We start from the raw sequence: 111,416 nt of genomic DNA, 5'->3' as shown, positions 1-111,416 counted from the left end.
GAAAAACGATAAAGGTTACGAGGTTGTCTCAGCGGGTACAGGACCTTAAGTTGTGAATGAACAAAAAGAGGTGAAGAGTATGGATAGCATCATCTTTGATCTGGATGGGACCATATGGGATCCGATCGATACCGTTCTGGATGCGTGGAATAGCCGTATTAAAGAACACGAACAAATTAAGCGGGAACTAACTCGGACTGACTTTGAAAGTACGATGGGGTTACAAATGCATGAGATCAGTGTAAAGCTGTTTCCTGATTTAAATGAGGATATCCGCACACAAGTCATTAATGAGTGCTGCGATACGGAACAAGGTTACTTAAAGAAACACGGAGGCAATCTTTATCCCCATGTAGAGGATGTGTTGAAAAAGCTTTCGGAAAAATACAAGCTTTATATCGTAAGTAACTGTCAGGATGGCTATATCGAATCCTTTTATGCGTTTCATAAGTTGGAAAAGTACTTCCTAGATTATGAGAATCCAGGGAGAACGGGACTTTCAAAAGGCGAGAACATCAAACTGATAATCCAAAGAAATAACCTATCTGATCCTATATATGTAGGAGATACAGAGGGGGATTGTAAAGCAGCCAAATACGCTGAAGTTCCTTTTGTTTATGCCAAATATGGATTCGGCCAGGTAAATGAATATGACGAGTCTATCGATACATTCGATGACCTTGTAAAAAGATATATAACGGAAGAAAGCGGTGCAGTTCTCTAAGAAGGAGAAGTGCACCTTTTCATTGAATGTTAGAGTAAAATAATGGAAGGTGCAAAATGATCGACTTTACAGGAACACCGAAAATAGAAACAGAGCGATTAATCCTAAGAAAGTTTGAGATGACGGATGTTCAATGTGCTTTTGACCATTGGCTGTCAGATGAACGTGTCGCTGACAATCGCGTCAATCCCGCACACAAATCTGTTTTGCAAACAATAAAGAGAATATCTAAAATTGTAACTCAATATGAAAGTAAGGAGTTTTGTTACTGGGCGATTGAGTTGAAAGAGACCGGTGAACTTATTGGTGAAATTGATTTATATGATTTCGATAGTGCCACAGATAACTGTGAGGTAAGTTATTCACTGGGACATAGATGGTGGAATCAAGGCTATGGAACCGAAACCTTGAGGGCGGTTGTGGAATTTGGTTTCAGGACGATGAATATCCATAAGATATCAGCAGCGCATAACACCGATAACCCAGCTTCAGGAAAGATTATGAGGAAGGTTGGGATGGAACAAGAGGGAGTAATCAGACATATGATCCGCAATAGCAAGAATCATTACAAGGATTGTGCGGTGTATGGCATTCTTCGAGAAGATTATTTGGAACATCAAATTACATCCCAATCCTGTTAATAATTAATTAAGACAATTCTGGAGTTGATTATATGGAGAAGAAAAAAGTAACTCATCTCGTATATAACCTGTTGGTAATTTTGACTGCATTAATAATGGGCATATATCATTTCCCGAGCACTCTTTCACAATTTGCATTTCTAATAATAGGAATAGGAATTTTCTTTACGCTGGAATTGATTATCCCCAAGGCAAAGAGAAACCTGAAATTGGGTTTTACAATTAGTTTTTTAATAACTTTTTCGCTGCTTTTTGTCATTACTTTTTGGAATTAAAATGAATCGTGATTTCTTTAGGAGGTCCAGGAGAATTTGAAAAAGGTTGTAGTTTTTGTAATTACTCTACTTTTACTATTATCCCTTTTAACAGGTTGTGAATCGGAACGGAAGAATGAAACTAAATATATAAAGGCTCGAGATAGAGCTATCGAGTATGTTGAAAAGAACCATGATTGGGACCTTTCGCCAACATTCAAATATGAAACAGAAGATAATGGTGTGGGCGTAACGTATAACGTTCTTGGGAAAAAAGATAGCTTTGGCATAACGGGTCCTTTTCCAATCGTAGCCGGTGTGAAGCAAAAATATTTTTGGTTTTATTGGGGAGAAGATCAAATTAAAGATCAGCCAGTTGAAATCATGGCCTACAAAAAAGGGTCGAACGAATTAATCAAGTTGTTTTCAGGTGAATTTTACGAAGGTGCTCAAATCAGTGAGAATGAAGTAAATATGCCCTCCAATCTAAAGTTTCCATCCGCAGGCGTTTGGAATGTACTTATTTATATTAATGATCAACTATCTGGAAATATCGTGGTAAAAGTCGTACCAAAAGGATAAAAGGAGGGATAACTATTAAACCCAAACTCTCTTTTCTATTATTAATTGTTTTATTTTGTGCATTGATCCTTCCAACAAAATCACTTGCAACCAATTGGGCTTATCCATTTGTCGTTTGGGATGGTTACATTTATATAGTGAACGATGAGTATGTTACAGAGATAGATAAAGAAATCGGTAAGGTTACGAGATATTCAGATATGTATCCGCAGCCTGGAAACTTTTCAAATGTTTATGAGAAAGGAACCAAGTATTACGCTATTAAAGATGTTAGTACTGATGAAGCCATTGCGGTGGAAGACGGCAGCGGAAAATATAAAAAGGCTGTAAGAGAGAAGGAGTATACGTATGGAAACGAAGACTCTCCAGCAGATAAAAGTTCAGACATGACTGCAACACTTTTAATCCTGTCTGCCATTACAATTTTTCTAATTATATTCGTGTTGAAGAAAATAAAAAGATAAAGGAAAAGTTTATTTATGACTAGACTAGTAATCATGACAGTCGGCAAAACACATAGCGGAAAGACTACTTTTGCAAAGGCATTAGAAAAAGAACTACATAACTCAGTAGTGATCGATCAAGATAACCATGCTGAATTCCTGCATGCTTATTACCAGACATTGTTACCGAAGCAAGGACCGAATGTAATTAAGTATGCGATCACAAAAACGATAGTGGATTACGCAGTTAATGAAACGAATTGCCACATCATTCGTTGTAACTCCAACCGAAACAGGGAAGGCCGATTGAATCAGCTTGCCTATTACCATGAAAAAGGATTTACGAGTATACTAGTTAACTTTGATATTCCGGCTCATGTTCTTGAAGAGAGAATTGCAAAGAGTGATCGAAGTAAGAATGTATTGCGCGTCGCTTCAACGTTCGAGGAAGTTCTGACTCGCCAAGAGAATGAGACGAATAAAGGAGATATCTTACCTCCAGCAGAAGGAGAAGCAGATCATCTATTTGTAATCAAAAACCCTGATGACATTCAATCTGTTATTGGAAAAATAGTTAACATGGCACAAAGTGTTGGTACTTAAGTGCTCGGACTATAAATAAAGGAGGAAGTGATGTTGGATCATTTTTTGCTGAATGTTTTACTGCTCCTGGCTATATATAGTCTGTTCATCTACATATTTAATAAGGTTATGCGGAAGTGGCTTAAGGTTGAAAAGAAGAAGGTCTTTTCATACACCCATGTGAATCATAAACACAAAAAAATAGATTGGATGATTAGAATTACGTTTTTATTATTAATAATCATCAGTACGACGATCAACATTATGCGCATGCAAAAAGGTTTAGAAAAACTTTGGTTTTTAGAAACATACGTGATTCTTTTTATTTTTATCATCGTTACGGAAACGGCAAGAGCTTTGATGGAACGAAAATACGCTGAGAATAGAAATGATTATAAGTTCACGATTGTCCAATTAGTGTTCATATCGGTTTTGTTGTTTTTAACATATTCGACTAACTTTTTTTGGTTGGTTTAGTTGAAGGGGGATTCGTTTTGTCATATAAAAAAGAAATCATTCTTGTAGGCACTTTTCACTTTGAACAAGATACAGAGCTAATAAAAAATAAAGAAGATGAAATTGAAGAACTAGTTGATTACTTTTCAAAGTTACAACCAACAAAAGTAGCCCTGGAATGGGAAAACGCTCAAAATGAAGAACTGAATGATAAATATAAACATTCAGGTGATAGTGAAGAAATAGATGAAATCCAGCAAATAGGGTTTAGGTTAGCCCAGAAATTATCTCATGAGAGAGTATATGCAGTAAATTGGGCAGGAGATCTTACGCAAAATGATATGGTGAAACTCAATAACACTATCCAAAGTTCATATCCAGAAATTCTTAACACAATGAACTCATTACAAGAAAGTACCCCAGAAATTAGTGCTGATAAAAAGTTAATCCAATCTTATAAAGAGTTAAACGATAAAAAATATATAATAGAACTTGAAAAAATCTATCTGTACTTTGTTGAAGTTGAAGATGACAAGGGTGACATGATCGGAGTTAACTTCCTAAACAAATGGTCGGAGAGAGAATTGATGATCTTTAAAAATATAGTTGAAATTGCATCGGATCATTCTGATGAGCGTATTCTGCTAGTAATAGGAAGTGATCATCTTTGGATGTTAAGGAAGTTATTTGAAGGTATGGGATGGCATGTAATCAATCCTTTTCATATTGATGCATTCTTAAAGACAGCATTCTCGAAATAAGTATGGAGGCTGCAAATGAAAAAGTGGAAAACTTTAAGTTCGGAATATTTTTACAAAACACCATTTGGTAACTTAAGAAAAGACAGATGTGAGCTGCCAAATGGACATATTATAGATGATTATTACATAAATGAATATGCTAATTGGGTAAATGCCATTGTTGTAACGAAAGACAATAAGATTGTTCTTGTGGAACAATATCGGTATGCAGGAGATGATGTTTTCTTAGAGATACCAGCTGGAAAAATGGAGGAGAATGAAACATATGAAGAAGGCATACTTAGAGAAGTAAGGGAAGAAACTGGATTTACTTCAATGGTGAAACCAATTAAATTAGGTGAGTATATGGTCAATCCTGCTACACAAAACAATAAAGTCATTACTTTTCTCATTTTGGATGCCTATCAAGAATTTGAACAAGATTTAGATGCAACAGAAGAAATAGAGTTACGTTTATTTGAATTTGATAAACTAGGAGATTTAATCAGAACGAATCAACTAAAAACACAACTATTCACAGCACACGCTTATTTTATGGCTAAGGATTATTTAGCTAAGAAAAGGAGCTATATATGATTCGTGAAGCAGAAGGTACGGATAAGAATAAGTTGTTTGAACTCTATAGAATGTTAGTTCCCAATAGTAGAAAAATGAATGTACTTGAAGAACAAATCGAAACAATAAGAAAGCACCCTTACAACTTTTTGTTCGTATACGATGAAGGTGGAGAAATATTAGGGACTGTAACACTAAATATATGTTTGCAGGCTCTGCATGGCAAGAGGCCATACGGAGTAATTGAGAACATTATTGTACATGAGAATCATCGGAATAAGAATATAGGACAAAAACTTTTACAGTATGTTGAGAATTATTGTAGTTCGCTAAATTGCCATAGAATAATGCTTCTTAGTAATTCAACCCGTGAAAGTGCTCATCAATTCTTCGAAAGAGAAGGATTTGATGGATTAGTCAGTAAGGGATTCAAGAAGTATTTATAAATGGAAAATCAAAATTTCTTTAGCATAACTAAATAATTCTTTTTAAACAATTAGGTGCATTTCTGTAAGAAAGAGAATGCACTTTTTATTTTGGATTAATCAACCTTCTTGTTCTGATATCCGAAATAAAAAAGAGGTTAAAGATTTTTTGTAACCTTTTCCTATTTCGTTTGTCATTATCTTTGGGAGGAGAGAAGAACATGGCAGATCCGCTTGAAGAGATGTATCACGCATATAAAGAACCGATCTTCCGTTATCTCCGCAATATGTGCCGAAGCCGTACGATTGCAGAGGAACTTACGCATGATACATTCATAAAAGCTTTCAAGGGATATGGCCGTTTTCGCGGTGAGTCCTCCCTTAAAACGTGGCTATTTAAAATTGCGAGGAATACATATTTAAATGAAGCGGGAAAATTTTCACGAAAGAATGGATTCCTTTTGCAGAACCTGAACTTCAATCAAAAGGAACCACTCGAAACATAGAAACAGAAATGATGATCAAGCAAACACTTCAAAGGCTTTCAGAAAAAGAAAGATCGCTACTGGTATTAAGAGAGCAAGGTTTTTCCCTCAAAGAGATGGCAGAAATTCTGAACCAGACGGAAGGCAACATAAAGGTCGGCATTCATCGGGCAAAAAAGAAGTTCAAGGAATTTTATCTTGAAGACGAGGAGGGAAGAAGATGAAACTAGATTGCAGTCTTGTAGAAGATTTGTATCCATTATATGAAGAAAATGAATTAAAACCGGAAAACAGACGTGCAGTGGAAGAACATTTAAAGGAATGCAGCCGATGCCGTGAGTTGTATCAAAAAGGCAGCGGATTTTCTGAAGTATCGCTCTTACCTGAAGATAAGGAAGAAAAAGTATCTAAAGATCTAGATGACCGGATCAGGCTGAACTTCCGATTAAGAAGAATGAAAGTCATTGCCGTTCTTCTTGCAGCTATCATCATTGTTACAGGAATCAACCGATATGCTGCAAACCGTGAACAAGTAGCCACCCTTTTAAACGGGATGTATCTTTATTGCGAAACACTTAATGGAATTGCAAAAGATCCTTATGAATCTAGCAGTGAATATTTATCTTCTTCCATTGACGATATTATTGATTTGGACAACGAATTGAATTGGCTCGAACGCAATTTATTTAAAAATACCTCCTATAATTTTTTTGTAGATTCCGAGGGTTTTAATGAAATGCTAAATAGTCTAAAAGAGCGAAAAAGTCAGGGACTTCAGGATGAAACAGATGTGGAGGCAATTGAACTTTTGCAAAAGCATTCTAATACATTATTTCAGCACGTTCGAAGTGAGTATAATAGCTTTCATCATGGCTATAGTTCTTATTTTGAGATTCTGAATATTGATGGAATTGGAGAACCGATTACCAAAATCGAGGAACTCGCTTACTTTTATAACACCTATCACAAGCTGCCTTCTGAGATGAAGCTGTTGGAAGAGAAAGAATTAGAGAAGAAAATTAGAACAGTATTCAATATAGAGGAGGAAAAGGTCGAACTAGAAAAATCTCATAATGATGTTCCTGGTGTTTACCGCTTTGAAATCAATGGTATTCGTGGTGAGATTAACGGGTACTCTGGAATGATTTTTGATGCGGATAGCTCATTGAGATTGAATGATAAAAAGACTAAAGACAAGAAGGAAGTTATGGAAAAGGCAAAACAATTTGTCAAAAAAATTTACGGCAATAACGCTCACTTTGAAATGTGGCGAGAAAATATAGGTGGCCAGCCAAGTATCTACAGATTCAGGTTTGTTCCGCTTGCCGGAGAATATAGATTGCTATTCCAGGGATCTGAACCGTATTACATCCAATTTGATGCGGAAACTGGTGACAGCATGTTTTTAGCACACAGGCCAATGCTTACAAAAGAATTTTTCGCAAAAAAATACAAGGCAGTGCTTAGTACAGAATTAATTGAATCCAAGGCTGAGCAAGTTTCAGGTGTAAAAGGAAAATCGGTAGAAAAAGGCATTATTTATTCAACGGTATCTGCCGATTACGTTCTTGTCCATGTTTTCGAAGGTGAGGATAGCTTCGTTTATATTAATGCCGAGACAGGTATAGTTGAAAGGCCATATGTTTTTAACTATTGAAGTTATCAGGAGGATAGCATATGAATTCAACCAAAAATAATGGTATAGAGTTTCTTGAATTTATTAATGTAACGGAAGAAGAAATCTTTAATTATCCTCCTTTAGCGGGCTCATTTGCAGTAATAAAATGTGAAGGTAAGTACCTTATGTGTTACAACGTCTGGCGAGAACAGTGGGAGTTGCCAGCAGGTAGTAGGGAAGATGGAGAAACTCCAAAGGAATGCGCAAGAAGAGAACTGTATGAAGAAACAGGACAAATTGTAACTGATTTAAAGTTTAAAGGATTATTAAAGTCTAAAAAATTAAATGGAGAGATTAAATTTAATCCCGTGTACTTTACGAACATGGAAAAACTTCAACCTTTTAAGGAAAACGAAGAAACTTCAAAAATAATGCTATGGGATTTAAGAGAGGAAATTGGTTCGATTGATTCCGTAGATATCAGAATACTAGATTTTATTTAATTATAAAATTAATATAAATGGCCTTCTCAAGAAAAAATGATATGATTGTAAAAATAAATTCGGAGAGGAGCAACGAGATGATAGATTATAATGGCCGCAGCTTTGTTTCAGTAGAAAACACAGATAACGGAGAAGTTTCCTCAAAGACCTTTTTTGAATATAAACAAGAGGGTCAGATCATCACAGCAACTTACGGTGGAGGGGAAATCATAAAAGGAACATTGGTCGGAATCGTAAAGGAAGACGGTAGTTTAGATTTTAGGTACAACCACGTAAATACGAAAAATGAAATTAGAGGCGGACAATGTAATTCAACTCCTGAAATCTTACCAGATGGGCGAATCAGGCTGTACGAGAATTGGAAATGGCTTGATTCAGAAGCGACTGAGGGACATTCCGTTATTGAAGAAGTTAAAATATAAAATCGTTCGTTACAACTAAAGATAAAAAAAGTAATCGTTTAAAGTGGAGCATTTCTTCAAGAAGGAGAAGTGCTCTTTTTTATTGAAATAAAGTGAATGTTAGTGAATAACTTAGAAAAAGGATTAGGTATTTCTTTGGAGGGATTATGTTGGATCACAAAATCAAAGAATTAAGTATTATTTCATCTTTATTAACAGTAGCGGGGTTAATACTGATGTTTTCGAGTATTTATTTTGCGACTTCCATTGGGGATTCATGGCTTCTAGATCAAGGCGGTGTGGCTGATACCGGGCAGTATAACCGGGTTGTTGACACGTATAAAAATAACTTTGTGATCATTGGCAGCATCCTGTTTGGAGCAGGTGTCTTAACAGCCATTCTAACGTACTTTATATCCTTCCTAACCGTAAAGAATGAGAATAGAAATATAGTCTGACGAGGTGGTAAAAGAGTTGAGGAGCTTACATAAATATTATGCAGCTATGCGGCTTATCGGCATTCTTATGCTGACTGGATGTATAGGTGAGGATTATTATGAAGACCCGCCTACAGTACATTTAGATATAGGAGATAAGAAGTATAAACTTAAAGAGGGAAATCGCAACTGGAGATTTACTGATGAAGAACTCAATAAGGAACACATCGATTTGAAAGAGCTCGCTGCGAAACAGAAACAGATTACGGTGAAACCAGGCGGGCGAGCTCTCCTAGTTTATGAACAGAATGGTAAAGACGGCCGTTATATCTATACCGGGCAAACGATTAGTGTAGTAGTCAGACAAGGGGATGAGATTCAGATTCTGAGTGAACAAGCTGGAGGGTTCTATTTCCCAAAAGAAAAAGGGAATTATGTATTAGAAATTGACTTCGATTCGGATCAGGGAGATACAGAATTTGTGGGTAATATTAAGGTGGAATAACTATTAGTAAGCGGGTGAACCCATCGTCAAATTCCCGTTTTTTAAATCGATTGAAAACCACCATCCAGAAAGTGGAGACTTTTTTGCTAGATCATCTGCTTCCGTACAAGCAACCTGCTTACCACTTAGATACCAAAAGTTATAATGTTCTGGAGGTGTAGTTTTAAATATTAAATGGCCATCCAAATCAAATCCATACAAATAGTCCGTTGATTTTGGATCTCTTGTTAGTATCAGTACTCGATTTATAGCTGTAAGAACTTGGACAGTTTCAACTTTGCCTAATATGATTTCCTCTGTGCCTTTTTTTACGGTGTTAAAATCAGTACCGTTTGTAGAGAAATGAAATGCATCATTTATTCCAAGGAACATTTTTCTGCCTCCTAAGGTTTAAGTGTTGATTATTTTATTATAGACCAACTCCAAATACAGCGTAATAAAACTAAAGCAGATACCACTGTTATTTGAACAGTTAAACGATAATGTCCGTTTTTTATTAAAATGTAGTGGGGAGGATAAGGATGAATGGAGTTATATGGATTTTAATAATGGTTTTTTGGTTAATCATAATGAGTTTTATAGGTAAAAAACTTAAAAATGATCGTGTAATGAATGGTTATCTTATCAGTGCAGGAATTCTATTTCCAGCCATATATTTTTGGCAGAAATTTGCTAACGGATTTGAAAAAATGGGATGGTTTGCTTTTGTAATTTGTTTTTTGTGTACGGGTATTATCTTACGTATAACCAATCCTTTAGAATTGGATAAAGAAGAGAGCAGATAAAAAAAGGGGATGAGATAATCACCCTGCTTGCTGATTAGTTAATGCCTATTTTAAACTTTTTTTGAAATTAGAATGTTCTTTATACATTTTAGCTTGATAAGCATTGTAACCTGGGAAAGGATGTGATCGGTTGGATCATAAAATTATTATTATTCCCTATGAATCTAAGTATGCTGAACAAAAAGTTGAAATGTGGAGAGAGAGTAAGTACAAGGCAATTGGTCAAAAAGAGGTTCATAGTTTTGAAAGCCATGTATACTATTTGAATCATATTTTACCTAAAGAATATCAAGTTGATATAGCCCTATGGGGTGAAAAAGTGGTTGGAATCATTGCCTATAACGAAACGGAAATTAGCCAACTCTATATACATAACGATCATCAAGGTAAAGGTATAGGAAAAAGCTTACTCAGAAAAGCGAAGGAACAATCATCCGCAAGATTAACATTATATACATTCGAGATTAATAAAAAAGCCCAACGCTTTTATGAGATGAATGGCTTTAAAATCATTGGTAGAGGGCATGAGAATGAAGAGAATTTGCCAGATATTCTATATGAATGGGTAGCAAATGAATAGTGTAGGTAAAGTCAGATTAGAAAAGAGGGTATGTATTGAAAGTGAAAAATGTATTTTTTGCTATCGTAATAGCTTCACTTTGGCTAACGGGTTGTACGATTGGTACAACTGGAACAAATAATCAAATAGAAGAAAATGAAGACGATTTCCCTCCTTCTATGACCGGATTGATTAATGTACAGGGAAAAGAGTATAAAATAGAAGCTGGAAACTATAAGTGGAAAAGAAAAAAGGGATCGGAAACCGAGGTTGTACAAACAGATGCTGCATCTCCAAATCAAATAGGTGAATATTACAGGGCTATTAAATTGGAATCAAACACGAACATTAATATTGATATTGAAGATAATCCAAAGGTATCCGTCTACCAATGGAATCAAAACGGTAGAGATAAAGAAGTCACCTTAAAGAACAATCATTTATCTGTTCCGTCAAGTAAAGGTCGGTACATCTATGAGGTATTAGCAAAATGGCCGAATGGGGAAGTGTCCTACACGTTTGTAGTTGAAGTAAATTAATTAACTTTGGTTTATTGCGGATTTAATACTTTAAATGTAGGTAATAGAGAAGGGGCTAAATGTTTAATTGTTTCCATAGGAGAAGAATAAGAAATCTTTTGCATTTTAAAATTCGGTTGTTCATCATTACTTAGGCGTTTTAAAAGTTGTTCTTTATATTGATTTTTTGTAAATTTCACTTCAAACACCTCTACTTATTGATTTGTAATCTCATATAGGTATTGGTTGATATATGTAATAATACTACAAATTAGTATTGTAATTCTATTCAATCTTCAAACAATAAGGAGATAGATATGAATAAATACGGTATTGCATCAGTGTTTATGTTCTTTTTCTCTATGGCTGTTTTTGTTTCTGACTTTTTTAACATAGGTTTACTTGGAAGGTCTTTGCCTTTACTGATCTTGGGTGGATGGATTCTTCCTATAGTAGGACTGTTTTCGGCTTATAAAAGCAACAGCGGAATTCTGAAGGTGGTTGGTTATATAGGTAATTCAATAAGTCTGCTTTATACGGTTGGATTACCATTTGCAGCGTGGCTATTGTGGAAGTTTTAAAACCAGTTTCGACAATCGGGTGCTTTCATAGAAAAAGAACATAAAAAAACCGACCAGAATATGGTCGGCTAAACACGTTGTACAATATAGTCTAACTAATTGTGGGTATCCGCAGGGAAAACCAGTCCAATCTGCTTTCGAGCTTCATCCATGATCTCCATTACAGCGGATGAGTTCGCATGCGAGTTTACCTTCGACTCCAGCTCACCATTTTTTTCAAGGTCCATGAATTCTTTAGCTTCATAATACATCTTCGGCTTGTCCTGCTCTACCGTGATATCCTCAACCGAACCGTCTTTATACCGGATCTCGATCTTCGACATGTCCTGGATGTGGTCGATCAGGATGCTTCCGTTTTCTCCTTGGATCTCAGATGGGACGTATGAATTCGAGATCTTCGAGTACATCACAACCGCGTCTTTGTCTCCATAGTTCAAGAGGATGCTGCCTTCACCGTCTACTCCTGACTCCAAAAGAAGTCCGTTCGCTTTTACCGAATCAGGCTTTCCAAAAAGAACGATCATCGGGTACAGACAGTAAATGCCGATATCCATCATAGATCCGTTCGAGAACTTTGGATTGAACGCGTTTAGCACTGTTCCTTCTTTGTACTTGTCATAGCGGGATGAGTACTGACACGAGCTCGCAAAATAACGGCGGACGGGGCCGATCTTATGTAAGTTTTCCTGAATGCACTTAAAGTTCGGCATCACGGTCGAGCGCATCGCTTCCATTAAGAGGACTTTGTTTTCCTTTGCAGCTGCAATCATGCTTTCCATTTCTTTCACGTTCGAAGCCATCGGCTTCTCACAAATCACATGCTTGCCATGATTCATCAACGTAATGGCTTGTTCAGCATGAAACGAGTTCGGGCTTGCGATATAGACCGCGTCGATTACATCGCTCGCTGCCATCTTCTCTACATCCGTAAAGATATGTTCAGCGCCATTTTTCTCCGCAAACTCTTTCGCTTTTTCTTCCGTACGAGAGTAGACCGCTGATAATGTAAAACCCTCAGCAACACTTGCTGCATTTATAAAACTTTCCGTAATCCAGTTTGTTCCGATTACACCAAATCTCAAAGACATTCATTCCTTTCCATATGAGGTAGGCATAAGCCTTACCACGTGCATATTATGTATTCTACTCCTTTCGTCACATTATGTACAAACCATCGGGACCAATTGACTGTTTTTGTCAAAAAAAGTTTCATACTATAATATTTTCGGGTAAAGTGGTAGTAAAACCTGGTGAGGAGGAATGAGTTATGCTTACAATGACTAACCATGAACAGCTAACATCAAAGCCTTTAGATTTACCAGTACCACGATACGTCGTCAAACTCGTAGAAAAACCAATTACCGAACAAGAAAAACAAAAACCTGAATTAGAACTTACGCCATTGAATCCGAAATGTCGATGAGTCCGAATATAGAACAGTGAAGAGCCAAGATCAATTGATCTGGCTCTTTTCCTATTCTAGGCTTCCATATTGTTCCTCCTTACATATTTGTTATGTTATGGTAATTATATCGAACATTCATCAGAAGATGGGCAGATCATTGCCTTGCAGTCGATCAGTGAGTTCTAACTTTTGTTGAGAAAGCGATTATGAAAGTTTCATATTGAAGGGATAGATAGAGATGAATAAATTCGGTGTCTTTTCGTTTCTCATGGTAATTGCGAGTGTTATTGCATTCTTTCTTTTAAGAGGACCGAATGCGGATCTTACGACAGGCATTGTCGTTCTAGGATCACTTTCATTGATTGGTGTTGTTTTGGCGTTGCTATCGAAAAAGTGGTTATCAGGTATTTTGGGTGTGTTATTGAATGGAGCGGTTTTGACCTTTGCTTTTCTTCTATTGCTCGCAAAGGGAATTGGTGGTTAAAGCGAAAATGTTTAAGCAAAAGGGGAGTTCATGGTGAATCTAAAAGTTGGGGATATCATTACTTTTGAGCGGATGTTTACAAAAGAAGATGTTGGGATGTTTACAAAAGTCTCTTGGGATGAGGGTGATCACCATATTCATCCTGATGAACAAGGGAGGCTCGTCATCCAAGGATTGTTAACGGCTACATTGCCAACAAAAATTGGCGGAGAAAACAATGTGCTCGCTCGTACGATGAACTTCGAATTTTTGAGACCGGTTTTTACGGGAGATACGATTCTTTGTGAAGTGCGGATCGAGGAGTTAGAACAGAAAGATAACAATCGAACATCGATCATGGCCACTTTTCAATGCACCAATCAAAATGAGAAACAAGTATTAAAAGGAAGCTTTGCAGGAATTATCCTATCAAATTAGCAGCTCAGGTTTATGACATTTGAGCTGTTTTTTTATATACAAAAACACCGCAAAACGCGGTGCTGCATATTTCATTTGATTTGGTTTCTTTGTTCCTGAATGATTTTATAAAAATAAAGTGAACCATGACCACCTGCGATCCCTAATGGCAGGATGATAAAGGGTGCCCAGGTCTTGTCGTGTAAACCGAGCAAGTAGAAGATTCCATAAATGATGATCATCGTCATAATGCTAAATGTGAATCGGATAAAATAGTCTTTCACCGTTAACGCTCCTCATTGCTATGTTTGTTTTATAGTACCACAATTCACAAAAGAGCAGGATTCAATAAAGGTTTTAAAGAATGGAGTAACCGAAGCAAAAAGGAGTGGTAAACCATGTCTTATTGTAAAGTAGAGAAAGCGAATTTCTATTATGAAGAAATAGGGTCTGGAACACCGATCCTCATGATCCACGGATTCTCACCTGACCATCGTTTGATGAAAGGATGCATGGAACCAATCTTTCAAGAGAGAGATGGATACAGACGCATCTATATCGACCTGCCAGGAATGGGGCAGACGAAAGACTATGAATCTATTCAGAACTCTGATGAAATGTTAGAGGCGGTTATTCAGTTCATAGAAACAACACTGTCGGACCAGTCGTTCTTGATCGCAGGTGAATCTTATGGCGGATACATCACAAGGGGAGTCATCGCGAAAATGCCTGAGCGTGTAATGGGTGCAGCATTTATCTGTCCGATGATCATTCCTGATAAGAACGCAAGAACATTGCCAGAGCATGCCAACATACAGGTCGATCACGAATTCTTAGCTACTTTAACAGAAGAAGAAAAAGAAGACTTCAAAGGGATTCATGTGAAGTTAGATGAATACACGTGGAAAAGGTACAACGAAGAAGTCGTAGCCGGAATGAAGATAGCAGATCCAGGATTCTTAGAAAAAATCTCAGAAGCCTATGGGTTCACATTCAAGATCGACCAAGAAGTGTTTCCGAAACCGAGTGTGTTCCTGACGGGTATGCAAGACCATATTACAGGCTATAAAGACGTGTTTGACATACTTGATAAATATCCGAGAGCTACGTTTTCCGTTTTGGATACTGCTGGGCATAATTTGCAGATTGAACAGAGCAAATTATTGAGGGTACATATTGGTGAGTGGTTGGATCGTGTAGATAATTATAATGAGAGAGTATAAAAAGTCACCTTTGTCTTCATAAAATACAAAAAAAGAGCCAAAATCCTTTAAAGGCATTTAGCTCTTTTTTTGTTATACAAATGAATATTTAATAAATACTAGGTGGATTTAATTATAATTTCATTTTAAAGCTTTTCTTAAAAATATTAACTAACAACAAGTAGTTCTTTTTCTTTTAAAACTATTGATTGCTTATAGTCTTCAGCTTTGGCTATTTTTGTGAATTCTACTGTCTTATTGTGATTAAGCTTTACAATTGTCTCTATTTCACTTAATTCCACTCTGAAAAATTCTTTTCGCTCATTAATTTTATTTACACGTCTATCTGTGAATGCTTTGTGTAATGCGTTTTCAAGTGCTGGAGCATCTTCACTAAATATCATACCATGTACATCAAAAGCAAATGGAACAGAAGCATCCCCAAGTTCTTTTACACGATCTAATGGTTCAAGTCGACGAGTCATTCCAATTTTATAAACATTTTCCCCAAAAGAACCAATATTGGAAATAATATAAACATATCCTGCTCTGGTATTTTGTACTCTAAAAAGAACATCTTCTTTATTCTTTTTAGTCTCTGCTAATTGTAACTCTAATTCTTTTAGCTTTTCGATCAATTTAGCATGCTTAGAACTATCCGTCTCTTCCATTTGGCTTTTTAGCTTTTCAATAGCTTGTTCAAAATGCTTTTCTTCTTTTTCGACTTTTTCTTTTGCTTTTTCTAATTCTTTTAATGCCTTAGCTTCTTCCCGCATTCGTTCTTTTATTTCCATCTGTTCTTCTTTTTCTTCTTGTTTTTTCTTTTCAAATTCATACTTGAGATACAATTCTTCAATTTTAAGATTTAAATACCCAGGAGTAATGAAAACTTGTTGCATATCAGTAAGTTTATTTAACTCTTCATGTACTTTTTTAATTCGTTGCTCACTTGCTTCTACGTTAGAAAACTTCACCTTTGTGATAATGTTGTCACACTCGTTATTAAAGGCTCTAAGGAGTAATTTAATAGTATCTAAGATGAATTCCTTTCCTTTCTTTTTATCATTACTGATTGTCCAATCTAGACTGTGGAAAGTAGCATCTTTATTTTTTACCATTTTCTTTTGGTCTTGCCTAATTTCATTTAATTTATTTTGGTAACCTTCTGAATTTTCAAATCCATATTTCGGCTTATAGAAACCAAAAGATTGCACCTCTAATTCATCATGAAGGCTTATCATTTGCTGTCTGAGTTTATAAATATCATCAAGAATTGTTACCTTTTGGGTGTTTAAATTGTTAATTTCATTATTAACAGCATTTCTTGATTCCTCTAAATTAATTAACATTTTTTTGTCTTGAATATTCTTATTCAGTGAATCAGCATTTTCTTGTAAATCTTTATTTTTCTGATCGAGTATATTAATAAGCTTTAACTTATCAGTGATTGGCTTGTATTCTTCTATTTCTTTATAAATATTTTCTTTTTCTTTGGATAAAAGCTTTAATTCCTCATTTAATTGTAAAATTTGTTCTTTTGAATTATTTATTTCAGCAAATTTATTTTTCTCCCATAAAATTTGGTGTTCCCTTAAATGTTTATTCCTTTTAGAAATCAAAACTACACCAACAATTGGTGGTATTATTAAAAACCATAAGCCGAATAAGATTCCAATTACCCATGGTGAATGGATAAACTTTTCTTTATACATATCTAGTGAATTTCTCCTTTTTAATTAATTTAGCCAACTTTAAATATACTACTATATTAATTTAAGGTCTAGTAAAATTTAACAATGGAATTAAAATCTTTAAATATTTATTTTGCAAATAGTTTGCTTTTTTTTGCCAAATTATTATTGGTATTATTAAGATATATAAATAAAGGGGGAATAATTATGCCTACATACAACAAACTTGTCCGTGACCGTATTCCAGAAATTATTGAAAGAACGGGTGCTTCCTTTAATACTACTATTCTATCTGAAACGGACTACATAAAAGAATTAAAGAAAAAATGTTATGAAGAACTAGATGAGTATGCTGCAGCTGATAATGACAAGGACGCTGTTGAAGAACTGGCTGATCTTCTAGAATTAATGTATGCACTTGCTAAAGTTCATGGTGTAGATTTCTATGAAATTGAAAAAGTGAGGCAGGAAAAAGCAGAAAAGCGCGGAGGATTTCAGGAACGCATATTCCTGATTGATACGGAATGAAGTCTATTAAACTTGTAACAAGTAACCTCTATGAAGAACTTCTTGAAGGATTAACGAGTGCTAGATCCATTCATATTCTTACATCATTTGTAATGAAGTCAGGTGTTGATGTTCTTGCACCACATCTAAAAGCTGCTGCAGATCGGGGAGCTGAGATCCAAGTCTGTACTGGTGATTATCTATTTGTCACTCAACCAGAAGCGCTTGAAAGGCTAATTACAATCCATCCGAATATTTCCGTTCGACTGTACAAGAGTAACGGGAAATCGTTTCATCCAAAGGCGTATCTTTTTGATATTCCAGATGAAAATGGTTATTTCATAGTAGGTTCATCCAATTTATCTAGGTCAGCACTTAAAACGGGAACGGAATGGAATCTTTCTTTAACTGAGAGTGTTAGTCCGGAAACATACTTAGAGGCATTAGATCAATTTCAAAAAACGTTTCTTCATGATCAGACAATCCCTGTTAATAAAGAAACGTTAGAAGAATATCAATTGCAATATGAGGGCTATCACCAAAAATATCCTAACTTAGTTAGAACATGGACAGAAGCAGAAGAGCAAGAAATGACATTGACAACGGTTGAACCTGTTCAAGAACCACAAATAATAGCCGATCCTACAGCACCATACATAATAACTCCAAGGCCTTCACAACAAGAAGCATTAGAACTGCTTCAAAATACCCTTGAGGAAGGCTATGACAAAGCGATGGTTGTCATGGCTACGGGACTTGGTAAAACCTATTTGGCTGGATTTTTTGCACAAAACTTCAAAAGGATCTTGTTCATAGCTCATAGAGAAGAAATCTTAAAACAGGCAAAGCAATCATTTCAGCATATTATGCCCGAACAAACACTTGGGCTTTACTATGGAACGGAAAAGCAACCTGAAGCGGATGTGATATTTGCTTCTATATATACACTCGGAATGAAACGGCATTTAGAAGTCTTTTCTCCCGATGATTTTGATTTAATAGTTGTGGATGAATTTCATCATGCTGCTGCGCAGTCATATCAACGGGTCATCGATTACTTCAAACCAAAGTTTCTACTAGGAATAACTGCAACACCAGATCGAATGGATGGAAAAGATGTTTATGCGATATGTGACGGAAACGTAGCTTATCAAATTCATTTTATTGTAGCCATTCAGAAACAGTGGCTAGCTCCTTTCCATTATTATGGAGTATATGATGACACTGATTATCGACAGATAACTTGGCTTGGAACAAAATATGATGAAGAAGAATTGTTAGCTGTTCAATTAACAGATGAAATGCTGGAAAAAGTGTACACTGCTTGGTTCAAGCTTAAACAAACTAGAACAATCTCATTTTGTTCATCTATAAGACAAGCAAACACTTTAGCTAATTATTTTAAGTCAAAAGGAATAAGGGCTGTTAGTCTTAATTCTAAAACTGTTGATATTTCTAGAGGAGATGCGGTACAGCAGTTAAATGATGGTCAATTAGATATTATCTTCACTGTTGATCTTTTTAACGAAGGGGTAGATATTCCTTCCGTTGATACACTTCTATTTGTAAGACCTACTGAATCATTAACCGTTTTCACACAGCAAGTTGGACGCGGGCTGCGTCTTCATAATGCCAAATCACACTGTGTCATTATAGATTTAATCGGTAACTATAGAAATGCAGATGTCAAAATGCAGTTGTTTAATGCAGAACCAGCGAAAGAAAAAGGACCTGTGAACATCCTTCCTTCAGTGCCAGAGGGATGTTTAATAGATTTTGATATTAAAGTTATCGACCTATTAAAAGAGCTGCAAGCCAAGAAACAGCCGCGTAAAGAAAAGCTTTTATATGCTTATCATGAACTAAAGAGAGAACTGGGTAGAAGACCGACATATCTAGAGTTACATTTACAAGGAAATGCTCCGAGTCAGGAATATAAACAGGAGTTTAAATCATATGTAGGTTTCCTAAATTGGGCAGATGAACTGTCTGATTCTGAAAAAGAAGCTTTTAAAGAATCGGAAGAATGGCTAATAGAAGTAGAAAAAACCGGAATGTCCAAAAGTTATAAAATGGTTGTCCTAAAATACATGCTCTTAAGAGGTTTAGAACACTGGTTAGATCCAGTAACACCAGAAGAAGTAGCTCCATTCTTCCACAAATATTTTACTGAAAAAGAGTATAGAAGACGTATAGATTTTTCAGACAAAGCAGCTAAACAAATGTGGACTTATGATGAGAAGAAGGTTGCCAGATTAGTTGCAACAATGCCTATGACTAAATGGAGTGGAAGTTCTAGAAGTAAAGTTATGTTCAACGAAAATCTATTTAGATTCAATGTTAAATTTAATGAATCTATAAATAAATTAGTTTTTAAGTGGACAAAAGAAATTTGTGAATATAGGCTACATTATCATTTTGAAAGAAAGGATGGAAGGTGAATAAATGAAACAGAAAAAATGCATAAAGTGTGGTGTCCGACTACATCCAACTGACTGGATTATTTTAAAAGATATGAACACTCTACCTATTTGTGATAACTGTTCATTAAGTAAAAAAGAAATTAACAATATAGTAATACAAAATAAAGATAAAGATAAACTAATTAACTAGTAAATAGAGACAGCTATTGAACTCAGAGTTGATCTAAAGATTACTTATCTTAAACAAGTATATGATTAACTAAGGGGAACCGTATCATAAATAAGGGTAAAGGTTAAGGGAAGCAAGAGCCTCCCTATACATATCATCCTTTGATATTTGGCTAATTATGGAGTGATCAATCGGTGTAATGCATTTTATCTGATTCATACTATTTAGCAGGACACTCGTACTACCCTGAAGCGCCTCAATAGTAAAGTCGAACATCAAATTAATTTGTGTAATTTGTCTCCCTTCTTTGAAGGAGACCCTTTCCTTCGTAATTTGGATATCCTTAACAAAAAGGGCGAGCAGTTCTTTTTTCTCAGCAGCGTCTGCTCGCTCTAATATGGTGTCAAGGTTCTTTAGAAGGTGTTTGAGTACATCTGCATCGATAGGGTCTTTGTTGACATTCTGAAGCTGCTTATTGACATGTTCAATACGGTCTTCTATTTTAATGAGGAGTTCCTTCTGATTCTTCATTTTCTTGTTGTAGATGTCTCGTAGTTCTGGGTCATCCATTAGTAGAGAGACGAGATTATCCAGTTGCTTTTCTGTCTTTTGCTTGCTCGCCACAAGTCGTTTCATTTCTTCTTTAAGTGGACTTTCAGCATCAGAGCGTTCTTCGTTCATTCTTTCAAATAATCGTTCAATGAAGTACCAAAATACATACTAATGAATTATTCATTTTCTGACCTCCTTTCTTGTGCGCTCCTCTCACTACGCATGACGTCTCTGTAATACAAAAAAAAACGCTATCTATCCAACTGGATAAACAACAGTTTATATATAAAAGGGGTAGGGCATAAAACAGGAAGGTACCCCTGTTATATGTAGGATGGTGGTAGAGAGAGAAAATTTATCAATTTTTTGTTGATATACTTGATATTCTTATATATTGAATCTTTTAACTGTCTAGAAAATTTCTTTGAATTGTTCGCAGTTAGGAATATAATTTAAGCTATAAAGCTTTGAAAGGAGCTTGAGAAATGGAGTTTATGTCCGCAAAAGAAGCGGCTAATAAATGGGGAATATCTAAAAGGCGTGTGCAAGTATTATGTGCGGAGAAAAGAATTGTAGGTGCAAATAAGGTAGGTATGGTATGGGTGATTCCTAAAGAGGCAGAAAAACCTATTGATGAAAGAAGAAAGGGTAAATCAGCACAATTTTGACTAAGGGTTATCCTAAAAGAAAAAAAAATCTGAAGGGAATTATTTTAAATGGCAGTTAAGAAAAGTGAGCTATACAGTTTTTTATGGGAAAGTTGTAATAAGTTAAGAGGCGGTATGGATGCATCACAATATAAGGATTATGTTTTATCTCTATTGTTTGTTAAATATGTCTCTGATAAATATGATGGTAAGAAGAATTCATTAATAGAAATTCCAGAAAACGGTGGGTTTAAAGATATTGTTGCTCTTAAAGGAAATAAAGAAATTGGTGATAAGATTAACAAAATTATTGCTAATCTCGCTGAAGCAAATGATTTAAAGGGTGTTATTGATGTAGCAGATTTTAACAATGAAGATAAACTAGGTAGAGGGAAAGATATGCAAGACCGTCTTTCAGGCTTAGTAGCTATATTTGAAGATGATCGGCTTGACTTTAGTAAGAATCGTGCAGATGGAGATGACATCTTAGGTGACGCTTACGAATTTTTGATGAGAAAATTTGCTACTGAATCAGGGAAAAGTAAAGGTCAGTTTTATACTCCATCAGAAGTATCACGTGTAATGGCTAAGGTAATGGGTATCAATAAAGCTACTAGTCAAGATCAAACTATTTATGACCCCACATGTGGAAGTGGGTCACTATTGTTAAAAGCTGCTGATGAGACAACAACAGGGGTTACAATATATGGTCAGGAAAATGACAATGCAACAGCGGCATTGGCAAGAATGAATATGATTCTTCACGGTCATCCTACTGCTGATATTAAGAAAGATAATACCATTGCAAACCCTTTATTTAAAGATGGTGAACAACTTAAAACGTTTGATTTTGTTGTCGCAAACCCGCCGTTTTCTCAAAAAAATTGGACTAGTGGCATAGATCCTCAATACGATGAATTTGATAGATTTACTGGATATGGTATTCCTCCGGCAACAAATGGAGATTATGCATTTCTGCTGCATATTATTCGTTCTTTAAAAAGTAATGGAAAAGGTGCGGTAATATTACCGCATGGAGTGCTTTATCGAGGAAATGCAGAGGCAGATATCCGCAAAAATTTAATACAAAAAGGGTTTATTAAAGCTATTATTGGATTGCCTTCCAACCTCTTCTACGGGACAGGAATTCCTGCATGTATTATCGTCTTAGATAAAGAAAACGCCGTTAGTCGGAAGGGTATTTTTATGATAGATGCAAGTAAGGGTTTCATTAAGGATGGTAATAAAAATAGATTGCGTGATAGAGATGTTCATAAAATAGTTGATGCGTACTCAAAGCATATTGATGTTCCAAAATATGCAAGGATGGTATCAATTGAAGAAATAGAAGAAAATGATTGTAACCTATATATTTCTCGATATATTGATAATCAAGATTCTGAAGATATCCAAAACATAGAGGCACATTTATTGGGTGGTATACCAAATGAAGATATTAATGCTCTTCAAAACTATTGGGATGTCTATCCCTCTATTAAAAGTACTCTTTTCTCTGAAATAGGAAGAGAAGGATTTAGTGATTTATTAGTGGAAAATAAAGATATTAAAGAAACTATTTTTAATCACGCTGAATTCATTAATTACTCAGAAAAAGTGAATAAAATTTTAAGTGAATGGGTAGAAGAAAATTCAATGTTTTTAAAAAATATTGAAATAGGTGTTAATCCAAAAGAAATAATTGAAAGTATATCAGAAGATATACTACAAAAATTTTCATCATTACGACTACTAGATCATTATGATATATATCAATATCTTCTGACTTACTGGTATGAAACTATGCAGGATGATGTGTATATTATTGCAGCAGAAGGTTGGAAGCCAACAAGTGAATTAATCCCAACTGAATTAGTTGCAAAAAGATATTACCCAGAAGATTTAATCACAATTGAAAAGTTGGAAGCTGAGGTAATATTTATTACAGACAGTAAAGAACAATTGGAGGAAGAAAATAGTACTGAAGACGATTTATTTGAAGAGTTGAGAAATGATAAAGGCAAAGTATTAAAAGGAAATCTCCAGAAACGAATTAAAGAAATAAAAAACGATCCTAATTTCAAAGAGGAATTGAAGATACTAGATGCATATCTATCTCTTTTTGATCGGGATACTGAACTTAATAAAAATATAAAAGAAATACGTGAAGAACTTAATCGAAAAATATTAGATAAATATAAAATTCTCAATGAAGAAGAGGTTAAAACCTTGATTGTTGATGATAAATGGATGTCTAATGTTGTCAATGATGTAGAAAATGAATTGGAAAATATTTCTCAACGTTTGACATATAGAATTATAGAATTATCAGAAAGATATGAAAAGCCATTACCAAAATTAGAAGAAGAAGTGGAAGAATTAAGACTAAAAGTAGATGAACATTTGAAAATAATGGGGATGGCAGCATGGTAAAAAAACTAAATGTAATAAATGAATATAAAGTAAGTGATATAGGGAGTATCCCACAAGATTGGAAAGTAATTAAACTCGGTGAAATTTTTGATTTTAAGAACGGGTTAAATAAAGAAAAAAAATATTTTGGTATAGGAACGCCCATTGTAAATTATGTTGATGTGTTTAAGAAGAGTAGTTTAACGGCAAATGATTTAAAAGGAAGAGTTAAAGTATCTATAAATGAATTAAAGGCTTACGAAGTGCGAAAAGATGATGTTTTCTTCACAAGAACATCTGAGACAGTTGAAGAGATTGGATTTTCAGCTGTAGTAGTAGAAGAACTAGAAAATACTGTTTTTAGTGGTTTTATTTTGCGTGCTAGACAAAGGAATAGTTTATTAGATACACATTTTAAAAAATATTGTTTCTCAACAGAACAAGTACGCAAAGAAATTATTTCCAAAAGCACCTACACTACAAGAGCATTAACAAATGGAAAGATTCTTTCACAGGTATTACTACCTGTACCGCCAATAGATGAGCAACGAGCAATCTCTCAATCTTTAAATGATATAGATTCAGTAATTGACTCTCTTGAAGAATTAATTGAGAAAAAACGAAATATTAAACAAGGTGCTATGCATCAGCTTCTAGAAGGAAAAATACGTCTTCCGGGATTCAGTGAGAAATGGAATGAGTTAACTATTGGTGATTTTAGTCAAGTATCGGCAGGTGGAACTCCTAGTACTAGGAAAAAAGAGTATTGGGGCGGAGAAATTAGATGGATGAATTCTGGCGAATTAAATATGAAGATGATATTTGATGTTGAAGGAAGAATCACTGAGGAAGGATTGAAGAATTCGAGCACTCATGTAATTCCTGAAAAGTGTGTTTTAATAGGTTTGGCTGGACAGGGGAAAACTCGTGGAACAATAGCAATCAATATGGTTGAATTATGCACTAATCAATCCATAGCAGCAATATATCCTTCGAATAATCACAGCTCTAAGTACTTATATTATAATCTCGATAATCGTTACAAAGAATTAAGAGGTTTATCAACTGGAGATGGAGGTAGAGGAGGACTTAATCTTAAAATAATTAAATCCCTTAAGATTGCATTACCATCACTAGAGGAACAAATTGCTATCGCAAAAGTCTTAAGTGATATGGATGCAGAAATACAGGGACTCACTCAAAAATTAAAGAAATACCAGTTTATTAAGCAAGGCATGATGAATAATTTACTAACTGGAAAAGTGAGGTTGGTGGAGTGTCAGTAGGACAAAAAGAGAGAATAACTCAAAATAGAGTAGTTAAGCTAATTTGTAATAATCTCCAGTATGATTACTTTGGAGACTGGTATGACCGTCCAAACAATAGCAACATTGAAGAAGAGGTTTTAAGAAAGTACCTTTTTAAAAGAGGGTACAGTGATGAGCTTATTCAGAAAGCGATTTTTCAATTGACACAAGCTGCTACTAATCAGGTTAAGAGCTTATACGACATTAATAAAGAAGTTTATAGTTTACTTCGTTATGGAGTAAAGGAAAGAGTACACATTGGAGAGAATACAGAAACCGTTTATCTCATTGATTGGAAAGAACCACTAAACAATCACTTTGCTATAGCTGAAGAAGTTACCATTAAAGGCGAAAATAAAAAACGTCCAGATATTGTATTTTATATCAATGGAATAGCAATAGGTGTTTTGGAATTAAAACGAAGTACTGTGTCGGTGTCCGAAGGTATACGACAAAATCTTGATAACCAGGATACGACATTTATTAGACCTTTTTTCTCGACTATCCAGCTTGTCATGGCAGGAAATGATACAGAAGGTGTTCGCTACGGTACGATTGAAACAAAAGAAAAGTATTATCTAACTTGGAAAGAAGAAAGTGATATTGATCATCAACTAGATCGGCACATTTTACAGATTTGTGAGAAAAAGCGATTGATAGAGATGCTGCATGATTTCGTTGTGTTTGATCGTGGTATCAAAAAGCTTTGTCGTCCAAATCAGTACTTTGGTGTAAAAGCAGCACAAGAGAGTGTTAAAAAGCGTGAAGGTGGAATCATATGGCACACACAAGGAAGTGGAAAAAGCTTAACTATGGTGTGGCTAACAAAATGGATTAGAGAGAATGTGCAGGATGCTCGTGTGCTTATCATTACAGATCGTGACGAACTTGATAAGCAAATCGAAAAGGTTTTTAAAGGTGTTAATGAAGAAATTTTTCGTACTAGAAATGGGAAGGATCTAATCGATAAGATCAACACACCGCATCCTTGGTTGTTTTGCTCACTAATCCATAAATTTGGAAATAAAGAAGAGGCTGATTACGATTCATACATTGATGAATTAAAAAAGAATTTACCTCTTGGTTTTAGAGCAAAAGGAGACTTTTATGTTTTTGTTGACGAATGCCATCGTACACAATCAGGTAAGCTTCATGATGCTATGAAAGAACTATTACCAAATGCTATATTTATTGGTTTCACTGGAACACCATTATTGAAAAAGGATAAGAAAAAAAGTATTGAAGTGTTTGGTAAATATATTCATACGTATAAGTTTGACGAAGCTGTTAAAGATAATGTTGTGTTGGATTTAAGGTATGAAGCTCGAAATGTTGACCAAAATATAACATCTCAAAGAAAAATAGACCAATGGTTCGATGCAAAAACAAGAGGTCTAACTCCTCATGCTCTTGTGCAGCTAAAACAGAGATGGGGAACAATGCAGAAAGTTCTTAGCTCTCGGTCAAGATTAGAGAAAATAGTTGGGGATATTCTTCTTGATATGGAAACGAGGGATCGGTTACAAAACGGGAGAGGCAATGGGATTCTTGTAGCAGGAAGTATCTACGAAGCTTGTAAATATTACGAGTTGTTTCAAAATAGTGGATTTACTAAATGTGCAATCGTGACGTCATACACTCCAAATATCCGAGACATCAAGGGTGAACGTACAGGTGAAGAATCTGTTACAGAGAAATTAAAGAAATATGAAATCTATAAAAAAATGTTGAATGACCAAACACCAGAAGAGTTTGAAGAAGATGTTAAGAAAAAATTTGTCGAAGAGCCTGCGCAGATGAAACTATTAATTGTTGTAGATAAACTATTAACAGGTTTTGATGCACCTTCGGCTACCTATTTATACATTGATAAGAACATGGGAGACCATGGGCTATTTCAAGCTATTTGTAGGGTTAATCGTTTAGATGGTGAAGATAAAGAGTATGGGTACGTGATCGATTATAAAGATCTATTTAAGAGTCTTGAAAAATCTGTGGAAGACTACACATCAGAAGCATTTGATGACTATGATAAAAACGATGTCGAGGGTCTTCTAAGTGATCGTCTAGAAAAAGCTAAAGAACGTTTAGATACTGCATTAGAAACAATTAAGTTTTTATGTGAACCTGTAGAACCTCCAAAAGATACAATTAATTATATCCGTTATTTCTGTGCTAATAATATTGAAAATAAAGATGAGCTAAAAGAAAACGAACAAAAGCGGTTATCGTTATATAAATCTACAGTTGCACTTATTCGTTCATATGCTAATATTGCGAATGAAATGGAAGAAGCCGGCTATTCAAAGAGTGAAATTCAATCAATAAAGCAAGATGTTCAATATTATGAAAAAGTAAGGTCAGAGGTAAAGTTAGCTAGTGGCGATCACATAGATTTAAAACTATATGAGCCAGCAATGCGGCATCTAATCGATACATATATTAGTGCTGAAGAAAGTGAAGTTATCTCAGAATTTGATGACTTAACATTGATTGAGTTGATAGTTTCACGTGGAAAAGATGCTGTTGAATTGTTCCCAAAAGGAATAAAAGATGATAAAGAGGCAGTTGCAGAAACAATTGAAAATAACGTACGACGAGTAATCATTGATGAATCTCCAACTAATCCTAAGTATTATGAAAAAATGTCTAGGCTTTTAGATGAATTAATTAAAGAAAGAAAAGAAGAAGCTAAAGATTATGAAGAATACTTAGCAAAAATTGTAGAGCTTACTAAAAAAGTTAAAAATCCTTCAACCTCTTCAACCTACCCAAATAGTATGAATTCAGGTGCTAAGAGAGCCCTTTATGATAACTTAAATCAAAATGAATTATTAGCTCTAACTCTTGACCAAGAAATAAGAACAACCAAAAAAGACGGTTGGCGCGGAATGAAGATTAAAGAAAGAGAAGTGTTTTATGCAATCCAGAAACACATAAAAGATGATGAGGTAGCTGAACGAATTTTTGAAATAGTAAAAAATCAAGGAGAATATTGATATGCACCAAATTAGAATAGGCAACTTAGAGATTGATGTTTTTCGTAAGGACATCAAAAACCTACACCTTGCTGTATATCCTCCAAATGGAAGAGTTAGAATAGCTGCACCCTTAAAAAGCAATGAAGAATCAATACGACTTTTTGCTGTTTCTAAAATAACTTGGATTAAAAACCAACAAAAGAAATTTCACGAGCAGGTAAGACAGTCTGAAAGAGAATACGTCTCCGGGGAAAGTCATTATGTTTATGGTACACGCTACTTATTAACTGTTATTCCTGATAGTCCGAAAAATCATGTGAACATTCGGAATAAAACGTATCTTGATTTATATGTGAAAAAAGGAAGTACAAAAGAACAACGAGAAAAGGTTATAACAGAGTGGTATAGAAAGCAGTTAAAGAGTGAGATTCCCCAAATAATTGAAAAATGGCAAGACATCATGTGTGTAGAAGTTAAAGACTGGGGAGTCAAAAAGATGAGGACGAAGTGGGGCTCTTGTAACATAGAGAACCAAAGAATTTGGATAAATTTAGACTTAGCAAAGAAACCTAAACATTGCCTTGAATATGTCATAGTTCATGAAATGGTACATTTACTCGAGCGTAACCATAATGATCAATTTGTGGCTTATATGGATCGTTTTCTTCCACAATGGCGAATTATTAAGAATGAGCTAAATAAATTGATATTTTATTAAATATTACCCAACCAACATTGCTCTAGCATGATTACATATTAAGTATGTGCTAGGGCTTATTTTTATAGAATGGGAGTTGAGTTAAATGAAACATTGGTGGATGATTCGAGCAGGAGATGATAATGAACTAATTCCTGTGTGGAAGGATAAAGGAATAGCATCGATAGGTTGGCCACAACTAGGGGATCCAAAGCTTTACCACTCTAAAGAAGAAATGTCGCACAAAGCAGATAGTGTATACAATGAAGAAAAACCTAAATCTAGAAATAGTTGGGTTAACCAAGTGTGGCGATTTAGTAGAGATATACGGAAAGGTGATCGTGTCATTACCTATTCCAAAGAAAAGAGAGAGTACATAATTGGAACAGTGATTGAACCTCATTTTTACGATTTTTCAGTTGGACACCCGGATTACCCAAACACTATTGAAGTAAAGTGGGAAGAAATTTCGGTTGAGAGAGATATGTTAACACAAGCAGCAAAAAATAGTCTGGGTTCCGTTTTAACGGTTTTTAGAGTTGATCAATGGGGGGATGAAATAGAACGTTTATTAGAAAATCCGTTCTTAAAACCTACAGATTTGGGTGATAATGACGGGGAAGATGAAATTATTGAAGATTTGGTTAGTAAAGCATTAGTTATGATTGAAGACAAAGTAGATAATCTAGATCCATGGCAAATGCAAGAATTAGTAGGTGGACTTCTTCAATCTATGGAATACAATGTTCGAATAAGTCCCAAAGGCCCTGATGGTGGTGTTGATATATTAGCTTACAAAGATGCATTTGGTTTTGAAAAGCCGATTATAAAGGTTCAGGTTAAGCACCGTAAAAGCTCAGCGTCTGCACCCGAAATTCAACAATTGTTGGGGGCGAATCCAATTGATGCAAATAGCCTTTTTGTATCTACGGGGGGATTTACATCTCATGCTGAAGCGGTAGCTAAGCACAACTCTGTTAGATTAGTAGATTTACAAGAACTAGTGCGATTTATTGTGCAATGGTATGAAAAGATGCCGAATGATAAAAGATCATTATTGCCCTTACAAAAGATGTATGTTCCAGAGTAAGATTCATGGCTATAAGATACTTTATATGGGGTTTAATGAAAATGTAGATACTTTTTGCGCCATATGTTTAATAAAAATGTATAAGTATTTAAAGAAATGTTATAATATTTAACAGGATCCAGGTTTTTCTCTTTAACATTTTTTTTAATGGATCCTCATATGGAGGTGAAAGATTAGTGTTCACAGAAAAAGATTTTTGGATACCCAATATCTCAAATATTCCTAATGATAAAGAGAAGTTGGGTCAGTTAGTTAGTATCTTTAAATTAAATAGGTATAGTCTTCAAGAAATGTACAATTTAAACTTTCATACTCAACTAAAGCTTAGTAAAGAAACTTTTAGAAAGAGAATTAATCACAGTACTTTAGTGGGGATTTTATCATATGATGATCAGAAATATGAACTGTCAGAAGTAAGCAAAAAATTATTACAAAATCAAATAAGTCAAAATGGCTTTATTGAAGAAATAATTCTAAAGAGTTTACCATTAAACAACGTTGTAAGTATAACTCTTATCTTAGTTAAATTATTTGCGCCTAGCTTAAGAATAAAGACGTTGTATTCAATATTTTCATTAGTTAGTAAAGATAGAAGCGATAATAGTGCAATCTCCTCAACTGGGAGGAATTTAAGAGCGATACTATCATTAATTAAGATGTTGGGTATTATAGAGAAAAAAAATGAGTTAATTCTACTTGGTGATAGAGATGGAAGTGGAATTACAAATTTTCAAATTGAATCTTTACAAGATTATTTTAATGAAGATATTGTAAATATAAATTTAATTAAAAATTATTTGTTGAACTACTTTGATAAAGAATCAGCTAGTAAAATTCTGACTTGTGTAGCGAGTTATGAAACGGAAAATTATATATGGTCTAAAAGTAGCCTTTATAAAAATCAAGGAGAAGTGAAAAATTTATTTAATGAATATATTATGACGGTAATAATAAAAAGGGGTTAACAAAAATGAGTAATATCTTAGACATGCTTAAAAGGTCTCTTGATAGAACTGTTCCAATTTCGGATCCGGATTATATAATAGGCGAAGAACTGTCGGTAGAGACGTTTGATAGTTGGGTAAATAGTTCTTTGGTAGACGGGATAGAAGGATTTTTAGGGTCAGTTGTTTTAGGACAGATTGGAAATGGGAAAACCCACTTCCTTAGATATATCAGAAGGCACTATCTAGAAGAAAAAGATAATATGATAGGAATATATATTCCTAATATGTTTATAAGTGGGCCGTTGGTGGATGCTCTTAATGAAATTTATAAGTCATTCTTTTTCGCACCTGGTAATTCTTCTTTAAAAAAATACTATGATAATTGGGAAGTATATAAGGCAAATACAGAATCAAATATTATAGAACAACATGAAAATATAATTTTTAGATACCTTATGAACTGTAACAATAAAGAGGAGTCAGAATTGGTATTAGATTATTTTTCAGGGAGAGACTTGTTTCCTGACCAATTAAAATTTTTAAAAACTAAATTCGGATCAAAAAAAGCTTTTATTTCTAACGAAAATGATTTTTCTCTAGTTTCAGGTGATGCTTTTGAATTTATACAATTGATCACCAATAAACCAATACTATTGCTTTTTGATGAAGTTGATAAGGTATATTCATCAGAAACTAATTCGGTAACACTTACTCGAGTAGGAGCAAGAATCTTAACTTCCTATCGGGTGTTATTTGATCATTTAAATAATAAGCAACTAAAGGGAATAATATGTGTAGGTGCTACACCTGAAGCATGGGACGTATTATCAAAGCAAACAGCTTTTGAACGACGTTTTACTGATAGAAAGCTAATATTAAAAGTTCCTAAAACTAAAGATGATACTTTGAATTTTGCAATTAAAAGATTAAATGAAATAAACTATATTCCTGATGAAAATGAGAAAGAGTTTCTAGAAAACATAGTTAGTTCATTAAGTGATGATAGGTTAAAAACATGGGCTGATGTAATAACTTTACTAAGATCAGGACAAGATAAGAAATTACAGAAAACTACTTCTAACGATCCGGCAGATATTATTTTAGAAATTCTAGATAATTCATTACAACCTTTAACATGGGCAGAAATAGTAGCCAAAAGTGTAACTCTAAAAAAAATGTATCCTAAGAGTCAACCTACTAAGATTATAAATAAGCTAGTAAACGACCGAATGATAAAAGTAAGTTCTAGTCGTCCAAAAACGTATGAATCCACAGCTTTGAATGAGGAATTTTAAATGGATAAGGAAGTCACAAAAGTTGATATTTATGAATCTGAAATAATAAGAAGAAGATTAGCATCTATGCTGGATGATCAAAGCATTGAAGAATTAGTTGGCCCAAAATATGAAGATGATGTAAAAGAGTGTCTAGATATACTAGATATTGGCTATACAGTAACGGCAGTTGGAATCTTAGGAAGAGCATTAGAATTATGTACAAAAGAATACTGTGAGGCTAAGATTAAAAGGAAGACAGCTTTTGAAAAAAACACTGCCAACGTATCAATTTCAACTATTAGAAAAAACTTTTGGGGAAGTAAGAGTAACCAAGCTGAACGCTTAAAGCTCTTGAATAAACAAGAGGTAAATAAAAATAGAAATACATATAAATTAAAAAAGGGATTACTGAAAGATGAGTATTTTCATACGCTTGAAAATATTCGAAATGCTAGAAATGATGCATTTCATGGTTGTTCTGAAGATGAGTATAAAGAACTTTCGGCTAAATCTGGGCACTTTATAGAGCATGGCTTAATTATCCTAGTTAAATTGATAAAAGATATTTCTGAGTTGTGATTATACAAGAGAAATTAGTTACCAAAAATTAAAAGATCTATAAGGAAAAAAACCTACAGCCTTTTTTTGAAGGCTTTGTAGGTTTTTATTTTGTTAGTTTACCCTATCCAACGTTACGGTGAACCGTATCATAAGTAATAAAAAGAAGCTTTAACAGAGCGTCCATGGAATATTTCAAGGACGCTCTGTTTTTTATTTCTTCTTGAAATGATTGACTTAAAATTATGAATACCATAATATAACATATTCCACTATGGATGGACATGGTAAAATGGTAATTATTAAGAATGAATGAACTGGCTGTTTAATTAGGGAATATAATTTTGAAACGTGGTCCAATGTCTTATTTAACAGCACAATAGCATAAATTATGTGAAGGAGACTGACAACAATGTCACAAGTACTTACTCAGGATAAATGGAAATTCTCTCCGATTCCTAATATAGAAGAATCTAATTTTAATAAATCGCTAGAACGGTTTTATGACTTAGGGGTAAGTGGATTAGTTCGAGAAAATATACAGAACTCACTGGACGGTCGGTTGTTAGATTATGATGGACCGGTAGTTCTGAAAATTGAAACAGGAAACATTCCTAAAGAACATATTCCAGGCATCGATGAAGTAAGAGAACGTATTCTGAAACTAGAAGGTCGCAATACATATACAAATGAAACCATCAGTCATATGAAAAACAAGCTTGACCAAGATGTGATTAGATATATTTCTTTTGAAGATATAAACACTCGCGGATTGACGGGCGCTAAAAACGGACAGAGTGGGTCGAAAAAAGATACGTGGGGGATCTATGCCTATAATAAAGGGGTGCACTTTGAGGAAGATAATGCTGCTGTTGAAGTTTCACGAGGTGGATCTCACGGTATTGGTAAAATTGCTTCCAATTCAGCTTCAGATATCCATGTGATGTACTTTGCAAATTGCGACGCCTTCGGGGAGCAGCATTTAGGTGGAACTGTACAATTGATTGAACATGTCCATAATGGGCAGGCTTTTAGATCAACAGGATACTTTACCGATGTTAAATGGGAAGAAAAAAACTCAAAGTTTTATCCTTACGAAAACAACTTTCATGAAGTTTTTAAGAAAGATACAAGAGGCTTAAAAATCATCATTCCTTACTTTCGCGAGGAATATGATGATGAAATTGCAATCGTTAAAAGTATTTGTGATAGCTTTTTCATCTCTATCTTAAAAAATAAATTAGAAGTTCATGTGAATGATAAGAAGATTACTAAAGATACAATCTTGCAGTACGTAAAAGATCAAAACTATTACAACCAAGATATAGCGGAAGCAAAAAAGGAATTTACCCCTTTATATATAGATACATATTTGGACACACCGGCTAGAGAGATTAAAGTATCTAATGGCGAGAAAGACTTCAGCTTTCATCTTTACTTCAGGTACGATGAAAGAATTCCAAAAGGAAGAGTAGCGATAGTGCGGACGATTGGAATGAAAATTGAAGATTTTATTGTTACGGCTAATGCAACGAAACCATTTAATGCTGTGCTTATTGGTGGTCCTAGCGAAGATTCTTATTTAAAGTCACTAGAAAATGAATCCCACACACAACTTTCTAAAGACCATTTTAGTGACAGAAACTTAAAGAGACTAGCTACGAGGTTTATTAATAATCTATCAAAAGAGATTGCTAAGGTTATTGAAGAAGCTGTGAAAGAAAATAATCCGACAGATGGTTTGATGGATACGCAAGATATTCTGTATGTTGTAGAGTCACAATTTAAAAAAGACCTTGAAAACTCGTTAGGAACAGTGAAAATAAACGAAGGGCAGTCCCTAGTGAAGTCAACTACAAGACAGTCACAAAAAGAAAAACGTGGACCAAAAGAAAAACAAGGCAGTGAAAGTAAAAAAGGTTCTACCAGCCGAAAACGAGATCCTCTGAAACGGCAAAAAAGTAATGAAAATATCAACGATAATCAAGAAGGAAAAGAACGGTACAGCGCACACCCTGATATGGTTGAAAGAATTATTCTTGATAATCAAGAGTTAATTAAATTTGACTTTACTCAAAGCGATCAACTAGCTGGTGAGAATACCTGCGATATTTCGCTTTCAATTATTGACAGGATGGGCGTAGAGTATGCAGATGAATTTCAGATTCAAAACAGCTATCATGGAATTGTGGATATGAATGCTGGAGAAAAATGTTCTTACAGGAAAAACGTTATTAATAATGTCCAAATAAAGGACGGAATTGCGCAACTCCAGTTAAGCTTAAGAAATTCATTTAACCGGTCATTAAAGTTTGTTTACTATGTGGAGGTGTAAAAAGTGATATATCGAAAAGATGCTAACTTTCCATATCCAGTTTTGTCAAACACATCCCATAGCTATGCTGATAACCTCTTTGACTTAGATGTAACCGTTAGTGAAAATGCTGATTATTATCACTTCCATTTTGATTATGAAATCGACTCGGAATTTATGAAAGAACAGATAAGTTGTGGAAAAGCACAAATGATCCTAATTATACAATCAAAGGATAATAAATTTTTTAAATTGAATACAGCACAGAGATCTGTGAAACTGCATAAGACTCGCATCTCTCTAACTAAGAGGACGTCTATCCAATTACACATACAAGCATTGGATGATATTCCTTTTGCGAAAAATGATGATTTAAGCGAATTCTATCTTCAGTTCAGAGACCAATTGACGGTTCCTAGGTTTTTCTTATTAGGTTATTCCAACGTTATTGTATTTGATGGCAGTATTAATAAACCATTTGACCTATTTGAGAAAAAATTAAATGAGAATTTAAAGTCTGATATTAAGGTTGAATTGGGGCAGGAGACCATAATTATACATTATAGAAGACCAGAGTTTCAGTTTAATCACCTTCCAAAAAGCAACGTATTAAACAATGTTTACATTTATGCTGGACTAACAAAAGCATTACAGGCCTTTATCAAAAATAATAGTGATGATGGCGATGTTGATTTGGATGAAATTCAGGAACCCGAAGGCTCTCTTGATTTAAAATTATATAATTTGATGAAGAAGAAGAACGTGACAGAGCTAAACATGGACAATATTGATGAAGTCATTTATTTGATTTCAGATCGTATTATAGAGAGGTACACTGCAGCATTAGGGGAGGTTGTTATGCATGGAAGTTAGGCTGCTTGAGAAAGGATATAAAAACGTTGATTCTTTATATACCGATTTCCTTGAAGGGAAAGTAAATGAAAAAGAGGAGTACTTTTCCGATAAGGTAGTCTATATACGAGAAGCCCCTGATTTTCCTATTTATATGGGACGAGGAAGTGAAGATGAGAAAAGAAGGAGCTTTTTAAAGGCATTCCAAATTATATCTGATTGTTATTTGAACATAGAGAGAGATTGGCTTTTGGATGAGACGTTTTGGCATTCGTTACTATTAACACAAAAGCAAAACTTTATCTTAACGGAGTATCCAGAAGTGGCAGAGAAAGAAAATACGTTTCGAAACGTGGTCCTTAAAAAGTTTGACTGGGAAAACTATATTTATAAAATTATTTTAGGAGCTCAATACATTAACGATAACTTCACTGATCAGAATGACCGATTAAGGTATTATGAATTAATTATTGAGAATCTTGATCTATTTAATTACATGATTAAGTATGAGATATTTCGAAATGACCAGTTCTTAATCAATATTTTAAGTATCATTGATGAATTGAACTTATCAAAAGTATTAAAAGCAAAAATTAAAGGCCGTGAAGATCTAGGGGACGACGAACGTGTTGGCCGACGGGTCATTTTTGAATTTAATAAAAGCTATCCAGTAATCATGTCTCCCATGCTTGATAAAGAAGAGCTTAAAAAGTTTTTTATAGAGTATCTAAGCATTTACTATGATATTTCCGAATTGTTCCCACAGATAGATTATTCTTTTAAAGAGATAGCTGCAGATTCAAATGATATGGAAGATTTTTACCAAGACAATAATATGACCTCTACTATCCCTATATCTACAGAGCTTTCTATTCCAGATCACACAGAAAATGTGATTTTTGAAAAGAGAGAAGAAAACGAAGTTATAGGAAAAGAAAATCTACTAAACTATTTGGAAAGTAATGAATTAGAATATGTGGATCATCGTAGTAAAGGTGGGTCCCTTTGGGTGATAGGTAACAAAACAATTGAAACCATTCTAAAGCCCTTAGAGGAAGAGGGGATCAGCTTTAAGTTTAAGGCGACTGGTGGTAAAACATCGAAAAATAGACCAGCCTGGTTTTGGTATGACAAGTGATTTAAGGGAAAAGCTTAAAAGGAAAAACTTCTTTAAGCTTTTTTTATATTAAAACTGTTAAATGATTAGTACCTTAACTATATTATTCTACTAACTTCCTCTATACTTAAAGGAAATAAGTTGAATAGGGGGTTGCAGCATTGCGGGAAAAGATTACGGAACAAACGAAAAAGTTACAGCAATCAAATGGCGGTCATATCTTTTATGAATATCAGAGTGAAGAATCTTATATTCAAAACACCGTCTCTTATATCATCACCGGTATCGAACAAGGAGATCATGTCATCGTAATCGAGAACGACAGAGTTTACCCGATGATTGAAAGACAACTGCAAAACGAACTAAGTAAAGAAGATCTTGAGAAAGTTCATCGTGTGAACAATTTTGATTTTTATTGTTTTAAAGGAGATTTTAACTCCGCGACGATTATCTCTTACTTTAAAAAGTTTGTCGGCCCCTTCATTGATAAGCATATTTCTATTCGAACCTGGGCGCATGTGGAATGGGCGGATCAGGAACAGATCACGTATTACGTCGGAGAGTACGAAAAGGAAGTTGATCAGACGGTTGTTGAGTTCGGGACAACTTCCATTTGTGCCTATGATGAAAGTCGTGTACCTGCGCACTTGAGACAGACGTTAATGAGCTGTCACCGGTATTATATGACTGATGAGGATGTGCTTTGTATCTCTGAAAAATTAAGCCCGGTGCAATGTGTATAAAATCATACAACACGAGAATCATCATGATTATTCCATTTTAAAAAGGAGAGCGGGAAGATGGATGTATTCGTAAGTCAGTATGATTGGATTCAACGGTCGAGGGAGACGTTATTTCGTTATTGTGAGACGATGTCACCTGAGGATTATGTGAAAGAGCTTGATAGCTTCGGCGGAGATTCCATTCGCAGCCTGCATGTTCATGTAGTGAATTGCTACCGGGGATGGCTCGGGAATCGTGCGCTTGGAAAACCACTTGCCGAAATAAAGCCAGAATCTGTTCGCACCGTGCAGGAAATGCGCGAGATTTTTATGGAAACAGATGCTCTGATCCATGAATTTCTGAATAGATTTAAAGGAGACTGGAATGAGTCCACTCTAGTAACGTTTAGAAGTGGTGCTAGCGCTGAGTTCACTGCCCTTTGGCTTTTTACGCATACAACCACCCACGAATTCCATCATAAAGGACAAATCGTAAAGATCGGCAGAATCCTCGGGTATACCCCGCCAGAGACGGACCTCATCGAACCTGAAATACAGGTTGTACAAAAATAGTGATACCGATAACAAGTGACTGATCCAAAACGCAGGAAGATTGCATTTGGTCATCGGTCTCTTTTTTTATCGTTTTGTGTAAAAAACAGTTACAATATATGTAATCAATTTTTTTAGAAGGAGGACTGTTATGTTCAATAGGTATATGCATTTGAAAACCTTCAAAAGTACCTGCCTGTAGGGATTTATATGTTCCCTTGAGCGCCCTATAGGCTGGTACACTTCAAGGGAGGTTTTCAAATATGAAGAATCGATCAAAGGATTATTACCGTCATCACCGGAACCGTGTGATCCAAAAGAAATTGAACGTGATCAAAAACGTATGGTGTCGTGATGAAACAATTCCTCATCCGTATGAGGTAGACCCAGGAAAATTGTCAAAGGGAAAGCTGCACTGTTCATGTTATATGTGTAAGTATGAAAAGCATGAAGGGATTGTAAAATCTAAATTTCGATCAAAGCTAGATCTGATGAAAAAAGACATCGAAGACATGTAATCGGACAACATCTGGATTGGTGCAAATCTAACGGTTCTTTAACTTGATGTATAAGAAAAAAACAGCAATCGACCATCTATTTCAGTTTTGAATTAGATGGTTTATTTTTGTTGGCATATCAAGGCTGGTGTTATATCTTAAGTAAGAGATAGTATAAGCTTTTATAAACTAAAGGTAGTGATCTATTGATACTTCTACGAATTTTTTCACACGCTTTATGGATTGCAATCTTGCTGATTCTAACTATTATTGTATTGCCTGATGTATTTAATCTGAACGAAATAGTCTCTAAATGGGTGTTTTTTGCAATCGTTTTTATCATTTTCTCTTTATTTAAGGAAAAAGGATCGATTAAGTTTTTTTCAACCATTTTCGCTTTGGTCTTATTTATACTTTTTATCATTCTTTTTGTTCCATAGAATAAATAATAGTGCTGGGTACGTTATTCCACCTTGTGGAATCCTTCAGTACTTAAAACATGCAGAATTTTCTTAGGAGAAATGATCAATGTCTATCATCCAAGATATTCAGCTATACATCCCTAAACATGAGGATCTCAACTGGAAGTTCTTCCATGAAACGAGGGCAATTACTTCGTTATATAGTAGTCTTTTGCCTAAATTACATACAAAAGAAGTTAAAGGCATTCAGATTTATTGTGTAGAGAGTATTGATGAGAAAAAGCAAATTGATACATTTGACCATATCATATTTGAGTATTTCCCTGTTTATGTGGAGACTGATGTTGAAGCTTTCTTAGCTTTGACTTCTGATAGCGAAAAGAAGAAGCACACGCTGGAGATTGTCCATGAAGGGATGAAGAAAGCTGCTCAAGCGTTCAACTGGGATCTGCGTATTTTAGAAGAGATTTATTACAAAATTAAACAAGCAGATTACAAAAATATCTTTCCGCTGTTAAAGAAGAGCAGCCAGAACAAGAAGTATGTTTGTCACATCATGTGTCACCATGAGGTAAGTAGTATTGACGTATATTTAGAGGTTAAAAAAAGAAACGGATCAGTGGTAAATAGTGAGAAACTCTTCTCGGTGGAAAACACGGACGAACAGGATCTTTTTAGTGATTATGGAATCCTTCAATGGAAATTGAACCACAAAGTAGAATTTGCTGATAAGGACTACAAGAAAGTTTACCGTTTAACATTTTTAGAAAAAGACAAGCCTGAAGACTTAGTATGGAAGATAGTGAACAATTGAATGCATATTTTAAGTTTCTTCAACTGCTGCGTTTCTTCAAGAAGGAGAAATGCTTATTTTTATGGAATAAATAATTTTAGAAATTGTGTATCTACATCCATGGTTAGGAGAGGTTTGCTTGAATCATCAGATATTTTTAGATTTCCCTGTATTAGAGAACAATCGAATAAAGTTGCTGCCTTTACAAGTTGAACATGCAAAAGAATTATTTCAAATTAATTCACCTGAAGTATGGGATTTCATGCTTAAAAAAGTTAAAGAAGAGTCAGAAATGGTTGAGAATGTAGCCAGTAAAACTAAGCTGAGAGAACAAATGAAGGCATTACCATTTGTGGTCACTCTCAAGGATACGAATGAAGTGGTGGGCACGACTAGTCTATACGATATAGATTTTAACCATAAATCATGTGAGTTAGGAGCGACTTGGTATGCTCCTCAATTTCAACGGACATTTGTAAACTCGGATTGTAAGTATTTACTTCTGCAATATTGTTTTGAGGAATTAGGCTTTGTAAGGGTACAGTTCAAAACAGATGAACGGAACATCCGCTCACAAAAAGCGATAGAACGATTAGGTGCTGTAAGAGAGGGGATTCTGAGAAACGAGAAGATCCTTGAGGATGGTTTTATACGAAATACCGTTCTTTATTCCATTATTAAGGATGATTGGAGTACTGTAAAACAAGGGTTTAAGGATAGAGAAGAATCATATATCTCTAGCTGATAAAGGGTTACAATTCTTAGTAAAGCTTAAAAAGAGCAAAGGAATGGTTGCTCTTTTTAAGTTACTCACATGCTTTAACTTGTAATGGAGGGGGCACTAACCAGCCTTTTTCTTTGTTCAATTTCAGCATCTTAGCACCAAATTGTGCTTTTGCTAAATGAAATTGTTCGTACATAACCCCAATGAAAGACCACCACTCCTCAGCGCAGGACTGGTGGTCTGTTTTTGTTTTCAATCAATTTTCCATAGCCTAATGCAGATAAAGCCTGCTTTAGATTCCCATTGGTCTGGACTTCGCGCATATTTTTATCGAACGATGAAGCAGTTAATGCAATGTCTGGACGGATTCCGGTGACGATGACCCGTACACCTAGTAGACGCAACGAATCGATCAATAAGAATATACTTTGAAGTACTTCAGGTGTTAAGGTGTGAACCCCTGACAAGTCGATGACAAGTGAAAATATTTTATTTTCCACACACCGCTCTAGCGTTCTGATCTGGAGAATCTGTGCTCGGTCATGGTCTATTTCACCGATTAATGGCAGTACACCTATTCCATCAAAAAGAGGAACGATGGGTGCCGATAACTCATGAAGTGCTTGATTTTTTTCATTGACGATCATTTGATGATTTTTCACATATGTCTCACTGAACGTATGAGAGGCAAAGTCCAAATTGATATCAATGTTTTTGATAACACTCATCACATCAAGGACAGAAAGGGCTTCTCTTTCAGCAAGCTCTTCTATTAAAATCAGTATTTCTTTTCTAATAAAAGGAAGCGGCTGCAGGGCAACGTCCAGTGACTGCCCATAATCAACGGCATACAATGCGGTCTGTCCAGCCCAGTTCATCAATACAATTTCAGCCTGATCTCCATCGAGTGGTAAAGTTGTTCCGAGCAGCTTTATAAATTCTTGAATATAGGTAAAAGATTGTTTCCGATCATGAGGCAATCCTGATTTTTGCGGATGTCTGTCAAAACGCTGAGTTAAGATGTTATTAGATAAAAGGGGTGCTTGTTCTACTAGGGCTTGTCCGACTTTTATGAATGCTTCCTTTTTATGTTCCATTTTCAATAGCCTCCAATAGGAATAAGGATGGTTTCTTAAGGCAAAGAGATAAACTTTTTATGAAATGGAACGATTAGATTGTTTTTATTATAAAAATTCCATAAAAGAAACATTTGTCCTGCTTTTGTTTGTGCGATTTTCTTTTTTCTATTTTATTGGGGCTACGCTATCTGGTATAAACCAGTACATAACATGGAGGCACCGCAATATGGTGCTATAAAAGAAAGAAGAAACAGCAAACGCACAAGAGAGGTACGTTCCTTATCCTACTATTTGCCTTGCTGTTAGCCTGGAAAGTAATACCTTGTGCTTGGCATACACATTTAACAATCGTAGAAGAAACTCCAGAAGACCAAAAACAAAGGGTGTTAGAAGAAGAAGCGGCACTTAGAAAGTTTGAAGAGGAACACAAGAGAGCCCAAGCTGAGCGTGATAGCTTGGCTGCAAAACGAGAAGCAGAAGAAAAAAATAAGCCACAACCTAAACCAGAGCCTAAACCTGCAAGGCCGGATTATAACTTTAAAGAAGATAAAGATTGTAGCGATTTTAGTAATTCAACTGAAGCCACAGCTTTTATGAAAGCATCTAAAGCAGCAGGATTTGGAGATCATCGTTTAGATTATAATCACGATGGGATCGCTTGTAATTAATCCAATAGAAAAAAGAAGCATTCCATCAAACGTGATGGAATGCTTCTTTTGTTAGAAATCAACGATCTCCATTTTCTTCAACGATATGCCTTAACATGGACAGTTTGTTACTCCAGAACCTCTCGTAATAGGAGAGCCACTGCTTCACTTCGGTTAACGGTTCAGGATGCAGCTGATAGATCTTCTCGCGACCTTCTTTGCGGCCAGAGATCAGCTCAGCTTCGGTTAAGATATTCAGATGCTTCGTTACAGCGGTCCGGCTCATATCGAAATGATCGGCAATCTCGGAGATCGGCCGTTCATTTTCTGCGAGCAGCCGGAGGACTTCACGTCTTGTCGGATCAGCGATCGCTTTAAAGACATCGTGTTTTTCAGCAGGTGCTGCCACTTAGCCCTCAACTACCTTTTTCAGTCTCTCATGAACAATGCCAACCCATCCGCCGTTCATACGATCGCGGATAACAGAACTCTTTTCGCCTGCTTTGCCGACAATCTCCTCTTCATCTTTCCATCCGCTATGAATAAGAGTGAACTCTGTTTGGTCACCTTGTTCTTTTAAAAGAAAAGTAACCACCCATCCATCCGTATCCCAGCTAAAAGAAAGCTTGTTCGGTTCATCGATCAAGAGTACTTTGCATGGTGACGGGCCAAAAGGGGACTGGATATGAAATTCATGACCTTCCTCGGCTTTAAAGTCGTTTGGCATGAACCAGGAAGACATACCTTCAGCTGTAGAAACTGAATTCCACACTTTTTGAATCGGTGCATCGAAAACAACCGTTTGCTTAATATCTTGTAATGCTGCCATTAAGTTCAACTCCTCATAAATATAACCATTTGGTTTCATGTATAGAATATAACACCTTTTGGTTTCATGTCAATATAAAGGGATATATTACCTTTTTGGAGAAATAGAGTTTATTGACCGTTTATTGGAGGAAACTCATGAAGCATATCGCAACAATTCTATTATTCATCACGATACTATTTTTATTAACATCCTGCAGAAGTACTTTTGGAGATTGTTCACCAGTGGAAGCCAAGTGGGCGGATACGTTGATGATTAACGACATCCACTACCAACATGATTTTCCAGACCCAGGTGATAAAGAAGAGGTACAAGTGGAAAATGGAAAGCTCCTTGGTGAAGTGAAGTACAAGTTGGCGGATAACGCGTGTGAGGGTTATCAGATGAAAAACAACGACGCGACGCTGCTTGAAGAAGGCACAGAGATTTACGCCATCAATGGTATTCCAACGTCACTAGCTGTAGTCACTCATAACAAAGATGACTTATCGGCGAGCAGAGTGTTCGTGGTGGATCGAAATGAAAAAGCTAAAACAATTGGAGAACTATATCCGATAAAAGACTTAGTGAAAGACATTCATATTGAAAGTACGTTAGACGGCAGGAGGATTCATACGTTTTCGCCTGAATCCACAAAGGCATTCCTTAAAGAATGGCTGTCACTCAAGCTGCAAAATCCGAAAGAGTTAAATGATGCTTGGAATGAGAATAAAATGATCTTCTTAGAGTTTGAGTTAATGAACGGCATTACCTTTAGACATTCGTATAACTTGGAAACCAAAGTCTTTCCATTAGGCGCCGTTGGCAATGAAACCATCGGTGACATCATTAACAAGGAGTATTCATCCATAGAGTAAACGCATGATATGCGGCCAAACGATCTTAAATGAATATACAAAAAGCCTGAAAACAAATGCGTTTCAGGCTTTTTTACGGTACGTGTTCTTATATCTGTTACACGTTCGCGCAAGAATGCTTTCGTTTCACGCAAGAATACCCTCGTTTCACTCCAAACAGTCTTCGTTTCACGCAGAATTACTCTTGTTCCACGCAAGAAAGCCCCTGTTTCACGCAGGACTCATCCCATGTCTTGAAGAATGACATTTCTACCCGTAAGATCATCACGAAAAAAGAGAAGCTGAAAACAAAAAGGCACTTTTTGTACCTTTTGATGTTCAACTTCTTCCTAAATAGCCGTCTATCTCTATAAAAATTGCTCTTATTTGTTCCTTTCACCGATCATCCCGTAATCAGTGATATGAATGTTGATGTTTGTCGTCACGGGAGTTGTTTTAAACCGCTCATCCCAGTCTTTTTTAACGCGTTGCCAAGCTCTTGGATGATGAATTCTTAACTCGTTGCCGAACCCTGCTATATCAACGCCAAGGTCATCTTGCATCCTATTTATTGTGTGCTCAACCAGAGAGTCTGCTTCTTTTTCGACTTCTTTTTCAACTTGCTTTAATGTAGAATCCTTAAACAGATTAAAGGATTGTTTCCAGTCTTCGGCAATCCGTCCATCAATGGATACGTTGAGATGAAAGGAAATGTTTTCGCCTTTCACATAGGGCGTTATCTTTGATTTGATCTGCTGGATTTGAAAATAGACCGGTTTTTTTCCTTGAGACCGAATGGAGCCGGTCTTGCTGTCACCTGTGATGAGATTTAATCCTTCGATTTCTTTTTTATTTAGAAAACCAATTAGTTTATTGGTTTTCCCTTTAATGACGGCTGCACCATCAAATTTCACTTCTCCTTTTTCAGTGGTGAGTCTTTGCAGTACAAAGCTCGAATCTGATTCCATCTTGCTAAGCATAACGACTAAGGAAGTCTGTCTTAACATTCTGGTCGAAAGTTGCTGAATGGCGATCTCGTTGATTCGGTACGATGGAACAATATCAGGTGCTTCCGATTCAAGAGTCTTGTCTGCTTTGCCATCTGCAATAAAAACAAGTGTGCTTCCTCGAATATCTATGTCTCGATAATACAGATCCACCAACTGTTCCATATCTATCTTTCTTGCCAGTTCTTCTCCAATTACAACGATCTTTTCATGTGCGCCAAAAATAGAGCCTTCTTTTTTTAGCGTTGTCTCCCATCCGATCGGTTCGAGAGCATCTCCTACTTCTTTAATATTCTCGTACTGCTTATGTCCTGACATACCGGCTTGGCCTCCGCCTTTTTCATGAGGGACAACATACTGGAGGGTCGAGGAGATTTTCCCTCCTTTTTCTGCATCTAATGCAGCGCCAGCTACAAAATTTACGTCCTCGATCGGCCGATAACTCCAACAACTGGTGAGGAGGATAAGGTTTAAACTCAAGATCACGCCAACCCATACGTTTTTCATTCGTTGTTTGTTCATGATTGTTTCCCTCTCATCAAAGAAATAAGCAGAAGCAGGACAGGGACACAGCTGAAAAAATAAAGCGTGAAATTCCCGATCACAGATCCCAACTGAAACATCTCGTTAATGTTTCTTGGCATCATGGAAACGATATAGATCAATGGAGCAAGCCCATAAATAAACAAGTTGATATTTTTATTGAAAATATGCGATAAACCAAGGGCAGCAGCATAATAACAAACGGCAAAAGTAGTGAACAGCTGCATGATCCAAATAACGAGAAGAAGGGAATCAAATCGTTCTACAAACAAACCTGATATCTCGAAACTTCTGATAAAGGTTAAGACTGGCCATGTTTGCGTGACGGCACCATCAATGGACAATGCACCGATAACCATTATAAAAGTGACGCAATAGAAGACAAGAGAGATGCTTAAACCGATTACTGTCGCTTTTAAGGCACGAGTCGGTTCTTTCATATACATATAGATAATCAAGATGATCTCAAACCCAACAAACGATAATGAAGTCGTGGTCAGTCCCTTCATAACAGGCATTACACCCATCCCCATTACTGGACGCAGATTGTTTATATCAAAGACTTTGATTCCTAAGAACATGACGAGAAGAAAGAATAGAATGGTGATCGGAAAGACGATCTCAAACATTCTCGCGATCGGGTTGATGCCGCCCGTGATCAGATAAAGACCAATCCAAATAAAAGGGAGAATAATTGCCCAGTTCGGTGTACCTTGTAATAAAAAAAGCCGTGTTGTTTCTGACATCGCTCTAAGTTCGAAACTGGAGAGTGTCAGATAATAGATGATAATGCATAAGCTGACGACTGAACCGATCACTTTTCCTGTAATTTCGTTGCTGTATTGAAAGATGCTTTTCCCTGGAAAACGTTCCGCCAGTTTAACCATGATGATGGCAACAAGGAGAGCAGTGATTCCGCCGAGTATGATTGTAATCCAGCCATCAGGAGTTTTGACTTTTTCTGTTACTGTTCTTGGCAGCGTCAATATGCCTATCCCTAAAATAAAATTGCTAATGATCACGACCGTTTGTGGAGTTGTAATCTGATCAAATTTTTGTTTAGTCATAGGTATCACTCCTTACTGGATAATCTCCTCGTCTATTTTCTCTTACTTTCCTGGGTATGCATCAGTTTTGGGCGGCGTTTCATCATAGAGAGTGGCGCGCGAATTAGAAAATCCTTTAGATCGCTTAACTGGTATGGAACCGCAGGGCTTAAATACGGTACGTTAAAGCTTTTTAGTTTAACAAGGTGCGTACATAACAACAGGACGAATAATACAACACCATATAGGCCATAAACCGCAGAGAACAACATGACGACAAACCTGAGAAAACGTATCGTGATCCCTATGCTGTAGTGTGGCAGCGTAAAAGAAGATATGGCTGTAACCGCCACCACGATAACCATGATGGGACTGACAATACCTGCCTGGACCGCTGCTTCACCAACGATCAAGCCGCCAACGATTCCGAGGGATTGTCCAACAGGCTTTGGAAGACGCAAACCTGCTTCACGTAAAATTTCGATCGAGATCTCCATGATCAAGGCTTCGATCAAAGGAGGGAATGGAACGCCTTCTCGACTCGCTGCAATCGAAATAGCGAGCTTTGTAGGAATCAACCCTTGATGGAACGAACTGAAAGCAATATAGAGAGAAGGACCGAACAACGCGATAAAAGCAGCCAAATAACGCAGCATCCGTATCAAAGTCCCAGAAATCCATCGCTCGTAATAATCTTCTGGTGACTGTAGCAGCATGTTAAAAGTCACTGGCAAGATCAACGCAAACGGAGTACCGTCCAGCAGGATGCCCACACGTCCTTCAAGGATGGCGCCCATAACACGATCAGGACGTTCAGTGTTCTGAATCTGTGGAAAAGGACTGAATTGATTATCTTCTATCAACTGTTCCACATACCCAGACTCTGGCAAGTTATCGATATTAATCGTTTGAATTCGCTGTATGACTTCTTCTAAAAGCTGTGGATCCACGATGTCTCTCATGTAAACAATCGCTAAGTCTTTTTTAATTTTCGTGCCTACTTTAAAGGTATTAATCGCGAGATCTTGTGTTTTGGATAAGTTCCTTAACAAGGCCGTATTATCTGATAATTGTTCAACAAAACCAACTCTTGGTCCTCGGACTAATGACTCTGACAGGGGTTCTTCGATATTCCGCGTTTTCGCTTTTGCCACATCAAGTACAAAACCTATTGCTGTTCCTTCTACAAGAAGGCCGGCGGATCCAGCCAAAATAGCAGTGTCGAAGCTTTGTATATTGGAAGTCTCATTCACTTTTCCGATCAATAACATATGAGTACTCAATCGTTCTCTTGTGGAAGTTTCGATGTTACGATTCTTCTCACAATCTTGATCATCGACAGACATCAAACTGCGGAGAATATTATTGTTGATTATTTCTGTATCCGCCAAGCCATCGATAAAGATGAGCGCAGCCCTCGCATTTAGTGAGCCGATCTTAAACTCTCGGATATGAACGTCACCATTTTGTCCGATCTCACTGCGTATCCGATCAAGATCAATCGAAAGGTTTCCGGTAAAGTTTAAGGGATTTGATTGTACTTCTTTTTCTATAGCTTGTTGCTGATCTTCTGTCTTAGATTTTCTTCTCTTCATGTGGCTTTCACACTTTCTCTAACGAATTGATCCATTTGAAAAACTTCGAAATGCCGATTGGTACGATAAAACAAATCAAACTTTGTACAAGTACGATCCAATCAGGAAGGAAGCTAAGAATTTTTGGTATCACCGATTAATCCCTCCGTACGCCAATTCTAATCTTTACCAACTTAGATTCTCCAACTTAAAGGAAATTAATCTGAAATTAGGACGATGAATCAAGCCTGCAACATTGGATAAATATGTTAAAATCATTAAGTATAAGTGGAAATGAAATGAGGGTTAGCTTAATGAAATCATCAACAACAGAGAAGAGCAAAATCCCAGACGCAATAAATGAAGTTTTAAAGATATATTTTGAACGTCTAGAAGAAAAGCTCCCGAATGTACTGGAATCTTTCTATCTCTTTGGCTCCGTTTCATTAGGTGCCTATCAGGACGGAATGAGTGATATTGATTTCTATGCAGTAGTAAGGCGCAAACTGACAGATGCTGATATTGATGTGTTAAAGCAAGTGCATCTGGAAATGAAGAAAGAGTATCCAAAACCAGGTCTGGATGGGATGTATGTTACTGAAGAGGATCTCGACGGCCGGAACGAAGGCGTTCAGTCATGTCCGTATTTTAATGAAGGAAAGCTTCAGATGTATCGCTCGTTTCATCGTAACTGGATCGATGCTTACCAGCTTAAAGCATACGGCATTGTGATAAAAGGGCTTCCAATCGAAACCTATCATATTCCGGAAGATTGGAAGCAGCTGAAAAAGAAACTCGTAGGCAACATCAACTCGTATTGGATGAACTGGACAAGAAGATGTGAAAGTGTCACTTCACTCCAATTCCCGGGTCTTTTTGTGAGCGGGAGCATGATCGAGTGGGGAGTGCTTGGGGTGACGCGACTCTTTTATTCAATAAAAGAGGAAGGTATCATCTCAAAAGTGGGGGCAGGCGAATATGCGCTTCACACCGTTCCAGAGAAGTATCATCCAATACTACAAGAGGCGATACGGATACGAAAGGGCAACAAGAAATCTCTCTACCGTTCTATCTTTAAAAGAAGAAAAGATACGCTGGATTATATGAAATACATGATAGAAGAATGTAATAGCCTAATATAAGTTAAGAGCTGACTCAGATTTAATTTGAGCAGCTTTTTTTCATGTGCCCCTACATCTCCATGGGCGGCAAAAAGTATGATAAACTTCTTTTTTATGATTCTCTTCACTTTTGTACATAATAGTAAGAGGTAAATTTTAGAAGGAAAGTGTGATTGAATGTGAAGCAGGTTACGAAGGTGTTTTGGTTTTCTCTCGTCATTTCAATACTCTTTGTGTTGTGGGGTGTGATCTCACCGAAATATTTAGAGAGTGTGATGACGGTCTGGAAAGGATTTTTCTTGAATAATTTTGGCTGGTATTATCAGTTGATCGCGACATTCTTTCTCATTTTTGCTCTTTTCTTAGTGTTTAGCCGTTACGGAAATATTAAGCTTGGTAAAGATGAGGATAAACCAGAGTTCAGCCGGCCGACGTGGTTTGCCATGTTATTCAGTGCGGGTATGGGGATCGGACTTCTGTTTTTCGGAGTGTCAGAACCGATTTCCCATTTTACAACGCCGCCAGTTGGAGAAGGGGGCACCATTCAGGCGGCGAATACGGCACTTCGCTATACGTACTTACACTGGGGATTTCATGCGTGGGCCATTTACGCGACGATCGCTTTAGTTTTAGCGTATTACAAGTTTAGAAAAGGTCTGCCAGGACTGATGAGTGCAACCCTCTACCCGCTGATCGGTGAAAAAGTGAAAGGTCCGATCGGAATTGTGATAGATATTGTTGCTGTGTTTGCGACGATTTTCGGAGTGGCTGCCTCACTTGGACTTGGAGCTGCACAAATCAATGCTGGGATGAGCTATGTGTTCGGGATTCCGAATAACTTTACCATCCAGCTTGTTATCATTGGGGTCGTGACGCTTCTTTATCTCGTTTCAGCTGGAACCGGAATTCGAAAGGGCATTAAGTATTTGAGCAATGCAAATCTTGTTTTGGCACTTGCCGTGTTCTTTCTTTTCTTATTCCTGGGTCCGACCGTGTTTTTACTCGACCTGATGGTTTCGACGTTCGGCAGCTATATTCAGTATTTGCCAAGCTTAGGGCTTCGTCTCGCTCCTTTTAATAAAGAAGATGCCACATGGGTGCAGGACTGGACGATCTTCTATTGGGCATGGTGGATCGCATGGGCTCCTTTTGTTGGTACGTTTATCGCACGTGTTTCTAAAGGAAGGACGGTAAGGGAGTTCGTCATAGCCGTCTTGGTCATACCGACACTAGTATGTGTGATCTGGTTTGCCGTGTTTGGAGGAACAGGGATTTACATGGAGATCTTCGAGAACTTGAAGGTGTCTGAACAATCGCTCGAAACTGCGCTTTTCTTTGTGTATCAGCAGCTGCCGTTTGCAATGGTACTAATTGTTCTGACGTTGTTCCTGATTTCAACGTTCTTTATAACATCTGCCGATTCGGCAACATTTGTTCTTGGTATGCAGACGACAAACGGCAGTTTGGATCCACCGAACTCTGTAAAAATTATATGGGGACTCGTTCTTTCGGCTTCAGCAATTGTATTGATGCTCTCTGGGGGATTGAACGCGATGCAGACGGCCATTATTGTCAGTGCGTTTCCGTTATCCTTTGTTCTTATCTTCATGACGGTATCCTTATTGAAATCGTTTAGAGAAGAGGTAAAAGGGAAAAGATCAAAAGCGATTAAATAGTGATAGAAAGCCTGATTATTGTCAGGCTTTTTATTATTTCGGTTAACTAATTTCAAAATATTTCAAAAATTACGACGAAAAGTGTAGACTTGTGAAAAATGAAGTGGTAATATCTTACTATATAGTACACCTTGGAGGGTATTTTGTACTATAAAATTTAAACAGGAGGGTAAAAGGGGTAGTTGATAGTTAAGTAGTTGAATTAAAAAAAACAAAAACTGAAATGCAGGAGGAAATTAATGAGATTAACAATGACGCATGAGAAGGTTAAGGATTACGAGATCAACGGAGACACAATGGCGATCGTTCCCTTTATCAATGAGAAAGGTGCTGTGTGTTCGGAAGTGTATGAACGTGAAGCAGTAATCCTGGTCGAAAAGAAACCTTTTCGCCTCATCAAAGATAACTGCCTGTACTATGGCGGTTCCTATGACGGAAAGAAGGAAGCAGCACGCATCAATATGGGCAAGATGTGCTTTGCTCCGATCATGATCGATTCAAAACTTGATCTGTATTTTTTCCCAATCCAATCACCACGAAATGATACCTGCATCTGGCTTGCACAGCCGCACATCCGAAGAATTGATAGAACTGGACATAAGCGTGCCAGCGTTATTTTTTCAAACGGCATGGATCTACCCATCGCTAACACCCGCGCTTCCTTAGTAGGAAAACTCCATCGAGCAGCTCAATACCGAAGTGTTCTTGTTAATCGAACGAATGAAAGAGAACGTGACAGAGAACGAGAAAGAGATCGTGACCCGGTCCTTACATAGAACTTTATAAATGTTATAAGCGCCTGATGCGAAATGTATCAGGCGTTTTTGTATGTAATGAATTGTTCACATTTGATCATTCAGCTGCCCATTTTTTTACAGTATGATGAAGATGAAAGCGGATACTTGATAGGAGGAATTTTAATGGCAAACTATTCGATTCATCCTGATCGTTCAACCTTACACGGCTCTTTCTCTATGGATTACGAACCTGTACTCACTATTGATTCTGGAGACACCGTACGTTTCAGTACGCTTGAGGCAGCATGGGGGTTAGAACCCTTTCCAAGTAAAGGCGTTCGTAAAAAGTTCGAACCAAGAGAACGGCCTCGCGATGGCGGTCATGCTTTATGCGGTCCCGTAAAAATAAGAGGTGCAGAACCCGGTATGACACTTGAGATTAAGATCAATGAGATTCGTCCCGGTTCATGGGGTTGGAATAGTGCCGGAGGATTTCCTCATCCTGTTAACATAGCATTAGGTATCGCAGAAGGAGAAGAATTTCACCTGAATTGGAAATTAGATTCAGATTCCATGATCGGAGTCAGTGATAAAGGGCATAAGGTGGCACTAAGTCCTTTTATGGGAGTCATTGGGATGCCCCCGAACGAACCAGGAGTTCACAGTACGACACCTCCTCGTTTTTGTGGCGGTAACATCGATTGTAAGGAATTGATCGCAGGAAGTACGCTATATCTACCTATACCGGTGTCTGGAGGGCTCTTCTCGGTTGGAGATGGCCATGCGGTTCAAGGGGATGGGGAGGTGGCCTGTCCTGCGCTTGAGTGTCCAATGGATGTCGTTGACTTAACCCTATCAGTCCGTGAAGATATGAAACTATCGATGCCTCGTGCGAAAACGCCAGCCGGTTGGATTACGATGGGCTTTCATGAAAATTTGAACGAAGCGACTACAATGGCTCTAGATGGTATGCTGAATCTCATGAATGAATTGTTCGGGTATGAACGAAAAGAAGCACTGGCCTTATCGAGCCTAGTGGTAGATCTAAGGGTTACTCAGATCGTCAATGGGGTGCGGGGTGTACATGCTGTACTGCCTCATGGTGCGATAAGATAATAGAGATATAGCAAAACGACCAGATCTTTTTGATCTGGTCGTTTCTTATGTCCTTATCATTCAAAACACGGAATAATATCTCAGTTATTTTAACGGATAAAACGCACCATTTTGCTAAATGCTTTTTCTGCTGATTCTCCATTATAGTTGGGAGAGTAAGGGTCACTGAAACCGTGTTTTCCATTGAATTTATGAATTTCGATATTCTTTTTATCTAAAGTTGAAATTAAGTCCTCCACATCAAACGATTGTTCTTCTTGCGGAAAGAATAAAATAGTCGGACATTGTGGTGTTAAATCTACATAATTTCTAATACGTGAACCATAGTATCCAACTACTCCTGTGACACAATCATCCTCACTACACAACCAAGCAACAGTAGCACCTACACTAAATCCAATGATATATATTTTTTCGTATTTATCTTTACTATCAGATAATATGTCTTTTATTTTTTGTGTAGCATAACCGAATCCTACGTTCTCCATAAAATTACGATAAGCTGCTTCTTCTTGAGAATAATCAAAAGGCGTATCTCGTTCTACTAAATTTGGACAAATAACATCAAGACTGTGATCGGATAGTAACTTGCAAAAATCGTGCATGTGTTGGTTGATTCCATAGATTTCATGTATGACAAGAACTAATGTACGAGAATCATTGTGGATTTGAATCAACTTGTACCTCCTTGACTGATAGGCTATGTTTTAATACCCAATTATTGTGCAGTTCACGTCTGGTCGTTTTCTTATACCCTTATTCCTTTAAAGCACCCGATTGCAGAATAAAGAATCACTTAGGTTCATGAGTTTTAGAAACTTTATTAACTCCTTTTCGTTGTAGGTTTTGAACACAATATCGTCAGTATCAAATAGTACAAATGCAGGGGATCTTTCTAATTCAAGAAATTTATAACTATTATTGGTATCATCTAATGAGCTTCTGCCATGGATTGTTTTGACATTATTGATATCATTTTTTTCTTGCCATTCTTGACCAAGATCATATCTACCTGCCGCCTCATTAACCACGAGAAGTGAATAATAATTTTCATCTTCCGAGAACAAAGGATGAAAGGGTGTCTGTTCGGATTCCTCTGATATGTTACATCCGATTAAAGATAATCCTAAAATACTAACCAAAATTACCTGCTTGTTTATTCCCCACCTCAATTTAGTAAAGCAAACTTCTCTAAAGCTTCTACTATACATCAAAACTCACGCTAACTACTTTCCATTCATTATTGTGGAATTTAAATGTTAAATAAAGAAATCTTGGAGGACTTTCTAACTCTCCGTCTACATTCTTGAAAAATTCTCTTAAATGCACTCTGTAAGTATTACTTTCATTGTGAAATTCAAAACCTTGTATTAACCAATCATCCAATTGCAGACCGTCATAAGGAAATAATAGCCATTGATCGTTAGCGTGATTGTTAATGTATAGTCTATTATCCTTTTCTTCGAGAATAAGGTCCCCTGAGATCATTAATTTTAATTTTTCTTTATTGCCTGAAGTATGAGCATTAACGAAATCCCTAGATAAATTACTTATATTGGAGAATAATTCTTTTTCTTTTTCGTTGACTTCGATTTGTTTTCTCAGTTCCATAATTGTCTGATTTAGTTTCTCTTGGTTCTTTTCACTTTCATTTATACTTGCTGTTAATTTTTCTTTATCTTCTTTAAGTTGAATAGTGGTCTCTTTGGTATTTGTGCAGGCTGTAATCAAGGAAATGCTACAAACAATTACAAAAATGAAAGTCTTTTTCATTTTTATCCCCCAAATTAACAAATTCATTAAATTGTATAATTCTACCAATAGGTTCAAATTCCTTCTTCTACAAACCTGTACGTTTGTTTAATAAATCCCATAAAAAAGGCGTTAATCCTTCTTAGATCAACGCACCCGATTGCTTAATAAAGAGTTCAATTGATATTAGATTATTTTATGTATGTTTAGCCACTTCTCAAATCAGTTAACTTCGATATCATAATTAAGTTCCTTGTCGTGGATTGGAAAATTCTTGTGCCATTTCCCACTAATGTTAATTCATTTTCTTGGGTAGGATTTTTGATCCCATAATATTTAAAATCAAAGAAGAGATCCCGTACATCCTCTGATAGTCTCTTGTAAGCAATAGACTCATAATATGCTGTTTCCCCATGTGTCATCTCTATATACCAGCCAGCATCAATGTAGACATTCCATTGATTCAATAATCATCTTCTTAAGAAAAAGCACATTCCATGATAGGAATGTGCTCGATACTCTTATTTTGGTATTTTTTTAAACTCCACCCATTCTGTTCATGTTGGGACCGCCGGTTTTTTGCAAAACCTTTAAGCCAGATCCGATATCAGATGCCAAGATATAGTTGCGGTCCACAAAAACTCCCCATATGTTTGCTTTGCTTGGGATATACATACCTGTCTGTTGTGGTGAAGATGGGTCGGTGATATCGACCGTTCTGACTCCGCCAGAATAATGTGAAAGGTATAATGTATTCCCGTGCACCTTTGGATCATGAACAGTAGCCCCATTAGGTATTGTTTCGGTAAATTCTGTCCTAAATGTACTTAGTAGCTCAGGATTAGTTTTATCTTTAATATCATAGATCATCGTATAGCCATAAGCAGATTCGAATCCCTCTCTTGTTGGGCCGAATACTTCTCTTGTCTCAACCAGTACAGTTCCGCCTTTTGCAAGATCCATGGAATGTGCCGCTCCTTGGACATCTGAAGCAAAGTCTGTTCTTCCGAGATATACAGGATTTTTCGCATCACTTATATCTAACATGATGGTCCCTAAATCCCAGTAAGAAAGGAAAGCCGTTTTTCCTGTTCCATCTGTTTTTACGCTATGAGCAAACGCAGCACGCTGTATGCCTTCCTCATCTGTCCAATTGTAACCATCATAATTTTCATCGCTGACTTCAGGTATGTAGGTACGAGGATTAAACTCATAAATGGTGTTCGGATTCGTAGGGTTGGAAACATCCACAATGGAAACATCCATTTTTTTGCCATGTGAGTAATAGTCAGCATAGCAATCCGCAGTCAGAACATAAACATTATCTCCTTGTACGGTCAAATACAGCTCATGTGTACCCCTTGCTCCAGAAGAAGAGGATTCCCAGAAACCGAGCTTTTTAGGTTCACGAGGATTCGTAACATCATATAATACAAAACCGCCCTGTGAATTTGGATCTTTCTGATCCATCTTTTGAACACTTACTGCCGCTAAATCACCTTTAAAATGTTTCGTGTTTACCGTTTTGACGATTACTTTTTCTTGCCAGGTACCTTGAATAGCAGCAAATACTGAAACTTCAACTGGGTTGGAAGGATCTTTCATATCAAAAACTCTGACACCTCCCCCTCCGCCATTCGCTCGGTGTGTTCCTAAATAGGCAAACCCTTTATGGGCATAAACATCTCCTGTTGAGTTTTTTACACCGTCTCGGGTTTCTTTCAATGGAACAGCAGCCACTTCCTTAAGATTGCCAGTATTCTTACTACCCTCAAGCAATGGAACAGTTAATTCTACACCGGCAAGGTTATCGCCTTTTTCCTCTCCTCCCCCAATCTCATCATGGGCTAAAACAGAAGTTCCTCCTGCTGAAAATACTAATGCACCTACCAATGCAGTTTTTACTAAAATTTCACTTTTCATTTTTTTCACCCCTATCAAATAATTAAAACAATCAATTATGTACGAACATACTGCCTCGACTAAACGTTTTTAAAAAAACTTTAGATGGTAGATATGTTATATAAATAATAATGAATATTCTGTCATTTTTATATGAACTATATTTCCTAACCTTTCTACATAATGAGACATTCCTATCTTCATTCTTTTTTACTAGAAATTTTTTAAAATATGAGGTTTATGCTAAGTATTGTTTGTTACTCACTAGGTCTTTTAACTCTAATCCAGCCAATTGCACTAGATTTTCAAAAAAGTTTACATTACTTATTACAGAAACGCACCCGATTGCGGTAGAAAAGAAATCAAAAACTTTTTCTAAACGTTTAAGTTCATTCAGTGCTAAGAGATAAATAATCTGTTAATGATATTACGCCAACCTCTTCTCCGTTTTTTTCGTATATGGATAGTGCACCCATTTGCTCTCTTTTGTCCCATCCCCACAGTTTAATGATTAATTGATATCTTAACGGAAGACCATTTTCCTCGGAAGCTGAATCCCATTTGTATTTTTCTAATTTGCTCTTTTTCTCAGTCAATTCAGCGGTCTTCGGAACGGGAAACCCTTTAAATTCTTGTGATTCTCTAAATGAAAAAAGAAAGATGAATGTAATACTAATTAATAAACCTGGAAAAATAATTAACTTCCCTAATTTCTTTTTTGTCACTTCAAACACCTCGTCAACTAAGTTTCATTTTATCTAAGCTATTCAACAATCCTGCTACGTTTGTTGAATAACGTCAGCTCATATTTTAATATAGATTCGTTTTGACATTCTGTTAATCCTTTTCCACTGCATGAGGTAAGTCAGAATAGCAGTGTATTTGCAGCAAGAAAAAACCGCAACATAAAGGTTGCGATTTATCTTGCTATTAGTTATGCACTTTAAGCTGTTCCCTCAATAAATGAACACTTATGTTGAGACTAGATTTTTTTCCTCAGGTTCAACTTAATGCTTTCTTCTTTCTGCCTCACATTTCTCTTAATCATCGTTGTTAAGAGAAATGCAGCTCCTGCAATAATTGAAGCATACACCATCAGTTCGGTCGTTGTTAACGAGAAGATCTTCGCGAGTTCGACAGAGTATGCAAATATAGTCGACGTGAACAGCTTCGATAGTGCTGCAATAATAAAAAAACTTCGAAACGTAACTCCGCCAAGTCCCGCTCCAATACAAATGATTTCGTCCGGTAAAATTGGAATGATAAACATCATTGCTAAAAAGAGGACTTCATTTCTCTGTACATAAGTCTGGTACTTTGTGAGGTGTTCTTCTTTTATCAACCTTGAAACAATGCGGTGTCCGCCAAACCGTGCAATGAAATACATGATGATGATTCCAGTCAGTGTTCCGAGGAATCCTAAAGAAATCGCTGTGACCGGTCCAAATACAGCACTAGCCGCAGCAACCGTTACGACTTCAGGAAGGGGCAGGAGAATTGGCTGCGCAAAACAGATGGCTAAGTAGATGAGTTTTGCAGCAGACTCGTGTAACTTTAATAAATTTTCAAATCCGTACATGTCTGTTAGCACTAATAACTTTGTCACGTAAAAGATAGCAAACGCGAACATGCTGACGGCAAAGAAATAGAGTGCAATTAGGCGAGTGATTTTTAAAGATTGCAGATTACGTTTACATAAGAAGAGTAAGTCGAAGGTTACGATGCAAATCGAAAGTCCGACGCCAACCAACTTAAAGATAGGCTGAATGGTCGGCAACAACTTGATCAATGTTACAAGGGTCATTGATATTAGTGTGATGTGAAGCAAAAGTTCCAGTGTGACTTGTTTTCTGGAAAAAGTGTCTGTCATGACGTTTGGTCTCCGTTCGTAAAGTCTTTATACGAATAGTTTAGTCCGAAGCATTATTGTAAGACAGTTTCTACAGAAGTATTTTGAATAAGACTTGAGACGTATTGGTCGGCACAACATCTAATAAACATAATCTGGTCCGTTTTATAAAAAAAGGGCACATTTCTTATAACAGAAATGTGCCGGATTACGGAAATCATACAATACTCTTTAGTAAAGAATTCATTCTTTTTATTTCCACTCTTCTTTTAGAATCGCGTAATAATACTCATCCCACCATTCATCTCCATGGGGGATGCACTTTTTGAAATAACCTTCTCTTCTCATGCCGATCTTCTCCATCACGCGGTAGGAGGGAGGATTCTCAGGCTGGCAGGTGGCGATGATCCGATGCAAGTTCAAAGCTTCGAATCCATTTTTCAATACTGCTTTGGCTGCTTCTGATGCATACCCTTTATTGTAGTATTTCGGATTAAACACCCAGCCGATCTCGTACGTATGATCACCGAAATATTTATGAAAAGAGATGTGTCCGATCAGAGTGTTATCCTCTAGCAGTCCTACTGCGAACTGCTCTGGCTCTGCATCTCTATTTTTATTAATAAATTCCTTCGTTTTCTCTTCTGAAAGAACGCCTTCAGGGATATATTTCATGACATCGTGATCAGATGTATACTCATGAACAGCTTCCCAATCATTTTCTTCAAAGTTTCTGATTAATAGCCTATCAGTTTTTAGATACACTGGCTTTCCTCCCACTCTTCACGAAGCAGTCCCATCCTGATAGAATCATAGTATTCTCCGTTATAAAAACGGCACTTTCGCAGTCTTGCTTCCATCGTCATTCCAAATTTTTCTCCGACCTTTATCATTCTTTCGTTTCCAGACCACGTCGTGTAGCCAACGCGCACGAGGGGCATGGTTGTAAACAGATGGTGAATCCATAGGCGGAGAGCTCTTGTTCCGTATCCGCCGCTCCAAAACGCAGGATCATAGATTCCGATGCCCATCTCAAGCCAGTTAGAAGGTTTGTGCTCCCAATAGTAGCTTACCGTTCCGATCACGTCATCATTTACTGTGATGACCCAGCGACTTTTTGACTGGACGAACTTGTCTTTTTGTTCCATGAACTCTTCAAACGGAAGAGACTTATGCTCGTAGTAAGGCGCATCCCACTTTTTCCATTCTGGTGATTCTTCTTTATAGAGCAGTTCCCATAGTTTCGGTAGGTCCTCATCAGTTATGGGTCGGATCGTTAATTCTTTATCGCTGTATGTCATATTTTCCTCCGAGTTATTTTTTCAAAGAAGTCGCTTTGACGATGTTCTTCCAATACTCCCAAGCTTTAAGGTATTCCTCAAGATCTTCGGGATGATGTCTGACACATGATGCCATTCTGAAATACAGACCCATTAGAACTTCCTCGTGCAAAAATCTATCATTCTTGTTTTGGTAAGCTTTTAATAGACTCGCCGCTGATTGAATCGTTTCTTTTGCTAAATCATCTGGTGATGAACAAAATGCATAAATCAGGTCATAAAGCGGTTCACCGTATACAGGAGTGGGGTCGATCACTCCAGTCAGTTTCTCTTCGGTAAAAATAAAATTATGTATTCCGCAATCTCCATGTAATAAGTAAGGTTGTTTGAACTCACGATTTCTGTTCCAACTTTTTATTAGTTCCAGAATAAATTCATGATCTTCCTTTTCAAGATGAGTATTCAAGATCGTTGATGACTCGTTCGCTCTGCTCAATAAGAAGCTTTGCCACGAATCGGTGAGTTCATCTGCCCAGCCCCAGTTGTCAGGTTCTGCAACAATTCTATAGTGGTTGATTAATTGCTCTACCAATGTCTGCAGCATCTCTTTTTTATTTTTCTTAGGATAGTCAACTGCTCCTGCAACGAATGAATAAACGATGTAACGGTAGGCAGGTTCTGTATATAAAAGGTCGGGCAGGAAAGCCACGTCCTTATAAAAAGCTAGAAAATGTGACTCTGCCTCTAACACGTGTGGTTCATTAAATTTAACAACGTATTTGTTATTTTCGCTGTCAGAGAGCAGATATAATTTGCTCGTTGTGCCGCCGCTTAACGGTTTCGTTTCTACTATTTTTTTTGAGATTCCAATATTCATGAGTTCGTCGATAATCGTCTTGATGTCCATACAAACACCTCCATTATCAATTTAACATAATTCTCCAATGTGTATATAAGTGAAAAAGGAGATAGAAAAAAGTTAACGAAATAATAAACTTCTGGAAAAAGAAATTCGAGGAGTGACGAGATGATTGTGTCTCATTCAGATATAAAGGTCGTTATTGGTGCTGGGGAATTTATGAACAATCCCGGCTGGATCCATACACAAGAGAGTGAGCTGGATTTACTGAATTCAAATACGTGGAATGATCGATTTCAGCCAAATTCAATAACAGCAATATTGGCTGAACATGTTTGGGAGCATCTTTCTTTTGAAGAGGGGATTGCTGCTGCAAAACTTTGTTACGACTATTTGAAGCCTTCCGGTTATATTCGCTGTGCCGTGCCTGATGGTTATTTCAGGAATGACGAATATCAAAGGATTGTTCAGATCGGCGGACCTGGACCGAAAGACCATCCAGCGGCAAGTCATATGATCGTATACAACTATCAAACGTTATCAAATTTGTTTGAGACTACCGGGTTTGAAGTGAGGTTGCTTGAGTATTGTGATGAGGAAGGGCGATTCCATCATACAGATTGGAATGAACAGGATGGAGTCATTTTTCGTTCTAAGAAAATCGATCCTCGAAATCAAGAAGAACTCGCTTTTCCATCGTTGATCGTAGATGCAATTAAGAAAGAATACTAAGGAGGTAATCGGATGATCTATGTAATGAGACATGGTCAAACAGATCTAAACAAAGAGGGAAGACTGCAAGGAAGGCAAGGTTTGCCTTTAAATGATGTCGGAGTTCAACAGGCAGAAGTGTTAAAAATCGATTTAAACCACATCAACTTCGATCTTGTCTATTCTTCACCACAAGAAAGAGCTGTTCAAACGGCGGAGATCGCAACTGGTATGACACCTGTCGTTGATCCGAGATTAGATGTATTCGATTTAGGAGAAGCGGACGGGTTGAGAAAAGTAGAAGTGATAACGGATGGAGCGACTCCTGATTCAATCATTTATCATGGAGTAGAGGACAAACAGGATTTTGTTAAAAGAGTGTTTCACTTTATGCACGAGCTGGAACAAAAGTATGGAGACAGCGAAACAAACATTCTAATCTCCGGGCACAGATGTACTACTGGAGCGGTCGGAGCTTTTTTCCATGGAATACCCACAGATCAGAACATCTTAAAATACTCATCAGATAACGGGAAATACCAAACCTATTCATTTGAAAAGAAGTCATTAGTGAAATAAAAAAAGAGAAATAGGCGTCTATTTCTCTTTACAGGTTACCCTCTGAACCTTGTTCATACGCGATAACGACCACTTTTTTGTTCGCTTGCTGGCTGATTTTCTCTTCAAGAGACTGAATTTCGTCAACCAGATTTTCTGATAGATTTGCTGCTTTAAAGTCTTTCGTGTCCATATCTTTTCATCTCTCCTTTGTAAAATTAGTCTTGCCACGAATGAAAGTGTGTATTCAATCGTTTGGAGGGATGAATTGTATAAGGGGACAAGCGTCGTTTGTCGAAGTTTCTATAAAAAATTTCATGTGTGCAATTATAGAAGATTACCGTGCATAAAATGGGATTTCTCTCAAAAATATTCTTTATGGTGCTCAATCCATCATAAATCTACCATTAGGATCTAGTTAATTCCTTCCGAAAGTGCACGTCGGCAGCATCCGGAGTAGGAACGCCTTCCCAACGGAAAATTTCTTTGTATCCGTGTCGCTCATAAAAGCCGGGTGCTTGAAAAGTGAACGAGGTTGTAAACACGTGGGTGCAGCCTCGCGCTAGTGCTTCAGCTTCAAATTCTTTCAACAGTCTAGAACCAAGTCCGTCTCCGCGTGTGTTTTCACGTACCCATGTCATGCCGATTCCCGCTGCGACACCCCAACTCCATCCGCTCATTCCTGCTGCAAGTTCACCTGAATTGTCTACAATCTTTACGGTTATTTCTCTTGCCGCATCAACCCCGGCCGTCGCTGCAGAGTTTACCTTATCCAGTTCATCGGAAAGTCGTTTATCTAAATCAGGATCTCCGTCTCCGACCGATGCGCTATATCGTTCGCCTCTTACATCTTTCACAACAATCCCCCCCGATTGAATAAAAATGATTAGCTCGAATGATATAAGTATTCTTTTTAAAAAGTATAAATGATAGTTATGATGAAAGATATAGATGGGAAAATGAGTATTGATTGATCGCATAAATTCCAACAAAAGGATGATTGTCAGTTTCTTCATATTTGTGATAGTATTAAATGCGAATGTTTGTTCTGCTATAAATGTGTTAATCCTAATACTGTGATTTTATTAATAACGTCATTTCAATGGGTTGCGCGAGTTTGTGCACACCATTTGGATGAAAGGAGAAAAAGTGAAAAATCAAAATCAATCAACTGAAACAGGGGGAACGTTCGGCAGCAAAGCCAACTTTTTGTTAGTTATGATTATGATTCTCGGTGTATTCGTTGCCATTTTGAACGAAACACTGCTGAACGTTGCTCTGACAAAAATCATGGCCGATTTTGGAATCGAACCAAGTACGGCGCAATGGCTCTCGACGGGATACCTTCTTGTTATTGGCGTTCTTATTCCGGTTACTGCTTATCTCATTCAGCGGTTTACAACAAGAAGCTTGTTTCTCGGAGCCATGTCTTTGTTTACACTCGGAACATTTATAGCCGCCATTTCACCAGGGATCGAATTTCTTATTCTCGGAAGGCTGCTTCAGGCGTCGGGGACGGGATTGCTGTTTCCTTTACTCACGAATGTCGTGTTTTCTGTTGTTCCTTTTGAAAAAAGGGGATCGGCTATGGGGACGATCGGTATTGTGATTACCTTTGCTCCTGCGATCGGACCTACTCTTTCAGGAATCATTGTCGAGCATTTCAGCTGGCGGGTACTCTTTTATGGCGTGCTGCCCATTGCACTCTTAGTTATTGGTTTTGCTTATGCAAAGCTTAAAAACGTTACAGAGACGACGAATCCAAAAGTGGATCTGATCTCGCTGCTGCTCTCAACGTTAGGGTTTGGGGGTATTGTCTATGGTTTCAGCAGTTCAGGTGAAGGACATGGAGGCTGGTCGAGCAATGACGTTTTGATTCCGATTGCAATCGGTGTTGTTTCATTAATGTTGTTTACTTGGAGACAGTTGACCATCTCAGAACCACTGCTTAATCTTCGGACATTTAAGTACAGCATATTTAGGATGTCCACACTGATCATGATGATTGTTATGATGGCAATGTTTTCAGCCATGATGCTGCTGCCGATCTTTCTTCAGAACGCGTTGGGATACAGTCCGTTGAAAGCAGGACTGATTATGCTGCCGGGCGGGATTGTCATGGGTATCATGTCTCCGATAACAGGCCGTTTATTTGATAAATTCGGTGCCAAGTGGCTAGCTCTGATCGGATTAGGTCTGATTGCCAACACGCTTTGGCAGTTTGCTCTTATCGACTTAACCACTCCATACATCACAATCATGATTTTCAATACACTCTTGATGTTAGGGATTTCAATGGTCATGATGCCGATCATGACCAACGCTCTAAACGAACTGCCGCCACCGTTATATCCTCATGGGACGGCGATTATCAGCACACTCCAGCAGGTAGCGGGTGCAGTTGGAACGGCATTGCTTGTTTCGATTATGACCAATAGCTCTGCTCGCTATTTGGAGAGTCAGGGAATGAAGGAAGATGGAGTTACCATGCAGATTCTAGCGATGATTGCTGGAATGAAGAGCGCATTCTTACTCGCCTTTGGGCTGGTTGCGATCGCCTGGATCGTTTCCTTATTCATTAAACGTGCGGTTCCACAGGCTCATGCATTGAAAGTAGAGCAAGGAACTGCAAACTAAAAAACAAGCCGGTTATCTCACTAATACAGAGATAATCGGCTTTTTTTAACCATATCCAAGTATTGCAGATCCCCTAGACCATACTCTTTAAAATTCTCAAGGAGTTCGGCTGTTAGTTCATTATCTGTGAGATGTAAATTTTGTTGAATGAACTGCAAGATATCACTGTCATCTTTTAAGTAATTTATATAAAGCTGGACTCCCTTCTTTAGAGGTGGAGGATCAATCGTTTCAGGGCTCGTCTTATGGATCAGAACTTGTTTGTATAGTTCATAATATCCTTTAGCTTCCAATGAATAATTTTCTATTGGTTCAAACTGATTATCTACAATATGAAGCGTAATCGTGCTTTGATGATTTGTCTGATCCAGCCAGGCAAGAAGCGTCAAGTAATTGATCTGACAAAACATATCAGCGTCAAACCATAGTTCGATGCTTTCAAACTCATGATTTAAGAGTGGCTGCAGAGGTTCTAACGTGACCTCAGTATACTCATCAAGTGTAACGTGATGAACGTTAGAACGAATTTCTGCAAATTCATTTGAAAAAATGTCTTCTGACGTGTTTCCATAGCACATTGCCTCGTTAAAGGGGATCTTCAGTTCATCTTGAAGGAATGGTGTTTTTGTAAAGTGCCTGTACATTTCTTGGCCGTTTAGAATATGCAGCTTCCTATTGGGACTCATCTCTATAACCTCCTGTTAATCAATATGGATACACTCTAATCTTCCTCATTTTCTATGAAACAATCAATAGTTAAATCGTAAACAAAAAACGTCTTGTTCTATGGTAAAATTAAAGACAGAAAGGGGGGAGTAAGAATTGCGTAAATTTTTATTGTTGGCTTTGCTGTATGTGTTTATCGGCACATCACTATTTCCAAACTATAATATGAAAAACTTATCATCACCACCTCAGGATGACGTGTTTGATTTATCCACTGCTGCGTCGTTCGATACTTCAACGATTATTGGCGAATATCCAACAAAAAGTAAGAAATTAAAAAAGGGTCTAATAGCTATACAGTTAAATAGCAATATACTGATAGATGAACAGACCGAATTTAAGTTTCAGCCTTCTAGTGACCACATTCACAAGGAAGCAGTATTTCTTACCCCTTATCAATTCCAATCGAATTACCTCTGATGATCATACAATCCCATTTATTCTTAAAAATCCTTAAACAACAAGGGTTTATTTCGTAAAGAAAAAAATCCATGATTCATTGTTCGGAAAAAACAAACCTTCGAACGTGTATTTGTCATGCCTAAACATGAAAAAAGGAGATTGTTATGATCGTAAAAGAAATCGAATTACCCGGAATCGGCAGAAAGTTTGAAGTGGAAATTGCAAATGGAGATAAAGTGGTGGTGATCGTTCATGATGATGGTCGACGAGAAATCTACCATTTTGATAAAAATGATTATGAAGAGAGTTTGTCCTCTGTAACCTTGAGTGATACGGAAGCAAGACAGTTTGCAGCGATTATCGGCGGTATCATCTATCGGCCGAAAGCAATTGAAAACATTGAGATGGCCTTTGATGAACTGATGATCGAATGGTATAGAATTGAACCCACATCATTTGCAGTCAATAAAACAATCGGTGAGTTAGACATTCGCCAGCAATATGAAGTATCTGTTATTGCCATTGTGAAAGGAAATCAGAAGGTGCTGAACCCTGGACCTGAAACGATGATTCATGAAGGAGATATGCTAGTTATCTCAGGAGAAAGACATGGTGTGAAAAGAATCATAAAAGAGATGTTCTCTGCTGAGGTGAAGGGTGAATGACTAACCACCTCGTACTTGAAGTAGGGACAGCCTTAGTTATCATTTCAATTGCGGCTTTGCTCGCAAACAAATTAAATTTTTCCATCATTCCGTTCCTTATCATTTTCGGGATGATTGTTGGGCCGCATGCCCCTGTTATCGGTGTATTGGACCTAACTTTTATCAACAGTAATGAAATCATAACCTTCTTTGGCAGAGTGGGTGTATTATTTCTTCTGTTCTATCTCGGCTTAGAATTTTCAGTAGGGAAATTAGTGCGGTCTGGAAAAAACATTGCTGTAGGTGGCAGTATTTATATTCTGATTAACTTTACATTAGGGTTGCTCTATGCCTTAATCATGGGCTTTCCCTTATTAGAAGTTCTTATCATCGCTGGAATCATAACCATTTCATCGAGTGCCATTGTTGCAAAGGTCATCGTTGATCTTAGACGAACAGCGAATCCTGAAACGGAACTGATTCTAGGAATAATCATGTTCGAAGATATTTTTTTAGCGGTTTACCTATCGATCATTTCAGGTTTGGTATTTGGTGATGCGACTTCTGTGTTTGGAGTAGTTAAGTCCATTTTAATCGCGTTTGGATATATGGCTTTGTTCTTTGTTATTGCCAGAACATGTACAAAACATTTGAACAAGATTCTTAATATCACGTCCAATGAGATTTTTATCATTGTGATCTTTGCTTGTTTGTTTTTTATCGCTGGATTCTCAGAGACCATTCATGTTGCGGAGGCGATCGGCGCCCTTCTATTAGGACTAGTGTTTTCTGAGACAGAGCACAGTGAACGGATTGAAAAAATGGTCATTCCGTTTAGGGATTTCTTCGGCGCAATCTTTTTCTTTAGCTTTGGTTTAAGTATTGATCCATTTACTTTAGGCGGCGCAGTATGGCTTGCTTTGGGAGCTGTAGTAATCACGATCATCGGGAATTTTGCAGCTGGAATGATCGCGGGGAGGAGAGCGGGGCTATCTCATAAAGCTTCATCAAACATCGGATTAACGATTGTTTCAAGAGGAGAGTTTTCCATAATCGTTGCCAACATCGGTATGGCCGGAGGATTAGCTTCGATTTTAAAACCGTTCTCTGCACTTTATGTATTGATCTTAGCCATCCTTGGCCCTTTGCTTACAAAAGAATCAAAGAGAATCTATACGTTCTTAAATGGGATTTTTAACTGGAAGACAGAAAATCCACAGATAAAAAAGAAAGCGAATTGAAGAAGGAGACTGTATAGATGAAAGAGGTAATTTGGTTTAGTGTTCTTGTTGTAGTTTTAGTATTGATCTGTACACATTTTTATAATCTTTCAATACCAGATCATGAGTACCCAAGTTTTCTTGAATTTTTGAAGCATGTATAATAAGGGTTGCTTTAGTACCGGTTAGCCTTCCTGGTTATACAATCAATAAAAGACCAAATCGCATGGTTGATTTGGTCTTTTTTTGTCACATAACCATAATAAATCCAGAGTGCTTCTAGAAGTAAACAAATCAATCAAATAATAATTGATTTCAAATTCTATTTATAATAAATTGGAAGGATCATATATTCAGAAGATCCTATTTTAATTAGAAAGGGATGCTAAAATGGAAAACTTTTATCTGTTTGTCCTTATGTGTATTTTTTTAATTATTTTACCCGGTCCCGATACTGCCATTGCTACCAAAAATACGCTCACCGTTGGGAAAAGCGGAGGTCTGAAAACAGCTTTAGGTACTTGTTGTGCACTTCTCATCCATACTTCAGCTGCTGTATTAGGGCTTTCAGCAATCATTGTTAAATCAGCGTTATTATTTTCTGTCTTCAAATACGTTGGTGCTGTTTACTTAATATATTTGGGTGTTAAAACATTATGGTCTCTGAAAAAAAGAGAAGCAGCAGCAAGTGTTGAGATGAATGCAGATAAACAATTTGAAAACACATCATGTTTTAAGCAAGGGTTCCTTACCAATATCCTCAATCCCAAGGTGGCTGTATTTTTCTTAACCTTTTTGCCTCAATTCGTTGACCCAGGGAGCAATACCTTTGTCCCGTTTTTAATAATGGGTATCACTTATACTGTATTGACTTCTGTTTGGTTTTTACTTTATGTCTATTTAATTAATCAGATTAGTGCATTTATGAAAAGACCTAAAGCACAAACAATGATTGAAGGAATCACAGGTACAATATTGATAGGATTCGGAATCAAACTAGCTCTAGAAAAGTCCCATACTTAAGTTGTATGTAAAAGATTGACCCTTGATCAATATCGATCGAGGGCCTTTGTATAACATCTATTTTATTGATTAATAAGGTCTCGGTTGATAAAAATAATTTGGTTTAACGATATCGTTCTTATAAGGCTTATGAAAGATATGTGTCGTGGCAGGTGACATCGGCGGAATGAGCCATGCCCAATTCCCGGTGACCGGTCTGCCGCTCTCTATTTCTTTTTCTTCAAACTTCTTAAACTGCTGTGCCGCCGTATGATGGTCCACGATGCTGACGCTGTCTTGGCGGAATGAGTGCAGTACCGCGATGTTAAGCTCAAAGAGTGCTTTATCCTTCCATAATGAGATCGAACTTTTCGTATCGAGTCCCATGAGTGAGGCGATCTGCGGCAACATGTTGTACCGGTCTTCATCGGCCAGATTCCGCCCACCGATCTCCGTACCCATATACCATCCGTTAAAGGGAGCGGCCGTATAACGGATCCCTCCAATCTCAAGAGCCATATCTGAAATGAAAGGAACACCATGCCATTTAAGCTGCAGGTCTTCAAACCACTCGTATTCAGGGTGTCGGATCTCTACTTCAAGAGCAGTGCTTTCTGGCAGTTCAAACAGCTTAGGTGGATGATCGTTGATCTGAATAACAATCGGCAAAATATCGAACTTTCCGTACTTTGGTTCCCAGCCAAGCTCCATGCATTTTTCTGTAAAAGAGATGGAAGCGGGGTCGCCAATTACGCCATCCGGTGTAGTGTAGCCGGCATATCGAATCAGTTGATGGTTCCAGATGCGGATCCGCTGATTTTCTTTTTGCGGTGCGAAGACTGAGATCGAAGGACGGATTCGCCCGCCATTTGTTGCATACGCCATGTGCTTTAAAATCGCCTCGAAAATCTCTTTTTCTGTCTTCAATTCCCTTTTATCAAAAGTGTGCATCTGATCCCAGAAAAGCCGTCCGATGCATCGATTGCTATTGCGCCAAGCCACTTTTGTGCCATGATCGATTTCTAACGAAGTGTGCTTATAAGTACCTGTTGATTCGATCTGTTTGGTGATATAGTCTATTCGTTCATCGATCTCAATCTGTGGTCTATTTAACTCCTGATAGCAGGCAGTGATAAAGTCTTTTGCTTCTTGTAAAAGAGTGGTATTCAAAATAAAGCCCCCAGCTAAAAATAAGTTATTATTATAATAGCCGAGTTTTACCGTGTTTATCGTCTTAAACTGTTACAATAAACGTACATGGAGGAAAAGGTATGCGAGCTCCGTTCCAGGTTTTGGTTCTGCCTTACAGAATGACAGGAAGTATCATTGAATATGCGATCCTAAAGCGAGCTGATTTGCATTATTGGCAAGGAATAGCGGGTGGTGGGGAAGGTGAAGAAACACCGCTCGAGGCAGCAAGACGTGAAGTGTTCGAAGAAACTGGACTCACTGAATCCTGCAAGTTGGTGATGCTAGATTCAATCACGTCATTGCCCGTAGAACATGTTGTTGGAGAGTTCTTGTGGGGTGAGGAGGTTTATGTCATAAAGGAATACTCTTTTGGAGTAGACGTTTCTGATTTTGAGCTGCAGTTATCAAAGGAACATACTGATTTGAAATGGGTGTGTTATGAAGAAGCCTTTAGGGAGCTTAAATGGGACAGCAATCGAACAGCATTATGGGAATTACATAAAAGGCTGACAAGAATGAGAGAAAAAGGAGATATCGGACATGAACAACCAATTTCCAATTATTGAGACCGAGCGATTGTTTTTAAGAGAAGTAACCAAAGCTGATGCAGAAGACATGCTCCGCTATTTGTCTGACCCAAACGTTGTAAAACATATGGGGTTAGAACCCTTTGCATCTGTTGAAGATGCGTACGATGAAATCGCCTGGTATGAATCGATCTTTAAAGGTGGCACAGGAATCAGATGGGGGATCACGCTTAAAGATGATCATAGGGTGATAGGAAGCTGCGGATTTCTGAACAGAGTGTCCAAGCATTACCGATCAGAAGTGGGTTTCGAGTTGAGCAAAGAGTATTGGGGAAAAGGGGTCGCACGTGAAGCTTTGGAAGCGGTTGTGAGGTACGGATTTCAGCATCTGGAACTGGAGCGTATCGAGGCTTTGATTGAACCTGCTAACCTGCCATCTCAGAAATTAGTAGAGAAAAGCGGCTTCCAGCGAGAAGGTTTGTTGCGGCATTACGAGTATACATGCGGTAAATTTGATGATTTATATATGTATTCAGTTTTAAAAGATGATCTCCGAGATTAAGCTGGGTCTTCATGAATACATTGATTCTAACAGGAAGCATCATCTTAATCATAGTCTCTTTATCTATGTTTATGTATCAGTTTATGAAAGCAGAGTCTAACAAAGAAAGGGCAGTCATGACTTTAGCCTTTTTCACAGAACCGTTAGATATGTGGTCCAGTCTGTTTTATTTAGGTTTGTTAGGGTTTATTTACGCGATTGTCTTTGTTTGAAACACGAACATTACTCAATTATTTTTAATAATTATTCAGTTTTAGGTTGAATAACTCTCTTTCGTTTGTTATATTAACAAAGTATTATGAACGAAAAACGAATTACTCGTATATGCTCGGTAATATGGTCTGAGTGTTTCTACCCGGTTCCCAATGAAAGAACTGGACTACGAGTTGAAGTGCAGGATTGGCATTGTTTTATTGGTACGCCGAATCCTATTCTATACTTTAACTCCGGTAGTCTAGAGGTAGATACATTCTATTACTCTAGGCTTTTTTGTTTGAGCAGATTTATGAGTGATTCATGACAACGGAGGAGAGACAACAATGATGAAACGAATGGGGAAGAAGTACGCATTACTGACGATTGCAGCTGTACTATTTGTAACAGCACTTGCAGGTCTTAACTTTTCAGAACATGCTTCAGGTAAAGAAAAACCAAGACAGCCGATTATTATCCAAGGTCCGATGCCGATTGAAGCTGAGAACTTTGCAAAGCGTTTAGACAATGTGAAAGTAGAGAAATCTGGAAACTTTGTATTTTATAAAGGAAAACTGGATAACTATCCGGTAATCGTAGCGAAAACAGGAAAAGGTATGGAAAATACGGCAGCAGCTACAGCTGTTGCCATTGAAAAATATGATCCAGCAGCGATCATTAATCAAGGCACTTCTGGCGGCCACGATCCGAGCCTGAATGTATTTGATATCGTACTAGGAAAAAGAACAGTAAATCTAGGTTCATTAAAAACACCTCATCTAGAAGAGAACGAGGGCATTGAACCAACTTCTTGGATTCCAATGGACTTGATGGCTTCAGAAGGAAGTGCTGGAGAAGATCCGAATGCAGAGAAAGCGCGTTATTTTGAAGGTGACGAAGAGTTGCTTGCAGCTGCGCATGCTGTAAAAGACAAATACACAAAAGGTAAAGTGGTAGAAGGTACGATCGGTTCTGCAGACGTTTGGAACAATGAAGTGGACCGCATCAACTGGTTCCATGAGAACTTCGGAACATCTGTTGAAGAGATGGAAGGGGCATCAGCCGCACAAATCTCTAAAGCGTATGATGTAGCATTCTTGGGAATCCGCGTTTTATCAAACAACAAAACGAACGGCGGAAAGTATGATCCAACTACAGCAGCGGCAAACCAGGATTATGTGTACGAAGTAGTAAAAGAATATATCGCAGAGAAGCAAGGTAAATAGAGCTGTTAAACCCCGCGGATTGATTCTGCGGGTTTTTTTGATTGCAGGAACCGGGATTTGTCGAAAAGCCTATAAATCAACTTGAAGGACCATAAAAAAATTGGAAGGATCATAAAAAATTTTGAAGGCCCATAAATTAATTTGAAGGACCATAAAAATCATTGTAGGCTCATAAATCTATTTTTCCATTATATAATGACGCTTGGAGCGCAGTTTGCTCTAAGCGTTTTACTCGTTTAAACAGTACTTTTAACATTTTCTCTCTATGCTGCAGAAAATAATTCGTAATCTGGTAGTGATCCGTTATTTTTTCGTATGCAGCAAAAATACCAAAAGGACTTTTGGCTCAAAATCCGAAATTGGCTTGTTCAAATGATAAAAAAGGGTAAAGATATTGAGGTATGTCAAAATCATCAATAGGAGGAGCTATTATTTTGGAACAGAATCTCTATGAAAAAGTTGGCGGCGAAGAAGCAATCGCTAAGGTCGTGGATTACTTTTATAACGAGCTAGTGTTAAAAGACGAAACGGTGAATCAATTTTTTGAAGGCGTTCACATGGAAAAGCAAAAAAGCCATCAGACGAAATTCATCAGCTTCGCACTTGGTGGTCCAAAGAACTACTCAGGCAAGTCAATGGCAAAAGCTCATGAAGGAATGAACCTGCAGCCAGAGCATTTCAATGCGATCGCCACACATCTGCACGATGCACTAGCGCATTTCGGTGTGCCAGAGTCGGATATCGATACAGCCTTAACAAGGGTTGCATCACTTAGAGACGATATTTTGTATAAATAAAATCGAAGCGTATTAGGTTTCTATGGAGCATTTCTTTTTATAAGGAATGCTCTTTTTTTTTGCCTAAAGTCTAAATTGCAGTAATAAGGTCTAAATGAGAGTAAATTAGGTCTAAATTAGAAAAATTAAGTCTTCTCTAAGGCTAATTAAGTCTTTTTTTAAAAATATAGGTCTTTCGACAATTAATTTTACATTACATATATCCATTTCGATAATAATATAATAAATATCAATAATTGTTTATTGTAAAACGATAAACAATGTATTATTATATTGAATAATAAATAGGTGAGGTGCTTGGTTATGAAACGAGAAACATTCTTTTTGAAATTCGTTCTTTTTCTTATGGGACTTCCTGTTCTTGGTTTGTGTATCTTTATTTTGCCTGAGATCCCTGCGTTTTTTGCAGAATTGAATCCAACGTTAGATTTTTTGCAATATCCTTTTTTGATCGGATTGTATGCATCAGCGATTTCATTTTTTGCAGCACTGTTCCAAACTTATAAACTTTTAAGCTACATAGACAAGGACGAAGCCTTCTCGGAATTATCAGTGAGATCTATACAGAATATCAAATACTGTGCCATCATCATCAGCGGACTATTTGCGTTATTTATGCCACTCATTTACCTTATGGCGGAGGTTGATGATGCGCCGGGAATGATTTTAATCGGAATGGTCATTATTTTTGGCAGCATGGTGATCGCAGTCTTTGCCGCTGTTCTTCAAAAGCTATTAAAAAATGCGATCGATATAAAATCAGAGAATGATTTAACGGTCTGAGGTGAAAACATGGCGATTATAATCAATATCGATGTGATGCTGGCTAAACGGAAAATGAGCGTTACAGAACTGTCGGAGAAGGTTGGAATCACGATGGCTAACCTTTCGATTTTGAAAAACGGAAAAGCAAAAGCGATCCGTTTGTCCACTTTAGAGGCAATCTGTAAGGCTTTAGAATGTCAGCCTGGGGATCTTTTAGAATACAAAAGTGACGAGGAAAGCCATTAAGGCATTTCTTATTAAAAATCTGTGGGGGCATGAATCATGAGAGCATTTAAGCAGCTCGTTATATTTGGTTGGGAGCAAGCCCTATCGTGTTTGTTTCCAGTCGTTATCTTTGCCTCGTTGGCTATTACACAAATCGTGCCGATGCCAATCTTGCCTCGGTATGACTGGTTGCTGATCATCTGCCTCTTGATGCAGTGGTTGATGGTTCGTTCAGGACTTGAAACAAAGGATGAACTCAAAGTGATCACGTTGTTCCACCTTATTGGTCTTGCTCTTGAACTTTTCAAGGTTCATATGGGCTCGTGGTCTTACCCAGGAGAAGGATATTCCAAAATAGCTGGGGTGCCTCTGTACAGCGGATTCATGTATGCGAGTGTAGCGAGTTATCTATGCCAGGCGTGGAGGAGACTTAATGTTGAATTGGTGAAGTGGCCACCATTTTGGGCAGTAGTATCTCTTGCAGCTGCGATTTATTTGAATTTTTTCACTCACCACTATTGGATTGACGTTCGCTGGTGGTTATCCGGACTTGTCATCATCGTCTTTTGGCAATCATGGGTAACATACAATGTGAATGGAACACGGTATCGAATGCCTCTCGCACTTTCTTTCATGCTGATCGGATTTTTTATATGGATCGCCGAAAATATCGCGACGTTCTTTGGAGCTTGGAAATATCCGAATCAAACCGAAGCGTGGAGTCTCGTTCATCTCGGAAAGGTGAGCTCATGGCTCCTGTTAGTGATCGTCAGCTTTCTTATTGTAGCAACACTGAAAAGGGTTAAGGGCAATTCCAGGGGTATTGTTACTAGTAACCTTTACACTCCGAATTGAGATAAGTGAGGTATTTTAAATGAATGGTAAACGAGGTTCAGCCATTTTCTTAAAGGTAATTATTTTTATGGTTGGAATTGCAATGCTTACTTTGTGCATTTATTGGATGCCTGTGTTAACCATTAGAGATGTAAAAGCACATCCAGATGGGGATTACTCGATATACCCACTTTTAGTATGTGCGTATGGAATCTGTATTGCATTTTCTTTTTCGTTGTTTCAAGTATATAAACTATTAACCTTTATCGAAGGGAACAATGCTTTCTCGGAGTCATCACTTAATTCTTTAAAGGTGATAAAAAAATGTGCTTTTACCGCCATTTTCTTCATTGTGTTATTGATAATAAGCTTAAAGGTGATTTCTAGTATCTCAGGAGATGATTCAGCAGGTCCTATATCGATAAGTCTGATGAGTATTTTAGCCACAAGTATTATCATAGCTGTTGTGGACGTACTTCAAAAACCGTTAAAAAGTTTCCTAGATAAATAAAAAAGTGGTATTACAAAATGCATCCACATTGTTTTTATGATTTAATGACCAATGTTTGTTATTTGATAAGGTCCTCCGTAATTTTTATTCCTATCTACTCATTCGAATTATACGACTTAACATACGATTCATATTAAGGAAAGCATATAAAAAAGCAGTTCGTTTTGGAGTGTTATTTTTCATTTTATACTCCAAAACTGAACTGCTTTTTATTGTTAAGAAGAATACATAAAAGATTAAGGTCTAAAGAAAAAGGGATATTCTTAGGTATTAAAGAAGTATATAGGTAAAAATTAACAAATGGAGTGGGTGTAATGCAAAAATTAAAGTTTATGACTACACTGACCATTGAATTGGTATTGGTTTATTTATTGTACATAAAATTTGATTTTAATTGGGTAGATTCATTCTTTATAATTGGCATCTTAACATTTTCAATATTAATCATTTTTCTTCTTAATGTTAAAGGGAAATCTGGATACTTTACTGGTTATCAAAGAGCTAGATTTGGTTATGATGCGCCAATTGAAGACAATTGGCCGTTGGTAAATCCAGTTACACTCGCATCAGGATTGTTTTGTATCTTATCTATACTTGTGTCCGGTGTATACTATATGGCTTAACGGATTTATGGAGAGTGGAACCTGACTGTATTAGTAAAGAAGGGGGATTGGTGAATGAAAAGAATCCTTATAATCCTGTTTATCTTTTTATTATCTGCCTGTAATGATAATGCGGCAGTAGAAGAGTTGAAAGAAGATTATCCAGAAATAAAAGAAGTAGCAGAACAATTTCCTGAAAGTGTTCAAGAAAAACTAGCGGCTCCTACTGTACTCCCCTTTGAACCGAAAAACGTTTCATTAACTTATGCTGGAGATATGCCAGGCAACCCAAAGAGGGATATTCTACATACCGAATTCATTTATGGAGATGGCGTTGGCGTTAATCTTCACGTCACTACTTATCATAATAAAAACACAACATGGTCGAGTGATGAGAAAACAATGAAAACCGTGAAACTAAAGGATGGAACTGAAGCTTTGATAGAGGGCGATGCGATAAATGTGAAACAAATTCGTTGGAAAAAAGACGGGACCTATTACTCCATCATGCTCATCAAAGCACCAAAAGTTGAGAAGGAATACACGATTGATGACGTTGTGAGAACGGCTAATTCGATGGAATATTAAAAAAGCCTGGCTGCCCAGGCTTTTTTTGCTTTCTATTTAAGAATGAAAATCCCAACGAGGGAGTAAACGATAACTGTCGAGAACAAGATCGTCATATGGATCAGCGAATAGATGAAGAGCAGTTTTGCCCATTTCTCTGAATCCTTGTTTTTCTTATAACCGTAGATGCTGAGCACGAGCCAGCCAACGTTCATTAATAGGGCAACAAGTGTCAGTCCTAAGCTCAACGGCAAGAAAAGAAAACTTGTTAAGCTCAATAGCACTAAGTAAATGTTGGTTTGGGTATACGTTCTCTTAACCCCTTTTACAACCGGCAACATTGGAATTCTTGCTGCTTTGTATTCATCATGTCGGCGAATCGCAATCGCGTAGAAGTGCGGCATCTGCCAAATTACTTGAATAATGAATAACGCTGCAATTGCTGGATGTGTAAGGGTTCCGGTCATCGCGGCCCACCCGATAAGTGGAGGCATCGCTCCAGAAATTGAGCCGACCTCTGTGTTATAGATCGTTCGGCGTTTCGTCAGCATTGTATAAGGCACAACGTAAAAGAAGAGACCAAGAAAACCTAACACTGCAGCGAGTGGAGTAGTAAAAGCAAGTGCAATTATGCCGAGAACAGCCATTACGATTCCGAGCCATAATGCCGAACGCACGTTGATCTCGCCCGTAACTGTAGGTCTTACCTTCGTTCTTTCCATAATCGCATCGATATCGCGATCATAAATGTTATTAAAAGTCCCCGCGGCACCAATCACTAGGATCGTGCCGATTAAGGCGAATAACACATCTAACAGCTTATCACCAGGATCGATATCGTACGTATATAAAGCCAGCGTCAATCCAGCGAACATCGGTACAAGGTTGGATTTAATAATCCCTGTTTTGACCGTTTGTCCCAGGACGGCTGACATCTTTTGTTTTTCCAAAGTTCTTTCCATTCTACAAGACACCATCTTCATATATTTATCTCTATAGGTTAACCAATTAATTGTAACCTTAAATACATCTCTATTAAAGCACTAAATCTTTTCCCAGTACAAATGATAGAACAACACCGAGCACATTACAAAAGAGTTTTGTGAACGTTTTGTGAGGGTTGTGTGAGGGTTATGTGATAGGCAGTTAGTAGTTGACTTGGGAAAAAGAGGGAGTTTTGAGTTTTTTGTCGAAAAAGAATGGAGGATTAAAACATCACAGTAATAATCGGAGGGAACATGCTTGAAGACGGGTTTGAAGATTCTAGGTTTTTTCTTATTTACTTTTGCCGTAATATCAGCTAGTTACTTGATTTTTGACAATGTTAAAACAAACGTGGGTTGGAGTGAATCGTTCTTTATACTGACATTGATTGTTTTCTTTATGTACATAGGCTGGTGCTTAATGACAAGGTTTCGAATAAAAACAGCTGTATTCTTTGGTTTCGTCCTTTTCTATCATCTTGGAATGCAGTTCATATTATTCTACACAAATCGGGATGTAAATTTTTCAGATGTTTGGTACTTTCACGGTGATTATGACATGATCTTTGTTGCTTATATTATTTCCATAGTTGGGCTCATACTCTATGCCTATCTTCATGTGGCATTTACAAAAGGACCAGGGAGTGTAACGATTTCAAAGTGGTTCATTGTCACGCCTGCAGTACTTGGCCTATTGTTTTTTTATCTAGGCGGAAAAGATTTTACCTATCTTGACCAAACGGGTTATCACTCATTTACCTCGTTTTCTGAAAAACATCTCGCATGGGAAGACGTTGAAAGAATCGAATTCGATGGGGAGAATCATAATCACAAGAAAGGTGATTCGTTTAGATGGCTGTATACGCTGTTTCCGAAAAAAGGTGACTACATTGAAATTTATATGGACTCCTTTGAAATGAAAGATACACTTATGCTAAATGAAAAATTTCTAGCCATGGATCATCTCGATTATTTTGTTGTAAGGACAGCCGATAACGAATATCGTTTGCTTAAAGAAACAAAAGATTATCTAACAAAGAAGGATTACCAAGCTCTTATTAACTTGTTGCAACCTGATAAGAAAAAATTGAAATAGGCTTGTTTTAAGTTGTTTCGGTTTTTTATTTTTATGATTGTAGGAGTTGAAAGGAAATGAACCAAAAAACAGCTTTACCAACCAAAATTGCAAAACCTGCTCAACGGGCGCTAAGTGGAGCGGGGATTACTTCTCTAGAACAACTTACTGAGATGACAAAAGATGAGGTCATGAAACTTCATGGAATGGGACCAAAAGCAATGGAACAGCTTTGTTTAGCATTAGCTGAAAAAGATCTTTATTTTGCAAAAAAATAAGGACTGAAGAGTTTTTACAACAAAGGAGAAAATATTATGTCCATCATTACTATTGAATTAGCAACTTTGCAGGATGCAGTGGAATTAACAGAAATCATGAAAAAGACTTTTGATGAGGAGGCGGCTAAATGGCTTCCTAATAAGGATGTTGTCGATTACAACATTCAGCCTCCAGGTTACTCATCTCTGGAAGTAACAAAGTACATGATTGAAGAACTGAATTATTATAAGATTATGTATCGTGATGAGATTGCGGGTGGAATTATTGTTACAGTTTCGGGTCAATCATACGGCAGAATTGATCGTATTTTTGTTAATCCCGTTCATCAGGGGAAAGGGATCGGTTCAAAAGCGATAAGATTCATTGAGCAAGAGTTTCCTCACGTTCGGGCATGGGACCTTGAAACATCAAGCAGACAATTAAACAACCATCATTTTTACGAAAAGATGGGGTACCGAACTACTTTTGAAACAGAAGATGAATTTTGCTATGTAAAGAAAATCGAGAGCAAAGCAGAGAATCTTGTAAATGATCAAGACCTTTCTAAGACCCAATATGAAAACTGTAATCTATCTGCTACCGATTTCTATCAAGTGAATTTAGAGGGCAGCTCAATCAGTACCAGCAATGTGAGCAACCTTCATGTGAGCAATTGCAACCTTAGTCATTCTAAGTTTCAAAATATCAATTATCGAAATACGCTGTTTGCAGATTTGAACCTTTCTGACAGTAAAATGAGATTTGTTACCTTAGGTGGCGTGCAGTTCCTTGACACAAACTTAGGAGATGGCGGGAATTCAGTTTCTTTCGAGAGGTGCGACCTTAAAGGAAGTAAAATAAGCAACTGTGATCTCCGAAACGTTGAAATAGCAGAGAGTGATGTAACCGGTATGAAGATTAATAATATACCGGTTGATGAGCTTTTAAAAGCATATGATTTAGTAAAGAAATAAAGGTTTTAACAGAGAACACCATTTAGATATTTCGGTTAAAAATGGGGGGTGCATCATGAAGCTGGTTTTGTTATTCGGTCCTCAAGCGGTGGGTAAGATGACCGTGGGGCATGAGCTGGAGAAGGTTACGGAGCTGAAGCTCTTTCATAACCACATGACGATCGATCTTGTGACGAAGTTTTTTGATTATGGGACGAAAGAAGGGAAAAGTCTCGTCCACTTGTTTCGCACAGAAATCTTTAAAGAGTTTGCACAAAGTGATCAATACGGAATGATATTTACATATGTATGGGCGTTCAATTACGAGTCAGATTGGAAGTTCGTTGAGGATGTTTGCCGAATTTTTGAAGCTAAGGGAGCAGACATCTATTTTGTAGAACTCGAGACTGACTTGGAGGAAAGGCTGAAACGCAACAAGACACCTCATCGATTAGAACACAAACCAACCAAACGAAACATCGAATGGTCAGAAAATGATTTGAAAACTTCAATGGATAAATACCGGATGAACTCATTTGAAGGCGAGATAAAAAAAGAGAATTACCTGCGTATTAATAACAAAGGTTTGGGTCCAGAAGAAGTTGCTATACAAATAAAAGAACACTTTAATCTTTGAAAGGGTTAATGATATGAAGATGCAGCTCGGAAATTTTCCGGTCACCTGGTTTCAACCGAAAAAAGGTAATGAAAAAGAGTATACCGTGGTTATTTATCATGGGTGGGGTGGCAGTGGTCAAAGCTTTTATGAAATGGCTGGAGAAACAGTGGAAGAAGGATTTAACACGATTGTTCCAGAGTTAATCTATCATGACACACGGTCCCCGTTGGAAAACCCTTTTGATAAGAAAACGATGCAGAAGTACTTTTGGGAAACGATTTTTAATAGTATTAATGAGTTCGAGGATTTTATAAATGCATGTAAGCTAGACAAGAAGAAACTTATTCTCGTAGGAAGTTCAATGGGAGGGTTTATAGCTTGCGGTATTCATGCAGCGCATCCTGAGATTGCGGGTTCAGTGTGTGTGAACGGTTCGGGATCTTTTCTATATACAGAGAAATTATTTAGAAAGATGGATAATCGAGATTTTCTGTCTGGAGCAGATGTAGAACTGTTTAAAAAGTATGACCCTATTGGGAAAGTAAGAAGTGAATCTCCTGTGCTCTTAATTCATGGGGACAACGATACGATAGTACCGATTGAAGGACAGAAGCATTTTTATGATTACCTCTTACAAACTGATGAAAATAACCGAGTTACATTTAAAATACATAACAATGTTAATCATAAATTCACTTCTGAGATGGTTAATGAAGTCATACAGTGGATTAAAAAGATAGGATAGATTAAAGCCGATTCCAGTCTTTAGAATCGGCTTTATCATTTACGTCCAGTTTAACGGTGCTTTATCCAGCTGAGGAGGAATTCCTAATTCTTTTGATGCGGCTAGGATAAATTCTTTTCTGAAGAAAAAACTCCTGTGGTAAACGATCTTTCCATTTTCTACATCTTGGTATTGAATGTCGTGGACGAGAGGACCTTGATTTGAGTCAGCTAATACGACAATCACTGGTTTGCCCCATAACATAAACTCCTCGGCGTGGTGGTTAGGTAAGCCGTACATGAGAGAACCTTCTCTCATTTCGTCTTTTGTCGTCTCTAAGAATCCTAATGATGCTTCATAATGTACATTCTCACCAAATAGCGCCAATATCCCTTCTAAATCTCCTTGATTAAAGGCTTTTAAATAAGCAGATATGATTTCGTCTTTTTGTTCTTTTGTTTCATCTGTTGGTTTAGATGGAGAAGGTGCCTCGTTTTTCAGCTTTTCCTTCATACGGCGGGTCGTGGCATAAACTGCACCAGGAGTCGTCTTGATGATACTCGCCACTTCTTCTGCTTTAAATGAGAAGACTTCCATAAGTAGGAATACAGCAGTCTGCCTAGGTGTGAAAAGGTGATACAGCTTTTCAAGTGCTTCTTCTAAATCATGTGTATCGGTGAAAGTCTCTTGTGGTTCTTCCGCTTCATCTAATGAACCTACATTTCGCTTTTCTCTTCTGCAATGGTCGATCCAAGTGTTGGTCGCCATCCTATACAAGTAAGATTTCAGGTTCGTAGGATGCCAACGCGTAAAGAGTCCACCCATGGCTTTAAGCACGGTTTCTTGAAAAAGATCCTCCCCGTCCCATGGAGAGCCCGTTAAATACCGGCAGTACTTCCAAAGGTCACTACCCATTTCATCAATCATGGTTTGAAATTGTTGCTGAAGCTCACGTGACTGTTCGTACAAAGTGGTTGTTTTTGATTGTGGCAAAAATAAAACCTCCTATAAAATAAAAGTTCCAATTTAAATTTACGATCTATATGTATAACGAATAAGTAGAGGGAATTTATACTTATATTAAAAATAAATTTTATTCTGCAGGAATCTGCTTCATTTTCATAGTAGCATATTGATAATTAGTTTTTACAATTGCAGGAAAGGATTAGGTGATTAAAAATGGATCAAAAATTACGTGAAAGATTGGATAAAGGAATTGCTTTACGTGAAGAGGGACGAGCAAAGGAAGACATGTCGATCTTAAATGAAGCCTGCACACTTTTAATGAAAATGTCAGAGGAATACCCTGAAAATGCAGAAATTAACTATCAAATCGGGATTGCTCATGATAATTCAGGTTTCACTAAGGAGGCCATAACTTATTATGTAAAAGCGATTGAGCAAGGACTTTCTGGCGCAGATTTAGAGCGATGCTTACTCGGACTCGGGAGTTCTTACCGTCTAACAGGGCAATATGATAAAGCGGTTGAAACCCTTCAACAAGGGGTAGCAGAATTTCCTGAACACCGGGGCCTGCAAATTTTTTATTCCATGGCTCTGTATAATACTGGGAGATACAATGAAGCAATGGAGATCGCTTTGATGAACTTGATGGAAACCACAAATGACGAAAAACTTCAATACTTCAAACGAGGGATTACCTATTATGCACAGCATTTAGATGAGACTTGGTGAAACTTATTCATATTAAGCAGAAAAGAGGCGCTGAATGTGTTTTTTCTTCAAATGGCTGGTTTCCCCGGTGCAGGTAAGTCCACACTTGCTAGAGAAATAGGTAAACGTATTGGTGCGGTTGTGATCGATCATGATGTTATAAAATCTGCGTTGCTGCACTCTATAGATGAAGACATACTTGACCCGAAACTAGCTGGAAAGATTTCATACAATATCGGTTGGTCTTTACTTGAATCTCAGTTATCCAACGGTAATAGTGTCATATTTGACAGTCCTTGCTTTTATAACGAGATGATTGAAAAAGGTACTACATTAGCAGAGAAATTTGAAGCTAGCTACAAGTATGTTGAATGCATTTTAAAAGATTTTAATCAAACCAACGAAAGGCTGAGGAAACGTAATGGAATGATCAGCCAAATTAAAGAAACAGATATTGAGATGTTCAATTATGGCTTGCACAATAGCAAAAAACCCTCGAATCACAAGTGTTTAGAGGTAGATACAAGTCTACCAATAGAAGACTATATGGACGAAGTGATTCATTACATATTGGAGAGAAGCTATGAGACTACCAGATAAATTTGTTCAAATCTTAAAAAATATTCATAAAGAGAAAGCAGATAAGTGGCTCAGTAATTTCGATGAAATGATTGCTCTTTACGAACAGAAGTGGGGGCTTTCTATTCATGAACCGTTTGACTTGTCTTTTAATTTTGTCGCTCCAGCAACTCGGAACAGTGGGAAAGAAGTCGTGTTAAAAGTAGTTCTTTCGGATAAAGAATTTCGTGCAGAATTAGAAGTTCTTAAACTCATGAAAGGGAAAGGCATGGTTGACCTTTTTGAATATGATCTGGACCAAGGAGTTATGATTCTTGAACGATTAAGACCTGGGCATACACTTGCAGAAATAAAAGATGATGAGGAAGCTGCACACATAGCATCTCAAATTATGAAGAGCCTGTGGGTAGCGGCTCCTAGGAATTCGAACATAGAAACAGTGGTTGATAGGGAAAATAGCTTGAAGAGGATTGCACGACAACACCCTAATGGGTTCGGTCCAATCTCAAAAGAGAAGATGGAAGAAGCGCTGAAGCTTTTTGAACAGCTGAACCGTGAAATGAATCAGCCTTATCTTCTACACGGGGATCTGCATCATTACAACGTTTTAAAAAATGGTGATTCATGGACAGCCATTGATCCGAAAGGGTTGACCGGAGACCGAGAGTACGATGTGATTCAGTATTTGCTGAACAAACTGCCAGAGACGAATGTAAAAGATACCATTGAAAACCGTATAAATATTTTCGTGAAAGAACTGGACCTAGACAAAGAAAGATTGTTGTTAAGAGGGTTCTCTCATGCCGTTTTATCCACATGCTGGACGATCGAAGACGGGAATTTCAACGAAAAATTTTTACGTACAATCGAAATATTTCATGAACTGTGTAAAGAAAGCAGGTTAACCTCATGAAAAAGCGTAATGCACCTTGGTTTGAAGATGCTTACTTATTGAAAGTGGAAAACTGGATCAGAGAAGTACTTCACAAAGAAGGGAATCTTTCATTATCAGGAGATATTACAGAAGTGAAAAAGACCGACTTCTCCTTAGTTCTTCTTGTTCCAGTGGCCACTGGTAATCTATACTTTAAAGCTACTCGATCTTCTACTCATCATGAAGCAGTGGTAAGCCGTTACTTTCATACAATGTATCCAGGCAAGAGTACAGAGATTGTAAGAATACAAGAAACAGAAGGCTGGCTTTTGATGAAGGAGCTCGGGGGAGTTCCAATCAGACAATTAAAAGATAAAGAGATTTGGAAAGCGGCGATAACAGAGTATGCTCAGCTGCAAGTTTCTGAGATTTCAAATATCAATGGATTAAGCAGCATGAATGTGCCGAACAGAACACTTTCAACTTTGAAAAGAGATATTATCCATCACTTAGAAGGTATGTGTGATACGGGGTTGAGTGCGGAAGAAAGAGAAGCGGTGGTGAGCTTACAGCCGGAACTTATAGCCATGTGCGATGAACTGGATCACCTGGTACCCGTCCATTCCATCGATCACGGCGATCTTCACTCGGCGAATATTCAGTACGTGAACGGAAATCTAGTGTTCCTTGACTGGGGGGATTCTTCGATTACGCATCCTTTCTTCAGCACGCGCGTGTTCTGGAATTCACTGTATGAGCTTGTAGACAATGATTCGGATTGGCTGAAGGTGATTGACGTGTTCCGTCCACATTATCTGAAGGCTTGGACCACAATTGCTTCAATGGAAAAATTGGAGAAAGCATTAAAGATTTCAGATCAGCTTGCATGTGTTCACCGGGCAATCAGCTGGTACTCCTATTTAAACCCATCTGTTGCTGATCAATCTGAATACAAAAAACCATCACAATGGCTGCAAGCTTTATTAGAAGAAAGAGAGTTTGCTAAAGCAAGATGAATATTTAATGTAAAATATAGGTAATAAGATGTATAATGTATAAAATAACATCTTGGCTTACAACACCGAATCTTTAGATAAAAGAAAGGGTGGCTAATGTGGTTTTATTCATTATTGCAGGTCTGGCACTTGTTATGACCTCAGCAATCTATTTTATTTGTAGAGGGCATAAGGATTTTTTTCTAGATCAAAAGCATGCGGAAAAGGATTCTTCTATTAGACGTTTTGTTAGATTTGGGACGGTTTATGTTGCAGTCTCAAAGTCAAAAAAATAAGGTATAATATCCTCTTTTATTGTAAATGAATGAAGGTAAGACAACTAAAGGAGGACGTATCTATGGAAGTAAATATGAGCTCGGAAGAAGTCTTATCAGAGATTCAAGATTTAAAGGCAAATGGTTCGAATTTGAACAAAAAACAAGTGAAGAAAACAAACCCTCAACTCATGAGAAACGCCCTTCATTATTTTCCGAGTTGGGATGAAGCTATTGAACGAAGTGAATAAATAATAGATAAAAGTCGCTGATCACTGATCATGCGGCTTTTTTAGTTTTTTATTTTTGTCAGATAGTTATTTTTACCTAATTTCAACCAAGTGACAAACTCGTTATTATATATCTTTAGAACCATCGGTATAGGTATTTTAAACTGAATATTAACAATTATCAGAATTCGTAATTGTAAATAATAGAATTATCACTATAATAAAAGTATTAGTTCAAAGGAGGTAGTAATTGGATGAAAAAGAAGATTTTAGCTGGTGCATTAGCTCTAACACTTGGAGCGAGTATGACCTTTAGCAGCGGTGGTAATGTGAATGCTGAAGATGGTCAGGCAAAGAAATACATAGTTATTTTTAAGGATCAAGCGAAATTACCTTCAGGCTTTGGCAGTGCAATATCAAATGCTGGAGGACAAATCGAATCAAGATTGGACAAGCTAGGTGCCGTTGAAGTTGTTTCTAGTAATCCAAACTTCCTTTCGGAGATCAAAAAATCTAGTTCCGTACTAGATGCAGGTGTGCAAAATATTGTGCAGCCTGAAACAGCCGCTATTGAAGAAGTTGCACTAGTAAGTTCATATGGTGCTGATGCAGACATTTATAATAGCTTACAATGGGATATTAAACAGGTTACCCAAGATGGAGAGTCGTGGACATTGCCAGGCGGAACGGGTAAATCTGTGGATGGAAAAGATATCGTAGTTGGAGTAATTGATACAGGTATCGATTATAATCACCCTGATTTAAAAGATAACTATGCATACGGTAAATCTTTCGTTCCGGGCTATCCTGATGCGATGGATCAAAATTCACACGGAACTCACGTTGCAGGATCCATTGCTGCTAAAGGACGTACAATGGGGGTCGGGCCAGACTTAAAAGTAGCTGCTTACCGTGTGTTTGGACCTACAGGCGGAGCGGAAACATCTCATATTGCTGAGGCGTTAATGACTGCTGCAGATGACAATGTTGATGTAGTAAACATGTCTCTTGGCGGCTATGACTGGTTCCAAAATCCAGATTATGCAACGAAAGATGTCGTAGCAGATGTTCGATTGTTTAATAGAGCGATTCAATACGCGATTCAAAAGGGTGTAACAGTAGTTGGATCTGCTGGTAACAACGCGGTTGATATCAGTTCGCCTGGTAAACTATCAGGTGATGACACAGGGGCAACACACCGCAGCCCAAGCAGCCAGTCTATGATCAGGGTTTCAGCAGGCGGAGCGCTAAAGAACTTAGCATTCTACTCGAACTATGGTGTAGGAAAAATTGATGTACTAGCTCCAGGTGGAGATCTTGGACCGAACTACGACCCTGCAACTGGTGCTGGAAGAGATAATACTTATCTATGTTTAGCACCTGTTCCTGGAGGATTATATGGCTATAAAGGCGGAACTTCCATGGCTGCTCCAAAAACAGCTGCACTAGCAGGGGTGATCATTGCTCAGCACGGGAAAGACAAGTTGAACCCGGCACAAGTTAAGAGCATTATTCAATCTTCTACAGAAGATGTATTTAAATCAGGTTACGATGGAGAATCAGGTTTTGGATTAATTAATGCAGTGGATGCTCTAAATTAGATCATACTAAGAAAGCGGGGACATGCAGCCCCGCTTTTTTTATTTGAAAGTCAATGCTAGTTATACCTTTCGATTATAAAGTCAATAAAATATCTGCTCGCGATCGGCAAAACTCTCTTATCCTTATAAGCCAAACTAATAGTACGGGCAAAGGAAGGGGATATTCTTTTAGTCACGATTTGATAAGGACACCGATGTAAGACAAGTGTTGGCAGAATCGAGATTCCAAGACCCTGTTCGATCATAGACATGATCGTATAATCATCATGTACCCGGTATTGGATGTTGGGTTCGAAATTGTTTTGTTGAAAAATCGTTAACGGTTCACTAATGTCACCTTCATCTAAAAGGATGTAAGGCTCGTTCAATAATTCTTTTAATGAGACTTCATGGTGCTCAGCCAAACGATGATCTCTTGGTAATACAGCTAGCATTTCATCGTTTTGCAAGGCAATCATATTCAGGTTTGTTACGGCTTTCGGGTTCACGAAACCAAGGTCAACGCTGCCTTCTTTGATCCAATTGGCGATCTCTGTGTAATCACCTTGATGCAGTTCGAAGTGAACAGCGGGGTACTCTACCTTAAAATCTTTCATTAATCCTGGCAGCCAGTGACAAGAAACACTTGAAAATACTCCGATTCGGATAAGTCCGCTCTCCAGTCCTTCCATCTCTTTTTTCTTTTCTTTCAGTTCCCTGTGCGAATTACAGATTTTCTTTATGTATGGCAAAAACTCTTCACCGTCAGGAGTCAATGTAATACCCGTTCGAGATCGTAGAATTAGAATTGTAGAAAGTTCTTCTTCTAATGAGTGTACCATCTGGCTGATCGCTGATTGGGTGTAGCCAAGTTCTTCTGCGGCTTTCGTAAAACTGCCTGTTTCGACCGCTTTTATAAAGGCGTAATATGCATTCATACCTGTTTCTCCTTTGCATAAGGATTCCTAATAGTTCTATTATAAATATTCGTTTTATTAATGCAAAGGAAGGTGATACGATAAATCCAATCAAAAATACATGAAGGGTTAGGGGCTGCTGCATGACACCTAAACAAGCGAACTGGATTTTAGTTTCTGTTTCTATGGGATGGGGAATGTCTTATATTTTTATGAAACTAGTAGTAGAAACAATCCCTGCCTTAACCATTGTGGCATTACGATTCGGGATCGCTTTTATCATGATGATGATGATTTTCCGGAAAAAAGTATTACAAACAGATGCGAGAACGTTGAAATACAGTTCAATTCTTGGCTTTTTGCTATGGGGGATCTTCATTACGCTTATGTATGGTATCAAACATACGACGGCTTCAACGGCCGGCTTTTTGATTAGTACGACGGTGATTTTAGTGCCAATACTTCAGACGTTCATAACAAGAAAGCTGCCAAGCAAAAAAATCAGTCTGGGTGTTGTTTTTGTTTCAATCGGCTTAGCTTTGCTAACCATTGGAGAAGATTTTACGTTAGCACTTGGTTCGGTTCTTTGTTTAATCGCTGCCTTTTTGTACGCAGTCCACATCATAGTAACCAATCACTTTGCACGAGAAGTAGATACTTTGCAGCTAGGAATCTATCAGCTTGGATTTGCCGCTTTGTTTGCATCTGTCGGGACGTTTATTTTAGAAGTGCCTGTATTACCACATACGGTGATTCATTGGATCGCTATACTCGGTTTAACGTTCATCTGTTCAGCATATGGATTTGTTATGCAGTCCATCGCTCAAAAATACACAACGCCAGAGAGCACTGGATTTCTTTTTTCACTTGAACCGATCTTTGCAGCTATTTTTGCATTCATCTTTCTTCAGGAAAACATGGGGTTGCGAGGTTATACAGGTGCGTTAATCATTTTATTAGGAGTATTTACTGCCACCGTTACATTTAGAAAAAGGGCCGATTTAAGAATGATGAAAGTAAATAATAGTGTAGTAAAGTAGCTGGAGTTGTAAAAAAAAGAATGCCTAATTTCCAATAAATGTTATTATTAGTATTAATGTAAGCAATGTTTAAGGGGGATAATATTATGGAATACGCAGGAACTTGGCTGCCGTTAATGGGACTATTTACTTTTATACTACTGATTGGCCTAACAATATTTGTTCTTGTTATGTTGTATCAAATGAATCAATCATTAAAAAGAATCGCAGAGAGCTTAGAGAAGAAATAAGCCAGCCGTTGAGAGTCCTGACAAGTTTCTTTTAAGAAAGCAAAACCTCATAAGAATTCTATCGATCGCAATGACTTCATTGCGGTTTTTTTGTTACATTAAGTGTTAACGATTAACGAAGAATGAGTACAAGTGAGTAAACGATCAGACATTTGTTTAAACTGGTAATTAGAAAGTTGGTGTTAATATGAAAGCTGTTCATGTGACTGGGTACGGGGATGTAGACAAATTAGAAATCGTTGAAAAACCAATTCCAGAGCCTAAGAGCAATGAAGTCCTCGTTCAGATAAAGGCTTGTGCCATTAATAACACAGAAATCTGGATGAGAGAAGGAGCCTACGGCACAGATGAGAAATCAGGCTGGAAACCAGAAGGCGTACAATTTCCAAGGGTTCCGGGATCTGATATCACAGGTCGTGTAGTAAAAGCAGGAAATAAAGTAAAAGAATGCATGGTAGGTAAGGATATCGTTCTTTTCCCGTTTACATCAAGCGGTGAGGCTGGTTCTGAGCATTACTCAGAAGATATGTCCTTTATTGGGTCGGAATATGATGGTGGATATGCGGAGTATGTGGTGTGGCGTGCAGACCTTTGCTATGATATGCCTCTTCCTAACTACATTGAAAGTGCAGCGTTCTCAGTCAGCGGTTTGACTGCTTGGCATATGGTGAAGCAAATTGAAACTGCTCCAACTGATACCATTATGGTTACTGGCGCTAATGGCGGCGTCGGTTCTTTAAATGTTCAAATCGCTTCTAAAGTATTTGGCGCTAAGGTTATTGCGATAGTCGGAGACTTAGCTCTAGAGAAAAGAATGAAAGAATTGGGAGCTGCACATGTATTATCTTATAAATCGAATAACCTGGCTAATGACATATTAAAAGTGAATGGTAGACCGATTGACTCCGTATTAGATGTGGTCGGTGATGCCTTGTTTTCAACTTCTCTTCATGTATTGAAGAGAGGGGGGAAGTTTTGCACTTCTGGATCTGCAGGCGGTCAGAAAACAGAACTGGATCTTCGTACTTTATACTTAAAGCACATCACATTATATGGTTCAGTTTTAGGTACGAGAGAAGAGTTCAAACATATGCTTGAAGCTATTTCTAACGGGAAAATCACACCAGTCATCGAGCGTACTTTTCCATTGGAACAGGCAAGAGAAGCTCAAACTTATTTTAAAAATGCAGGGAAACTTGGGAAGATTATCTTACTTCCTGATGAAAATATATAACAAAATAAAGATATAAACGTCTAGATTGATAATCTGGACGTTTTTTTGGTTTATCCTGATTTAATGTCCGTTCAGTATCCCATATAGTCTTTTGTATTTTTATTTCACAAGCTTATGTAAAATAATGTTAAGTTGACTGAAATAAAAGAAGTCGTTAAGCGTCTAATTGTTGAGGGATTGGTAAAGAGGGAGTGAATCCATGAAGAACAATGAGTTGATACAGCGCTGGTTTATCGAGTACCACAATGATATATATAATTTTCTAATTTACTATATGGGCACGAAAGACGTGGAAGATATCGTACAAGAGGTTTTTATTAAAGGATTTAACCATGTCAGTCAATTTGAAGGTCGTTCAGATCCCAAAACATGGCTAATCTCGATTGCTAGGAATATTGCTATTGATCATATCCGGAAAAAGAAACGTCATCAGATGCTATTTTCAGTTTTAATGAGTTTAAGTTCCGAAAAAGAAAAAGTCCCTCAAGAGTTGGTGATAGAGAGCGAACAGAAAAAGGAACTGTATCAAGCTATTAATCAATTAAAGGCATCTTACAGAGATATTGCCATATTACGCGGGGTCATGGACTATACACCTGAAGAAGCTTCTCAGATATTGAATTGGAAGATCGCTAAAGTTAATCTCACTTACCATAGGGCAATTCAGTCATTGAAGAAAAAGCTTGAAGCAGAGAAGTGGAGTGATAACGTTGAATCGATTAACGAATGAAGACCTCATTTCAATAATGAAGAAATTTCATAAATACCGAATGGACGCAAATCAAAAGAGTGTCATTCAAGGTAACCTCGCTCAGTTAGGTACAAAAGAAAAAAGAAGACATATATCCACTTTTTTTAAACCTGTCTTAAGTATAATCGTACTTGTAGTCTTTTTAGCAAGTGCTAGTTTTTTTGCGCTGGAACATGCGAAAGCACCGGGTGCACCTGAATTATCAATAAAAGCAAATACAGGGATCGAATTGTTTAAGCAAGCCAATGAATCTTTTACTATTCAAGAAAATAAGAATTTCACGTTAAAGGAAAACAAAGATGGAACCGTACAATTTGAGGCGAAAGGAAAAAAAGTTGGCGGTATTGAGCCATTAAATGAAGATGAAATGGTGAAAAGCATCAATCAGCAGAACCTTATGACTAATGAACAAGTAGAGGGTTATCAATATCCTGCAACTCTTACGTTAGATCATCAAAAAATGTTGGATGTCGTTCAAATTCTTCATTATTATTTTAAATCTCCTGAAAGTAAGTTGAATTACCATGTGTACTTTTATACCCCGTTTTTCAATGACGAAAGCGCTGATGATATAGCTAGATCTTTTATCATTTATAAGGATGGAAAATTAGTAAAGGGCAAGGAATAATAGGGGGTATTATTAAAATGATTTCTAACACCTACATTTAAGCTTTTGACTGAGAAAAAGACAGGCATAAACGGTGCTCCTTATATAGCCGGTAAAACAAAGAGGCATGTTTAACATTTCTCAGGAATCTTTGGTGTGAAAGGATTCGGACTATCATTGTCGATGTGAAATAATAAGAGAGTAAATTGTCGATTCTAGTTTTATAGTGATTTTAGAAAATATAAGTTGGTGTTACGAAACAATACATGTATACTGATATGAAAAGAAAAAAGGCAGGCGTGTTCTAAACATGAAAGTAGCATACTTAGGTCCTCAAGGAAGTTTCTCGGAAGAAGCTGCCTTTCGTTATTTCACAAGTGATGATGTTGAGTGGTATAAGAGCGATTCTATCGTTGATGTATTGGAAGCAGTTTGGGAAGGCAAGGCGGATAAAGGGATTGTTCCGATCGAAAATTCAATAGAAGGAACGATTAACATAACAGCAGACGGTCTATTAACCTACGACCTGTTTGTTGAAGCGGAATTAATTTTTCCTGTTTCCCTGCATCTTCTTACATTAAAGGGAGCGTCGTTAGAAGATGTGCGTGAAGTCTGGTCCATCGTTCCAGCGCTTGCTCAGTGCCGCGATTTTATCAGAGAAGCGAAAGTGAAAAGCAAGCAGTTCGATAGTACGTCTGCAGCCGCTCAAGCGGTTAAGAACCAAGAAAGAAAAGATGTCGCAGCGATTGCTTCCCAATATGCGGCTGAAGTATTTGATCTTCAGATTACGAAAAGCGGAATTCAAGATTGCAGCAACAATCATACACGTTTCGTGGTAATCAGCAAAGAGCCTGTATTACAAAGAGAAGATCGAACAAAGACAATGATGTTGATTTCGCCGACGGAAGATTATTCAGGTGTACTGTCATCGATCCTGAACGTATTTACTGCACTTTCGATTAATTTGTCCTGGATTGAGTCTCGTCCGACGAAAAAACAATTAGGGACCTATCACTTTTTTATTGAAACACAAAACGGTTTGCATGAAGAAAAGATGACAAAAGCGATTGCGATCTTAGAAGCTTATGGACATGATGTTCGAGTTTTAGGAAGTTATAACACAACTAAATTATAGAGACAATTACTTGATTAAGACGTTTTCTTGTAAGGAGAAAGCGTCTTTTTGTTTTTCCCATTTTCCTTTTATAGTTATACTTTCAATAATAGTAAGGACAAAAAATTTTTGTTTGGAGGATAGTGGGATGAAAATGGGGATAAATGAACAAAAATCGGTGTCAGCTGTTCAACAGCCATTAAGCAAATGGAAGGATAAAGTTTGGCTAACACTAGGAGACAGTATTACAGCTGCTGATCAAACAATGGACAACGGCTCAATTGTTCGCGGGTATCAATCGGTAATGCATGAGAAAATGGGCTTTAAGGAGTACCGTAATAGCGGGCAATTTGGATCAACCATTTCCGGCAATGATCCAGACTCTACAAATGTTTTCGGGAAAGAACAAAAAATTGATGATGTTGACGTGATCACAATCTTTGCTGGTACAAACGATTTTAGAATTGATGTCCCTATCGGATCCCTTGGATTGATTGGAGATACCACATTAGATACTTCTACTTTTTATGGGGCATACCGAAGTTTGATTGAAGATCTTTTAACGAGTAAGCCGACGTTGAAAATATATTTATGGACACCATTACAACGGGATAATGCAGGATATGATGTTAATTTCTCAAACCTCGCTGGGCATAAGTTAATAGACTATGTTAATGCCGTAAAAGAGATCGGACAAATGTATGCAATCCCTGTATTAGATTTATACAGTCTAAGTGGAATAACCAAGTTAAATTTAGATGTTTATACTTATGATGGGCTTCATCCTTCAGATAACGGCTATGAAAGAATTGCAGATGTAGCAAGAGGCTTTATGGAAATTTATTAATTTAAAAACGGCCACCCCTAGGTAAAGGAGTGAGCCGATTTTTTTATGCTTGTAACTCAAATTGTTTTGAATACAGATGAGCATACACTCCACCGCGTTTGAGCAGCAGGTCATGTGTACCTTGTTCGGCAATTCCATCCTCTGTCAGCACAATGATCCGTTCAGCATTTCGGATAGTGGACAGCCGATGGGCGATGACAATTGTAGTACGTCCTTTAGCTAATAATTCAAGTGATTCTTTAATAATGCTTTCACTTTCGTTATCAAGTGCACTCGTTGCCTCATCTAAAATGAGAACGGGTGGATTCTTTAAGAAAACGCGTGCGATACTTAACCGCTGCTTTTGCCCCCCAGACAGTTTAACGCCTCGCTGTCCGATTTCAGAATGGTAGCCATTTGGCAAACTCATGATAAAGTCGTGGGCATTTGCATGCTTAGCAGCCGTAATTACTTCTTCATCAACCGCCTCTGGATTTCCATAACGAATATTTTCCATAACGGTTCCCGCAAACAGGTAGACATCTTGCTGTACGATCCCGATAGTTTTTCTTAATGAATGCAATTCAATATCACGCACGTCTACACCGTCAAGAAAAACATTTCCGCGTGTCACATCATAAAAGCGGGGAATGAGTGAGCACAAAGTCGTTTTCCCTGCACCAGACGGACCCACCAAGGCTACGTACTCTCCTGGCTTCACGTGCAGTGACAGATTCTTTAGAACATATTCTGTATGGTCTTCATAACGGAAAGATACTTGATGGAACTCTACATCACCATCAACTTTAGATAGAAAAACAGCATCAGGTTTTTTTTCGATTGCCGGCTTCAGGTTCATAATTTCGATAAAACGCTGAAAACCTGTAATTCCTTCTTGAAACTGTGTCGTCATATGGGTCAGTTTTTGAATAGGTTCGATCATAAAGTTGATATACAGTAAGAATGTGATTAAGTCTGCTAAATCTAACTTTTGGCTAACAATATTGGCACTTCCAAAGACGATTACCGCGATTGTAATAAGCTGAATAAATGTTTCTACCCCGTTGTAAAAGTACGCTTCACCTTTATACGTATTCCTTCGGCTATCTAGAAAACGATTGTTTTCCCGGTTGAACTTTTCAATTTCGAGGTGTTCGTTAGCAAATGATTGTACGGCACGGATTCCCGAGAGACTATCTTCAACCTGTGCATTCACATCGGCGATTCGTTCTTTGTTATCTTTAAATGATCTGTTCAATTTCTTATTAAAGTACAGTGCAAAGACTGCTAAGAATGGCAAAAAACAGAATACAGCAATCGTTAATGGTGCGTTAATAAAGAACAAAATAACAAACGCACCAATAAATCGAGTCAAATATTTAACATAGTCTTCAGGACCGTGATGATAAAGCTCAGCAAGCATGAGAAGATCGGTCGTTACCCTGGACATAAGCTGGCCGGTCCGTTCTTTATCGTAAAAGCTAAAGGAAAGTTTTTGCATGTGTGCGAATAGTTCACTGCGCAGATCTCTTTCCATGAGAGCTCCGACTTCATGGCCTTTATAGTCCAGAAAGTAGTTTGCTATGTTCTGAATCACTGCTAAAACAAGCATTAATCCGCCAATCCAATACACTTCACTTATTGCATCAGATAAATTCCCTTCGAGTACATCCTTCGTAATGTAGCGAACGAGCAGAGGAAATGCCAAAGTCACAGAAGATACAAGTAAAGCACATAACAATACACATAGAAATACCTTTAAATACGGTTTGTAATAGGAAAAAAATTTTTTAACTGGAAAATGCATGATTTACCCCTTTGTGTGTTATTTAATTAAACACATATAAGGGAGTACACCGTTTAAGAAAATCAAAAAGATAAACGGCAAATTTCTTCGTTAACCGGTTTCACCCTTATATGTTTGCACAGTTTGATTCATCATGTTTTTTCTCATGTTAATAGCCTCCTTATTTGTTGATACATACATTGTAGGTCATTTTATAAGAGAAAGACCATCATTTTTTTGGAATAATCTGAATAATGAATCTCCGCAACGTTTTTCGCAGCTTTAATTGAGGGTTCTATGGTCTAATATAAAAACTTCCACCGTAAAACGAATGTATTTGAGCGTAGGTCAGCCAGTTTGAGCGTAACTCAACTTTTTTGAGCGAAGATCGGCGATTCTGAGCGATACTCATCGATTCTGAGCGTAGCTCGGTATTCTTGAGCGAACGTGTAACAAAATAAAAGAACACGTACCGTGAAAATATACTTTTCAAAAAAAAAATAAAAAATTTTTCAAATCTAGTGATCCAAATCAAAACTCTCTTCGTTAGCCTTATGAATCTATCAAAATATGTTCAAAAAAAGGAGAGAGTTAACCATGAACAAGAAAATGAAAAAAGCATTAATTGCTGTTCCATTAAGTGTATCTTTACTAATTCCTACTTTCAGCGTAGCAGATGCGCATGGCCACGAAAGCCATAGCAAGGGCCAAATGTCTGCTGAGGTAACGAATCCAGCCATCGATCTTCGTGCATCGTTAGACACTCTTTTATCCGAGCATGCATTCTTAGCTGTCGTGGCGATGCAAAAAGGAATTGATGGAAAAGAAGATTTTGAAGCGGCTGCAGGCCAGCTCAATCAAAACACAGAAGCTCTTTCGAAAGCAGTAGCTTCCGTATATGGTGAAGAAGCAGGAGCGCAGTTCAAAGAAATCTGGAGCAGCCACATCGGCTACTTTGTAGATTATGTAACGGCGACGGCTGAAAATAATGAAGAAGGAAGAAAGCAAGCTCTAGCGGAATTGGATGAATACCGAACTACGCAAGCTGATTTCCTAGATAAAGCAACTGAAGGACGATTAAAAGCAAAAGACCTTGAAGAAGGTTTAAAAGTACACGTGGATCAACTCGTTTGGGCATTCGAAAGCTACAGAACAGGTGACTACGACAAAGCGTACGACAATATTACAGAAGCGATGAACCACATGTTTATGACAGGAAAAGGTTTATCTTGGGCGATCACAGATCAGTTCCCAGAGAAATTTGAAAACAAATCAGTGGATACACCTGCAGCAGACCTTCGTGCTGACTTGAACAGTGTGTTCTCTGCACACGCTGCATTAGCTGCATTAACGATGCAAAAAGGAATTGATGGTGCAAAAGACTTTGAAGCGGCAGCCGCTGAACTGAACGAAAACACAGATGACATCACGGCAGCAGTAGAATCCGTATATGGTGCTGAAGGTGCAGCTCAGTTTAAAGAAATCTGGAGCAGCCACATTGGTTACTTTGTAGACTATGTAACTGCGACAGCTGAAAATAATGAAGAAGGCAAACAGCAAGCGATCAAGGAACTGGATGAGTACCGTGCTGAACAAGCGGCATTCCTCGATACAGCAACTGAAGGGCGCTTGAAAGCTGCTGACTTGGAAGAAGGCTTAAAAGTACACGTTGATCAGCTGTTAGCAGCGTTCAACAGTTATACAGGCAAAGACTACCCTACAGCATATAAGAACATCTCTGAAGCGTATGGTCACATGTTCGGCGTAGGTCAGGCGATGTCAGGTGCGATCGTTGATCAGTTCCCTGAAAAGTTTGCAGGCCAAAAGCCATCTGACATGCCAAAAACAGGTATGGGCGGCATGAGCCAAACGAATAACGATGCAGTGATGTGGAGTTTCTTCGGATTCCTATTAGCTGCTTTAACAGGAGCAATGGTTCTTCGCAAAAAAGCATCAAACAACTAATATGGTAAAGAACGGGGGACGATACAGTTCTCCTTCTTTTCTATCTATTAAGATGGAAAGGGCGATTGATATGCGTTACTTTTTAGGACTTATTTTGCTGGTTCTTGCTCTAAGCGGATGTTCAAACGCGGAGCCACCTGCTAAGGAAAAAGTAAATGAGGAAAAATCAACAAATGTAAATGAAGAGAAGGAGCAGATCGCATCCTCCTCAACAGAACTGACACCTCCAGAAGGCTTAAAGTTAAAAGCGGATAACGAAGGAATTGTTCCCGTTTCTATTGAGATTCCCGCTTTGGATATAAACACTGAGATTGAAAAAGTTGGCAAACTGGAGAACGGACAGATGGGTGTTCCAAAAGGGTTCGACACAGTCGGCTGGTTTGGAGAAGGTGCGAAGCCTGGTGCATCAGGAAATGCCGTTATGGCAGGTCATGTAGACAGCAAAACAGGACCAGCGATCTTTTATAAATTAGAAGATCTTAAAAAAGGTGATGAAGTCATTGTGAAGGATAATGACGGAAAGACATTGAAATTTGTTGTAACTGGAAAAGAAAAATACGACAGGAAAAACGCTCCCGTCGATAAGATATTTGATTACTCGTATGGCAGCAAACTAAACCTGATCACGTGTACCGGAAACTTTAATCGGGATGAAGGGACACATGAAGAAAGATTGGTTGTCTATACGGAACTTCAAAATAGTTAGTGTTACCCGTTCTCATGACAGAGAGCGGTTTTTCTATTGTGTACATGGAAAGGATGAAAATAAAGTGATCCGAAAAATGGATAAAAACGTTAGCTTTATACATCCTGCATCACCAAATAATACAAATATTGCCTGATTTCGCTATAATGAAGGAATCATGAACAGAAGGAGACAAAGGATGGGTAGAATTTCTGATAACGAGCTTTACCAGCTAGTTCAAGAAGAAAATAAAGAAGCCCTTGAGCAGTTATATGATAGGTATGAAAAACTGTTGTTTTCATTCTCATATAAAATTCTCAAACAAAAAGAGCTTTCCGAAGAAGCCGTTCAAGATGTTTTTATGAAGCTATGGCGGAAAAAAGGCATCTACGCAGAACATAAAGGAAAGTTTTCTTCATGGCTATTAACGGTCACGAGAAATGTCTGTATTGATTTACTTAGAAAACAAACGAAAAATCAAGTTGAACTATTGGAAAAAGACATGGATATAGAACGGACGGAAAGTTTAGAAGAAACGGTAACCTGGAACGAAGAACGAAAGGTTTTAAAACAAGCGGTTGGCCAACTGACGACAGAACAGCAAGAGATTGTGGATCTGTTTTACTTTAAGGGGTATTCGCAAGCTGATATTGCAGATAAACAGAAACTTCCGCTCGGTACAGTAAAGGGAAGAATACGGCTTGCGTTGAAACATTTAAAAAACACGTATATAAAGGGGGGCGGTAAACGTGGATAAGAAAATGTGTGATCAGCTTTTGGATTATTATAACGGCATTCTTTCCGATGAAGAAAAAGCTGCCTTTGAAGCTCATTTGAAGGACTGCCCGTCTTGTCAGGAAGAATTGGCTGAGTGGGAGGAACTGACTTCTGATCTTCCTTATTTATCAGATGAGATCGAACCTCCTAATGGAATGAAGCAGCGCATCTTAACAAACGTTTTTGAGGATGAAAAGTCTGTAGAAACGGAAGAAACAAATCGCTCGGCAACTTCTATTACAGATATTGATTCTGTGAGAAATGAAACACCTAGAAAGAAAAGCGGATGGCTGACAGGTTTATTAGCCGCAGGTCTTCTTCTGTCTCTTGGAATGAACGCTTATTTGTTCGCAGAGAACGAGAAGAATGAACAAGTGATTGAGGAACAGATGAGCAAAACCTATAAATCTGTGCAGCTTGCGTCAGAACAAAGTGATTCTGCGGGGATTGCTTCCATGGTCCAAAAAGATGAGAAGATGAATCTCGTCGTTCAAACTCATAATATGACTCAAGTACAGGGGAAAGAAGTTTATCAAGTTTGGTTGATTGAAGGAGATAAAAAGTACAGAGCAGGCACGTTTATTCCTGATGAAAAAGGAAATGGAGCAGTCGTGTTCACAGTTAATTTCCCAGGTGAACACAAATGGGACGCAGTCGCGATTTCACACGAACCGACCCCAGACAGCAAACAGCCAAAAGGCACGATCGTGATGGCTTCGAATCTGTAAAAGATTTAAATCTAAACAATAAAACACATGCCAATTAGCGTGTGTTTTATTGTTTTCCAGTGAACATAACGAACAAAAGGATTAATACGATAATGAATAGCCCTACACTTACGACGATTTCACCCGATCTAAAACGGAAGTAAATGAAAACGAATAAATAATAAATCGTTAAAGAAACCATAAGAAAAACAGCAGCAGTGATAACTTTTGATGTACTATATTCACTAAAGGATATTGTAAAATAAACGATCCAAGACAATAGTGAAATGCCACCAAAGCGATATAGAAATTTTTCAGTAGACATAGAAGCTCCCTTTTAATACAGTATCCTTTCCATTACGCACACAATAGGAGAAAGTTCCTTATGCTTAACAAAATTAAAGCCTGGGCAAGAAATCTAAAAAAATATGTGTTTATACTTTACTTCGCATATAAGGATTATAGAGTACCTTGGTACGCAAAGGTATTTACGGCATGTGTTGTAGCTTATGCATTCAGTCCGATTGATTTGATCCCTGACTTCATCCCTGTGTTGGGTTATCTAGATGATATCATTATTGTCCCATTAGGTATCAAGCTTGCTTTGAAGATGATACCTAAAGCGGTAATAAAGGATTGTGAAGAAAAAGCAGAGGAGTTGATGGTAAAGGGTAAACCGACGAATTGGCTAGTCGGTACTATAATCATTACCTTTTGGGGAATTCTTTTGATCTGGGGCAGTATGGCTATATATCAATACATTAAATGATGAAAGCGGTTCTCCATCTGGGGGGCGCTTTTTGATTTTTTTTGAAGTTAAAAAAGTCCTTAAATATCTAACAAGTATATAAACCTGCCAAAAGGCGATAATTATGGATGAAAGATTTCAAGGAGATGTCGCGAATGATTTTTATCTATAATGATTATGGCGGTACACATACTACGGCGCTAGCGGCTGCTTATCATCTTAAAAAACTGCCGGCTCATGCTGAACTTACGAGAGAACAGATATTAGGTGTAGAATACTTTAACAAACTAAAAACGTCTGATATGGGGAGAATGATCTTTCACGGGCTGGATGAGGATGGACATTCTGTTTATACAGTGGGACGAGGGAACTCTAAAATATTTGTTCCAGGGTTAAAAGAAATGTTTGAAATTCTGCAAAAGAAAAATGGAACAAATGAAAAATTGATTTTTTCAAACACCTCACCGACGGTTCCTTTAACGATGACGTTTGGAGGATTGTTCTCGAGAAGGCTTGGTATTGATTTTATTGGAGTACCTTTATTAGTGAAGGGTGCTAAACAAGCCTCTGCTCAGATCGCTTATCTTGTTGAACATACGAAGGAGATGGCGAATAGCTCAACAGAGCAGGTCCTAATCATAGACAACAAAGAAGAGTTTTTAGTCACAAGTGCAAGTTGATTCGAATACCTTATAAGAACACTTTCTTCCCGGAAAAAGTCCCACAGGTTGGGGCTTTTTTATTTCGAACGTCGTACAAAGTGTTTTCATAATCTAAGGTAGAGAGTACGATCCATGATGGAGTGAAAGCCATGAATTATTATAATCGAATTCCTTTTGTGACTCCAGATCCCTCAGATCCACCAATGGAAACAATTCAAACAATTCAGGAGCTTTTCAGTATAAGCCTCCAAATAACACGGGTACGATATTGGGGATTATTGGTGGGGTGTTAGCTACGGTAGGGGATGCTGTATCCACGATTGGAGCAGTGATCCAATTAAATACCGATGTTTCAACCGACTATCAATCGCAAGTGGATGATTTTAAATCTGATCAGGAAAAAGAAAAAATGCAGCAAGAAATTGATGACCTTCAAGATAAAGTGAAGCAACTTGAAAAATTGGTAAGGAGGGCTATTAAATAACCCTCCTTTTTGCATGAAAAAAAGCTTGGAGTGTCCAAGCTATCTTTGTTCGTTCGTATCTTTCACACTGGCAATCTCGATCTTTTCAACAAACATGTTGAAAACACTGCGTTTTTGTTCGAGCTTTTTTAGCTGTTCTTTCAGCTCGTTATACTTTTCTTCAAACGGCTGCTGGTACGTCTTCTTAATGTTTTTGATCATTTCCTCGTTGATGGTGGATTGAATGACTTGTTTCGTTATCCCGAATTTATAAGAATAAAGCTGAAGCTCAGTCTTCACATTCTCGTACTCTTCATCGATTTCTTTCTTCTGTTTTTCAATCTCTTCTTTCCATTCAAGCAGAGCATCTTTTACATACGGCTCCATCTTTTGCCTCCTTAAAGCAGTTCATTCATACGTCTAACTTTTTATGTACTCAATACACTATTTATAATGAGAAGCTCTTTTATGGGGGTATTTTCATACATTGACTAAATTTTTCCATAACCCTATGATTGAAGAAAGTACATTTAGAGAGGGCTTATTTTACTATGAAACTTGAAACAAAAAGACTCACGATCGTTCCGGTTGATCACCAACTTGTTGAAAAACTTTCGCCGGAAGATTACGAGATTCATGGCTTTATCAAAAGTTATCTAGAGAAGTTACAAGAGGATGAGAGTCTGCTTGGCTGGGGCGTTTGGTTTGTGATTGAAAAAGAGACTGAAAGGATTGTTGGAGATATCGGATTCAAAGGAAAACCGGTGAATCAAACGGTCGAAATCGGATATGGCATCATTCCTTCAGCACAAGGGAAAGGCTATGCGACTGAATCGGTTAACGAAATCGTAAAGTGGGCAGGGTCTACGAATCTCGCAAGTCATGTTATCGCTGAATGTTTAGAGGATAACATCGCTTCGATAAAAGTATTAGAGAAACTAGGGTTTGATAGAACGGGTACAGATGAAAAGATGCTGAAGTGGAAGTTAAGAGATCAATAGAGAGGGGTTCAGCACTTGCAAGAAAACTTCTTCCAGCGAAAAATAATGGCGTCGATCACAACAACAATCACTTTGGCGATGATACTGGCAAGCATATCTTTAAAGGATAATGCTGGCGGCACGTCTGATTATGGGGAAGCTTTTTTAGCAACCGCAATGCTGTATGGCACGTATGGAGGCGTCATTATACTGGTTTATGGATCATTGGTGTCTGCATTAATTGAGTTTGTTATGAACAGATGGTTCAAAATCAACACTCCTATATTCATTATGCTTCACGGTGTTTTTGGCCTGATTATGTTTGCAACTCCAATCCTTGCCGTGTTTGGCGTTGGATCAGCACTTCTTTATGCATGCATCGACAGGTGGATTCTTCATCGTTTAAAAAAGGAGAAACCAACTTTGATGTTCATGCTCACTCCACTTGCTCTGTTTATGATGACTTGGTCTGTTCTCAGCTTTATAACTCCAGATCAGCCTCCTTTTTCTGCAGAGGATGCAGTGGAGTTCGTGACGTCAGGAAAAGGAACGGTCATTGATAAGTTTCCGAAAGAAGAGGGCATTATCACGGTTGGAAATGCTACTAGAGAAACAAGTGTTGAAGAAGTCGGGGATGAAGTGTACATCGTAACTTTTACTGAGACGTGGAAGCACGAGGATGCAGGCGGTCCGTGGTCGATCTCTTATAAAGTAGAGCGCGGATCTTCAACGATTTATGATGAAAGTCAAAATGGATTTTAATTGAAGGAGGGGGAATCACTTTGTTTGGTATTGGATGGGTTTATCCGGTTTTATTAGCAGGCATTATTATTCTCTTTTTTATGTTGAAGATGTATCTAAATGGGAACTGGAAGCTTTACCATACAGCATTTGGACAGGAAAATTACTTTAAAGCCGTCTCACAATTACAGTCTGATGGTATCAAGTATAAAGTGAAGATTCCGCTCCAATTTGATCGTGAGCGTTCATTTAACGACAACACGCAGTACGATATTTATGTGAAAAAGGATGAAGTACATCGAGCTTCAATAAAGTAAACGGATGGTGATCTTTTATGATAACGAATTTTAAAGAGTGTATTACAAGTCAGGAAGAATTGAGAAATATGTTAGGAAACCCGAGTGTTAGAGGGCAAAACAAAGTAATTTCTACTATCGATGAGCATTGCAGAGAATTCATAGGGAAGTCCCCATTCTTAGTACTTGCGACGTCAGATGCTGCAGGAAACTGTGACAGCTCACCTCGGGGTGATGCGCCTGGATATGTTTATGTATTAGATGACCAGCATCTCATCATTCCTGATCGACCGGGGAACAAGCGTGTGGATTCGATGTTCAATATACTTGAAAATCCTAGGGTGGGTCTACTTTTCCTCATCCCTGGTATGGGGGAAACGCTCCGAATAAATGGGCAAGCGACAATTATTCGCGATGAAGATATTTTAGAAAAGATGGCGGTTAACGGGAAAGCGCCACTGCTCGGAATCGTTGTAAAAGTAGAGCAATGTTTCATGCATTGCGGAAAAGCCTTCAAACGATCAGGGCTTTGGGAGCCTGAGAAGTGGGGAGCTAAAGAGGAATTGCCGAATGCAGCAAAGATTCTAGCTGATCATGTGAGCCTTCCGGGAATGACAGAAGATGTAGTGGCAGAAGCTCTGTTAGATGGTTATAAGAATAAGCTTTACTGATCAAAAAAGGAAATAAACCTAATGTAAATACCCCTTCTGACCATTTTTCAGAAGGAGTATCGAGCTAGCCGAGCTGAGTCAGGCGTAAAACATTCAAAACAGGTGCAGTTTCGATCACCGAATCTGTTTTCAGTCGATACCTGTAGAGGTATTCAATGCCATCCAGGAGACTGAGTCCAGAAAAAAGCGGCATCAATCCAGAAGTTTGGTCAGTTTATCAACGAGTTTTTGCTCTCAATCCAAAAGTTTTAACTGCTTATCCACGAGTTTACAATCCTCGACAAATTCCGCCTCCGCCCTACCATCAATCAATTGCTGTCCTCACCATAAATAAGCCCTTCAGCTTCATAACGAGCTGAGGGGCTTATGCTGAAATCATCAATCACATATTTAATATGCTGGCGGAACACTCTGTGGATGATTAAATACATTTTCCGGATCGTATTTTGCTTTTACTCTTTGAAGTCTTGCAAAGTTTGTTCCCCAGTAGGCAGCTCCAAAATTTTCGATATTTTCGTCTGGAACGTTAACATACGAACCTGTTGTATATCGTTTCAGCTGCTGACGTACTGCTTCGACTGATGCGAGGCTGCTAGCTTCTTCGGATTTATCAACCCACGTTGCATTCCATTCCGTATAAAATAATGGATCTCGCCAATAGAAGGCGGTCTTGTCTTTTGGTACTTTGCCAATAGCGCCGCCCCAATTTGTAAAATAGAAATTGGATTCTGTTCCGGGTGCTTCTTCTAAAAATTGTTTCATAACTGCAATTGGTGTTTCTGGCCAAAGGTCAGTCGCCCAAGACGAAGAGAACTTAAAGTTTTGATCTGCATATGGTGGTTCAGGCGGATCAAGGAAATCGATACAGTCTGGGTAGAATAGCGTTTCTATGACTACCTCAGTAGGTGTCCCAGTATTTAGCAAAGGCTGCAGGATTTGAATCAATTCCGGTCTTGAACCTAGGAAAAGCCCAGTTACTTGACATAATCCGTTTACCTTGCTGTAGATCTCCATATAGCTACCTAATCGCGAATCTGTAAACGGCAGCAAATTTTGCCAAGCATTAAACACCGTTTCGAGCTGTTCCCATGGCCAAATAATGTTAAAGACCGTTGCGGTTGCAGGTGCTCGATGAACTTTAAACGTATATTCCGTATTGTATCCAAACGTACCGCCGCCGCCTCCTCTAGAAGCCCAAAACAAGTCTTCGTTGCAAGTTGGACTGGCTTTAAGAATTCGTCCTTTTGCATCTACTGTCTCTAGTGCAAGGAGGTTATCTGATATGACACCAATCGTACGTGAGAGTAACCCGAATCCGCCACCCGTCGTTATCCCTCCAATACCAACGGTCGGGCTATCTCCGAACACAGCCATAAAACCCTCTCGAGCCAATCCTTTAACAAGGGGGCCAACGCGAATCCCTGGTTGAACAGTAGCAATGCCTCTTTTTTTATCCAAATGAACCTTATTCATGTCACTCGTATCAATAACGAGTCCGCCCTTTACAACATTGAACTCCTTGTCTAGAGCATGCCGTCCACTTCTGACTCTAAGCGGGACATCATTCTCACGTGCCCATTTGATCGCATTGCTTACATCGCAGGCATTTTGTGCAAAGACAAAAACAAGAGGAAAGGTATTCACATACGGGTTCCAGTTCTTAACGGCTTCATTATAGCCCGGGTCCCCTTTAAAGATTACTCTTCCGGTTAACTGTGTGTTGCATGATCCCATGTATTCCACTCCCGACACGACATTTTTGTACTTAAAAGTATGCAATTAATGTATGCAACATCTATAAATACGGTTAGGGCTTTTATTTTAAAAAGGATTTTTGTCCGCAGCAGAAGAAATGTAAGAATGGAAGGTAGATAAAGGGATAGGTGATGCAATGAAAAAAATTTCGATTGGGATATCGCTCTTTTTACTCTTAAACCTATATTTCAATGTAACAACCCACTTTATTTCGAATACGATCATTCAGCTGATGTGTATTCTATTATTTTTCCCGATTGCTCATTATTCGGTAAAGCTGGTTGGCTTGCCTGGACTGAAGGGGCTTGGGTTGGTTAGAAGTAAAAAGGGGTCGCAGTATTTTTTAATCAGCTTTCTCATTGGATTCAGCTGTTGGACCGCTATGTATGCTGTCTATTGGTATCTAGGGAAATTTGAGATTACCGGAGTGAAAACAGGATTGGACGCATTATGGATAGGCTCTCAAGTTATTGCGGGATTTTTACTCGGGTCGTTGATCAATGATCTCATTACTAGGGGTTATATCATCAACTGGCTCTCAGAAAAGCTGAAGCCTTTAGCAGTCGGATGTATCAGTGTTTTGATCTACGCAATTGATGATTTTTGGAACGGTGAACCTACGATTGTGAACTTTGTTTTTTCTTTGATTCTAGGAGTTTCTTTTACATATGCATTTTTAAAAACAGGCTCACTTTGGGCAAACACCGGCATTCATTTTGGATTAAATGTTTCATACGGAATGATATATGGGCTCAGTGGAAATTACGGAGCAGGGTTAATAACTACATCAAAAGGCGATATCCATCCCTTAACGAATCATCTTGTGGTGTTGAGTGCAGCAGTCGTGATTTTCATAATTGTTTATTATGTTTATCGAAATCCAAGAAGTCAGACTATGATTGATGTTTGTTCAGTTCCGTTAGAAAAATCAAAAAAAGGAGGATGGCAAGGATGAGTGTTATAACAGATTTTGAAGTGAAAAAAGCAACCGTTTTGGAAAGTGATAAGGTTATCAGTCTGCTAAAAGATATCGCACAATGGATGCGGGACAAAGGAATTCAGCAGTGGGGATATTTATTAGAAGGCGGAGATGATGAGGAGATTCATCAAGCAATCGTGGATCAACATACCTACATCGTTATAGCAGGTAGTGAGATTATCGCGACGTTTACGTTATCACCTGATCAAAGTGAGTGGGACCAGCATATCTTTGGAAAGGATGATACCCACGATTCTCTCTACTTACATCGATTAGCGGTTAAGCCTGAGTATATGAATCTTGGAGTTGGAAAAAATCTTTTGAAATGGATACAAGAAAATCATCACTCAAATAAAACATATTTAAAGCTGGATTGTGTTGCTGATAATGCGAGACTAAATCAGTTTTATCGAGAAAATGGTTTTGAATATGTAGGTGAGACTGATAGTCATAACAAGTATCAAAAAGTATTAAGTAGGTAGAATTGTCTTGACAGAATTTTCAAATCACACTATGATTAGTAAAAGTTTTCCATAATTGAAACGCTTGGATTAGGAGTAGTAAGGATGTTCTGTCGTGTAGAGAGCTGCTGATTTGGTGAAAGGCGGCCGATGGATCTCTTGAACTCGCCTAGGAGCGGTCAGGCTGATAGGTAGGTCTGAACGGTTAACTCCCGTGATGGAGCCTTGAGAAGGTTTGTATTTTACCGCAAACCAAGAAGAGTGGTACCACGTTAGGAGCAGCCTATCGTCTCTTTATTGAGATGATGGGCTTTTTATATTAAAAAGGGGGATAAGGAAAATGAGTGAGAGTTGTTTTATCTGCCATAAACATAATGGAGATATTCAGACATCCGGTGTCATGATCTATGAAGATGAGTTCGTATATGTTGGTCATATTGATAAGGGGGGCAAGCCCTCTTACCTTGGCCACATTATGATCGATTTGAAGCGGCACGCTCCTTCTTTAGGTGATATGACGATGGATGAAGCAAAATCGTTCGGTATTATTATGGCACGAGTGAGTAAAGCGATAAAAGAGACTGAGAAGGCGGAGCACATCTATGCGGCTGTTTCTGGCAATTCTGTTCCGCATCTTCACATGCATATCATCCCAAGATATCCTAACACACCAGAAGAATATTGGGGTGCATGGGAAGTGTACGACTGGCCGGAAGCTCCATTTGGCAAAAACGCTGAGATCATTCAGGTGTGTGAGCGGATAAAGAATTATTTGGAGGAAAACCCTCATGAGTGAATTTAGCTGGGTAGGCAGTGACAAAGACTTTGTAGATGAATTAGATGTAAGCATGGTAGAAAAAGTAGCAGTGGGAAGGTTTGGTGGAAACTCTTCAGCAGGCCAATATAAAAACGAAGATGGCTGCTTGGTCTGGGTGAATAAGAGTGCCGATTGGGAGTTCACCATGATTCTTGATGGTCATAAGACCGCTTCAAGTGTGAAGTTGGTGGTAGATCATTTTAATAAAAATAGGGATGAGATCCAAAAGGTATTGATGCAGCCGGCGAGTGAGGCATTAAGAAGAATGGATACCCTCATTCTCGATATTTTTCAGGATCCTGATTTTATGGAGGCATGCCGCAGAACCACAGGGGAAACCGCTTGTATGATCGTGATTCGAAAAGAAAAATATTTATGGTGGTTCTCAATCGGAGACTGCATTCTGCATGTACTTCATCCGGAGTTGATCGCTCATGGTGAAAGGCAGCTGAACCAGCGAAGTTTTTATGAGTGGGTAGGTGAGGTGAACACGTTTGAGATGCCTGTACCTTGCTACAGCACCGGCAAGAAGGAATTAAGGCAAGGTGAAAACCAGATTTTCATGACAACAGATGGGTTGACGGAATGTCCTGGTGTAATTTTTGGAGATCCTCAAGCGATAGAAAATACGTTGAAAGGTGTAAGCGTACCAGAAGGTGTCCGGAGATTGTTAGTTGAAGTTAGACGAAAAGGTGTAAGAGATAGTACGACGATAATCTTTTGGTCTGTACAAATCGAGGAAACAGCTACTCTGCCAAGTGATCTTTGATGTTGTAAACTGTGGCTGTTTCCTCAGTTTATATGTTTAATGTTTAAGCATTGTGTAAAGAGAGTTGGGAATTGTGAGTAATGAGTTACAAAACGTCCAAGTAATGCTGCAGAACACGTGGCGGGATGAATTTTAGAGGCAATGGTCGTAAAGACACAATAATAGTTGGCGACATAATAAGCTCTTTTTGTGCTTGTTTTAAATGATTGTACATACCTTTTCCGGCAACTGAATTGGCGGAATGTATGGTAATACGGTTTGCGAACAGTTTCTCGTCAATCATCATTTGAACGAGCATTGTTCCATTTCTAGTTTTACTGATTAAATCGTGATCTAATGACAGATGTTCGATGTCGAAGTTTCGCAAAAGTTCTATACATTCGTCAATAGTCTCGACAAACACATATCCTTCTGGCGGACTCCGGTAATCATCCATAAATACACTGATTTTCTCCATTTCTTGCACTCCCTTCGAAAGAACGGAGGGTGACTAAGAAAAGTCGAAAGCCCTAAGTTTTTGTATTATTACTATCATAACATACTTTTAACAATAATGAAAAAGACACTGGGGGATGCCCTTTATGAAGAAATACAAGCTTATTGGTATTGTACTACTCTGTTTTTTTTGCACAGGATGTTCAGAAATTCAAATGAATAGCGGTGCGAGAGTGGTAAACAAACACGGGAGCATCAAAAATATAGAGGCGTTAAATACATTTGTCAGCCATGTAGAAAGGCAAAAAAACGCTAAAATAAACATGATTAGTTATGGTATCGAGGGGCAAAAGTTACTTGAAAAAATCATCTATAATGGGGACCATTTGAATGTTCACCGAAGTGTGGATAACAATTTTATTGAAGAATACCAATGTGAAGATATTATTGTGGAGGAAAGTGGACTTGAAAAAAGATATATGCTGAAGCAATGCACCGGTGATTTTAATGGAGAAGCGGTATTATTAACTCTAAAAAAATGAATTAAGCGTTTAGAGAGGAAATAATCAAAAACAATAGAAATATGTGGTAACCCCTATCGACAGAAGGTGAGATCCAGATGATTCGACCTGCAAGAATTAAGGAAGCAAAAGAGGTTGCCAGACTTTGTTTGCAGCTTGGCATATTGAACAGGTAGAAGAGCGATTTAAAAAGATATATGAAGAGAAAGACAGCATAATCTTCTTGTATGAAATGAATAACACGATTTGTGGCTGGGTGCATGTATATGGAAAGTGCATCATTCAGCTGGAATATGCTGAAATTGGTGGATTAGTAGTCGATACAGCATATAGAGGTAAGGGAATCGGCAAGCATTTAATGCGAAAAGCAGAGGAATGGGCTATAGAAAAAGGATATTCTGAAATTCGGCTCCGTTCAGGTGGACATCGGAAAGAAGCTCATGATTTTTATGAAAGGATCGGCTATGAAAATATAAAATGGCAGGAAGTATTTAGCCGTAAACTCTGACTGTCTAAAAGGAGATTAGCGATTTGGGGAATATCGATAAACGAAAAAGGCTCGAAGAAGAAGTTTTTACTTACAGAATTACAAAGAATAACATGGTTTTTATTGAGTATCATGGCAAACAAGTAACAACCTTAAAAGGAAAGGAAGCAGAGAGAATCATTAAAAAGATTGAACAAGCCTCCACTGATCACGAAGTGCAGTTGATTCTCGCTAAAGTGACTGGGAACTTTAAACGAGGAAATGAGAAGGATTCCTCAAAAAAATAGGGAGGTTGCGGTATGACGGTTGCTGGAATTATCTTTTATGCGGTAGTGTTCGGTCTCATCTTTTACCGCATTATTTTCAAACGCAAAATGCCTTCTAACAAATATACGCCCTATGATGATATCACGATGGGGAGGCACATCGATGTGATGAAAGATCAGCCGCTCTACGACACAAAACATGAGATTGAATATAGAGAAGAAACGAGGAATGGACATGAACCAAAGCATTGATTTGAAGCAAAAGTTATCTGGACAGAATATTTTTATACGTATACTTAATGTGGGTGATGCAGAAGATTCCCTTCAATTGCAAGTGGAGAACAAAGATTTTTTTGAGAAGTATTCAATGGAACGCTCACCAGAATTTTATACACTTGAAAGTACACGGAAGCGGCTGCAGATGATGGAAGAGAATGCAAAACAAGATCTTGATTATTTATTTGGTATTTTCACAAATGAAGATCGATTGATTGGTACGATTAATCTGTTTGCCGTCATGCGCGGATCCATTCAAAGTGCGTTTGTTGGCTATTTTTTAGATGAAAGGCACAATGGAAAAGGCTATACCACTGAAGCGGTAAAGC

At 37.7% G+C, this 111,416-nt stretch carries 142 protein-coding genes, 1 pseudogene, 1 riboswitch and 1 other annotated feature (2 of these 145 only partly in view); of the genes and pseudogenes, 107 read left to right on the top strand and 36 right to left on the bottom strand.

What is annotated here, in order from left to right:
- The 17 genes from EV282_RS13385 to EV282_RS13305 form a co-directional block, all read left to right on the top strand.
- Positions 1-49: the 3' portion of a hypothetical protein gene (locus EV282_RS13385; RefSeq protein ID WP_130296276.1), read on the top strand. It extends 263 nt beyond the left edge of the window; only the last 49 of its 312 coding nucleotides appear in the window; its start codon lies beyond the left edge, outside the window; it ends in the stop codon at positions 47-49.
- 30 nt (positions 50-79) lie between these two features.
- Positions 80-724, top strand: coding sequence for an HAD family hydrolase (locus EV282_RS13380; protein ID WP_130296275.1), 645 nt, complete (start codon positions 80-82; stop codon positions 722-724).
- Between the two features lie 56 nt (positions 725-780).
- Positions 781-1,365: a GNAT family N-acetyltransferase gene (locus tag EV282_RS13375; RefSeq protein ID WP_130296274.1), complete on the top strand. Its 585-nt coding sequence runs from the start codon at positions 781-783 to the stop codon at positions 1,363-1,365.
- A 311-nt stretch (positions 1,366-1,676) separates the two neighbouring features.
- Positions 1,677-2,201 (top strand): hypothetical protein, encoded by a 525-nt coding sequence (locus tag EV282_RS13370; RefSeq protein WP_130296273.1) that lies wholly within the window; start codon positions 1,677-1,679, stop codon positions 2,199-2,201.
- 137 nt (positions 2,202-2,338) lie between these two features.
- Entirely contained in the window at positions 2,339-2,665 is a 327-nt protein-coding gene (locus EV282_RS20440; protein ID WP_207224301.1) for a hypothetical protein, read from the top strand.
- Positions 2,666-2,680: 15 nt separating this feature from the next.
- Positions 2,681-3,247 carry an AAA family ATPase gene (locus tag EV282_RS13360; RefSeq protein WP_130296272.1) on the top strand — a complete coding sequence of 189 codons (567 nt, stop codon included), beginning with the start codon at positions 2,681-2,683 and terminating at the stop codon, positions 3,245-3,247.
- A 30-nt stretch (positions 3,248-3,277) separates the two neighbouring features.
- Entirely contained in the window at positions 3,278-3,703 is a 426-nt protein-coding gene (locus tag EV282_RS13355; RefSeq protein ID WP_130296271.1) for a DUF4181 domain-containing protein, read from the top strand.
- Between the two features lie 17 nt (positions 3,704-3,720).
- A complete protein-coding gene (locus EV282_RS13350) occupies positions 3,721-4,443 on the top strand; it encodes a DUF5694 domain-containing protein (RefSeq protein ID WP_130296270.1) in 723 nt (240 codons plus the stop codon).
- A 15-nt stretch (positions 4,444-4,458) separates the two neighbouring features.
- Positions 4,459-5,019: an NUDIX hydrolase gene (locus EV282_RS13345; protein ID WP_130296269.1), complete on the top strand. Its 561-nt coding sequence runs from the start codon at positions 4,459-4,461 to the stop codon at positions 5,017-5,019.
- Positions 5,016-5,444 (top strand): GNAT family N-acetyltransferase, encoded by a 429-nt coding sequence (locus EV282_RS13340; RefSeq protein ID WP_130296268.1) that lies wholly within the window; start codon positions 5,016-5,018, stop codon positions 5,442-5,444. Before EV282_RS13345 ends, EV282_RS13340 begins: the two co-directional genes overlap by 4 nt.
- 200 nt (positions 5,445-5,644) lie before the next feature.
- Positions 5,645-5,929, top strand: coding sequence for an RNA polymerase sigma factor (locus EV282_RS13335; protein WP_130296267.1), 285 nt, complete (start codon positions 5,645-5,647; stop codon positions 5,927-5,929).
- A gap of 11 nt (positions 5,930-5,940) precedes the next feature.
- The gene (locus EV282_RS13330; RefSeq protein WP_165389463.1) at positions 5,941-6,132 is read left to right on the top strand and encodes a sigma factor-like helix-turn-helix DNA-binding protein; all 192 of its coding nucleotides are present in this window, start codon (positions 5,941-5,943) and stop codon (positions 6,130-6,132) included.
- Entirely contained in the window at positions 6,129-7,565 is a 1,437-nt protein-coding gene (locus tag EV282_RS13325) for a zf-HC2 domain-containing protein (protein WP_130296265.1), read from the top strand. The genes EV282_RS13330 and EV282_RS13325 overlap by 4 nt, the downstream gene beginning before the upstream one ends.
- A gap of 20 nt (positions 7,566-7,585) precedes the next feature.
- The gene (locus tag EV282_RS13320) at positions 7,586-8,029 is read left to right on the top strand and encodes an NUDIX domain-containing protein (protein ID WP_130296264.1); all 444 of its coding nucleotides are present in this window, start codon (positions 7,586-7,588) and stop codon (positions 8,027-8,029) included.
- Between the two features lie 77 nt (positions 8,030-8,106).
- A complete protein-coding gene (locus EV282_RS13315) occupies positions 8,107-8,451 on the top strand; it encodes a n-acetylglutamate synthase (RefSeq protein WP_207224300.1) in 345 nt (114 codons plus the stop codon).
- A gap of 149 nt (positions 8,452-8,600) precedes the next feature.
- Entirely contained in the window at positions 8,601-8,888 is a 288-nt protein-coding gene (locus EV282_RS13310; protein WP_425590194.1) for a hypothetical protein, read from the top strand.
- Between the two features lie 16 nt (positions 8,889-8,904).
- Positions 8,905-9,372, top strand: a complete 468-nt coding sequence (locus tag EV282_RS13305) for a hypothetical protein (protein WP_130296262.1) — start codon at positions 8,905-8,907, stop codon at positions 9,370-9,372.
- A 3-nt stretch (positions 9,373-9,375) separates the two neighbouring features.
- On the opposite strand, the gene EV282_RS13300 is transcribed toward EV282_RS13305, so the two are convergent.
- Positions 9,376-9,744, bottom strand: a complete 369-nt coding sequence (locus EV282_RS13300) for a hypothetical protein (RefSeq protein ID WP_130296261.1) — start codon at positions 9,742-9,744, stop codon at positions 9,376-9,378.
- 149 nt (positions 9,745-9,893) lie between these two features.
- Between EV282_RS13300 and EV282_RS13295 the strand changes: the two genes are divergently transcribed.
- The 3 genes from EV282_RS13295 (at position 9,894) to EV282_RS13285 (ending at position 11,255) form a co-directional block, all read left to right on the top strand.
- Positions 9,894-10,157, top strand: coding sequence for a hypothetical protein (locus EV282_RS13295; protein WP_130296260.1), 264 nt, complete (start codon positions 9,894-9,896; stop codon positions 10,155-10,157).
- A gap of 190 nt (positions 10,158-10,347) precedes the next feature.
- Positions 10,348-10,737, top strand: coding sequence for a GNAT family N-acetyltransferase (locus EV282_RS13290; RefSeq protein ID WP_207224331.1), 390 nt, complete (start codon positions 10,348-10,350; stop codon positions 10,735-10,737).
- 35 nt (positions 10,738-10,772) lie between these two features.
- Positions 10,773-11,255, top strand: a complete 483-nt coding sequence (locus tag EV282_RS13285) for a hypothetical protein (RefSeq protein ID WP_130296258.1) — start codon at positions 10,773-10,775, stop codon at positions 11,253-11,255.
- An 11-nt stretch (positions 11,256-11,266) separates the two neighbouring features.
- Here the strand turns inward: EV282_RS13285 and EV282_RS20300 are convergent, their stop codons facing one another.
- On the bottom strand, positions 11,267-11,434 hold the full coding sequence (locus EV282_RS20300; protein WP_165389462.1) for a hypothetical protein: 168 nt from the start codon (positions 11,432-11,434) through the stop codon (positions 11,267-11,269).
- 117 nt (positions 11,435-11,551) lie between these two features.
- On the opposite strand from EV282_RS20300, the gene EV282_RS13280 reads away from it, so the two are divergent.
- A complete protein-coding gene (locus tag EV282_RS13280) occupies positions 11,552-11,815 on the top strand; it encodes a hypothetical protein (protein ID WP_130296257.1) in 264 nt (87 codons plus the stop codon).
- Between the two features lie 95 nt (positions 11,816-11,910).
- Here EV282_RS13280 and EV282_RS13275 read toward each other — a convergent pair whose 3' ends face one another.
- The gene (locus EV282_RS13275) at positions 11,911-12,903 is read right to left on the bottom strand and encodes a Gfo/Idh/MocA family protein (protein WP_130296256.1); all 993 of its coding nucleotides are present in this window, start codon (positions 12,901-12,903) and stop codon (positions 11,911-11,913) included.
- A 179-nt stretch (positions 12,904-13,082) separates the two neighbouring features.
- On the opposite strand from EV282_RS13275, the gene EV282_RS20295 reads away from it, so the two are divergent.
- From EV282_RS20295 to EV282_RS13265, 3 genes are all read left to right on the top strand, one after another.
- Entirely contained in the window at positions 13,083-13,238 is a 156-nt protein-coding gene (locus EV282_RS20295; RefSeq protein WP_165389461.1) for a hypothetical protein, read from the top strand.
- Positions 13,239-13,458: 220 nt separating this feature from the next.
- On the top strand, positions 13,459-13,704 hold the full coding sequence (locus EV282_RS13270) for a hypothetical protein (RefSeq protein ID WP_130296255.1): 246 nt from the start codon (positions 13,459-13,461) through the stop codon (positions 13,702-13,704).
- A 33-nt stretch (positions 13,705-13,737) separates the two neighbouring features.
- Positions 13,738-14,121 (top strand): FAS1-like dehydratase domain-containing protein, encoded by a 384-nt coding sequence (locus EV282_RS13265; RefSeq protein ID WP_130296254.1) that lies wholly within the window; start codon positions 13,738-13,740, stop codon positions 14,119-14,121.
- A gap of 71 nt (positions 14,122-14,192) precedes the next feature.
- On the opposite strand, the gene EV282_RS13260 is transcribed toward EV282_RS13265, so the two are convergent.
- Positions 14,193-14,384 carry a hypothetical protein gene (locus EV282_RS13260; RefSeq protein WP_130296253.1) on the bottom strand — a complete coding sequence of 64 codons (192 nt, stop codon included), beginning with the start codon at positions 14,382-14,384 and terminating at the stop codon, positions 14,193-14,195.
- A 114-nt stretch (positions 14,385-14,498) separates the two neighbouring features.
- Between EV282_RS13260 and EV282_RS13255 the strand changes: the two genes are divergently transcribed.
- A complete protein-coding gene (locus tag EV282_RS13255) occupies positions 14,499-15,323 on the top strand; it encodes an alpha/beta fold hydrolase (RefSeq protein WP_130296252.1) in 825 nt (274 codons plus the stop codon).
- Positions 15,324-15,469: 146 nt separating this feature from the next.
- On the opposite strand, the gene EV282_RS13250 is transcribed toward EV282_RS13255, so the two are convergent.
- A complete protein-coding gene (locus EV282_RS13250; protein ID WP_130296251.1) occupies positions 15,470-17,014 on the bottom strand; it encodes a DUF4041 domain-containing protein in 1,545 nt (514 codons plus the stop codon).
- Between the two features lie 186 nt (positions 17,015-17,200).
- Here EV282_RS13250 and EV282_RS13245 point away from each other — a divergent pair, with 186 nt between their 5' ends.
- Together EV282_RS13245 and EV282_RS13240 are read left to right on the top strand one after the other, a co-directional pair.
- Positions 17,201-17,521, top strand: coding sequence for a nucleoside triphosphate pyrophosphohydrolase (locus EV282_RS13245; protein ID WP_130296250.1), 321 nt, complete (start codon positions 17,201-17,203; stop codon positions 17,519-17,521).
- Positions 17,518-19,941 (top strand): DEAD/DEAH box helicase family protein, encoded by a 2,424-nt coding sequence (locus tag EV282_RS13240; protein ID WP_130296249.1) that lies wholly within the window; start codon positions 17,518-17,520, stop codon positions 19,939-19,941. The genes EV282_RS13245 and EV282_RS13240 overlap by 4 nt, the downstream gene beginning before the upstream one ends.
- Before the next feature lie 256 nt (positions 19,942-20,197).
- Here the strand turns inward: EV282_RS13240 and EV282_RS13235 are convergent, their stop codons facing one another.
- On the bottom strand, positions 20,198-20,773 hold the full coding sequence (locus EV282_RS13235; RefSeq protein ID WP_130296248.1) for a hypothetical protein: 576 nt from the start codon (positions 20,771-20,773) through the stop codon (positions 20,198-20,200).
- Positions 20,774-21,129: 356 nt separating this feature from the next.
- Between EV282_RS13235 and EV282_RS13230 the strand changes: the two genes are divergently transcribed.
- The 17 genes from EV282_RS13230 to EV282_RS13150 all read left to right on the top strand — a co-directional run bounded on the left by EV282_RS13230 (position 21,130) and on the right by EV282_RS13150 (position 40,571).
- On the top strand, positions 21,130-21,312 hold the full coding sequence (locus EV282_RS13230; RefSeq protein WP_130296247.1) for a helix-turn-helix domain-containing protein: 183 nt from the start codon (positions 21,130-21,132) through the stop codon (positions 21,310-21,312).
- Between the two features lie 48 nt (positions 21,313-21,360).
- Entirely contained in the window at positions 21,361-23,721 is a 2,361-nt protein-coding gene (locus EV282_RS13225; RefSeq protein WP_130296246.1) for a type I restriction-modification system subunit M, read from the top strand.
- Positions 23,715-24,986: a restriction endonuclease subunit S gene (locus EV282_RS13220; RefSeq protein ID WP_130296245.1), complete on the top strand. Its 1,272-nt coding sequence runs from the start codon at positions 23,715-23,717 to the stop codon at positions 24,984-24,986. Before EV282_RS13225 ends, EV282_RS13220 begins: the two co-directional genes overlap by 7 nt.
- Entirely contained in the window at positions 24,977-28,006 is a 3,030-nt protein-coding gene (locus tag EV282_RS13215; protein ID WP_130296244.1) for a type I restriction endonuclease subunit R, read from the top strand. Before EV282_RS13220 ends, EV282_RS13215 begins: the two co-directional genes overlap by 10 nt.
- 1 nt (position 28,007) lies before the next feature.
- On the top strand, positions 28,008-28,706 hold the full coding sequence (locus EV282_RS13210) for a M48 family metallopeptidase (protein ID WP_130296243.1): 699 nt from the start codon (positions 28,008-28,010) through the stop codon (positions 28,704-28,706).
- A gap of 85 nt (positions 28,707-28,791) precedes the next feature.
- A complete protein-coding gene (locus EV282_RS13205; protein WP_130296242.1) occupies positions 28,792-29,775 on the top strand; it encodes a restriction endonuclease in 984 nt (327 codons plus the stop codon).
- A 176-nt stretch (positions 29,776-29,951) separates the two neighbouring features.
- On the top strand, positions 29,952-30,740 hold the full coding sequence (locus EV282_RS13200; RefSeq protein WP_130296241.1) for a hypothetical protein: 789 nt from the start codon (positions 29,952-29,954) through the stop codon (positions 30,738-30,740).
- A 5-nt stretch (positions 30,741-30,745) separates the two neighbouring features.
- Positions 30,746-32,017 (top strand): hypothetical protein, encoded by a 1,272-nt coding sequence (locus EV282_RS13195; protein ID WP_130296240.1) that lies wholly within the window; start codon positions 30,746-30,748, stop codon positions 32,015-32,017.
- A complete protein-coding gene (locus EV282_RS13190; protein WP_130296239.1) occupies positions 32,018-32,578 on the top strand; it encodes a hypothetical protein in 561 nt (186 codons plus the stop codon). It begins immediately after the preceding gene.
- 391 nt (positions 32,579-32,969) lie between these two features.
- Positions 32,970-34,892, top strand: a complete 1,923-nt coding sequence (locus tag EV282_RS13185) for a hypothetical protein (RefSeq protein ID WP_130296238.1) — start codon at positions 32,970-32,972, stop codon at positions 34,890-34,892.
- Positions 34,893-34,895: 3 nt separating this feature from the next.
- Positions 34,896-35,744: a hypothetical protein gene (locus EV282_RS13180; RefSeq protein ID WP_130296237.1), complete on the top strand. Its 849-nt coding sequence runs from the start codon at positions 34,896-34,898 to the stop codon at positions 35,742-35,744.
- Positions 35,734-36,861: a hypothetical protein gene (locus EV282_RS13175; protein ID WP_207224299.1), complete on the top strand. Its 1,128-nt coding sequence runs from the start codon at positions 35,734-35,736 to the stop codon at positions 36,859-36,861. Before EV282_RS13180 ends, EV282_RS13175 begins: the two co-directional genes overlap by 11 nt.
- Before the next feature lie 140 nt (positions 36,862-37,001).
- Positions 37,002-37,583, top strand: coding sequence for an MEDS domain-containing protein (locus EV282_RS13170; RefSeq protein ID WP_130296236.1), 582 nt, complete (start codon positions 37,002-37,004; stop codon positions 37,581-37,583).
- 57 nt (positions 37,584-37,640) lie between these two features.
- The gene (locus EV282_RS13165) at positions 37,641-38,135 is read left to right on the top strand and encodes a DinB family protein (RefSeq protein ID WP_130296235.1); all 495 of its coding nucleotides are present in this window, start codon (positions 37,641-37,643) and stop codon (positions 38,133-38,135) included.
- 242 nt (positions 38,136-38,377) lie between these two features.
- Positions 38,378-38,632, top strand: coding sequence for a hypothetical protein (locus tag EV282_RS13160; RefSeq protein WP_130296234.1), 255 nt, complete (start codon positions 38,378-38,380; stop codon positions 38,630-38,632).
- 507 nt (positions 38,633-39,139) lie between these two features.
- Positions 39,140-39,847, top strand: coding sequence for a hypothetical protein (locus EV282_RS13155; RefSeq protein WP_130296233.1), 708 nt, complete (start codon positions 39,140-39,142; stop codon positions 39,845-39,847).
- Positions 39,848-39,965: 118 nt separating this feature from the next.
- The gene (locus EV282_RS13150; RefSeq protein ID WP_242611877.1) at positions 39,966-40,571 is read left to right on the top strand and encodes a GNAT family N-acetyltransferase; all 606 of its coding nucleotides are present in this window, start codon (positions 39,966-39,968) and stop codon (positions 40,569-40,571) included.
- A gap of 61 nt (positions 40,572-40,632) precedes the next feature.
- On the opposite strand, the pseudogene EV282_RS20685 reads toward EV282_RS13150, so the two are convergent.
- Both EV282_RS20685 and EV282_RS13145 read right to left on the bottom strand, forming a co-directional pair.
- Positions 40,633-40,755, bottom strand: a pseudogene (locus EV282_RS20685) (DUF3231 family protein); the annotation flags it as partial.
- A 16-nt stretch (positions 40,756-40,771) separates the two neighbouring features.
- Positions 40,772-41,647: an STAS domain-containing protein gene (locus EV282_RS13145; protein ID WP_130296232.1), complete on the bottom strand. Its 876-nt coding sequence runs from the start codon at positions 41,645-41,647 to the stop codon at positions 40,772-40,774.
- Positions 41,648-42,012: 365 nt separating this feature from the next.
- Here EV282_RS13145 and EV282_RS13140 point away from each other — a divergent pair, with 365 nt between their 5' ends.
- Positions 42,013-42,297, top strand: a complete 285-nt coding sequence (locus EV282_RS13140; protein WP_242611876.1) for an excalibur calcium-binding domain-containing protein — start codon at positions 42,013-42,015, stop codon at positions 42,295-42,297.
- Positions 42,298-42,355: 58 nt separating this feature from the next.
- On the opposite strand, the gene EV282_RS13135 is transcribed toward EV282_RS13140, so the two are convergent.
- Positions 42,356-42,685, bottom strand: coding sequence for an ArsR/SmtB family transcription factor (locus tag EV282_RS13135; protein ID WP_130296231.1), 330 nt, complete (start codon positions 42,683-42,685; stop codon positions 42,356-42,358).
- The gene (locus EV282_RS13130) at positions 42,686-43,105 is read right to left on the bottom strand and encodes an SRPBCC family protein (protein WP_130296230.1); all 420 of its coding nucleotides are present in this window, start codon (positions 43,103-43,105) and stop codon (positions 42,686-42,688) included.
- Between the two features lie 137 nt (positions 43,106-43,242).
- Here EV282_RS13130 and EV282_RS13125 point away from each other — a divergent pair, with 137 nt between their 5' ends.
- Complete coding sequence (locus tag EV282_RS13125; RefSeq protein WP_130296229.1) at positions 43,243-43,962, top strand: hypothetical protein; 720 nt, start codon at positions 43,243-43,245, stop codon at positions 43,960-43,962.
- Positions 43,963-44,324: 362 nt separating this feature from the next.
- Here the strand turns inward: EV282_RS13125 and EV282_RS13120 are convergent, their stop codons facing one another.
- From EV282_RS13120 to EV282_RS20600, 4 genes are read right to left on the bottom strand one after another with little or no spacing between them, the layout of a single operon-like run.
- Positions 44,325-45,470 carry a Ger(x)C family spore germination protein gene (locus tag EV282_RS13120; protein WP_130296228.1) on the bottom strand — a complete coding sequence of 382 codons (1,146 nt, stop codon included), beginning with the start codon at positions 45,468-45,470 and terminating at the stop codon, positions 44,325-44,327.
- On the bottom strand, positions 45,467-46,558 hold the full coding sequence (locus EV282_RS13115) for a GerAB/ArcD/ProY family transporter (RefSeq protein WP_130296227.1): 1,092 nt from the start codon (positions 46,556-46,558) through the stop codon (positions 45,467-45,469). The genes EV282_RS13120 and EV282_RS13115 overlap by 4 nt, the downstream gene beginning before the upstream one ends.
- A 32-nt stretch (positions 46,559-46,590) precedes the next feature.
- Positions 46,591-48,132 carry a spore germination protein gene (locus EV282_RS13110; RefSeq protein ID WP_130296226.1) on the bottom strand — a complete coding sequence of 514 codons (1,542 nt, stop codon included), beginning with the start codon at positions 48,130-48,132 and terminating at the stop codon, positions 46,591-46,593.
- Positions 48,133-48,139: 7 nt separating this feature from the next.
- Positions 48,140-48,265, bottom strand: a complete 126-nt coding sequence (locus tag EV282_RS20600) for a hypothetical protein (protein WP_278043771.1) — start codon at positions 48,263-48,265, stop codon at positions 48,140-48,142.
- A gap of 160 nt (positions 48,266-48,425) precedes the next feature.
- Between EV282_RS20600 and EV282_RS13105 the strand changes: the two genes are divergently transcribed.
- The 4 genes from EV282_RS13105 (at position 48,426) to EV282_RS13090 (ending at position 52,761) form a co-directional block, all read left to right on the top strand.
- Entirely contained in the window at positions 48,426-49,253 is an 828-nt protein-coding gene (locus tag EV282_RS13105; RefSeq protein WP_165389460.1) for an aminoglycoside adenylyltransferase domain-containing protein, read from the top strand.
- Between the two features lie 158 nt (positions 49,254-49,411).
- Positions 49,412-50,908, top strand: coding sequence for a glycine betaine uptake BCCT transporter (locus tag EV282_RS13100; RefSeq protein ID WP_130296990.1), 1,497 nt, complete (start codon positions 49,412-49,414; stop codon positions 50,906-50,908).
- Between the two features lie 239 nt (positions 50,909-51,147).
- On the top strand, positions 51,148-51,684 hold the full coding sequence (locus EV282_RS13095; protein WP_130296224.1) for a competence protein ComK: 537 nt from the start codon (positions 51,148-51,150) through the stop codon (positions 51,682-51,684).
- 144 nt (positions 51,685-51,828) lie between these two features.
- The gene (locus tag EV282_RS13090; protein ID WP_130296223.1) at positions 51,829-52,761 is read left to right on the top strand and encodes an acetamidase/formamidase family protein; all 933 of its coding nucleotides are present in this window, start codon (positions 51,829-51,831) and stop codon (positions 52,759-52,761) included.
- Between the two features lie 89 nt (positions 52,762-52,850).
- Here the strand turns inward: EV282_RS13090 and EV282_RS13085 are convergent, their stop codons facing one another.
- The 10 genes from EV282_RS13085 to EV282_RS13040 all read right to left on the bottom strand — a co-directional run bounded on the left by EV282_RS13085 (position 52,851) and on the right by EV282_RS13040 (position 60,451).
- Positions 52,851-53,438 carry a dienelactone hydrolase family protein gene (locus EV282_RS13085; RefSeq protein WP_130296222.1) on the bottom strand — a complete coding sequence of 196 codons (588 nt, stop codon included), beginning with the start codon at positions 53,436-53,438 and terminating at the stop codon, positions 52,851-52,853.
- 87 nt (positions 53,439-53,525) lie between these two features.
- On the bottom strand, positions 53,526-53,903 hold the full coding sequence (locus tag EV282_RS13080; protein ID WP_130296221.1) for a hypothetical protein: 378 nt from the start codon (positions 53,901-53,903) through the stop codon (positions 53,526-53,528).
- 61 nt (positions 53,904-53,964) lie between these two features.
- Positions 53,965-54,534 carry a hypothetical protein gene (locus EV282_RS13075; RefSeq protein WP_130296220.1) on the bottom strand — a complete coding sequence of 190 codons (570 nt, stop codon included), beginning with the start codon at positions 54,532-54,534 and terminating at the stop codon, positions 53,965-53,967.
- A 185-nt stretch (positions 54,535-54,719) separates the two neighbouring features.
- Positions 54,720-54,935, bottom strand: a complete 216-nt coding sequence (locus EV282_RS13070; protein WP_242611925.1) for a DUF3986 family protein — start codon at positions 54,933-54,935, stop codon at positions 54,720-54,722.
- Between the two features lie 115 nt (positions 54,936-55,050).
- A complete protein-coding gene (locus tag EV282_RS13065) occupies positions 55,051-56,436 on the bottom strand; it encodes an LVIVD repeat-containing protein (RefSeq protein ID WP_130296219.1) in 1,386 nt (461 codons plus the stop codon).
- Between the two features lie 368 nt (positions 56,437-56,804).
- Complete coding sequence (locus EV282_RS13060) at positions 56,805-57,140, bottom strand: hypothetical protein (RefSeq protein ID WP_242611875.1); 336 nt, start codon at positions 57,138-57,140, stop codon at positions 56,805-56,807.
- Positions 57,141-57,397: 257 nt separating this feature from the next.
- A complete protein-coding gene (locus EV282_RS13055) occupies positions 57,398-58,285 on the bottom strand; it encodes a TVP38/TMEM64 family protein (RefSeq protein WP_130296218.1) in 888 nt (295 codons plus the stop codon).
- A 231-nt stretch (positions 58,286-58,516) separates the two neighbouring features.
- Positions 58,517-59,029, bottom strand: a complete 513-nt coding sequence (locus EV282_RS13050; protein WP_130296217.1) for a GNAT family N-acetyltransferase — start codon at positions 59,027-59,029, stop codon at positions 58,517-58,519.
- A complete protein-coding gene (locus EV282_RS13045) occupies positions 59,020-59,565 on the bottom strand; it encodes a GNAT family N-acetyltransferase (RefSeq protein WP_130296216.1) in 546 nt (181 codons plus the stop codon). The genes EV282_RS13050 and EV282_RS13045 overlap by 10 nt, the downstream gene beginning before the upstream one ends.
- A gap of 13 nt (positions 59,566-59,578) precedes the next feature.
- Positions 59,579-60,451, bottom strand: coding sequence for an aminoglycoside phosphotransferase family protein (locus tag EV282_RS13040; protein ID WP_130296215.1), 873 nt, complete (start codon positions 60,449-60,451; stop codon positions 59,579-59,581).
- Between the two features lie 120 nt (positions 60,452-60,571).
- Between EV282_RS13040 and EV282_RS13035 the strand changes: the two genes are divergently transcribed.
- Positions 60,572-61,135, top strand: coding sequence for a class I SAM-dependent methyltransferase (locus tag EV282_RS13035; RefSeq protein ID WP_130296214.1), 564 nt, complete (start codon positions 60,572-60,574; stop codon positions 61,133-61,135).
- A 12-nt stretch (positions 61,136-61,147) separates the two neighbouring features.
- A complete protein-coding gene (locus EV282_RS13030) occupies positions 61,148-61,693 on the top strand; it encodes a histidine phosphatase family protein (RefSeq protein ID WP_130296213.1) in 546 nt (181 codons plus the stop codon).
- Positions 61,694-61,721: 28 nt separating this feature from the next.
- On the opposite strand, the gene EV282_RS20290 is transcribed toward EV282_RS13030, so the two are convergent.
- Together EV282_RS20290 and EV282_RS13025 are read right to left on the bottom strand one after the other, a co-directional pair.
- Positions 61,722-61,865 carry a hypothetical protein gene (locus tag EV282_RS20290; protein WP_165389459.1) on the bottom strand — a complete coding sequence of 48 codons (144 nt, stop codon included), beginning with the start codon at positions 61,863-61,865 and terminating at the stop codon, positions 61,722-61,724.
- 214 nt (positions 61,866-62,079) lie between these two features.
- The gene (locus EV282_RS13025) at positions 62,080-62,529 is read right to left on the bottom strand and encodes a GNAT family N-acetyltransferase (protein WP_207224298.1); all 450 of its coding nucleotides are present in this window, start codon (positions 62,527-62,529) and stop codon (positions 62,080-62,082) included.
- Between the two features lie 277 nt (positions 62,530-62,806).
- On the opposite strand from EV282_RS13025, the gene EV282_RS13020 reads away from it, so the two are divergent.
- Positions 62,807-64,309, top strand: coding sequence for a DHA2 family efflux MFS transporter permease subunit (locus tag EV282_RS13020; protein WP_130296988.1), 1,503 nt, complete (start codon positions 62,807-62,809; stop codon positions 64,307-64,309).
- 20 nt (positions 64,310-64,329) lie between these two features.
- Here EV282_RS13020 and EV282_RS13015 read toward each other — a convergent pair whose 3' ends face one another.
- A complete protein-coding gene (locus EV282_RS13015) occupies positions 64,330-64,995 on the bottom strand; it encodes an AraC family transcriptional regulator (RefSeq protein WP_130296211.1) in 666 nt (221 codons plus the stop codon).
- Between the two features lie 136 nt (positions 64,996-65,131).
- Here EV282_RS13015 and EV282_RS13010 point away from each other — a divergent pair, with 136 nt between their 5' ends.
- From EV282_RS13010 to EV282_RS12995, 5 genes are all read left to right on the top strand, one after another.
- Positions 65,132-65,455 (top strand): hypothetical protein, encoded by a 324-nt coding sequence (locus EV282_RS13010; protein ID WP_130296210.1) that lies wholly within the window; start codon positions 65,132-65,134, stop codon positions 65,453-65,455.
- Between the two features lie 146 nt (positions 65,456-65,601).
- Positions 65,602-66,102: a cation:proton antiporter regulatory subunit gene (locus EV282_RS13005; RefSeq protein ID WP_077362328.1), complete on the top strand. Its 501-nt coding sequence runs from the start codon at positions 65,602-65,604 to the stop codon at positions 66,100-66,102.
- Positions 66,099-67,322 (top strand): cation:proton antiporter, encoded by a 1,224-nt coding sequence (locus EV282_RS13000; protein ID WP_077362326.1) that lies wholly within the window; start codon positions 66,099-66,101, stop codon positions 67,320-67,322. Before EV282_RS13005 ends, EV282_RS13000 begins: the two co-directional genes overlap by 4 nt.
- Positions 67,323-67,339: 17 nt before the next feature.
- Complete coding sequence (locus EV282_RS20595; RefSeq protein ID WP_278043770.1) at positions 67,340-67,465, top strand: hypothetical protein; 126 nt, start codon at positions 67,340-67,342, stop codon at positions 67,463-67,465.
- A gap of 226 nt (positions 67,466-67,691) precedes the next feature.
- Entirely contained in the window at positions 67,692-68,324 is a 633-nt protein-coding gene (locus EV282_RS12995; protein WP_130296209.1) for a LysE family translocator, read from the top strand.
- Positions 68,325-68,393: 69 nt separating this feature from the next.
- Here the strand turns inward: EV282_RS12995 and EV282_RS12990 are convergent, their stop codons facing one another.
- On the bottom strand, positions 68,394-69,473 hold the full coding sequence (locus EV282_RS12990) for a nitric oxide synthase oxygenase (RefSeq protein ID WP_130296208.1): 1,080 nt from the start codon (positions 69,471-69,473) through the stop codon (positions 68,394-68,396).
- Between the two features lie 101 nt (positions 69,474-69,574).
- On the opposite strand from EV282_RS12990, the gene EV282_RS12985 reads away from it, so the two are divergent.
- The 11 genes from EV282_RS12985 (at position 69,575) to EV282_RS20505 (ending at position 76,323) form a co-directional block, all read left to right on the top strand.
- Positions 69,575-70,060, top strand: coding sequence for an NUDIX hydrolase (locus EV282_RS12985; protein WP_130296207.1), 486 nt, complete (start codon positions 69,575-69,577; stop codon positions 70,058-70,060).
- Positions 70,035-70,583 (top strand): GNAT family N-acetyltransferase, encoded by a 549-nt coding sequence (locus tag EV282_RS12980; RefSeq protein WP_130296206.1) that lies wholly within the window; start codon positions 70,035-70,037, stop codon positions 70,581-70,583. Before EV282_RS12985 ends, EV282_RS12980 begins: the two co-directional genes overlap by 26 nt.
- A gap of 11 nt (positions 70,584-70,594) precedes the next feature.
- Positions 70,595-70,795: a hypothetical protein gene (locus EV282_RS12975; RefSeq protein WP_130296205.1), complete on the top strand. Its 201-nt coding sequence runs from the start codon at positions 70,595-70,597 to the stop codon at positions 70,793-70,795.
- An 86-nt stretch (positions 70,796-70,881) separates the two neighbouring features.
- Positions 70,882-70,985, top strand: a riboswitch (purine riboswitch).
- Positions 70,986-71,122: 137 nt separating this feature from the next.
- On the top strand, positions 71,123-72,001 hold the full coding sequence (locus EV282_RS12970) for a 5'-methylthioadenosine/S-adenosylhomocysteine nucleosidase (protein WP_207224297.1): 879 nt from the start codon (positions 71,123-71,125) through the stop codon (positions 71,999-72,001).
- A gap of 401 nt (positions 72,002-72,402) precedes the next feature.
- On the top strand, positions 72,403-72,798 hold the full coding sequence (locus EV282_RS12965; RefSeq protein ID WP_207224296.1) for a group I truncated hemoglobin: 396 nt from the start codon (positions 72,403-72,405) through the stop codon (positions 72,796-72,798).
- Positions 72,799-73,101: 303 nt separating this feature from the next.
- Positions 73,102-73,581 carry a DUF2975 domain-containing protein gene (locus EV282_RS12960; RefSeq protein ID WP_130296204.1) on the top strand — a complete coding sequence of 160 codons (480 nt, stop codon included), beginning with the start codon at positions 73,102-73,104 and terminating at the stop codon, positions 73,579-73,581.
- A 9-nt stretch (positions 73,582-73,590) separates the two neighbouring features.
- Positions 73,591-73,809, top strand: coding sequence for a helix-turn-helix domain-containing protein (locus tag EV282_RS12955; RefSeq protein WP_130296203.1), 219 nt, complete (start codon positions 73,591-73,593; stop codon positions 73,807-73,809).
- A 36-nt stretch (positions 73,810-73,845) separates the two neighbouring features.
- Positions 73,846-74,643 (top strand): DUF817 domain-containing protein, encoded by a 798-nt coding sequence (locus EV282_RS12950; RefSeq protein ID WP_130296202.1) that lies wholly within the window; start codon positions 73,846-73,848, stop codon positions 74,641-74,643.
- Positions 74,644-74,662: 19 nt separating this feature from the next.
- Positions 74,663-75,133, top strand: a complete 471-nt coding sequence (locus tag EV282_RS12945) for a DUF2975 domain-containing protein (protein ID WP_130296201.1) — start codon at positions 74,663-74,665, stop codon at positions 75,131-75,133.
- A gap of 314 nt (positions 75,134-75,447) precedes the next feature.
- On the top strand, positions 75,448-75,756 hold the full coding sequence (locus tag EV282_RS12940; protein WP_130296200.1) for a hypothetical protein: 309 nt from the start codon (positions 75,448-75,450) through the stop codon (positions 75,754-75,756).
- Between the two features lie 54 nt (positions 75,757-75,810).
- A complete protein-coding gene (locus EV282_RS20505) occupies positions 75,811-76,323 on the top strand; it encodes a hypothetical protein (RefSeq protein WP_242611873.1) in 513 nt (170 codons plus the stop codon).
- 32 nt (positions 76,324-76,355) lie between these two features.
- On the opposite strand, the gene cyoE is transcribed toward EV282_RS20505, so the two are convergent.
- Positions 76,356-77,264, bottom strand: coding sequence for a heme o synthase (cyoE, locus tag EV282_RS12930; protein WP_130296199.1), 909 nt, complete (start codon positions 77,262-77,264; stop codon positions 76,356-76,358).
- Between the two features lie 280 nt (positions 77,265-77,544).
- Between cyoE and EV282_RS12925 the strand changes: the two genes are divergently transcribed.
- Genes EV282_RS12925 through EV282_RS12905 form a run of 5 tightly spaced genes read left to right on the top strand, consistent with a single transcriptional unit; the run spans position 77,545 to position 80,935 of the window.
- Positions 77,545-78,381, top strand: coding sequence for a hypothetical protein (locus EV282_RS12925; RefSeq protein WP_130296198.1), 837 nt, complete (start codon positions 77,545-77,547; stop codon positions 78,379-78,381).
- Between the two features lie 56 nt (positions 78,382-78,437).
- Positions 78,438-78,638, top strand: coding sequence for a helix-hairpin-helix domain-containing protein (locus tag EV282_RS12920; RefSeq protein WP_130296197.1), 201 nt, complete (start codon positions 78,438-78,440; stop codon positions 78,636-78,638).
- Positions 78,639-78,674: 36 nt separating this feature from the next.
- Entirely contained in the window at positions 78,675-79,592 is a 918-nt protein-coding gene (locus tag EV282_RS12915) for a GNAT family N-acetyltransferase (protein ID WP_130296196.1), read from the top strand.
- Positions 79,593-79,647: 55 nt separating this feature from the next.
- Positions 79,648-80,208 (top strand): AAA family ATPase, encoded by a 561-nt coding sequence (locus tag EV282_RS12910; protein ID WP_130296195.1) that lies wholly within the window; start codon positions 79,648-79,650, stop codon positions 80,206-80,208.
- A gap of 13 nt (positions 80,209-80,221) precedes the next feature.
- A complete protein-coding gene (locus EV282_RS12905) occupies positions 80,222-80,935 on the top strand; it encodes an alpha/beta hydrolase family protein (protein ID WP_130296194.1) in 714 nt (237 codons plus the stop codon).
- A gap of 39 nt (positions 80,936-80,974) precedes the next feature.
- Here EV282_RS12905 and EV282_RS12900 read toward each other — a convergent pair whose 3' ends face one another.
- Entirely contained in the window at positions 80,975-81,907 is a 933-nt protein-coding gene (locus tag EV282_RS12900; protein ID WP_242611872.1) for a sigma-70 family RNA polymerase sigma factor, read from the bottom strand.
- 186 nt (positions 81,908-82,093) lie between these two features.
- Here EV282_RS12900 and EV282_RS12895 point away from each other — a divergent pair, with 186 nt between their 5' ends.
- The 6 genes from EV282_RS12895 (at position 82,094) to EV282_RS12875 (ending at position 87,142) form a co-directional block, all read left to right on the top strand.
- A complete protein-coding gene (locus EV282_RS12895) occupies positions 82,094-82,609 on the top strand; it encodes a tetratricopeptide repeat protein (RefSeq protein WP_130296193.1) in 516 nt (171 codons plus the stop codon).
- Between the two features lie 36 nt (positions 82,610-82,645).
- The gene (locus tag EV282_RS12890; protein WP_130296192.1) at positions 82,646-83,188 is read left to right on the top strand and encodes an AAA family ATPase; all 543 of its coding nucleotides are present in this window, start codon (positions 82,646-82,648) and stop codon (positions 83,186-83,188) included.
- Complete coding sequence (locus EV282_RS12885; protein WP_130296191.1) at positions 83,172-84,080, top strand: aminoglycoside phosphotransferase family protein; 909 nt, start codon at positions 83,172-83,174, stop codon at positions 84,078-84,080. The genes EV282_RS12890 and EV282_RS12885 overlap by 17 nt, the downstream gene beginning before the upstream one ends.
- A complete protein-coding gene (locus tag EV282_RS12880; RefSeq protein ID WP_130296190.1) occupies positions 84,077-85,057 on the top strand; it encodes a phosphotransferase in 981 nt (326 codons plus the stop codon). The genes EV282_RS12885 and EV282_RS12880 overlap by 4 nt, the downstream gene beginning before the upstream one ends.
- A gap of 337 nt (positions 85,058-85,394) precedes the next feature.
- Positions 85,395-85,562 carry a hypothetical protein gene (locus EV282_RS20285; protein WP_165389458.1) on the top strand — a complete coding sequence of 56 codons (168 nt, stop codon included), beginning with the start codon at positions 85,395-85,397 and terminating at the stop codon, positions 85,560-85,562.
- A gap of 233 nt (positions 85,563-85,795) precedes the next feature.
- Positions 85,796-87,142 (top strand): S8 family serine peptidase, encoded by a 1,347-nt coding sequence (locus tag EV282_RS12875; RefSeq protein ID WP_130296189.1) that lies wholly within the window; start codon positions 85,796-85,798, stop codon positions 87,140-87,142.
- A 56-nt stretch (positions 87,143-87,198) separates the two neighbouring features.
- Here the strand turns inward: EV282_RS12875 and EV282_RS12870 are convergent, their stop codons facing one another.
- Entirely contained in the window at positions 87,199-88,059 is an 861-nt protein-coding gene (locus EV282_RS12870) for a LysR family transcriptional regulator (protein ID WP_130296188.1), read from the bottom strand.
- A gap of 122 nt (positions 88,060-88,181) precedes the next feature.
- Between EV282_RS12870 and EV282_RS12865 the strand changes: the two genes are divergently transcribed.
- From EV282_RS12865 to EV282_RS12840, 7 genes are all read left to right on the top strand, one after another.
- Positions 88,182-89,078 carry a DMT family transporter gene (locus EV282_RS12865; RefSeq protein ID WP_130296187.1) on the top strand — a complete coding sequence of 299 codons (897 nt, stop codon included), beginning with the start codon at positions 88,182-88,184 and terminating at the stop codon, positions 89,076-89,078.
- Positions 89,079-89,164: 86 nt separating this feature from the next.
- Positions 89,165-89,308, top strand: a complete 144-nt coding sequence (locus EV282_RS20280) for a hypothetical protein (RefSeq protein ID WP_165389457.1) — start codon at positions 89,165-89,167, stop codon at positions 89,306-89,308.
- A 187-nt stretch (positions 89,309-89,495) separates the two neighbouring features.
- Complete coding sequence (locus tag EV282_RS12860) at positions 89,496-90,542, top strand: zinc-binding dehydrogenase (protein ID WP_130296186.1); 1,047 nt, start codon at positions 89,496-89,498, stop codon at positions 90,540-90,542.
- A gap of 199 nt (positions 90,543-90,741) precedes the next feature.
- The gene (locus tag EV282_RS12855) at positions 90,742-91,272 is read left to right on the top strand and encodes an RNA polymerase sigma factor (protein WP_130296185.1); all 531 of its coding nucleotides are present in this window, start codon (positions 90,742-90,744) and stop codon (positions 91,270-91,272) included.
- Positions 91,253-91,921 (top strand): hypothetical protein, encoded by a 669-nt coding sequence (locus tag EV282_RS12850; RefSeq protein ID WP_130296184.1) that lies wholly within the window; start codon positions 91,253-91,255, stop codon positions 91,919-91,921. The genes EV282_RS12855 and EV282_RS12850 overlap by 20 nt, the downstream gene beginning before the upstream one ends.
- Before the next feature lie 289 nt (positions 91,922-92,210).
- Complete coding sequence (pheA, locus tag EV282_RS12845; RefSeq protein ID WP_130296183.1) at positions 92,211-93,035, top strand: prephenate dehydratase; 825 nt, start codon at positions 92,211-92,213, stop codon at positions 93,033-93,035.
- Positions 93,036-93,162: 127 nt separating this feature from the next.
- Entirely contained in the window at positions 93,163-93,861 is a 699-nt protein-coding gene (locus EV282_RS12840) for an SGNH/GDSL hydrolase family protein (protein WP_130296182.1), read from the top strand.
- A gap of 43 nt (positions 93,862-93,904) precedes the next feature.
- On the opposite strand, the gene EV282_RS12835 is transcribed toward EV282_RS12840, so the two are convergent.
- Positions 93,905-95,647 carry an ABC transporter ATP-binding protein gene (locus EV282_RS12835; RefSeq protein WP_130296181.1) on the bottom strand — a complete coding sequence of 581 codons (1,743 nt, stop codon included), beginning with the start codon at positions 95,645-95,647 and terminating at the stop codon, positions 93,905-93,907.
- A gap of 576 nt (positions 95,648-96,223) precedes the next feature.
- On the opposite strand from EV282_RS12835, the gene EV282_RS12830 reads away from it, so the two are divergent.
- The 4 genes from EV282_RS12830 (at position 96,224) to EV282_RS12815 (ending at position 99,781) form a co-directional block, all read left to right on the top strand.
- Positions 96,224-97,591 (top strand): copper amine oxidase, encoded by a 1,368-nt coding sequence (locus EV282_RS12830; RefSeq protein WP_207224295.1) that lies wholly within the window; start codon positions 96,224-96,226, stop codon positions 97,589-97,591.
- Between the two features lies 1 nt (position 97,592).
- Positions 97,593-98,297, top strand: a complete 705-nt coding sequence (locus EV282_RS12825) for a class F sortase (RefSeq protein WP_130296180.1) — start codon at positions 97,593-97,595, stop codon at positions 98,295-98,297.
- Positions 98,298-98,475: 178 nt separating this feature from the next.
- Positions 98,476-99,033, top strand: a complete 558-nt coding sequence (locus tag EV282_RS12820; RefSeq protein WP_130296179.1) for an RNA polymerase sigma factor — start codon at positions 98,476-98,478, stop codon at positions 99,031-99,033.
- Positions 99,026-99,781, top strand: coding sequence for an anti-sigma factor (locus EV282_RS12815; protein ID WP_130296178.1), 756 nt, complete (start codon positions 99,026-99,028; stop codon positions 99,779-99,781). The genes EV282_RS12820 and EV282_RS12815 overlap by 8 nt, the downstream gene beginning before the upstream one ends.
- 46 nt (positions 99,782-99,827) lie before the next feature.
- Here the strand turns inward: EV282_RS12815 and EV282_RS12810 are convergent, their stop codons facing one another.
- Positions 99,828-100,085, bottom strand: coding sequence for a hypothetical protein (locus EV282_RS12810; protein ID WP_130296177.1), 258 nt, complete (start codon positions 100,083-100,085; stop codon positions 99,828-99,830).
- Positions 100,086-100,145: 60 nt separating this feature from the next.
- On the opposite strand from EV282_RS12810, the gene EV282_RS12805 reads away from it, so the two are divergent.
- The 3 genes from EV282_RS12805 (at position 100,146) to EV282_RS12795 (ending at position 101,654) form a co-directional block, all read left to right on the top strand.
- Positions 100,146-100,529 (top strand): YkvA family protein, encoded by a 384-nt coding sequence (locus EV282_RS12805; protein ID WP_130296176.1) that lies wholly within the window; start codon positions 100,146-100,148, stop codon positions 100,527-100,529.
- 134 nt (positions 100,530-100,663) lie between these two features.
- Positions 100,664-101,188 (top strand): DUF3189 family protein, encoded by a 525-nt coding sequence (locus EV282_RS12800; protein ID WP_130296175.1) that lies wholly within the window; start codon positions 100,664-100,666, stop codon positions 101,186-101,188.
- Positions 101,189-101,456: 268 nt separating this feature from the next.
- The gene (locus EV282_RS12795; protein ID WP_130296174.1) at positions 101,457-101,654 is read left to right on the top strand and encodes a hypothetical protein; all 198 of its coding nucleotides are present in this window, start codon (positions 101,457-101,459) and stop codon (positions 101,652-101,654) included.
- Positions 101,655-101,693: 39 nt separating this feature from the next.
- On the opposite strand, the gene EV282_RS12790 is transcribed toward EV282_RS12795, so the two are convergent.
- Entirely contained in the window at positions 101,694-102,020 is a 327-nt protein-coding gene (locus EV282_RS12790) for a hypothetical protein (protein WP_066288040.1), read from the bottom strand.
- Positions 102,021-102,184: 164 nt separating this feature from the next.
- Here EV282_RS12790 and EV282_RS12785 point away from each other — a divergent pair, with 164 nt between their 5' ends.
- The 4 genes from EV282_RS12785 to EV282_RS12770 are packed head-to-tail and all read left to right on the top strand — an operon-like array spanning position 102,185 to position 104,321.
- On the top strand, positions 102,185-102,634 hold the full coding sequence (locus EV282_RS12785) for a GNAT family N-acetyltransferase (RefSeq protein WP_130296173.1): 450 nt from the start codon (positions 102,185-102,187) through the stop codon (positions 102,632-102,634).
- 15 nt (positions 102,635-102,649) lie between these two features.
- A complete protein-coding gene (locus EV282_RS12780) occupies positions 102,650-103,375 on the top strand; it encodes a hypothetical protein (RefSeq protein WP_130296172.1) in 726 nt (241 codons plus the stop codon).
- 20 nt (positions 103,376-103,395) lie between these two features.
- Complete coding sequence (locus EV282_RS12775) at positions 103,396-103,671, top strand: hypothetical protein (RefSeq protein ID WP_130296171.1); 276 nt, start codon at positions 103,396-103,398, stop codon at positions 103,669-103,671.
- Between the two features lie 17 nt (positions 103,672-103,688).
- Positions 103,689-104,321 (top strand): pyridoxamine 5'-phosphate oxidase family protein, encoded by a 633-nt coding sequence (locus tag EV282_RS12770; protein WP_130296170.1) that lies wholly within the window; start codon positions 103,689-103,691, stop codon positions 104,319-104,321.
- A 390-nt stretch (positions 104,322-104,711) separates the two neighbouring features.
- Here the strand turns inward: EV282_RS12770 and EV282_RS12765 are convergent, their stop codons facing one another.
- A complete protein-coding gene (locus tag EV282_RS12765; protein WP_130296169.1) occupies positions 104,712-106,055 on the bottom strand; it encodes an FAD-binding oxidoreductase in 1,344 nt (447 codons plus the stop codon).
- A gap of 157 nt (positions 106,056-106,212) precedes the next feature.
- Between EV282_RS12765 and EV282_RS12760 the strand changes: the two genes are divergently transcribed.
- From EV282_RS12760 to EV282_RS12745, 4 genes are all read left to right on the top strand, one after another.
- The gene (locus tag EV282_RS12760) at positions 106,213-107,031 is read left to right on the top strand and encodes a CPBP family intramembrane glutamic endopeptidase (protein WP_130296168.1); all 819 of its coding nucleotides are present in this window, start codon (positions 106,213-106,215) and stop codon (positions 107,029-107,031) included.
- Complete coding sequence (locus EV282_RS12755) at positions 107,028-107,537, top strand: GNAT family N-acetyltransferase (RefSeq protein ID WP_242611871.1); 510 nt, start codon at positions 107,028-107,030, stop codon at positions 107,535-107,537. The genes EV282_RS12760 and EV282_RS12755 overlap by 4 nt, the downstream gene beginning before the upstream one ends.
- 56 nt (positions 107,538-107,593) lie before the next feature.
- Positions 107,594-107,813: a binding site (T-box leader), on the top strand.
- 43 nt (positions 107,814-107,856) lie between these two features.
- A complete protein-coding gene (locus EV282_RS12750) occupies positions 107,857-108,312 on the top strand; it encodes an HIT family protein (protein WP_130296166.1) in 456 nt (151 codons plus the stop codon).
- Positions 108,305-109,102, top strand: a complete 798-nt coding sequence (locus tag EV282_RS12745; RefSeq protein ID WP_130296165.1) for a protein phosphatase 2C domain-containing protein — start codon at positions 108,305-108,307, stop codon at positions 109,100-109,102. Before EV282_RS12750 ends, EV282_RS12745 begins: the two co-directional genes overlap by 8 nt.
- 85 nt (positions 109,103-109,187) lie before the next feature.
- Here the strand turns inward: EV282_RS12745 and EV282_RS12740 are convergent, their stop codons facing one another.
- Positions 109,188-109,559, bottom strand: coding sequence for a cyclic-phosphate processing receiver domain-containing protein (locus tag EV282_RS12740; protein ID WP_130296164.1), 372 nt, complete (start codon positions 109,557-109,559; stop codon positions 109,188-109,190).
- Between the two features lie 124 nt (positions 109,560-109,683).
- Between EV282_RS12740 and EV282_RS12735 the strand changes: the two genes are divergently transcribed.
- The 5 genes from EV282_RS12735 to EV282_RS12715 all read left to right on the top strand — a co-directional run.
- Positions 109,684-110,079, top strand: a complete 396-nt coding sequence (locus EV282_RS12735) for a DUF4362 domain-containing protein (protein WP_165389455.1) — start codon at positions 109,684-109,686, stop codon at positions 110,077-110,079.
- A gap of 124 nt (positions 110,080-110,203) precedes the next feature.
- Positions 110,204-110,566: a GNAT family N-acetyltransferase gene (locus EV282_RS12730; RefSeq protein ID WP_130296162.1), complete on the top strand. Its 363-nt coding sequence runs from the start codon at positions 110,204-110,206 to the stop codon at positions 110,564-110,566.
- A gap of 23 nt (positions 110,567-110,589) precedes the next feature.
- Entirely contained in the window at positions 110,590-110,832 is a 243-nt protein-coding gene (locus EV282_RS12725) for a hypothetical protein (RefSeq protein ID WP_130296161.1), read from the top strand.
- 12 nt (positions 110,833-110,844) lie between these two features.
- On the top strand, positions 110,845-111,063 hold the full coding sequence (locus EV282_RS12720; protein WP_130296160.1) for a hypothetical protein: 219 nt from the start codon (positions 110,845-110,847) through the stop codon (positions 111,061-111,063).
- A protein-coding gene (locus tag EV282_RS12715) for a GNAT family N-acetyltransferase (RefSeq protein ID WP_130296159.1) crosses the window boundary here: on the top strand, positions 111,047-111,416 show its 5' portion. 194 nt of this gene lie beyond the right edge of the window; the window shows 370 of its 564 coding nt (coding positions 1-370); the start codon lies at positions 111,047-111,049; its stop codon lies off the right edge, out of view. The genes EV282_RS12720 and EV282_RS12715 overlap by 17 nt, the downstream gene beginning before the upstream one ends.

This window comes from Fictibacillus sp. BK138, from assembly GCF_004216955.1.
Taxonomy (GTDB): domain Bacteria; phylum Bacillota; class Bacilli; order Bacillales; family Fictibacillaceae; genus Fictibacillus.
The sequence above is the reverse complement of the archived record's forward strand: the minus strand, read 5'-3'. Positions and strand labels throughout refer to the sequence as shown.

Excerpts from the sequence above, each read along its gene's own strand:
- EV282_RS13380 (WP_130296275.1), top strand. The coding sequence starts at position 80 with ATGGATAGCATCATCTTTGATCTGGATGGGACCATATGGGATCCGATC.
- EV282_RS13375 (WP_130296274.1), top strand. The coding sequence starts at position 781 with ATGATCGACTTTACAGGAACACCGAAAATAGAAACAGAGCGATTAATC.
- EV282_RS13360 (WP_130296272.1), top strand. The coding sequence starts at position 2,681 with ATGACTAGACTAGTAATCATGACAGTCGGCAAAACACATAGCGGAAAG.
- EV282_RS13355 (WP_130296271.1), top strand. The coding sequence starts at position 3,278 with ATGTTGGATCATTTTTTGCTGAATGTTTTACTGCTCCTGGCTATATAT.
- EV282_RS13345 (WP_130296269.1), top strand. The coding sequence starts at position 4,459 with ATGAAAAAGTGGAAAACTTTAAGTTCGGAATATTTTTACAAAACACCA.
- EV282_RS13340 (WP_130296268.1), top strand. The coding sequence starts at position 5,016 with ATGATTCGTGAAGCAGAAGGTACGGATAAGAATAAGTTGTTTGAACTC.
- EV282_RS13335 (WP_130296267.1), top strand. The coding sequence starts at position 5,645 with ATGGCAGATCCGCTTGAAGAGATGTATCACGCATATAAAGAACCGATC.
- EV282_RS13330 (WP_165389463.1), top strand. The coding sequence starts at position 5,941 with ATGATCAAGCAAACACTTCAAAGGCTTTCAGAAAAAGAAAGATCGCTA.
- EV282_RS13325 (WP_130296265.1), top strand. The coding sequence starts at position 6,129 with ATGAAACTAGATTGCAGTCTTGTAGAAGATTTGTATCCATTATATGAA.
- EV282_RS13320 (WP_130296264.1), top strand. The coding sequence starts at position 7,586 with ATGAATTCAACCAAAAATAATGGTATAGAGTTTCTTGAATTTATTAAT.
- EV282_RS13315 (WP_207224300.1), top strand. The coding sequence starts at position 8,107 with ATGATAGATTATAATGGCCGCAGCTTTGTTTCAGTAGAAAACACAGAT.
- EV282_RS13300 (WP_130296261.1), bottom strand. The coding sequence starts at position 9,744 with ATGTTCCTTGGAATAAATGATGCATTTCATTTCTCTACAAACGGTACT.
- EV282_RS13295 (WP_130296260.1), top strand. The coding sequence starts at position 9,894 with ATGAATGGAGTTATATGGATTTTAATAATGGTTTTTTGGTTAATCATA.
- EV282_RS13290 (WP_207224331.1), top strand. The coding sequence starts at position 10,348 with ATGTGGAGAGAGAGTAAGTACAAGGCAATTGGTCAAAAAGAGGTTCAT.
- EV282_RS13280 (WP_130296257.1), top strand. The coding sequence starts at position 11,552 with ATGAATAAATACGGTATTGCATCAGTGTTTATGTTCTTTTTCTCTATG.
- EV282_RS13275 (WP_130296256.1), bottom strand. The coding sequence starts at position 12,903 with ATGTCTTTGAGATTTGGTGTAATCGGAACAAACTGGATTACGGAAAGT.
- EV282_RS20295 (WP_165389461.1), top strand. The coding sequence starts at position 13,083 with ATGCTTACAATGACTAACCATGAACAGCTAACATCAAAGCCTTTAGAT.
- EV282_RS13270 (WP_130296255.1), top strand. The coding sequence starts at position 13,459 with ATGAATAAATTCGGTGTCTTTTCGTTTCTCATGGTAATTGCGAGTGTT.
- EV282_RS13255 (WP_130296252.1), top strand. The coding sequence starts at position 14,499 with ATGTCTTATTGTAAAGTAGAGAAAGCGAATTTCTATTATGAAGAAATA.
- EV282_RS13250 (WP_130296251.1), bottom strand. The coding sequence starts at position 17,014 with ATGTATAAAGAAAAGTTTATCCATTCACCATGGGTAATTGGAATCTTA.
- EV282_RS13245 (WP_130296250.1), top strand. The coding sequence starts at position 17,201 with ATGCCTACATACAACAAACTTGTCCGTGACCGTATTCCAGAAATTATT.
- EV282_RS13240 (WP_130296249.1), top strand. The coding sequence starts at position 17,518 with ATGAAGTCTATTAAACTTGTAACAAGTAACCTCTATGAAGAACTTCTT.
- EV282_RS13235 (WP_130296248.1), bottom strand. The coding sequence starts at position 20,773 with ATGAACGAAGAACGCTCTGATGCTGAAAGTCCACTTAAAGAAGAAATG.
- EV282_RS13230 (WP_130296247.1), top strand. The coding sequence starts at position 21,130 with ATGGAGTTTATGTCCGCAAAAGAAGCGGCTAATAAATGGGGAATATCT.
- EV282_RS13225 (WP_130296246.1), top strand. The coding sequence starts at position 21,361 with ATGGCAGTTAAGAAAAGTGAGCTATACAGTTTTTTATGGGAAAGTTGT.
- EV282_RS13220 (WP_130296245.1), top strand. The coding sequence starts at position 23,715 with ATGGTAAAAAAACTAAATGTAATAAATGAATATAAAGTAAGTGATATA.
- EV282_RS13210 (WP_130296243.1), top strand. The coding sequence starts at position 28,008 with ATGCACCAAATTAGAATAGGCAACTTAGAGATTGATGTTTTTCGTAAG.
- EV282_RS13205 (WP_130296242.1), top strand. The coding sequence starts at position 28,792 with ATGAAACATTGGTGGATGATTCGAGCAGGAGATGATAATGAACTAATT.
- EV282_RS13195 (WP_130296240.1), top strand. The coding sequence starts at position 30,746 with ATGAGTAATATCTTAGACATGCTTAAAAGGTCTCTTGATAGAACTGTT.
- EV282_RS13190 (WP_130296239.1), top strand. The coding sequence starts at position 32,018 with ATGGATAAGGAAGTCACAAAAGTTGATATTTATGAATCTGAAATAATA.
- EV282_RS13185 (WP_130296238.1), top strand. The coding sequence starts at position 32,970 with ATGTCACAAGTACTTACTCAGGATAAATGGAAATTCTCTCCGATTCCT.
- EV282_RS13175 (WP_207224299.1), top strand. The coding sequence starts at position 35,734 with ATGGAAGTTAGGCTGCTTGAGAAAGGATATAAAAACGTTGATTCTTTA.
- EV282_RS13165 (WP_130296235.1), top strand. The coding sequence starts at position 37,641 with ATGGATGTATTCGTAAGTCAGTATGATTGGATTCAACGGTCGAGGGAG.
- EV282_RS13160 (WP_130296234.1), top strand. The coding sequence starts at position 38,378 with ATGAAGAATCGATCAAAGGATTATTACCGTCATCACCGGAACCGTGTG.
- EV282_RS13155 (WP_130296233.1), top strand. The coding sequence starts at position 39,140 with ATGTCTATCATCCAAGATATTCAGCTATACATCCCTAAACATGAGGAT.
- EV282_RS13145 (WP_130296232.1), bottom strand. The coding sequence starts at position 41,647 with ATGGAACATAAAAAGGAAGCATTCATAAAAGTCGGACAAGCCCTAGTA.
- EV282_RS13130 (WP_130296230.1), bottom strand. The coding sequence starts at position 43,105 with ATGGCAGCATTACAAGATATTAAGCAAACGGTTGTTTTCGATGCACCG.
- EV282_RS13125 (WP_130296229.1), top strand. The coding sequence starts at position 43,243 with ATGAAGCATATCGCAACAATTCTATTATTCATCACGATACTATTTTTA.
- EV282_RS13120 (WP_130296228.1), bottom strand. The coding sequence starts at position 45,470 with ATGAACAAACAACGAATGAAAAACGTATGGGTTGGCGTGATCTTGAGT.
- EV282_RS13115 (WP_130296227.1), bottom strand. The coding sequence starts at position 46,558 with ATGACTAAACAAAAATTTGATCAGATTACAACTCCACAAACGGTCGTG.
- EV282_RS13110 (WP_130296226.1), bottom strand. The coding sequence starts at position 48,132 with ATGAAGAGAAGAAAATCTAAGACAGAAGATCAGCAACAAGCTATAGAA.
- EV282_RS13105 (WP_165389460.1), top strand. The coding sequence starts at position 48,426 with ATGAAATCATCAACAACAGAGAAGAGCAAAATCCCAGACGCAATAAAT.
- EV282_RS13095 (WP_130296224.1), top strand. The coding sequence starts at position 51,148 with ATGAGATTAACAATGACGCATGAGAAGGTTAAGGATTACGAGATCAAC.
- EV282_RS13090 (WP_130296223.1), top strand. The coding sequence starts at position 51,829 with ATGGCAAACTATTCGATTCATCCTGATCGTTCAACCTTACACGGCTCT.
- EV282_RS13075 (WP_130296220.1), bottom strand. The coding sequence starts at position 54,534 with ATGAAAAAGACTTTCATTTTTGTAATTGTTTGTAGCATTTCCTTGATT.
- EV282_RS13070 (WP_242611925.1), bottom strand. The coding sequence starts at position 54,935 with ATGACACATGGGGAAACAGCATATTATGAGTCTATTGCTTACAAGAGA.
- EV282_RS13065 (WP_130296219.1), bottom strand. The coding sequence starts at position 56,436 with ATGAAAAGTGAAATTTTAGTAAAAACTGCATTGGTAGGTGCATTAGTA.
- EV282_RS13055 (WP_130296218.1), bottom strand. The coding sequence starts at position 58,285 with ATGACAGACACTTTTTCCAGAAAACAAGTCACACTGGAACTTTTGCTT.
- EV282_RS13045 (WP_130296216.1), bottom strand. The coding sequence starts at position 59,565 with ATGACATACAGCGATAAAGAATTAACGATCCGACCCATAACTGATGAG.
- EV282_RS13040 (WP_130296215.1), bottom strand. The coding sequence starts at position 60,451 with ATGGACATCAAGACGATTATCGACGAACTCATGAATATTGGAATCTCA.
- EV282_RS13035 (WP_130296214.1), top strand. The coding sequence starts at position 60,572 with ATGATTGTGTCTCATTCAGATATAAAGGTCGTTATTGGTGCTGGGGAA.
- EV282_RS13030 (WP_130296213.1), top strand. The coding sequence starts at position 61,148 with ATGATCTATGTAATGAGACATGGTCAAACAGATCTAAACAAAGAGGGA.
- EV282_RS20290 (WP_165389459.1), bottom strand. The coding sequence starts at position 61,865 with ATGGACACGAAAGACTTTAAAGCAGCAAATCTATCAGAAAATCTGGTT.
- EV282_RS13020 (WP_130296988.1), top strand. The coding sequence starts at position 62,807 with ATGAAAGGAGAAAAAGTGAAAAATCAAAATCAATCAACTGAAACAGGG.
- EV282_RS13015 (WP_130296211.1), bottom strand. The coding sequence starts at position 64,995 with ATGAGTCCCAATAGGAAGCTGCATATTCTAAACGGCCAAGAAATGTAC.
- EV282_RS13005 (WP_077362328.1), top strand. The coding sequence starts at position 65,602 with ATGATCGTAAAAGAAATCGAATTACCCGGAATCGGCAGAAAGTTTGAA.
- EV282_RS13000 (WP_077362326.1), top strand. The coding sequence starts at position 66,099 with ATGACTAACCACCTCGTACTTGAAGTAGGGACAGCCTTAGTTATCATT.
- EV282_RS20595 (WP_278043770.1), top strand. The coding sequence starts at position 67,340 with ATGAAAGAGGTAATTTGGTTTAGTGTTCTTGTTGTAGTTTTAGTATTG.
- EV282_RS12995 (WP_130296209.1), top strand. The coding sequence starts at position 67,692 with ATGGAAAACTTTTATCTGTTTGTCCTTATGTGTATTTTTTTAATTATT.
- EV282_RS12985 (WP_130296207.1), top strand. The coding sequence starts at position 69,575 with ATGCGAGCTCCGTTCCAGGTTTTGGTTCTGCCTTACAGAATGACAGGA.
- EV282_RS12980 (WP_130296206.1), top strand. The coding sequence starts at position 70,035 with ATGAACAACCAATTTCCAATTATTGAGACCGAGCGATTGTTTTTAAGA.
- EV282_RS12975 (WP_130296205.1), top strand. The coding sequence starts at position 70,595 with ATGAATACATTGATTCTAACAGGAAGCATCATCTTAATCATAGTCTCT.
- EV282_RS12970 (WP_207224297.1), top strand. The coding sequence starts at position 71,123 with ATGATGAAACGAATGGGGAAGAAGTACGCATTACTGACGATTGCAGCT.
- EV282_RS12965 (WP_207224296.1), top strand. The coding sequence starts at position 72,403 with ATGTCAAAATCATCAATAGGAGGAGCTATTATTTTGGAACAGAATCTC.
- EV282_RS12960 (WP_130296204.1), top strand. The coding sequence starts at position 73,102 with ATGAAACGAGAAACATTCTTTTTGAAATTCGTTCTTTTTCTTATGGGA.
- EV282_RS12955 (WP_130296203.1), top strand. The coding sequence starts at position 73,591 with ATGGCGATTATAATCAATATCGATGTGATGCTGGCTAAACGGAAAATG.
- EV282_RS12950 (WP_130296202.1), top strand. The coding sequence starts at position 73,846 with ATGAGAGCATTTAAGCAGCTCGTTATATTTGGTTGGGAGCAAGCCCTA.
- EV282_RS12945 (WP_130296201.1), top strand. The coding sequence starts at position 74,663 with ATGAATGGTAAACGAGGTTCAGCCATTTTCTTAAAGGTAATTATTTTT.
- EV282_RS12940 (WP_130296200.1), top strand. The coding sequence starts at position 75,448 with ATGCAAAAATTAAAGTTTATGACTACACTGACCATTGAATTGGTATTG.
- EV282_RS20505 (WP_242611873.1), top strand. The coding sequence starts at position 75,811 with ATGAAAAGAATCCTTATAATCCTGTTTATCTTTTTATTATCTGCCTGT.
- cyoE (WP_130296199.1), bottom strand. The coding sequence starts at position 77,264 with ATGGAAAGAACTTTGGAAAAACAAAAGATGTCAGCCGTCCTGGGACAA.
- EV282_RS12920 (WP_130296197.1), top strand. The coding sequence starts at position 78,438 with ATGAACCAAAAAACAGCTTTACCAACCAAAATTGCAAAACCTGCTCAA.
- EV282_RS12915 (WP_130296196.1), top strand. The coding sequence starts at position 78,675 with ATGTCCATCATTACTATTGAATTAGCAACTTTGCAGGATGCAGTGGAA.
- EV282_RS12910 (WP_130296195.1), top strand. The coding sequence starts at position 79,648 with ATGAAGCTGGTTTTGTTATTCGGTCCTCAAGCGGTGGGTAAGATGACC.
- EV282_RS12905 (WP_130296194.1), top strand. The coding sequence starts at position 80,222 with ATGAAGATGCAGCTCGGAAATTTTCCGGTCACCTGGTTTCAACCGAAA.
- EV282_RS12895 (WP_130296193.1), top strand. The coding sequence starts at position 82,094 with ATGGATCAAAAATTACGTGAAAGATTGGATAAAGGAATTGCTTTACGT.
- EV282_RS12885 (WP_130296191.1), top strand. The coding sequence starts at position 83,172 with ATGAGACTACCAGATAAATTTGTTCAAATCTTAAAAAATATTCATAAA.
- EV282_RS12880 (WP_130296190.1), top strand. The coding sequence starts at position 84,077 with ATGAAAAAGCGTAATGCACCTTGGTTTGAAGATGCTTACTTATTGAAA.
- EV282_RS20285 (WP_165389458.1), top strand. The coding sequence starts at position 85,395 with ATGGAAGTAAATATGAGCTCGGAAGAAGTCTTATCAGAGATTCAAGAT.
- EV282_RS12875 (WP_130296189.1), top strand. The coding sequence starts at position 85,796 with ATGAAAAAGAAGATTTTAGCTGGTGCATTAGCTCTAACACTTGGAGCG.
- EV282_RS12870 (WP_130296188.1), bottom strand. The coding sequence starts at position 88,059 with ATGAATGCATATTACGCCTTTATAAAAGCGGTCGAAACAGGCAGTTTT.
- EV282_RS12865 (WP_130296187.1), top strand. The coding sequence starts at position 88,182 with ATGACACCTAAACAAGCGAACTGGATTTTAGTTTCTGTTTCTATGGGA.
- EV282_RS20280 (WP_165389457.1), top strand. The coding sequence starts at position 89,165 with ATGGAATACGCAGGAACTTGGCTGCCGTTAATGGGACTATTTACTTTT.
- EV282_RS12860 (WP_130296186.1), top strand. The coding sequence starts at position 89,496 with ATGAAAGCTGTTCATGTGACTGGGTACGGGGATGTAGACAAATTAGAA.
- EV282_RS12855 (WP_130296185.1), top strand. The coding sequence starts at position 90,742 with ATGAAGAACAATGAGTTGATACAGCGCTGGTTTATCGAGTACCACAAT.
- pheA (WP_130296183.1), top strand. The coding sequence starts at position 92,211 with ATGAAAGTAGCATACTTAGGTCCTCAAGGAAGTTTCTCGGAAGAAGCT.
- EV282_RS12840 (WP_130296182.1), top strand. The coding sequence starts at position 93,163 with ATGAAAATGGGGATAAATGAACAAAAATCGGTGTCAGCTGTTCAACAG.
- EV282_RS12835 (WP_130296181.1), bottom strand. The coding sequence starts at position 95,647 with ATGCATTTTCCAGTTAAAAAATTTTTTTCCTATTACAAACCGTATTTA.
- EV282_RS12830 (WP_207224295.1), top strand. The coding sequence starts at position 96,224 with ATGAACAAGAAAATGAAAAAAGCATTAATTGCTGTTCCATTAAGTGTA.
- EV282_RS12825 (WP_130296180.1), top strand. The coding sequence starts at position 97,593 with ATGGTAAAGAACGGGGGACGATACAGTTCTCCTTCTTTTCTATCTATT.
- EV282_RS12820 (WP_130296179.1), top strand. The coding sequence starts at position 98,476 with ATGGGTAGAATTTCTGATAACGAGCTTTACCAGCTAGTTCAAGAAGAA.
- EV282_RS12810 (WP_130296177.1), bottom strand. The coding sequence starts at position 100,085 with ATGTCTACTGAAAAATTTCTATATCGCTTTGGTGGCATTTCACTATTG.
- EV282_RS12805 (WP_130296176.1), top strand. The coding sequence starts at position 100,146 with ATGCTTAACAAAATTAAAGCCTGGGCAAGAAATCTAAAAAAATATGTG.
- EV282_RS12800 (WP_130296175.1), top strand. The coding sequence starts at position 100,664 with ATGATTTTTATCTATAATGATTATGGCGGTACACATACTACGGCGCTA.
- EV282_RS12790 (WP_066288040.1), bottom strand. The coding sequence starts at position 102,020 with ATGGAGCCGTATGTAAAAGATGCTCTGCTTGAATGGAAAGAAGAGATT.
- EV282_RS12785 (WP_130296173.1), top strand. The coding sequence starts at position 102,185 with ATGAAACTTGAAACAAAAAGACTCACGATCGTTCCGGTTGATCACCAA.
- EV282_RS12770 (WP_130296170.1), top strand. The coding sequence starts at position 103,689 with ATGATAACGAATTTTAAAGAGTGTATTACAAGTCAGGAAGAATTGAGA.
- EV282_RS12765 (WP_130296169.1), bottom strand. The coding sequence starts at position 106,055 with ATGGGATCATGCAACACACAGTTAACCGGAAGAGTAATCTTTAAAGGG.
- EV282_RS12760 (WP_130296168.1), top strand. The coding sequence starts at position 106,213 with ATGAAAAAAATTTCGATTGGGATATCGCTCTTTTTACTCTTAAACCTA.
- EV282_RS12755 (WP_242611871.1), top strand. The coding sequence starts at position 107,028 with ATGAGTGTTATAACAGATTTTGAAGTGAAAAAAGCAACCGTTTTGGAA.
- EV282_RS12750 (WP_130296166.1), top strand. The coding sequence starts at position 107,857 with ATGAGTGAGAGTTGTTTTATCTGCCATAAACATAATGGAGATATTCAG.
- EV282_RS12745 (WP_130296165.1), top strand. The coding sequence starts at position 108,305 with ATGAGTGAATTTAGCTGGGTAGGCAGTGACAAAGACTTTGTAGATGAA.
- EV282_RS12740 (WP_130296164.1), bottom strand. The coding sequence starts at position 109,559 with ATGGAGAAAATCAGTGTATTTATGGATGATTACCGGAGTCCGCCAGAA.
- EV282_RS12735 (WP_165389455.1), top strand. The coding sequence starts at position 109,684 with ATGAAGAAATACAAGCTTATTGGTATTGTACTACTCTGTTTTTTTTGC.
- EV282_RS12720 (WP_130296160.1), top strand. The coding sequence starts at position 110,845 with ATGACGGTTGCTGGAATTATCTTTTATGCGGTAGTGTTCGGTCTCATC.